The sequence below is a fragment of the Micromonospora chalcea genome (assembly GCF_028768405.1).
GTDB lineage: Bacteria > Actinomycetota > Actinomycetes > Mycobacteriales > Micromonosporaceae > Micromonospora > Micromonospora chalcea.
This window is the reverse complement of record NZ_CP118233.1, coordinates 4169987-4281170: the sequence shown is the minus strand read 5'-3', so window position 1 is coordinate 4281170 and position 111184 is coordinate 4169987. Positions and strand designations below refer to the sequence as shown.

Genomic DNA, 111184 nt, shown 5'->3' with positions numbered 1-111184 from the left:
AACTCGGCTGAGCGGGGCGGTCGTGCTTGCACTCGGCTAGGGAGAGTGCTAAACAAGTCATTGGCACTCGCATACGGTGAGTGCCAGAAGGTCGGGGCGGTAGGGCCACGGCCGCACCGGTGTCCCAGGTGGCGCCGGAGCGGTACGGGGCCGGTCGTCGCGGGCTGTCCGGCCCGACCGAGGAGACGTCGTCGTCGCCAGGTGGCGACGTCCCCAAGGTGCGTACACCAGACGGCCCATCCGGGCATCCCGGGTGGCCCGTGAGTGTCCAGGAGGACAACGCCGTATGGCCAAGATGATCGCGTTCGACGAAGAGGCGCGCCGCGGCCTCGAGCGGGGCATGAACCAGCTCGCCGACGCCGTGAAGGTGACGCTCGGCCCCAAGGGCCGCAACGTCGTGCTCGAGAAGAAGTGGGGTGCCCCCACCATCACCAACGATGGTGTGAGCATCGCCAAGGAGATCGAGCTCGAGGACCCGTACGAGAAGATCGGCGCCGAGCTGGTCAAGGAGGTCGCGAAGAAGACCGACGACGTCGCCGGTGACGGCACGACGACGGCGACCGTCCTGGCCCAGGCCCTGGTTCGTGAGGGTCTGCGCAACGTGGCCGCCGGCGCCAACCCGATGGCCCTGAAGCGGGGCATCGAGGCCGCCGTGGCCAACGTCTCGGAGGAGCTGCTCAAGCTCGCCAAGGACGTGGAGACCAAGGAGCAGATCGCCTCCACCGCCTCCATCTCCGCCGCCGACCCCAGCGTCGGCGAGATCATCGCCGAGGCGATGGACAAGGTGGGCAAGGAAGGTGTCATCACCGTCGAGGAGAGCAACACCTTCGGCCTGGAGCTCGAGCTCACCGAGGGCATGCGCTTCGACAAGGGCTACATCTCCGCCTACTTCATGACCGACCCGGAGCGTATGGAGGCCGTCTTCGACGACCCGTACATCCTGATCGTCAACAGCAAGATCTCGTCGGTGAAGGACCTGCTCCCGATCCTGGAGAAGGTCATGCAGTCGGGCAAGCCGCTGCTGATCATCGCCGAGGACCTGGAGGGCGAGGCCCTGGCCACCCTGGTGGTCAACAAGGTCCGTGGCACCTTCAAGTCGGTCGCCGTCAAGGCGCCGGGCTTCGGTGACCGCCGCAAGGCCATGCTGACCGACATCGCCATCCTCACCGGTGGCCAGGTCATCAGCGAGGAGGTCGGCCTCAAGCTGGACGCGACCGGCCTCGAGATGCTGGGCCGCGCCCGCAAGGTCGTGGTGACCAAGGACGAGACCACCATCGTCGACGGCGCCGGCGACGCCGAGCAGATCCAGGGCCGGGTGAACCAGATCCGGGCCGAGATCGACAAGAGCGACTCCGACTACGACCGGGAGAAGCTGCAGGAGCGTCTGGCCAAGCTGGCCGGCGGTGTTGCGGTGATCAAGGTCGGCGCGGCCACCGAGGTCGAGCTGAAGGAGCGCAAGCACCGCATCGAGGACGCCGTCCGCAACGCGAAGGCCGCCGTCGAGGAGGGCATCGTCCCGGGTGGTGGCGTCGCGCTGGTGCAGGCCGGCAAGACCGCCTTCGACAAGCTGGACCTGGCCGGCGACGAGGCGACCGGCGCGCAGATCGTCAAGATCGCGCTGGACGCCCCGCTGCGGCAGATCGCCGTCAACGCCGGCATGGAGGGTGGCGTCGTCGTCGAGCGGGTTCGCAACCTCGACCCGGGTCACGGCCTCAACGCCGCGACCGGCGAGTACGTGGACCTGCTGGCCGCGGGCATCATCGACCCGGCCAAGGTGACCCGTTCCGCGCTGCAGAACGCCGCGTCGATCGCCGCGCTGTTCCTCACCACCGAGGCCGTCGTGGCGGACAAGCCGGAGAAGACCCCGGCCGCTCCGGCGGGCCCGGGTGGCGGGGAGATGGACTTCTGAGTCCAGCTCCACCCAGTACGCCGAAAGGGGCGGGCCGCGTCAGCGGTCCGCCCCTTTCCGTGTGCGTGTCAGGTGGGCAGCGGGCGCTGGTTGCGTCGCTTGTGCGTCCGGTCGTACGGCGGCAGCCGCCGCGGCTCGTCCACCGGCTGCCGTTGCTCCTCCACCGGTGGCCGGTCCGCGCCGGTCAGCTCGGCGAGCTGCTCGGCGTCACCGATGTCGAGCCGGTCGAACGGGAGCTGGCCGGGAAGCTCGTCGTACGGTTCCTCGGCCCGTTCGTCATTCGTGGTCATGCACCGCCTCCTCTGCCCCCGACCGTAGAGCCCGGTCGATGACGAAGGAGGTCGAATGGCGCTATTAGCGTCTATGCCCCTTTGATGGCTTTCCGGTAGAGGAAGAACACCCGTTCGATCCGGGCCCCCGCCGCGTTCGAGTAGAACGGCACCGGCCCCACCCAGCCGATCTGCGCCGCGCCGATCCCGGCCGCCGCCTGGTCACGCAGGCAGCGGCGCAGCAGCACACCACCGATCCCGGAGCCCTCCGCCGCCGGCGCGGTGCCCATCGGCCCGAACCAGCTCGGCCGGGCCGACCCGTAGGCGGCGAAACCGAGGATCTCACCGTCCCGCTCGGCCAGGTGCACGCCCGCGTCCGGCCGCCCCACCGAACCGGCCAGCTCACCGTCCCAGGTGCCGCCGAACGTGGACCTGGCGAACGCGGCGAGCGCCGGCAGGTCGTCCGGGGTGGCCCGGCGTACCGTCACGCCCCGCCCGGCCAGCCGCCGCTCGGCGGCCTCGGTGGGACGCAGCGCCACCGACCCCTCGGACAGGTCGGCGGTCATGTTCCAGGCGGTCCGGTCCTGCCGGTAGCCGAGCCGCTGCGCGGCGCAGACCGCCGGGGTGTAGCGCACGTCGATCCCGGGCCAGGCGTAGTGCGGCGGGTTGCCGGCGAGCAGCACCTCGGCCGCGCCGAGCGCGCCGAGCCGGCTCTCCGCCTCGGCCAGCAGCGCCCCGCCCACACCCTGGCGGCGCTCCGGCGGGGCGACCGCGATCAGGTCGACGTGGCCGAGCCGCGGATCGGCTGCCGACAGCGACCCGACGAGCACCCCGATCAACGCGCCGTCGCGTACCGCGCCGAGCCGCAGCACCGGGCGGTCGGCCCCGGCGCGTTCCGCCACGGTGACCACCACCGCGGACGCCTCGACCGCGTCCTCCGGCAGGTCGAGCGACACGCGGCACAGCTCGACCACCTCGGGCAGCCGGTCCCGGCCCAGCTCGATGATCTCCACGTCCATGGACGCCGACAGTAGGGCATCGGCAGGCCAATGGACAGGGTTGTTAACCGGTGGTGGCCGCCCGGGCCGCGCGCACCGCCGCGTACGCGTCGACCAGCCCGGCGCCGGAGACGTCCCGCGGTCCGCCGCAGGCCTCGGCGGGCTGCGGGACCGGCTGCGCGGTGTCGCGCAGGATGGCCCGGGTCCGTTCCAGGTCCCCGACCAGCGCGGGATTCGCCGACCACATCAGCGCCACCACGCCCGCCACCTGCGGCGTGGCCATCGAGGTGCCGTCCAGCGTCGCGTACCCGCCGCCGGGCATCGCGGAGAGCACAGCCGCGCCCGGGGCGACCAGGTCCGGCTTGGCCACGCCGTCCGGCGCGGGACCACGGCTGGAGAAGTCGGTGACGCGGCGCTGCCGGTCCACCGCCCCGACGGTCAGCACGTCCGGGTACGGCGCCGGCGGGTCCACGATCGAGCCGCAGGACGGGCCGGTGTTGCCGGCGGCGGCCACCACCAGGATGCCGGCCGCGGTCAGCGCCGCGGTCGCCGGGCGCAGCGCCCCCGGATCGCAGCCCTCCAGCGGCGGGCAGCCCCACGAGTTGGTGAGCACGTCCGGGGCGCGCGCCGGACGGCCGTCGGTCAGCGGGTTCCCGCCCGGCGGGAACGGGGCCAGCATGAACTGGAGACAGTCGAGGTAGCGTGCCGGGCTGCCCAGGTTGCGGTCCAGGTTGACGCAGCCGACCCAGCTCGCGCCGGGCGCCACGCCGATGCCGTCCCGGCCCACCGCGCTGCCCAGCGTGTGGGTGCCGTGGCCACCCCGGTCGGCCGGGGCGCGGCGGTCCTCCCACGGGTCGTACCAGGAGTCGTCGCCGCCCCGGAAGCCGCCGGCGAGCGCCGGGTGCCGGCCGTCCACTCCGGAGTCGGAGCTGCCCACCACCACGCCGGAGCCGGTGACGCCCAGCTCCGACCAGACCCGGTCCGCCCCGATCAGCGAGATGTTCCAGGCCGGTCCGGTCGGCGCCGGGGCGTCGCCGCGCGCCGTCGGGGCGAGCGCGGGCAGCGGACGCAGCCGCTGGCTGACCAGCACCCGGGCCACCTCGGGCCGGCCGGACAGCCAGGCCCGCACCGCCGGGCCGCCGTCCGTCTCGATCGCGTTGACCAGGTAGTACGGTGTCGGCTTCAGCCGCATGTCGGTCAGCATGCGGCGCAGGTCGCCCTGGGTGCGGTCGGCGGTGGCGACCAGCCGCCGGTAGACCTCGGTCGCCCGGGCGTCCCGCCCGGCCCGTCCCGGCGTCCCGGCCGGCAACCCGGTCAGGTCGGCCTGCTCGCGCAGCACCACGAGCAGCCGCTCGCCGTGCAGACCCGGCTGGCCGGGGACCACGTACACCACGGCGACGGCGACGAGCAGCGCGGCGGCGGCGAGCGCGGCCGGACCGCGCCGGGGCGCGCGGGCGCGGGACCGGGCGAGCAGCACGCCGTACCCGAGGGCGAGCAGGACCGCGACGGCGAACGCGACGCCGGTGCCCACGGCGACCCAGAACGGCGTGTCCCGGGTGGTGGCGAGCAGGAGGGTTATCTCGTCCGGGTCGGTGAAGGCCAGCGGCCCCAGCAACGCCAGCCCGATCAGCCAGCGCACCGGCGCCGGTCCGGCCGGGCGGCGCGAGTGCCGGGCCGCCGCCTCCAGCGCGGCCAGCACGAAACCGAGCGGCGGCAGCAGGAACAGCGCCGGCAGTTGTACGCCGGACTGCCCGGCGGCGGCCGCGAGCGGCGTCAACGCGACGCCCGCGACCAGGCCGCCGACCAGCACCAACCGGGCCGGACCCGGCCCGAACGCGGCCCAGAACCGGGCGCCGAGCAGCGCCCCGGCGAGCGTGCCGAGCGCGGCGGCGGCCAACCCGGCGAGCACCGTCTCCAGCGCCCCGCCCAGCGCGCCCACCCACGCCCAGGGCAGCAGCGACGCCAGCCCGGCCGCGACCGCCAGCAGCGGCACCGTCCCGAAACGGCCCTCCGGGACCGCGTCCACGGCGACGGGCGGACGCACGCGGGCCAGCCGGGCGGCGACGAACGCGAGCACCGCGGCGGTCACCGCCAGCGCGGCCAGGTACGCCTCGTGGTGCACCGGCGGCACCGTCCGCAGCAGCGTCGTCGCGCCCAGCGCGACCACGGCGGCGGTCCAGGCGCGGCCGGTCGCCCGCAGCGCGGGGGAGCGGGGCGCCAGCGCCAGCGCCAGCGAGGGCGCCCCGGCCAGCAGCACGGTGACCACCGCCACCACCGGCCAGACCGCCACCGCCCGGTCCAGGCCCATGACCAGCATGACCTGCTCGACGAGCCAGCCGCCGACCTGACCCGGAACGGTCACCAGCACGACCCAGAACCCGGTGAGCACGGCCGCGACGACCGGCCACGGCCCGGTCTCACGCGGTGGCGGCGGCGGTACGGGCGCGAACGGCGGGCCGGTCAGCATGGTCATCACGGTACGGCCGGGCCGTGTCGCCGCGCGCCCCGGACGGTTACCGTGGACGGGTGCGCGACCCCAACGTGTCCCGATCTGTGGCCGGCCAGCTCTCCGCCGAGCGCCGCGCCGACGACCTGCGCCGCCTTCGGGCCGAGCGGTTCGACGTCCTGGTCATCGGCGGCGGGGTGACCGGAGCGGGCGCCGCGCTCGACGCCGCGTCCCGCGGGCTGAAGGTCGCCCTGGTGGAGGCGCGCGACTACGCCGCCGGCACCTCCAGCCGGTCCAGCAAGCTGATCCACGGCGGCCTGCGCTACCTGGAGCAGCTGGAGTTCCACCTGGTCCACGAGGCGCTGACCGAACGCGGACTGCTCGCCACCCGGCTCGCCCCGCACCTGGTCCGTCCGGTGCCGATCCTGGTTCCGCTGCCCGCCGAGGGCGGCGCGCGGGACCTGCCCCGGCGGTTCTTCCGCCGCTCCTACTACGGGCTCGGCGTGGCCGCGTACGACGCGTTCGCCGGGGTGTTCGGCGGCGGGCGGGGGATGCCGCTGCACCGGCACCTGAGCCGCGAGGGCACGCGCCGGATCTTCCCGAGCCTGCGTCCGGACAAGCTGGCCGGCGCGATCCGCTACTACGACGGTCAGGTCGACGACGCCCGTCTCGTGGTGACGCTGGCGCGTACCGCGGCGAGCCTCGGCGCGACTGTGGTGACCAGCGCCCGCGCGGTCGGCCTGACCCGCCAGGCCCGCGAGGTCACCGGCGTGCGGGTACGCGACCTGGAGGCGCCGGCCGGCTCGCCGGACGCCGAGTTCGAGGTACGCGCGCGCACCGTGATCGCCGCCACCGGCGTGTGGAGCGACGACATGTCGCGGATGCTCAACGACGTCGGGCTCCGCCCGAAGCTGCGGGTCCGGGCCTCCAAGGGAGTGCACCTGGTGGTGCCCCGCTCGGCGATCGTCGGCGAGACCGGCCTGATCCTGCGTACCGCCACGAGCGTGCTCTTCGTGATCCCCTGGGGCGGGCACTGGATCATCGGCACCACCGACACGGACTGGCAACTCGACAGGTCCCACCCGGCCGCGACCGCCAGCGACATCGAATACCTGCTCTCCCAGGTCAACACGGTGCTGGACCGGCCGCTGACCACCGCCGACATCGAGGGCGTCTACGCCGGGCTGCGCCCGCTGCTGGCCGGCGAGGCGGACTCCACCTCGAAGCTGTCCCGCGAGCACGCCGTGGTGGAGCCGATGCTCGGCCTGCTGCTGGTGGCCGGCGGCAAGTACACCACCTACCGGGTGATGGCGTCGGACGTGGTCGACCGCGCGATGCACCGGCTCGGCCGGACCCGCCCCTCGCGTACCGCCGACCTGCCGCTGCTGGGCGCCGACGGGTACGCGGCCCTGTGGCGGGACCGGGCCGACCTGGCCCGCCGGCACGGAGTCGCGGTCGGCGTGGTCGAGCACCTGCTGGAGCGGTACGGCAACCTCACGCTGGACCTGCTCGCGCTGGTCGACGCCGATCCGCTGCTCGGTTCGCCGCTGGCCGGCGCGCCGGAATACCTGGCCGCCGAGGTGACGTACGCCGCCCGCGCCGAGGGCGCGCTGCACCTGGAGGACGTGCTCACCCGGCGTACCCGGATCTCGATCGAGACCAGCCACCGCGGCCTGGAGTCGGCGGAGCACGCCGCGGAGCTGATGGGCGCGGTGCTCGGCTGGGACGCGGCGACCCGGGACCGGGAGGTGGCCCACTACCGGGCGCGGGTGCTGGCCGAGCGGGAGTCGCAGCTCATGACGGACGACATCGCCGCCGACGCGGCCCGCCTCGGCGCGCCCGATGTGCGTGGTTTCGCAGCAGACCGAGGGACCGACGGCCCGGGCGTTGAACTTCCGGCCTCCCCCAGGTAGGGGATCCCCACCCCGGGCCGCTCGGCCGCTAGTGCGCGCTACCTACGGAAGTGTAGGTTTCCCCGCGTGGTCCGCCCATCATGGTCGTCGCGCGTCCCCGCCCTGTCCGCTGCCGTCCTGCTGGCGACCGCTCTGACCGGATGCGCCTTCGGCCGGGCCGAAGGCGCCACCGCGCCCGGAACAGCGGGAACAGCCAGCCCCACCCCGGCCGGCAAGCGCGTCTCCCTGGTGCAGAAGCTCGGCGACGAGGGCCCGATCCGCCACCTCGACGTGGACCCGTCCGGCCGCTGGCAGTGCCGCGACTGCGCCGGTGACGGCGTGGACGCCACCGGCACGCTGAGCCCCGAGCAGAGCCGGCGGCTCCAGCGGATGCTCGCCGACCCGGCGCTGGCGAAGGAGACCGACGAGGCCCGCGGCTACAAGCAGGGCTGCATCGGCGTGCTGACCTCGACGTTGCTCGTCCCGCCCGGCCTGACCGTCACCATCCAGGACTGCCCGGGCGAGCCGAAGCCGAAGGTGGCCTACGACGTGCTGCTGCTCGTCACCCAGGCCACGCCCGCCGAGGACAAGGGTTAGAACACCTTGCCGGGGTTGAACAACCCGGTCGGGTCCAGCGCCGCCTTGATCGCCTGGTGTACCCGTACGCCCACCGGGCCGATCTCGCGGGCCAGCCAGTCCCGCTTGAGCAGCCCCACGCCGTGCTCCCCGGTGCAGGTGCCGCCCAGCTCAAGCCCGAGCGCCATGATCTCGTCGAAGGCCCGCCGCCCCCGGGCCAGGCTGTCCGGGTCGGCCCGGTCGACCACGATGTTCGGGTGCATGTTGCCGTCGCCCGCGTGACCGACCACCCCGATCGGCACCCGGCACGCCTCGGCGATCCGGGCCACCCCGTCCAGCAGTTCCGCCAGCCGGGCGCGCGGCACCGCCACGTCGTCGATGACCAGGCCACCGTTGCCGCCGGGGTAGGTCTGCGCCGCGAACCGCTCCATCGCCGGGTGGGCCAGCCGCCGGGCCTGCAGCAGCGCCGCCGCCTCGGTCGCGTCGCCGGCCGCGTAGACCTCGTCGGCGCCCGCCGCCGTGCACACCTCGGCCAGCCGGGCCAGGTCGTCGGCGGCCCGGGCGCCGGTGTCCACCGCTGCCAGCAGCAGCGCCTCGGCATCAGTGCGCAGACCCATCGGCCGGTACGCCTCGATCGCCCGCAGATGGGTCCGGTCCAGCAGTTCCAGCAGGCTCGGGGTGAGCCCCCGCCCGGCGATCCCGGCGACCGCACCGCCGGCGGTGGCCACCGTGGGGAAGACCGCGACCAGGGTCAGTGACTGCTCCGGGGCCGGACGCAACGCCACTGTCACCTCGGTGATCACGCCGAGCGTGCCCTCCGAACCGACGAAGAGCCGGGTCAGGTCGTACCCGGCGACCCCCTTCGCGGTACGCCGCCCGGTGCGCAGCACCTCGCCGGAGGCGAGCACCACCTCCAGGCCCAGCACGTACTCGCCGGTCACGCCGTACTTCACGCAGCACATGCCACCGGCGTTGGTGGCCACGTTGCCGCCGACCGTGGACGACTCCCACGAGCCGGGATCCGGCGGATACCAGAGGCCGTGCTCCCGCACCGCGCGGGCGAGCGCCGCGTTGACCACGCCGGGCTGCACCACGGCGATCCGGCCGACCGGGTCGATCTCGCGGACCCGGTTCATCGCCACGGTGCTCACCACCACCGCGCCGTCCACCGCGTTCGCCGCGCCGGCCAGCCCGGTCCGCGCGCCCTGCGGCACCACCGGTACGCCGTGCCGCCCCGCCGCCCGGACCACCGCCACCACGCCCTCGGTGTCACGGGGCCGGACCACCACCAGCGGGACGCCCGAGTCGCACAGGTCGGCCTCGTCGCGGGCGTGCCCGGCCAGCAGGTCCGGGTCGGTCAGCACGGCGGCGTCGCCGAGCGCGCCCCGCAGGTCGTCGAGGAGGGGATGGGCGGCCATGCCGGGAAGGCTACCGGCGTACCGTCTGTTGCCGTGCTCTACCTGGACCCGCCCGCCGTGCCCTGGCGCGGCCGGCTCTGGTCGCACCTGATCAGCGACGTCTCGTACGCCGAGCTGCACGCGTTCGCGGAGATGCTCGGCGCGCCCCGGCGCGGCTTCGACCGGGACCACTACGACGTGCCCGCCGAACGGTTCCGGGCGGCGGTGTGGCTGGGCGCGACTGTCGTGCCCTCGCGGGAGATCGTCCGGCTGCTGCGGGACACCGGCCTGCGCCGTCCGAAGCACCGCTTCTCAGGCCAGCGCGGCCAGCTCCCGGGACAGGTTGGCCCGGGCGCGGGACTCCCAGCGGGCGTGCGGCTCGGGTAGCCGGTACAGCGCCGGCAGCGCGAGCAGGTGCCGCAGCGCCGCCGACCGGCCGGCGCGGAAGTCCGGGTCGGGCACGTGCGCGTACTCGGCGCGGATCGCGGCGGCGTACCTGTCGTAGCGCTCCGCCGGGGCCGCCAGCACCGCCAGGTCCGCGTCGCAGAGCAGCGCGCCGTCCGGGTCGTCCGGCCCGACCGCGTGACCGGCGGTGAGCAGCACCAGGCGGCGTACCCCGGTCACCGTCGCGGCCGGGAGCCCGGCGGCGGCCAGCAGCTCGCCGCCGAGGTCGGCGCTGGCCCGCTCGTTGGCGTCACCCGCCGCGCGCGGGTCGTAGACCGCGTCGTGGCACCACGCCGCGAGCCGGACCAGGTCGGGGTCGCGGGCCAGCCCGGCGTACGCGTCGACCACGTCGAGCACCGCCCGCAGGTGCGCCTCGTCGTGGTAGCGCCGGTGCGGCTCCCGCCAGCCCGCCAGCAGCCGGGCGCCGGCCCGCTCGACAGCCGCCGGATCGGTCGCGCCCGCCGCCCGCGCCGTCTCCCGCCACCGTGCCGTCAGGTCGTCCATCGGATGCAGTCTGCCCCCTTCGGCCCGGGTAGAGGGATTCAGCCGGGGCGGTACGGGTAGTACCGGCCATGGCCCGGGACGGACGACTGCAGTTCTTGCGTCGCGGAAAGCTGCGTGAGGGGCGGGCCGACCGCGACGGGCAGCGGATCGCCTCCGCGATGGAGGAGCTGCGGCACCGGGGCAAGGCGACCCTGCACGACCGGCTGCACCGGGTCCGGACCGCGTTCGGCCTGGCGGTGCAGGCCGGGCTCGCCGCCGGCCTGGCGTACCTGATCTCGCACCGGCTGCTGAAGAACCCCCAGCCGGTCTTCGCCCCGATCTCCGCCGTCGGCACGCTCGCCGCCTCGGTGGGGCAGCGGTTCCGGCGTACGGTCGAGCTGATCGCCGGCGTGGCCGTCGGCGTGCTGGTCGGCGACGCGCTCATCTACTTCGTCGGCACCGGCGCCTGGCAGCTCGCGCTCGTGGTGACCTCGGCGATCCTGCTGAGCATCTTCGCCGGGGCGAGCGTGGCGATCGTGATCCAGGCCGCGGCCACCGCGGTGCTGATCGTGACGCTCAGCCCGTCCACCGAGAACCTGGAATTCCCCCGCTTCATCGACGCGTTACTCGGTGGCGGCATCGCGCTGCTCGTCACCGCCATCCTGCTGCCGCTCAACCCGCTACGGGTGATCAACCGGGCCGCCCGGCCCGCGCTGGACCTCCTCGCCGACCAGCTCGACGCCTGCGCCGAGGCGCTGCGAAACCAGGACCGGGAGGCGGCCCAGCGCGCGCTGTTCCGGCTGCGAGAGAACAAGGAGGAACTGGCCGCCCTCTCCGAGGCGATCGAGGGTGCCAAGGAGACCAGCACGCTGTCCCCGGCCCGCTGGCACCGGCGCGGCGAGCTGACCCACTACGCGGAGGCGGCCGACCCGATCGACCGGGCCATGCGCAACACCGGCACGCTGATCCGCCGCGCGGTCACCATGATCGAGGACGACGAACCGGCCCCCGAGCCGATGCCGGACGCGATCGGTCATCTGGCCGAGTCGGTGCGCCTGCTCCGGCACGAGTTCGCCGCCGGGCAGGAGCCGCAGGAGGCCCGCGAACGGTCGCTGCGCGCGGTGAGCGAGGCCGGCCGGGCGTACGCCGAGGGGGTCGGCTTCTCCGGCAGCGTGGTGATCGCGCAGGTGCGTACCACGGCGAGCGACCTGATGGTGGCCTCCGGTATCGAGCAGGAGGAGGCGAACCGCCTGGTCCGGCAGGCGTTCGGCGAGAAGGAGCACCGCACCGGCCCACCCACCGACCGCAACCCCGCCGCCCACCCACCCACGGCCCCCCCAGTCGGCTGACCCGCCCGGCCCCCGCCGCCCGTCCCGCCGCCTGCCCGCCCCGCCCCGCCCCGGCCCGCCTCCCGCCCGGCCCGCCTCCTGCCCGCCGCGTTGATCAAGGAGTTTGTGTCCCTCCCGGAGATCAACTCAGACACAAACTCCTTGATCACCTCCATGGAGGCCGGCTGATCATGAAGTTGGCTGGTGGGGAAGCGCTTTCTGTGACCGCTAACTTCATGATCGCCCCGATGGGGCCCCGGGGGGCGAGATCTTGGTACGGGGACGCCCCCACCGGGGCGTCCCCGTACCAAGATCTCTGGCTGTCGTGGGTGCGGACGGGCCGGTTGCTCTTGGGCGGGAGGGGGAGGGGGAGGGGGAGGGGGCTGGGTTAGGGGAGGTGGGACAGGGCGGTCAGGAGGGCGTCGACCTGGGGCTCGGTGGTGCCCAGGCCCAGGCTGGCGCGCAGGGCGGTCGGGGGCAGGTCGGTGCGGCCGGTACGGGCGGCGGCCTCGGCCAGCAGGCGACGGGTCAGCGGGTGGGCGCAGAACAGGCCGTCCCGTACCCCGATCCGGTGCCGGCTCGCCAGATGCGCGGCCACGTCTGCGGAGTCCCGCCCGGCGACCACGAAGCTGACGATCCCCACCCGTGGGGCGTCCGGGCCGAACATGCGCAGCTCGACCACGTCGGGCAGCGTGGCGAGGCCGCGGCGCAGCCGGGTCAGCAGCGCCTGTTCCCGTACGTGCAGCGCCTGCCGGTCGGCCTCGCCGAGCGCGGCGCAGACCGCCGCCAGCGCCACCGCGCCGAGCAGGTTCGGGGTGCCGGCCTCGTGCCGTGCCGGGCCGGTGGTCCAGCGCACCTCGTGCGTGGCCGCGCCGACGTGGCTGGTGGCGCCGCCACCGGCCAGGTACGGCGGGGCCGCGTCCAGCCAGTCCGCCCGCCCGGCGAGCACGCCCGCGCCGAACGGGGCGTACAGCTTGTGGCCGGACAGCGCCACGTAGTCCACGTCCAGCGCGGCCAGGTCGACCGGGGCGTGCGGGGCGAGCTGCGCGGCGTCGACCAGGATGCGGGCGCCGTGCCGGTGCGCGACCCGGGCCAGTTCGGCGATCGGCCACACCTCGCCGGTGACGTTGCCGGCGCCGGTGACCGCGACCAGCACCGGCAGGCCGGGCCGGGCGTCGCGGGCCAGCTCGCCGAGCGCCGCCGCGAGGGACCGGACCGCGCCGGCCGGGCTGTCCGGCACCGGCAGGCGTACCGAGCCGCGCGGCCAGGGCAGCAGGTTGGCGTGGTGCTCGCCGCCGAACGTGATCACCGTGGTGCCCGCGGGCAGCGCACGGGCCAGCAGGTTCAGCGCGTCTGTGGTGTTCCGCGTGAAGATCACGTGGTCGTCGGGGCGGGCGCCGAGGAAGTCGCCGACGGTCTGCCGGGCCTGCTCGTAGGCGATCGTGCAGCGCCGGGACAGCGCGCCCGCGCCGCGATGCACGCTCGCGTACCAGGGAAGGAGCCCGGCCACCGCGTCGGCCGCGGCCCGCGCGCACGGCGCGCTGGCGGCGTGGTCCAGGTTGATCTCCCCCGGTACGCCGAGCACGCCGAGCGGGTCGGGCCGGACCGGCGCGGGCAGCACTGGCGACGGGGGTACGAGAGTGAGGGTCATGCCGGAGCCTCCCGGGTCACAGGTGGACCCCGGGTGGTGCCGGGACGGGGTCCGCGCTTGCCCAGCACGCGGAGCGGCGCTGGGCCCGGTCATCACCCGGGGCACCCCACCGCGAACCTCGACGAGGGTTGCCGGCCAGCAAGCCGGGGCTTGACGCTGGCGCTCGTGACCTGTTCGGGAGCATAGCCGTAGCGTTCGGCCCGGACCAGTGGGTCGCGGGTGACTACGCTGACCGCATGGCCGACACCCCGCCCGGCGGAGCCCTGCCGCCGCCGCCCGCGCCCGCCGCCCCGCCGCCGGGAGGGCCGACGCCCCGGATGCCGCTGCGCCGGCTCGGCTGGCGGCGCTTCCTCGCGCTGGCCGGTGTGGTGCTGCTGATCGCGGCCGGCGCGCTGTTCATGGTCTTCACGCTGGGCGAGAGCCTCGGCGCCGAGGCGCTGCTGGTGGGCCTGGTCGCGGCGATCCTGCCGGTGCCGGTGCTGGTCTCCTGCTTCCTGTGGCTCGACCGCTACGAGCCGGAGCCGTTGAAGTATCTGATCTTCTGCTTCGCGTGGGGCGCCTTCGTCTCCACCGCGATCTCGCTGCTGGTCAACGAGACCGGCGCGCGGCTGTTCGACGACCTGGGGCTGCCCGCCGCGCTGACCGCGGTGCTCGTCGCCCCGTTCATCGAGGAGCTGACCAAGGCGGCGGGCCCGCTCCTGGTGCTGATCTTCCGGCGCCGGGAGTTCTCCGGGATCACCGACGGCCTGGTCTACTGCGGGCTCTCCGCGGTCGGCTTCGCCATGGTCGAGAACATCCTCTACCTGGGCGGGTACGGCTACCGCACCGGCGTGGAGCAGTACGGCCCGGCCACCGGCGCGCAGCAGGTGATCGCGATCTTCATCGTCCGGATCCTGCTGTTCGGCTTCGCCCACCCGCTGTTCACCTCGATGACCGGCGTCGGGCTGGGCGTCGCGGCGCGTACCGCCGACCGAAGGGTACGGGTGCTCGCCCCGCTGGCCGGCCTGCTGCTGGCGATGATCCTGCACGGCACCTGGAACCTGCTGCCCTCGCTGGCCCAGGCCACCGGGCAGACGGTGATCGTGCTCTACGGGTACATCGGCGTGATGGTGCCGATCTTCTTCGCCATGGTGGGGCTGGCGATCTGGCTGCGCGCCTGGGAGGGCCGCCTCACCGAGCGCACGCTGCCGGACTACGTGCGGGCGGGCTGGCTCACCCCGCCCGAGGTGGCCGCGCTGGGCAGCCTGGGCCGCCGGCACGCGGCGCGTACGTGGGCCCGGCGGGTCGCCGGTGACGGCGGGGTGAAGGCGATGCGCGGCTACCAGTTCGCCGCGACCCGGCTCGCGCTGCTGCGCGACGGCATGCGCCGGGGACTGGACCGCAAACCCGCCGAGCGGGAACGGACAGCGCGGGAGGAACGGGAACTGCTGGAGGCGATCTCCGCGTACCGGTCGTTCTTCGTCGGCCGGGACCCGCAGGCGCCGGTCGGGGTCTGGGACGGTCAGCGCTACCACCTGCGGTTCCCGGACGGTTCGCAGCGCCCGGTGGAGGCGCCGGACGACCCGGTGGTGCCGATCCCGGTGGTGCTCGCCGCGCCGCCCGCGTACCCGCCGCCCGGCTACGGCCCGGGCGGCTGGCACGGCCCGGGCGCGCCCTGGCATCCCGGGCGCTGACGGGTCAGCTCATCAGGCCGGTCAGAAAGTCGCCGAGCCCCTGGGCGATCGCCATGAGCGCGGCCCCGATCCCCCTGAACACCTGCGCGGCCCCGTCCGGACGGAACGCCATGAAGTAGATCAGGAACGCGAGGAATCCCCAGGCGAGGATCTTCTTGATCACTACCGGCATGGTGTCCCTCCCCAGGGCGCTCAGGTGCCTGGGCTTCCCGCCGGGAAGCGCCGCAAACGGCGCCGATGCCGGGTCAGAGGGTGGAGAGCCGGATCAGAGGTAGAGACCGGTGGAGCCGGCGGCGGTGCTCTCCACCCGCTCGGCCGCCACGGCGTGCACGTCCCGCTCGCGCAGGAGCACGTACGCCCGCCCGTGCAACTCGACCTCGGAGCGGTCGTCCGGGTCGAAGAGCACCCGGTCGCCGGCCACGATCGAGCGGACGTTCGGCCCGACGCCGACGGCTGTCGCCCAGGCCAGCCGCTTGCCCACGGCGGCGGTCGCGGGGATCACGATGCCGGCGGTGGAGCGGCGTTCGCCCTCGGCGCCCTCGGTGCGTACCAGCACGCGGTCGTGCAGCAGGCGGATCGGCAGCCCGGCGTCGAGACTCTGGTCGGCGGTCACGCGAAGACGCTACCGCGTGCCCGGCTGTCGATTCCGCCGTGGTTCGCAGGAGCGCCGGGCGGGCAATGTGTGGCCGAGCCGCCCTAGGGTGGGGCGAGCAGACGTATCCTGTGCCCCCTGCGACGTGGTGGGGCCGACTTTGCCGGAGGTGCGCTTGAGCCGCTTCGAGCGGATGCGCGGACGGCTCCGCCGCGCGTACGAGTCGGGCCGGGAGGCCGCCCGGACCCGCCGGGCCGACCCGGAAGCGGCGCCGGGGGAGGCAGGAGTGGCCTCGCCCGCGTCACCGGGACCGTCGGCGTCGCCGGAGGCGACTGTGGTGGGCGTCGAGCCGCCGGCCGCGATGCACTCCTCGACTGTGAGCCGGGACGACACCGAGGTGCCGCACGCGCTGCGGATCACCGCCGCGTGGTGCTGGCGGCTGATCGTGATCGGCATCGTGACCTGGGCGCTCATCAAGATCATCGGCACCATCAGCATCGTGATCATCCCGCTGACCGTCGCGCTGCTGCTCTCCGCGCTGCTCGCCCCGGCGGTCGGCTGGCTGCTCCGGGCCCGCCTGCCCCGCTCCCTGGCCACCGGTGTGGTGCTCGTCGGCGGCCTGGCCGCCGTGGTCGGCACGCTGACGCTGGTGGTCAACGAGTTCATCAAGGGCGTACCGGAGCTGAGCGAGAAGTCCTCGCAGGGCATCCGGCAGATCCAGGACTGGTTCAAGACCGGCCCGCTGCACCTGTCCGACAGCCAGCTCGACCGCTACATCAACGAGGCGCAGAACTGGATCAACGGCAACACCGAGCGGTTCACCAGCGGTGCGCTCAGCACCGCCGCCACGCTGGCCGAGGTGCTCACCGGCACCGTGCTCGTGCTGTTCGCCACGTTCTTCTTCCTGCGTGACGGCAACTCCATCTGGCGGTTCCTGGTCCGGCTGCTGCCGGTCGCGGCCCGCTGGAAGGTCGACGACGCCGGTCGCGCGTCCTGGGCGACGCTCGGCGCGTACGTGCGGGCCACCGTGCTGGTCGCCTTCATCGACGCGGTCGGCATCGGCATCTTCCTGGTGCTGTTCGACATCCCGTTCGCGTTCCCGCTGGCCGCGCTGGTCTTCCTGGGCGCGTTCATCCCGATCGTCGGCGCGTTCCTGTCCGGCGTGGTGGCAGTGCTGGTCGCGCTCGTCGACAGCGGCCCGGTGACCGCGCTGATCATCCTCGGCGTGGTGGTCGGGGTGCAGCAGGTCGAGGGCCACGTGCTCCAGCCGCTGATCATGGGCCGGGCGGTGGCCATCCACCCGCTCGCTGTGATCATCGGCATCGCCGCGGGCGTGGTGCTGGCCGGCATCGCCGGCGCGCTGGTCGCGGTGCCGCTGATCGCCGTGCTCAACACCGCGGTCCGGCGGCTCGCCGCGCGTACCGTGCCGGACACCCCACCGGACGCGGTGGTGGTCGCCTCCCAGGCGCCCTGACCCGCACGACCCCCTGACGCCCGTGTCGCCCCGCCCGGGGAGGCGCGGGCGTCAGCTCTTGGCGAGCCGTTCCAGCGCGCCCCGGGCCACCTCGGGCCGGGTGGTGTACCAGAACGGCGGCAGCGAACGGCGCAGGAACGGGCCGTACCCGCGCGCCGTCTCCAGCCGCGAGTCGAGCACCGCCACCACGCCCCGGTCGCCGGTGGCCCGGATCAGCCGGCCGACGCCCTGGGCCAGCCGGACCGCCGCGATCGGCACGCTCACCGCCGCGAAACCCGAGCCGCCACCGGCGTCCACCGCCGCGGCGCGCGCCGCGGCGAGCGGCTCGTCCGGCCGGGGGAACGGCAACCTGTCGATCACCACGAGCTGGCAGGCGTCGCCCGGCACGTCCACCCCCTGCCAGAGCGACATCACCCCGAACAGGCAGCTCTCCCGCACCTCGCGGAACCGGCGCACCAGCAGCGGCAGCGCCTCCTCGCCCTGCAGCAGCACGGGCACGTCGGTCCGCGCGCGGACCAGCTCCGCCGCCTGCTGCGCGGCCCGTCGCGACGAGAAGAGCCCGAGGGTACGACCACCGAGCGCCCCGACCAGCGCCAGCAGCTCCTCACCGGCCGGCCCGGGCAGCCCGGAGATGCTGGGGCGGGGCAGGTGCGCGGCCACGTACAGGATGCCCTGCCGGGCGTAGTCGAACGGTGAGCCGACGTCCAGCGAACTCCAGCCCGGCCCCTCGGTGGCCGGCACGGTGCCGATCGACGCCCGGCTGCCCTCGGCGGCGGCCACCGGCGGCGTGACCGGGGTGCGGCCCGCGGCGGCAGCGGTGGCGATCGCGGCGGCGGCCGGGGACGGCGGGGCGGGCGGCGGCGCGTCCAGCCCCAGCGCCCGGGCCACCGTGTCGAAGCGGCCGCCCAGCGCCAGCGTCGCCGAGGTGGCGACGACCGTGCGCTCGTCGTACAGGTGGGTGGCGAGCGTGCCCGCGACCGACAGCGGCGCGACCACCAGCGCTCGGCGGCTGCCGTTGTCCGGCTTCTCGACCCAGGCGACGTCGTGGTCGGCCTCCTCCAGCAGCCGCTGCGCGGTGGTGGACAGTTCGTCCAGCACCGCCTTGGCCTGCTGCTTGCGTACCGGGTCGGGGTCGTCGGACTTCACGTCGCCGATCGCCTCCAGCGCGGCCCGGGTCGCCGAGTCCAGCAGCGTGCACGCCTCGCGCAGCGCGGACGGCAGACCGGCGGTGAGCCGCCCGGCCGGCGCCTCGGCCAGCCCCACGGCGAGCGCGTCACCGGCCTCGGTGAGCCGCTCGGCCAGGTCCGGGCGCAGCAGCGGCCGGGCCCGGCGGGTGGACCTGTCGATCAGCTCCGGCACCAGCTCGGCCTGGGCCGCCGAGGAGACCCGGTCGGCCAGCTCGTGCGCCTCGTCCACCACCAGCAGCTTGTGCGGCGGCACGATGTGCCGACCGGCGAGCATGTCGACGGCGAGCAGGCTGTGGTTCGTCACCACGATGTCCGCCTCGCGGGCGCGCGCCCGGGACGCCTCCGCGAAGCACTCCTGACCGAACGGGCAGCGGCTCGCGCCCACGCACTCGCGCGCCGGCATGGAGACGGTGCGCCACACCTGGTCGTCCACGCCCGGATCCAGCTCGTCCCGGTCGCCGGTGGCGGTCTCCTCGGCCCAGTCACGCAGCCGCTGCACCTGCTTGCCCAGGCGGCCCGCCTCGCCGAGCCACTTGGTGCCGCCGTTGCCGGGGCGCGGCGCGTCGAAGAGCGCGTCGTCCGGCTCGTCCTCGACCGAGCTGTCCAACCTCGCCAGGCACAGATAGTGGTGGCGACCCTTCAGCACGGCGAACGTGGGGCGCCGGCCCAGCACCGGCTCGACCGCGTCGGCCAGCCGGGGCAGGTCGTGCTCGACCAGCTGGGACTGCAACGCCAGCGTGGCGGTGGAGACCACCACCGGCCCGTCCACCGTCAGCGCCGGCGCGAGGTAGGCCAGGGACTTGCCGGTGCCGGTGCCGGCCTGCACCAACAGGTGCTCGCCGGAGGCGATGCTGCGCTCGATCGCCTCGGCCATCTGCTGCTGACCGGGCCGGGCCGCGCCGCCGGGAACCGCGCCCACCGCGGCGGTCAGCAGCTCCCCGGCGCCGGCGCGACCACTGCGGCGCTTCTTCGGGACGGCCGGGCCGGTGGCGGTGCGGGACGGGGTCACCGTGCGACCGTACCCGCCGGCACCGACGGGGGTCCGGTCGCTCCGGCGGCGTGGCGGGACGGCGGGTCGCGTCCGGTTACCTCCCGATCGCGTGGCGTGGCCGGAATCGGTTAGGGTGCCAGGCATGCCGAGCGACGTGGTCCGCGTGATCTACCGCAAGTACGACGGCAGCGCCCACCGCGACTACCCGGCCCGCCGCCTCGCCGAGGACGATCTCGGCGTCTGGCTCGGCGTGCCCGCCGGCACCGAATCCGTCTACCACGGCCGCCCGTCCGTCGAGCAGATCCCGTTCGTCCTGCTGGTGCCCCACCACGGCTGGTGGACCGGCATGTTCAACCCGCCGCCGCGCACCAGCGAGGTCTACTGCGACATCGCCACCCCGGCCCGCTGGGAGGGCGCGGAGACGGTCCACCTGATCGACCTCGACCTGGACGTGGTGCGCCGCCGCGAGACCGCAGTGGTCGAGCTGCGCGACGAGGACGAGTTCGCCGAGCACCGGGCCCGCTGGGGCTACCCGGACGACGTGGTCACCGAGGCCGAGGCGGCCGCCCGCTGGCTGCTCGGCGCGCTCGGCGACGGCACCGAGCCGTTCGCCACGTCGTACCGGAAGTGGCTGGCGCTGGTGGTCTGAGCCGGCTCACCAGCGCGGCGGCCAGGCGGCGTCCGGCCCCAGCGGCGGCAGCTCGCCGACCTTGTCCGGGTTGAGCTGGTTGAACACCCCGGTGACCCGCCCCTCGTGGACGGCGAACGAGGTGACGATCCGCATGGTCCGCCCGTCCCGGTAGGGGACCTCCGACTGCCAGCCCAGCGTGCCGTCCACCACCACCGGCCGGACCCGCATCGCGCCCCACTTGCGGGCCTGGTTGAACAGGCCGAGGAGCAGGCGACCGGCCGCCTCCGCGCCGACCACCGGCTGGCGGGCCGCCGGGAAGTGGCCGCCGGAGTCGCCGATCGCCACCACGTCGGGTGCGAGCACCCGGACCAACTGCTCCAGCTCGCCGGACTCCACGGCGGCGACGAACGCGGTGAGTACCCGTCGCTGCTCGGCGAGGTCGGCGCTGTGCTGCGGCGCGTCCGGCCGGTGCACCGCCCGCCGGGCCCGCGACGCGAGTTGACGCGCCGCCTCCGGCGTGACCGCCAGTACGTCCGCCACGTCGGAGAACGGCACCGCGAACACGTCGTGCAGCACGAACGCCACCCGCTGCTCCGGCGTCAGCCGTTCCAGCACCACCAGCAGCGCGGTGCCGATCTGGTCGGCGCGTACCGCCCGCTCGGCCGGGTCGGGCGCGAACCCGTCCGCCGCCGGCACGGTGGTCACCACCGGCTCGGGGAGCCACTGACCCGGGTACGCCTCCCGGCGCACCCGGGCGGAGCGGAGCACGTCCAGGCAGATCCGCGAGCAGGTGGTGATGAGCCAACCGCGCAGATCGCGTACGCGGGCGCGCTGCTCGGGGTCGCTCAACGCGCCGGAGAAGCGCAGCCAGGTCTCCTGGACGGCGTCCTCGGCCTCGCTGCGGCTGCCGAGCATCCGCCGCGCGACCGCCAGCAGATGCCCCCGCTCCGCTTCGAACTCCCCCGTAAGTTCATCCACCCACCCATTCTCCCGCCCCACCACCCGCCCCGGCACCCCGCCGCCCACCCGCGCCGATCTTGCGCTTGCCGCCCCGGCAAAAGCCGCTTTCCGGATGCACCAGGGGCCGCAACTGCAAGATCAGCGGGGTGGGGCGGGCGGGAAAGGGCTTCGGGGGTGAGGATCGGGGGATGAGTGAGGTGGTGGGGCCCGAGGGCGGGCCGATGCGGGAACTGCTGCGGGTGGGGCCGGGGGCGGTGGATCTGGCGGCGATCGACCCCCGGTCGACGCCCGGGCTGCCGGCGGTGGCCGGGCGCGGGCCCGCGCGCAAGGAGTGGGCACGGGCCCAGGTCGAGCTGGTCGGCGCGGAACTGGGGCGGCAGCAGGAGATGCTGTACGCCTCGGCGCAGGGCGCCGCCGGACCGGGCGGTGCCACGAGCGCGCCGGCCCAGGCGGGCGCGGGGCTCGGTGAGGGCCGGCCGCGCCGGCTGCTGCTGGTGCTCCAGGCGATGGACTGCGGCGGCAAGGACGGCACGGTGAAGCGGGTGGCGGGCGCGATGAACCCGCTCGGGCTGCACATCCGCTCGTTCGGGCCGCCCACCGAGGAGGAGTTGCGGCACGACTTCCTGTGGCGGGTACGCCGGGCGCTGCCGCCACCCGGGTACGTGGGCGTGTTCAATCGCTCGCACTACGAGGACGTGCTGATCGCCCGGGTCGAAGGGCTTGTCGACGAGGCGACCTGGCAATCCCGGTACGCGATCATCAACGACTTCGAGCGGGAACTGGCCGAGCAGGCGGTGACCGTGATCAAAGTCATGCTGCACATCTCGTTCGCCGAGCAGGGCGAGCGGCTGATGCAGCGGCTGACCGACCCGACGAAGTTCTGGAAGTACAACCCCAGTGACCTGGACACCCGGGCACGATGGGACGACTACCAGGCGGCGTACGCCGAGGCGATCGAGCGGTGCGGCGCCGACGACGCGCCCTGGTTCGTGGTCCCGGCGGACCGCAAGTGGTACCGGGACTGGGCGGTAGCCCACCTGCTGCGCGAGACGTTCGACGAGTTGCATCTGGGGTATCCGCCTGCCGATTTCGACGTTGAACGGGAGCGTGACCGGTTACGGAGCCAACTCGGCGGGTGATCAGGTGAACGGAAGGTGAACGAGCGGTGAATCGGGCTTGACCAGGGGTGGGCCGATCGAAAGCCGCCTGGACGCGATCCCTAGCATGCGCAATGCAGACGCCCGGGCGGCGACGGCCACCCTTCCACCGACACGACGAGGTCCGTGCTGTGAAGTTTTCCTTCCGTCCCACCGAGGGCGCCTTCTACGAGCTCTTCACCAGGGCCGCGCAGAACCTGGTCAAGGGGACCGACCTGCTCAACGAGCTGGGTCTGCCCGGCGCCGACGTGCAGTCGATCAGCGAGCGGCTGACCGACATCGAGCACGACAGCGACCAGATCACGCACGAGCTCTACAAGAAGATCAACTCCACGTTCATCACGCCGTTCGACCGGGAGGACATCTACCGGCTGGGCTCGCTGCTCGACGACGTGATGGACCACCTGGAGGCGGTCGGCAACCTGCTCTACCTGTACGGCCTGACCAAGCTCCCGTCCCTTCCGCGTGAGCTGCACGAGCTGGTCAACGTGCTCGACCTGCAGGCCAAGCTCACCGCCGAGGCGATGCCCCGGCTGAAGTCGATGAAGGATCTTGAGGACTACTGGATCGAGTGCAACCGGCTCGAGAACGACGGCGACCAGGCGTACCGGATGCTGCTGGTACGCCTCTTCTCCGGTGAGTACGACGCGCTCACGGTGCTGAAGATGAAGGAGGTGGCCGACGAGCTGGAGGCCGCCTGCGACGCCTTCGAGCACGTCGCCAACACCGTCGAGACCATCGCGGTCAAGGAGTCCTGATCCAGTGAGTCCCGAACTCATCGCCGTGCTGGCGGTGATCGCGGTCGCCATGGCGTTCGACTACACGAACGGCTTCCACGACGCGGCGAACGCGATCGCCACCAGCATCTCGACCCGGGCGCTGACTCCCCGGATCGCCCTGGCGCTGGCCGCCGTCGGCAACTTCGTCGGCGCGCATTTCGGCGCCGGCGTCGCCAAGACGGTCGGCGACGGCCTGGTCACGTTGCCGACCGGGGTGGAGAGCCTCGGCGTGGTCTTCGCCGGCGTGCTGGGCGCGATCATCTGGAACCTGATCACCTGGTACTTCGGCCTGCCGTCCTCCTCCTCGCACGCCCTCTTCGGCGGCCTGGTCGGCGCGACCCTGTTCGCCGCCGACGGCATCGTCCAGTGGGGCACCATCATCGAGAAGGTCCTCATCCCGATGGTGCTCTCGCCGGTGGTCGGCCTGGTGCTCGGCTTCCTGGTGATGCTGGCGATCATGTGGCTGTTCCGGAAGGGGCAGCCGGGCAAGCTCAGCCGCGGCTTCCGCTGGGCGCAGACCGCGTCCGCCGCCGCCATGTCGGTCGGCCACGGCATGCAGGACGCCGCCAAGACCATGGGCATCATCGTGCTGGCGCTCTACACCGGTGGCTTCCAGGAGAGCAAGACCCACATCCCGGGCTGGGTCTTCTGGACCTCCGCGGCGATGCTGGCCGCCGGCACGTACGCGGGTGGTTGGCGGATCATCCGGACGCTCGGCCGGAAGATCATCGACCTCGGCCCGGCGGAGGGCTTCGCGGCCGAGACCGTGGCCAGCGCGGTGCTCTACTTCAACGCGCTCGTGCTCAAGGCGCCGATCTCCACCACGCATACGATCACCTCGGCGATCATGGGTGTGGGCGCGACGAAACGGCTCTCCGCGGTGCGCTGGAACGTGGCCGGCAACATCGTGATCGCCTGGATCATCACGTTCCCGGCCGCCGCCGCGATCGCCTGCCTCGCGTACCTGCTGGTCCGCCCCCTGTTCTGAGCTCCCGCGCAACGACGTCGAGGGGTTCCCCGCCGTGGCGGGGAACCCCTCACGCGTAGGAGACGCCGATCCGGGCCTTGATGTCGTCGATCAGGCCCATCACCTCGAGCGTGGCGGCGTGCGGCACCAGCGGGCTCTCGGTCAGCCCGGCTGCCAGGCAGCGCTGCACCTCGATCGCCTCGTACTGGTAGCCGCCGCCGGTCAGGTCCGCCGGGATCGTCTCCGGCTCGGCGCCGGCCCGGTGCAGCACGGCGTGCGCGGGCCGGAAGAACAGCTCGGGCAGGTCGAGCCGGCCGGTCGTGCCGGTGATCGACGCGGTGATCGCTGTCGCGCCGACCATGCCGCAGCTGAGCGTTGCCACCGCGCCGGAGTCCCAGCCGAGCACCATGCCGGTGTTCTCGTCCACCGCCTCCGGGGTCAGCTTCGCCCACGCCTGCACGTGCTGCGGCACGCCGAGCACCAGGTGGGCCAGGCTCAGCGGATAGACGCCGAGGTCGAGCAGCGCGCCGCCGCCGAGTGTGCGGGCCCGCATCCGGTGCTCCGGCGGGAACGGGCCGGCCACGCCGAAGTCCGCCCGTACGTGCGTCACCTCGCCGATCGCGCCGTCCCGGATCAGCTCCAGCACGCGCAGGATCAGCGGGTTGGTCCGCATCCACATGGCCTCCATGAGGAACAGGCCCCGGGCACGGGCCGTCTCCACCAGCTCGGTGGTGGTCGGCAGGTCCAGCGTGCACGGCTTCTCCACCAGCACGGCCTTGCCGCCGGCCAGGCACGCCAGCGCCGCCTCGTGGTGCGCCGCGTGCGGGGTGGCCACATAGATCGCGTCCACGTCCGGGTCCGCGGCCAGTTCCGCCCACGAGGCGTACGCCCGCGGCACGTCGTGCCGGCGCGCGAACAGTTCGGCGCTCTCCCGGGTACGCGAACCGACCGCGACCAGTTCGGCGTCCGGCACCAGCCGCAGGTCCTCGGCGAAGCGGGCGGCGATGTTTCCGGTGGCCAGGATTCCCCAACGCGTCATGCCCGGCACGCTATCCCTTCCCGCTGCGGGACCGGCAGGGTGACCCACCGGTCGGGACGGCTCAGCGGGGGGTGTCGGCGACGGCCAGGGCGGCCAGTTCGATCGTCGCCCGCCGCGTCGCCAGCGTCGGCCGGTCGGGTTCCAGGTGCGCGTACGCGGCCCATGCCCCGGTCGAGCCGTCGAGCTGTTCCCGCAGGATGTCGGCGTGCCCGGCGTGCCGGTTGGTCTCGGCCAGCACGTGGACCATGACGTTGAACAGCTTGACGTGGGGGCGGGGCCACCACGGCACGTGGCCGGGCGCGTCGATGGGGAGGGCCTCGATGGTCGCGTCCGCGTGCTCCCACGCCCGTCGGTAGCGGCCGATCACCTCCTCGCGGGTCTCGTGCTCGGTCGCCCACATGTCGGCGCCGTCCGGATCCGGATCGTCCCACCGGGGCAGCGGTTCCGGGAACGGCCTGCCGAACACCTCGCCGAAGTACCGGGCCTCTGTGAACGCCAGGTGCTTGACCAGGCCGAGCAGGTTGGTGCCGGACGCGGTCAGGGGGCGGCGCACGTCGTACTCGGACAGCCCGTCGAGCTTCCACAACAGCACCTCGCGGATCTGACGCAGGTCGTTGTGCAGGTAGTCCTTGGCGAAATCGTCGATCACGGGTCACGACCCTGCCAGGCGCGGCCGACGCACGCTGCCCCGTGCCTGCCGGTGGCTGCGCCGCGGTCCAGCGGCGCACGGCTGAGCGCACGCGCCGATGCTCCGGCTGCGCCCGCTTCCGGGCGGCTGAAGTCGCTCCATGGTGACCACGTAGCGTAAAGATTGCTGAGAGTGATGGCTTTCGTTCGCCTGATCACCGAGTCGGGCACCCAAAAGCGACCAGGCGGACATAAGGCAGCTCTCTTTCGGGCTGACCCAGTCGCCTCTCGCCGACTTTGCTCTGCAGCCGCATGCACACTGCTCACGGAAGGTCGCCGATGCGGATCTGGCTGCAGAGCAAAGTCGGCGGAGGAGTGACCCCTGGTCGGGCGAAAATACTACCCAGTGTGATCGGGTCGCCCGCTGGGGAGCGCGGGTCCCGCGTGCCCCGGCGAGCGCGACCGGACTGCCCACCGTGTCATGCCCGGCACGCCGCCCGTAGGAACGTCAGGCGTCTCCCGTGCCATCGCGCCCGGCCCTGGATGCCCCGGGCTGCGGCGTGGCCACCAACCGCTGGCTCGCCCGGGCCGGACGGCCGTTCATCGTCTCCACTGCGACTTCGCGGCTGGCGACGAGGTGGAAATCGCCAAAGAGATGGTCCAGCCAGTCGGTGGTGTGGTGTCGGCACACCGCCCCGTCGTCGGTCTCGAATATCCCGTAGGTGCCGTACTTGGCTGCGAACCGTTCGTACCGGGAACGGTTACGGTGATCCTCCTGCAGGCACAGGTCACTGACATAGATGAGCCCGCCAGGCCGTAGCACCCGACGCAACTCCGTCACCAGTTCCCGCTGTCCGGCGTCGTCGGGTATGCACGTCAACACCGCGAACAGCAGCACCAGGTCGACGCTGTCCGCCTGGTGGTCGAGCTGCGGAGGATTGGTGAGAACCGTGAATTGCGCGGCGGCCTGCTCGTTCTTCGCGCGGGTGACGAGACGGGGCGCGACATCCACCCCCTCGACATTCTCGAAGCCCTGCTGCACGAGCAGCCCCGCCAGCCGACCGTAACCGCACCCGTAGTCGAGAACGCGTGCCCGCCGATCGATGCCGTTCAGCCACGGAAGTGCGACCGGGTGGCCGAAAGTCTTCGCGGCACCCTTGGAGTTCCAATACCCCACCTGATTGTTGAGATCCGTCATCCGAGGAGTATCGGCGCAATCGGCGGAGGGCGGCGGCATCGGGCGGCGGGGCGGCATCGCCCGTTACGGCACTAGGCTCGCCGCATGACGATCGACGGCTTCGCCGCACCCCCCGCCCTGGTGGAGCACGCCCGCCGGTTCCGGGCCGAGGGCGCCGTACCGGCCGTGCCCCGGGTCGCCGCCACCGTGCTGCTGCTCCGCCCGGTCGGCGACGGGTTCGAGGTCTACATGATCCGCCGGGTGGCGGCGATGACCTTCGGCGGCATGTACGCCTTCCCCGGCGGCGGCGTGGACCGCTCCGACTCGGAGGCGCACCTCGGCTGGGCCGGCCCGGACCCGGCGGCGTGGGGTGTGCGGCTCGGACTCGACCCGGCGGCCGCGCAGGCGGTGGTGTGCGCCGCCGCCCGCGAGGTCTTCGAGGAGGCGGGCGTGCTGCTCGCCGGGCCGGACCCCGACACGGTGGTCGGCGACGTGAGCGGCGACGACTGGGAGGCGGCCCGGCAGGACCTGGAGGGACGGCGGGTCGGCTTCGCGGACCTGCTGGCCGGGCGCGGCCTCACGCTCCGGTCCGACCTGCTGCTGCCGTGGAGCCGGTGGATCACCCCGGAGTTCGAGCCGCGCCGCTTCGACACGTACTTCTTCGTCGCCCTGCTGCCCGAGGGGCAGCGGACCCGGGACGTGTCCGGCGAGGCCGACCACACGCTGTGGCTGCGCCCGGCGGACGCGCTGGCCCGCGCGGAGGCCGGCGAGCTGACCATGCTGCCGCCGACCATGGTCACGCTCGCCGAGGTCGCCGCCGCGGGCGACCTCGACGGCGTGGCGCGGGATGCGGCGGAGCGCGACCCGGGTACGCCGATCCTGCCGTACATCGAGGGGCTGGACGGCGCCGAGCCCAGCTTCCGCCTCAGCCGAAGCGGCCGGTGATGTAGTCCTCTGTCTTCTTCTGGCTCGGGTTGCTGAAGATCTTCTGCGTGTTGTCGTACTCGATCAGGCGGCCCGGATCGCCGGTCTTCTCGATCGAGAAGAATGCGGTCCGGTCCGACACCCGCGCGGCCTGCTGCATGTTGTGCGTGACGATGATGATGGTGAACTTGTCCTTGAGCTGGAACATCAGGTCCTCGATGGCCAGCGTGGAGATCGGGTCCAGCGCCGAGCAGGGCTCGTCCATCAGCACCACCTGCGGCTCGACCGCGATGGTGCGGGCGATGCAGAGCCGCTGCTGCTGACCGCCGGACAGGCCCGCGCCGGGCTTGGCGAGGCGGTCCTTCACCTCGTCCCACAGGTTCGCCGAGCGGAGCGCCCGCTCGGCGGCCTCCTCCAGGATCGACTTGCGCCGCACGCCGTTGAGCCGCAGGCCCGCCACCACGTTCTCGAAGATGCTCATGGTGGGGAACGGGTTCGGCCGCTGGAAGACCATCCCGATCATCCGGCGGACCGCCGTGACGTCCACGTCGCGGTCGTAGATGTCCTGGTCGTCGATGGTGAGGCTGCCCTCGACCCGGGCGCCGGGCAGCACCTCGTGCATCCGGTTGATCGACCGCAGGAAGGTGGACTTGCCGCAGCCGGACGGCCCGATCAGGGCGGTGACGGTCTTCGGCTCGACGGTCAGGTTGATGTTCTCGATCGCCTTGAACCCGCCGTAGTAGGCGGTCACGTTCGTGGCTTCGATGCGCTTGGCCATGGTGGCGGTACCTCCGGGGTTCATCGGCCGAGCCGGTTGCGGCGGGACAGCAGCTTCGCCGCCACGGTGAGGACGAGGACGAGGGCGACCAGGGTCAGCGCGGCGGTCCACGCCCGTGCCGGCGAGTACCTCGACGCCTCACCGGCCTGCTGGTAGACGAAGAGGGCCAGCGACGACTGGTTGTTCTCGAACGGGTTGAAGTTGATCGCCGCGCCGCCGCCGGCGACGAGCAGCACCGGCGCGGTCTCACCGGCGGCCCGCGCGATGGCGAGCATGACGCCGGTGACGATGCCGGGCAGCGCGGTCGGCAGCACGACCCGCAGGATGGTCTTCCACTTCGGTACGCCCAGGGCGTACGCGCCCTCGCGCAGCGGCGCGGGCACCAGGCGGAGCATCTCCTCGGTGGAGCGGACCACTGTGGGCAGCATCAGCACGCTCAGCGCCAGCGCGGCGGCGAAGCCGGAGAAACCGGGCCGCCCGTCGTTGAACCACGGCGAGACGATCAGCACCCAGAAGGCCAGCACGAACAGGCCGGTGACGATCGACGGGATGCCGGTCATCACGTCCACGAAGAAGCGGATGGTGAACGCGAACCGGCCCCGGCCGTACTCGACGATGTAGATCGCGCAGAGCACACCCAGCGGCACCGTGATCAGCGTCGCGATGCCCACCTGCTGCAGCGTGCCGACGATCGCGTGGTACGCGCCGCCGTTGGCGTCCCGTGACCCGATGTTGTTCATCGAGGTGCCGAAGAAGTTCGCGTCCAGCCGCTCGGAGCCCTTGCTGACCAGCGTCCAGACCACCGAGGCCAGCGGCAGCACGGCCAGCACGAAGGCGGAGTGGATCAGCGCGCTCCAGGTCCGGTTGCGGGCCGACCGGCGGCCCTCAACCGCGTTCGCCGCGACGAACAGACCGGCCAGGTAGAGCAGCGCGCCGACCACCACGACCAGGACCGGGCCGCCGATGCCGGCGCCGTACACGATGCCCGCCGCGAGTAGCAGCGCCGCGACGGCGATGGCCGGAGCGGCGTACGCGGGAAGTCGCCTCGCCCGCAGCGTGGCCGGCTGGGCCGGCGGGCGCGGGCGGCGGGGGGTGAGGGTGGTGGTCATGCGGCCGACTCCGTGAACTCGCGCCGCCGGTAGATGATCGCCCGGGCGGTGATGTTGACGATCAACGTGATCGCGAACAGCACCAGGCCGGAGGCGATGAGCGCGCCCCGGCCGGTGTCGTTCGCCTCGGCGAACCGGTTGGCGATGTTCGCGGCGATCGAGTTGCCGCCGCTGGCCAGGATGTTGAACGAGATGGCGTACGTGGAGCCGAGCGTGAGCGCCAGCGCGATGGTCTCGCCGAGCGCCCGGCCCAGGCCGAGCATCACCGCGGCGATGACGCCCGGGCGCCCGTACGGCAGGACGGCGGTGCGGATCATCTCCCAGCGGGTGGCGCCGAGCGCGAGCGCGGCTTCCTCGTTCGCGGTCGGGGTCTGCCGGAACACCTCGCGGGACAGCGAGGTGATGATCGGCAGCACCATGATCGCCAGCACCACGGAGCCGAGCAGGATCGAGTTCCCGTACGGGCCGTCGCCGAAGATGGGGATCCAGCCGAAGTACCTGTTCAGCCAGGCGGACAGGTCGGCGACCGGCTGGGCGAAGTAGTCCCGGCCCCAGAGGCCGAAGACGACGCTCGGCACGGCGGCCAGCAGGTCGATCAGGAAGCCCAGGGCGTTGCCGAGCCGCCGGGGCGCGTAGTGCGACAGGTACAGGGCGATGCCCAGCGCGACCGGCACCGCCATGAGCAGCGCCAGCAGCGAGCTCAGGACGGTGCCGAAGGCGAGCGCGCCGATGCCGAACTGCGGCGGGTTGTCGTTCGGGAACCAGCCCTCGAACGTCCAGAACGACTCGGTGTTCGCCCGCAACGCCGGGACGGCCTTGGCGACCAGGAAGATCGCGATGGCCGCGATGACCACCAGGACCGTGGTGCCGGCGGCCAGGGTCAGGCCGCGGAACGCCCGTTCCGCGCCGAAGGCGCGGGCCCGGGGGAGGGCGCCGCCGCCGCCGAGGCCACCGTCGGGGCGGCCCGGGTTACCGGGGCGCTCGGCCACACGCGCCGAGGCACCGGCGGGTCCCTCGTGGCTCGTGGCCACGGGAGTCCCGCCGGTGCCGGCGTGGGCCGAGCGCTGAGGGGTGTCACCCATCTGCTCGCTCGCTTCGCGTTGAGGAGGTGTCGGTCGGGAGCGTCAGGAGAGGCTCTTGACCGCGGCCTCGACCTTGGTGCGGACGGTCTCGGGCAGCGGGGCGTAGCCGAGCTCGACCAGCTCCTTCTGCCCCTCGGCGCTGGCGGCGTGGCCGAGCAGGCCCTTGACCAGCGGCAGCTTGTCGGCGGCGAGGCCCTTGCTGCAGACGATCTCGTAGGTCGCCAGGACGATCGGGTACGCCCCGGCCTCCTTGGTGTTGTAGTCGATCGACATCTTCAGGTCGTTGCCCTGACCCTCGAACTTGGCGCCGGCGATGGTCTTGCCGGCCGAGTCACCGGTCAGCTCGACGAACTCGCCGTTACCGTTCTTGACCTTCGCCATCTTCAGGTCGGAGTTCTCGGCGTACGACCACTCGACGTAGCTGATGGTGCCGTCGGTGCTCTTGACCTTGCTGGCCACGCCGTCGGACTTGGCCGCGCCGACGCCGCCCGGGGCCTTCCACGCCTTGGAGTTGCCGAGCGTCCAGTCCGCCTCGGCGGTCTTGGAGAGGTACTTGGTGAAGTTGTCGGTGGTGCCCGACTCGTCGGAGCGGTGCACCGCCTGGATCGCGGTCGACGGGAGCTTGGCGTCCGGGTTGTCGGCCTTGATCGCCGCGTCGTCCCACTTGGTCACCTTGCCGGCGAAGATCTTCGCCAGGGTGGCCGGGCTGAACTGGAGGTTGTCCGCGCCGCTGACGTTGTAGACCACGGCGACCGGGCCGATCACCATCGGCAGGTTGAGCGCCTGGCCGCCGACGCACTTGGCGTCGGCCTGCGGCTGCTCCTCCGGCTTGAGGGGGGAGTCCGAACCGGCGAAGTCTGCGGTACCGGCGATGAAGGCCTGGATGCCGGCGCCCGAGCCGCTCGGCTCGTAGTTGATCGTGGTGCCGGCGCACTTCTGCTGGTACGCCTTGATCCACTCGGCCATGGCGTTCTTCTGGGCCGAGGAGCCCTGCGCGTTCAGCGTGCCCGTCGCGCAGTCCACCGCGGCGGTGGAGCCGGAGGCGCCGGCGGGCTCGTTGTTGTCCGAGCCGCAGGCGCTGAGACCGAGAACCGCGGTAAGAGCGAGACAGGCGATGGCGCCGTGCCGCTGGAGCTTCACTTCAGGGGTTTCCCTTCACGTCTTTGGTCAGGTCGCCCGGAGTGCCGGGGGCCGGCGCTGACCGGCTGACACGAAAGGTAGGAGGGCCAGGTGGACGGTTCGCCGGACGCAAGTGAACGCGCGGTGAACACGTTCAGCCGACGAGATGGCCGTACGCTGAGGAAGGGTTGTCCATTTCGTGAACTAGCAGCCTGGTATCGCCTTTATGGCGATTTTCCGGGGCCGGGGAGCGCTCAGCCGCGCTGGTAGTTGACGTGCGCGGACCACATGGCGAAGCCCAGCCGCTCGTAGAGCGCGACCGCGGCGGTGTTGCTCTCGTCCACGTAGAGCATCACCCGGTCCAGCCCGCGCTCGTCGCGCAGGTGGGTCAGGCCGGCGGCGGTGAGCACCCGGCCCAGGCCGCCCCGGTGCGCGGACGGGTCGACGCCGAGCACGTAGACCTCGCCGATGCGGGCCGAGCCCGGCCGCTCGTGCACCTTGGTCCAGTGGAAGCCGAGCAGCCGCCCGGTCGTGGAGTCGACGGCGAGCAGGAAGCCGGCCGGATCGAACCACGGCTCGGCGATGCGTACGCGCAGGTCGTCGAGCGTCCACTTGCCCTGCTCGGGGTGCTGGGCGAAGGCCGCGTTGTTCACCGCCAGCCACGCCTCGTCGTCCTCGCCGGGGCGGAACGCGCGAAGCGTCACGCCGTCCGGCACCACCGGCTCGGGCAGTTCGGGGGTCAGTGGACGGCGCATCTGCCAGAGCACCCGCGCCCGGGCGAAGCCCAGGTCGACAGCGAGCGCGGCGGCCGACGGGTGGTCGCCGTGGGCCCAGGCGCGCAGCGGACCGGGCGCGGCGTCCACCACGCCCCGGGCCAGCGCCCGGCCGACGCCGCGCCGCCGGTACGCGGGATGCACGACCAGTTCGGCGCCGACGCCCTCGGCCGGGGCGGTGACGTCGAGATGCGCGTACCCGGTGAGTGTGCCGTCGGCGGTGCGGGCGGTGAGGTGCACGGCGGGCGCCTCGGGGTCGCGCAGCCGCAGCAGCACGTGCTCGTCGAGCGGGTCGGCGCCGTCGGTGTCCCCGGCGGCGCGGGCCAGCGCCAGCACCTCCGCGACCTCGTCCGGCGTCAGGCGGTCCGCCCGGTCGATCCGGTCGCTTGCGGGGCCACTGGTCGGCTCGGGGCTCATCTGAGTCACGGTAGCCGCCGTCCGGCGGTGGTTCGCGCCGGACGAGGGCGGCGGTCGGTGGCGCTCGTCACTGCGGGCCGACGGGCAACGACTCCAGCTCGAACCGCGCCAGTATCTCGGGCAGGAGTTGCTGCAACGCCGCGACCGTGCCGGAACGGTCCCCGCCCGCGTCGTGCATGAGCACGATCGCCCCCGGTCCCATCTGTGTGCGGATCCTCGACTCGATGGTGAGCGCGCCCGGCGCCCTCCAGTCCGACGGGTCCACGCTCCAGTGCAGCGGGGTGAGGCCCAGGTCGGCGCAGGCCGAGATCACCGGGCGCGTCCAGGCCCCGCCCGGCTGGCGGTAGTACGCGATCCGCGCCCCCGGCGCGGCGGCCAGGATCGCGTCGTTCGTGCGCAGGATGTCGGCCCGGATCGTCGCCGGGGACCGCTTGCCCAGGTCGACGTCGTGCTCCCAGGAGTGGTTGCACAGGGTGTGCCCCTCGGCGACCATCGACCGGATCAGATCCGGATGGGCCTCGGCGTTCTCGCCGACGACGCAGAACGTCGCCTTCACGCCGTACTGGGCCAGCAGCGCGAGCACCTGCGGGGTCCAGCGCGGATCGGGGCCGTCGTCGAAGGTCAGCGCGACCCGGGACGAGCCGGTGACGACCAGGCTGCCGTACGGGCCGTCGCCGCCCGGTTCGACCGGGGCGGCGTCCGGCGCGGCGTCGGGGCTCGGCCCGGCGGTGGCCCGGCCGCCGGGGAAGTCCGTGCTGGGCGGCTGGTCGGCGTAGCGCGGTCCGTTGAGCGCCGTGGTGGCGCCGGCGTTCGACGGCGGGTGTTCCGGGACCAGGCTGCGGCCCAGCGCGAACGCCGAGCCGAGCAGGCCCGCGAGCACCACGGTCACGAGCCCGGTGGCGCGCAGCGTCGGGCCCCGCATCAGCGGCACCGGCCGTTCGTCGCCCCCGTGTTCACCGCACGCACCGCCGCCCCCTTTGCCCGGTAAATCCGGCAGTCAGGATATGTCTGACTGATCGGGCAAAAAGGGCGTTCTGCGGAAATGCCCCCTACCGGAGTGGGGCGTGGGCGGTCAGACCGGCAGCGGCGCGGGCTCCGACTCCGGCAGCGAACGCGACGGCGGGACGACGAACTTGTAGCCCACCTGGCGGACCGTGCCGATCATCGACTCGTACTCCGAGCCGAGCTTGGCGCGCAGGCGCCGCACGTGCACGTCGACCGTGCGGGTGCCGCCGAAGTAGTCGTAACCCCAGACCTCCCGCAGCAGCTGGTCCCGGGTGAACACCCGCCCCGGGTGCTGGGCCAGGAACTTCAACAGCTCGAACTCCTTGTACGTGAGGTCGAGCGGGCGGCCCTTCAGCTTGGCGGCGTAGGTGTCCGGGTCGATGTTCAGCTCACCGGCCCGGATCGAGCCGCCGGCGCCGGCGGTCGCGTTGCTCAGCCGGCCGACGGCGAGCCGCAGCCGGGCCTCCACCTCGGCCGGCCCGGCGCCGGCCAGGATCACGTCGTCGACACCCCAGTCCGCGTTGAGCGCGATCAGGCCCGCTTCGGTGACCACCGCGACGAGCGGTACGCCGAGCCCGGTGGCGTGCAGCATCCGGCACGTGGCGCGCGCCTCGCTCAGTTCGGAGCGGGCGTCCACCAGGACGGCGTCCGGCGTGGGGCCGGAGACCAGCGTGCGGACGTCGCGGGGTGCGGTGCGGACCGAGTGCGGCAGCAGGTCGAGTGCCGGCAACACCGCCGACGGCTCACCGGCCCGTGCGGTCACGAGCAGCAGGAGCTCCACGATCACCTCCGTCCCGGCGGCCCTTCGGCCGCGCGCGACCAGCGACACGCCCGGGTGAGGGCGGCGCTGTGAACTTGCGTGGGTCCCGGCGTCGCTGACGGGCGGGTAACGGCCTGAGCGTAACCGATGGACCCGCCGTCACCTCCGGGGTGCTTTCCCGTTTGCCCCTTCTGCCCTTGATCGCGGTGCAGGTTTTAACGTCACCGAAACCGGGACCTCCGCCGAGCCGCCCGGGTCTGGCACGATCGGGGCGTGTTTCCCTCCACCTCGCGCGACACCGGTCGTGAACCGTGGGCCGACGACCCGTCCGCCGGGCCCTCCGGCCCCGCCCGTGGCTACCCGCCCGCCCCGCGTACCGGCCCCGCCGACGAGGAGGGCGACCGGCCGGAGCGGAAGGGACCGCGTCGGCTACGGAAGGGCGGACCCGGCCGGCGGGCCGACGACGAGTCCGACGAGGCGCCCGAGGAGGAGATGCCACCGGTCCCGGTCCGCCGGCCGCTGGCGCTCACCGTCGCCGGCTTCGCCGCGCTGCTCGGCGTCGGCCTGGTGCTCGGCGCGCAGACCTCCGGCCCCGGGCACCGGCTGCCGTTCGCGGCCATCATCTTCGGCGTCCAGATGCTCTTCGTGCTCGCCTGGACGATGGCCATGCGACCGCCCGCCCTGCTGGTCGTCGCCCTGGTCAGCGCCGGCACGGCCGTGATCGCCGACGTCGCGGCGGTCCAGTCGGACATCGCCGGCCTGGCCCCGCTCGGCTACGCCGCGGCCGCCGGGCTGCTGCTCGCCGTGCTGGGGCAACTCGTCCGGCGGGTGGACCGGGTCCGGGTGACCGACTCGCTCGGCGGCACCCTGCTCATCGTGGTGGGCGTGGTCGCCTTCGGCACGCTCGTCGTGCTCAGCCGGATTCCCAAGGGCACCCAGGCGATCACGGTCTGCCTCACCGCCGCGGGGGTGGCGTTGCTGGTGGCGCGGCTCACCGACGCGGTGGCGCCGTGGCCGCGGCTCGCCCCGCAGGTGCCGCGCGGCGCGGCCGGCGTGGTCGCGGGCGCGATGCTCGGCACCCTCACCAGCGCCCTGCTCGGCAGCTACCTGGTCGGTTTCACCCCGACCAGCGCCGCCCTGGTCGGCGTGGTCAGCGCCGCCACCGCCGTCCTGGCCGACCTCGCCGTGGGGTACGCCGAGGCGGGCCGCCTGATGGCCGGTGAACCGCCGACGATGTGGGTGGCCCGGCACATGCAGGGGCCGCTGGGTGGATTCGCGCTGGCCGCGCCGGCCGCGTACGCGATGTGCGTGCTGTTCCTCTGACGCGGTTGGGGAAGATTCGCCTCGGGTAAGTACGGTTGCGCCGCGAGACGCGGTGACGGCGGCGAGGACGGGAGGCGGCGTGGCAGAGGCGTATCCGGCGGAGGGCCGACCGCGGCGACGCGGCCGGAAGGTGCTGATCGGCTTCGTCGTCCTGCTGCTGGTGCTGGTCGGGCTGCTCGTCGTCGCCGACCGGGTCGCCGCCGGGGTCGCCGAGCGGGCGATCGCCGACCAGGTGCGGCAGGAGATCGCCAAGCAGGACGCGCAGTCCGCCGCGCCGCAGGTCGAGGTGGGTGGCTTCCCGTTCCTCACCCAGGTGCTCGACGGCCGGTACGAGCGCATCTCGATCCAGCTCACCGACGTGCGGGGCGCCGTCCAGGGTGACGCCGTGGAGGTGCCGAAGCTGGACGTGGACGCGCGCAACGTGACCGCGTCGCTGGACACGCTGCGCTCCGGCCGGGGCGACGTGGTGGCCGAGAGCGTGGACGGGCGGGGCACCGTCACCTACGAGAGCCTGGCCAAGCTGCTGGACCGTCCCGGGCTGACGCTCGGCGAGCGGAACGGCAAGCTCGCCGTCACCGCCCCGGTGGACATCCTCGGCGTCAAGCTCACCGTCAACGGCACCGCCGACGTCACGGTGGCCGGCGGCAAGGTGGCGCTGCGCTTCAACGACCTCACCGCCGACGGCCTGCCGAACGTGCCGCTGGCCCGGGCCGCGCTCACCCGGTACGCGCAGGGCATCTCGATCGACGTGCCGCTGCCGGAGCTGCCGTTCCAGCTCAACCTGCGCAAGGTGGAGCCGAAGCCGGAGGGCCTGGTGGTCACGGCGGACGCGGCGAACGTGCCGATCAACTCCGCCGGCTGAAAGCCGTACACGGCCGGTCCGGGGAGCGGGCCGGCCGTCCCGGATGCTGGTCGGCCTGGTGGCAGCTGTGGCGTGGGCTGGTAATCTCCCTGCCCATGGGGACCCACCTCACCAAACGGCGCGCGGTCGACCTGTGCCGCGTGGCCACCTGCCTGTGTCGCCCCGTCATCTGACGGCGGGGCTGTCTCCGGCCGCCTGAACGGCGGCCACCCAGGGTCCACGAACCTTTCCCGGTTCCCCTCAACGCCCGGCAGCGGCGCCGTCGCACGTACCCGTGATCCGTTCCTAGCTCTGGGTCCCGCGCGTGGTGCGACAACAATCGACATCGATCTCCGCGCGCAGGCTCACCAACCATCCTCACCAGGGAGTGATCTGATGAGTCGCGACACCGCACTCGTTTCGGCCGAGTGGGCCGAGAAGAACCTCGGCGCCCCGGGCGTCGTCTTCGTCGAGGTCGACGAGGACACCTCGGCCTACGACACCGGGCACATCGCCGGCGCCGTCAAGCTCGACTGGCGTACCGACCTGCAGGACCAGGTCCGCCGGGACTTCGTCAACAAGAGCCAGTTCGAGGCGCTGCTGTCGGACCGGGGCATCGCCAACGACGACACCGTGATCCTGTACGGCGGCAACAACAACTGGTTCGCCGCGTACGCGTACTGGTACTTCAAGCTCTACGGCCACGGCGACGTCAAGCTGCTCGACGGCGGCCGCAAGAAGTGGGAGCTGGACGCCCGTCCGCTCGTCACCGACGTGGTGGAGCGGCCGAAGACGCAGTACGTCGCGCAGGAGCCGGACACCTCGATCCGCGCGTTCCGCGACGAGGTGGTAGCCGCGATCGGCACCAAGAACCTGGTCGACGTGCGCAGCCCCGACGAGTTCGCCGGCCGGCTGCTCGCCCCCGCCCACCTGCCGCAGGAGCAGGCGCAGCGGGCCGGTCACATCCCGACCGCGATCAGCGTGCCGTGGTCCAAGGCGGCGAACGAGGACGGCACGTTCAAGTCCGACGACGAGCTGCGCAAGATCTACGCCGACGCCGGGCTGGACGACAGCAAGGAGACGATCGCGTACTGCCGGATCGGCGAGCGTTCCTCGCACAGCTGGTTCGTGCTCCAGGAGCTGCTCGGGCACCGCAACGTGAAGAACTACGACGGTTCCTGGACCGAGTACGGCTCGCTCGTCGGCGTGCCGGTGGCGCTCGGTGACGAGCCGGGGGAGGCCTGATGACCGCCACCTCCGCCGCCTCGACGGCTGCCGCCGGCTGCGCCGCGCCGGACCAGGCCGCCCCCCTCCCGGCCAGCCTGGACCTGGAGAAGGAAACCGTCATCACCGGCCGTGTGCTGTCCGAGTCCGGTGAGGTCGTGCCGGGCGCGTACGTGCGGTTGCTCGACTCCACCGGTGAGTTCACCGCCGAGGTGGTGACGTCGCCGGCCGGGCAGTTCCGGTTCTTCGCCGCGCCGGGCTCGTGGACGCTGCGGGCGCTGTCCCGCCAGGGCAACGGCGACACCGCCGTGGCCGCGGCTCGCGGGATCAACGAGGTGACCGTCTCGGTCGCCGCCTGACCCACGCTCTGATCGTGGCCCGCCACCCCAGCCGGGTGGCGGGCCACGAGCCGTTCCGGTGACTGTGCGGCTTGCCCGTGGCTGGCAGGCTGGACGGCGGCGCGCCCCGGACGCGCCGGAGGGGGATCAGGTGCCCGACGACGCCGCCGCCCACGCAGTTCGCTATTTGATCGACTTCATCGACGGCAACCGGGGTGAGGAGATCGCCCGCGAACTCCAGCGCACCGCCGGGTCCGGCCGCGCGCGCCCGTTCGACGTCTCGGTCGCCAGCCTCGACACGGACCTGTCGTTCCTCACGAAGCGGGCCACGCTCGTCACCGGCAAGCTGGTCCTCTCCCAGCCCGGCGGCAAGCGCTGCTACCTGGCCAACCGGGAGACCTGCAAGTGGTGCGGCAAGGACCCGGAGCACTGCGACCCGCGCTGCCGGTACGAGGACATCCGGATCGACGAGCTCTACGCCGAATGCGACGACCTGGACCGCCTCGGCGCGTACCTGCGGGACTGCGCGCCGCTGCTGGAGCTGGGGCAGCTCGTCTACTTCCCGCAGACCTTCCGCCGCACCCACCTGGAGTCGCGCGCGCCGGACTCCCAGTCGACCTCCTCGCCGTTCGACACGATGGGCCGGATCGAGCTGGGCGACAACCCGGACCGCACACTCGACCTGATCGTCAAGGGGCACCGGGTCGTCGACGTGCCGAGCGGGGATCCGGTGAAGGCGCGGCTGGTGACCCCACTGCTCCAGCTCGACCTGCCGATGCTGGAGGGCACCTCGCTGCGGGACTACTGCGCCATCCTGACCCAGGAGAGCGACGCGCTCGCCGCGACCCAGGCGTACCTGCGGGGCCGGATGCTGGACGTCGACACGGATCCGGACAAGGCGCTGGTGCAGCTCGCGAAGCTCGACGCGGAGATCCAGGAGGGGGTGCGGGCGGCTCGCTCCGAGGTCGCCCGGGTGGCCCGGCGCTCGGCGGTGCAGGCCGCGGGCGCCGCGGTGGCGACCGTCGCCGCGACGCTGGTGGCGGTCGAGGGCACCCACCTGGCGCCGGTGCTCGGCATGCTGGGCGCGGGCGGGTTCTTCTCCGCGGTGCTCGCCGCCGACCAGTACGCCGACCGTCGTGGCGAGCTGCGGCAGCGCCCCTTCTACCTGCTGTGGCTGCTGTCCCGCCGGTCCGACCCGGCCTGACCGGGCGTGCCGAGGCGCGGCCGGGTGCCTCGCCGGCACGTGACACCATGGCCGGGTGACTGCCGTCGAGACGGGCTACGCCCCGCCCAACCCTGGAGATCAGCCGGGCGCCGGCCGGCGTCGGCTGCGCTGGCTGACGGCCGCCACTGTGGCGTGGGCCGTGCTGCTGGCCGGGCTGACCTGGTGGTCGGTGCGGACCGACCCGCCGACGGTCAAGGAGCAGCGCTCACTGGACCAGGCCGGTCCGGTGGTGGACCGGGCGATCGGTGAGCTGACCGGCGCGGTCGGCGCCGACGGCGTACCCGCGCTCGTACCGGACCGCCTGGAACGCGGCTGCCGGATCACGCCGATGGACTCCGGCGCGTCGCTCGAGCGCGGCGTCGAGGTGGCGATCGGCGGCGACGACGTACGCGAAGTGCTGCGACGCGTCGCCGACCGGCTGCCGCAGGCGTGGCGGGCGGGCGTGTCGACGTTCGACGGCGAGCCGCTGCTGCGCGCCGACGCGGGCGACTTCGTCGCGGTCGAGGGCCGGGCCGACGGCCCGGGCCGGATCCTTCTGACCGCCGCGACCGGCTGCCGGCCGCTGGGTTCCGGCTACCGCGCGCCGACCGCCGACGCCGCTGCCGAAGCCGCCGCGCTGGCGTCGGCGCTGGGCCGGTGGGGCGGCGCGACCGGCGCGGTCCAGGTCCTGACCGCGCCCTGCCCCGGTGGGGGCGCGGCCCGCACCGCCCGGGGTGAGGCCGCCGCGCCGGCGGATCAGCCGCTCGCCGCCGCGTTCGGCGGTGGCGTCGCGCCGGTGGTGGACTCCGCCGACCGGTACGCGCGCCCCGGCGAGCCGGCCGTGCTGGCCGAGCGGGCCGACGAGCGGGTGCGCGTGGCGGTGACCACGCCCTGCCCGGCCTGACTCACCGGCCGGGCAGCCCGAGCGGCGGCGGCGCCGGTTCCTCGTGCGGTTCCCGGCTGCGGCCCAGCGCGTCCACCCGGCCCCAGCGGCCCGGGATGTCGAGCAGTTCCACCCGGCCCATCCCCGGCGGTACGGCCGGGTCGATGATCAGGTGCTCGCCCTGCGGCTCCAGTCCCAGGATCACCCGTAGCAGCAGCAGAGGCGTACCGGCGGACCACGCCTGCGGGCTGCACGCGGTGGGGTACTCCACCGGGTAGTCGGTGAGGCCACGTTCGTAGCCGGCGAACACCTCGGGCAGCCGCCCGTCGAAGAAGTGCGACGCGCTGAGCAGCGCGTCGCAGATCCGGCCGGCCTCCTGCCGGAAGCCGTACCGCCACAGACCCCAGGCGATGATCGAGTTGTCGAACGGCCACACCGTGCCGACGTGGTATCCGACCGGGTTGTACCGGCCCTGGTCGTCGGCGAGCGTGCGTACCCCCCAGCCGGAGAACAGGCGCGGGCCGAGCAGATGGGCGGCGACCGCGGGGGCCCGGGACTCGTCCACGATGCCGCTCCACAGCAGGTGGCCGATGTTCGAGGAGAGCGCGTCCACCTGCCGCCCGCGCGGATCGAGCGCCAGCGCGTAGTACTCCCGGTCGGCGATCCAGAAGTCGCGGTTGAACCGTTCCTTCAGCGCCGCCGCCTCCTGCTCCAGCCGGTCCGCGTACGCCGGGTCCTGCCAGTAGGTGCGGGCCAGGCGGGCGCCGCGCATCTTCGCGTCGTACGCGTACCCCTGCAGCTCGCAGGTGGCCCGGGGGAACTCCGGCATCCGGCCGTCGGCGTAGGAGATGGCTTCCGGTGAGTCCTTCCAGCACTGGTTCGGCAGCCCCGTCTCCGGGTTGCGGGACATGTACCAGACGTAGCCGGTGCCGAGCAGGTCCCCGTACGTGTCGAGCCAGGTCAGCGCCGCCCGGGTCTCGTACTCCAGCTTGCGTACCAGATCGGCGTCCCCGGTCCACCGCTCGTACTCGTCGAGCAGGATCACGAACAGCGCCGTCGTGTCGGCCGCGCCGTAGTACGGCGAGTGCGGCTGTTCCTCGAATCCGGCGCTCTCGCCGTAGCGCAGCTCGTGCAGGATCTTGCCCGGCTCCTCGTCGCGGAAGTCGTCGACCCGGCTGCCCTGAAGACCGGCCAGCATGATGATCGTCGGTTTGACCAGGTCGGGGAGGAACGGCAGCACCTGGAGCGAGGTGAAGATGCTGTCGCGGCCGAACAGCGTCATGAACCAGGGCAGGCCGGCCGCGAGCAGCCGGACGCCGAGCGTGATCGACTCGTACCGGAGCGCGGCCAGGTCGTTGAGGCTGCGCCGGTACGCGCTGGCCAGCGGCTCGCAGTCGCAGCCCAGCTTCGGCGCACGGCTGATCAGGGCGCTCTGCTCGGCCTCGATCTCGGCTGCCGTGCGCTGGCCGCCCAGCGGCAGGATGGCCCGGATGTCCTCACCACGCGCGCCGTAGATGATGGTGCTGACGTGCAGCCGGGTGGTCCACTCGCCGTGCGGGCTGATCCGGACCCGGAAGGTCATCCCGTCCGCGTCGACCTCGACCGGCGCGCTGCTGGTCACCAGCGTCTCGCGGCGGAACGCCTCCCGGCGGTAGGTGAGCCGCAGGCCGTTCGGTTCCACCGTCGGCGTGGTGAGTCCCTTCTTGTCGCGCCGGTTCTTGATCTCCAGAAGGTCGGCGAAGTCGGAGCCGATGTCCAGCCGGAGGTGGAACTCCTGCTCCTGCTCGGAGTGGTTGAGCACGGTCAGTTCCTCGTCGAGGCTGCCGCCGATGGCGCGGCTGCGGATCACCGAGACGTTGGCGTCCAGGTAGTGCGTCGGCTCGCCGGGGACCAGGAAGAACCGCGTCTTGTACGACAGCGAGTCGTCGATCGAGAGCGCGTGCAGACGTTGCCCGTCGATGGTGAGGAACCAGGTGGACAGGAACCGGGTGTCGAAGGAGAACAGCCCGGTGGGGAAGTCGTACGACGGTTCGATGTTGCCGCGATCGTCGCTGACCAGGAACGTGTTGCCGTCGAGGATGCTGACCCGGTCCTTCACACCAGCCGCCGGACGTGCTCGCGGGCGGCGTCCCGGGGGTCCCGCACGTCGGGCCGTTGCGGCAGGAATCGGCGGAACGCCAGGAACAGCACGACGTGGCCGCTGAACGTGGCCTCGTTGCGCAGCACCGCCGCCATGCCGGCCGCCCGCCCGGTGACGAGCTTCTCGAACAGCTCGGTGGACAGCGTCAGCACGCCGTCCGCCGGCCGTAGCTCCTCCCGGCTCACCTGTGCCGTGCCGGGGGCCAGCGTCACGTACCAGTGCTCGGTGCGGTTGCCGTCGGCCAGGTCGATCTGGAGTGTCCCGCCGATCGGGCTGTTCAGAACGGCTGCGGCACGCGCCGGCAGCGACGCGAAGAACTCCTGGATGGCCTGACTCACATTCGCATGGTAGGCAGCATCCGGACATGCCGGGTCAGGATCGGCGCACTGGGCAGAATGGACAACCCGGGCCGGTTGTCAGTAGACCAGCGCCTGTGCGCCCTCGGTCATCGCTTCCTCGACGAACACGGCGGCGCCCGCGATGCGCACGCCGGGGATGACGTCGCCGGTGCCGATGTCCCGCCGGGCCGCGCACTGGGTGCAGGCGGTCACCCGGCCGGTGGCCAGGACGACGTGCAGCAGCTCGCCCAGTGGCGCGGAATGCGGCAGCTCGAACGACTCGGCCCGGCCGGGGAGCGCGAACCAGGTCGATTCGCCGGTGAGCCAGAGCGACACGTCCACCCCGGCCGCGGCGGCGGTGGCGGCGACTGTGAACGCCTGGGCGCAGCGTTCCGGGGAGTCCGCGCCGGCGGTGGCCTTGACGACGAGAGAGCGCGCCATGCCACCCAGCATAGGATGGTCCGGATGGTTACCGAGATCGGGTTCGTCAGCCTGCTGGTCGCCGGCCTGGGCGCGCTCGCCGGTGGCCTGGCCTATCTCGCGGTCCGCATAGCTAGAGGTAAGTGGTGAATCTGTGAGTGAGAATCCGCTTCAGCCGCCGTGGTTGAACGCGCCGCCGGTCGAGGAGTACCCGTACGAGGAGAGCCACGACCTGCGCGTCGGCCCGAAGCTGCACCCGAGCCTGGACGGCCTGCTGCCGTACATCGGGGTGTGGCGCGGCCGGGGCCGGGGTGGGTTCCCGACGATCGAGGACTTCGACTACGCGCAGGAGATCCGGATCAGCCACGACGGCCGGCCGTTCCTGTTCTACGAGTCGCGGGCCTGGATCCTGGACGAGCAGAGCCGTCCGGTCCGGCCGGCCGGCCGCGAGGTGGGCTGGTGGCGTCCGGTGCTCGACGGTGAGCGGGTCACCGACGAGCTGGAGGCGTTGATGACCACGCCGACCGGCGTGATGGAGCTGCACATCGGCAAGCGCAAGGGCACCCAGATCGAGTTCGCCACCGACGCGGTCGTGCGTACCGCGACGGCGAAGGAGGTCACCGCCGGCGCCCGGCTGTTCGGCATCGTCGAGGGCGCTCTGCTGTACGCGCAGGAGATGGCCGCCGTGGGTCAGCCCTTGAGCCCGCACCTCTCCGCCCGCCTCACCCGGGTGGCCGGCTGACCCGTCCCGCTTCCCCGGTTGATCATGAAGTTGACGGCGTCGGCTGCCCGATTTGTCACCGCCAACTTCATGATCAACGGGGGGAGGGCCGGGGGAAGTTCAGGAGGGCCTGGATGCGGGGGGTCAGGGGGGAACTCGGGCGGGGGGTTCCATTCAGGGTCGTGACCTCTGTGGGGCCGCGTAGTGAGCTGGTCAGCCAGATCGCCTCGGCGGCGTGCAGGTCGGGCACTGTGGGCAGGTGCTCGGCCGGGGTCAGGCCCAGCTCTCCGGCACGGCTCACCAGGTGGTGGGCGGTCACGCCGGGCAGGATGCCGGTCTGCGCCGCCGGCACCGTGCAGAGCGTCCCGCCACGCAGCCACACCACGTTCGCGGTGGGTCCCTCCAGCACGTAGCCGTCGGTCGAGACCCAGAGCACGTCGTCCACGCCCGTCCGCTGCGCCCAGCGCCGGGCGGCGGTGCTGAGCGCGTACGAGGTGGACTTCACGCCGTTCGGCAGCCACCCCAGCTCGGGGCGGGACCGGGCGGCCACCCCGAGCGGCAGCGTGGCCACCGTCACCCCGGTACGCCGAGCCAGCCGGGCGGCGGCGGGCACCTCGCCCAGCGTGGCGTACACCGTGGCCCGCCCGCCGCCCTCCGGCCCCCGGGTGCAGACCAGCCGCAACGCGCCCTCGGTCTCCGGCGGCCAGCCGGCGCGGACCGCGTCCAGCAGCTCGACGAGCGCGCCGTCCGGGGGCAGCGGCAGGTCGATCGCCGCCGCGCCCGCCCGCAGCCGGGCCAGGTGCGGCTCCAGCAGCCAGGGGACCCCGTCGCGCAGGTGCAGCGTCTCGAACAGGCCGTCGCCGTGCAGCACACCCCGGTCGTCGCCGCGCAGCACCGGCTCACCGGCCGGTACGAGCCCCCGGCCGAGCACCGCCACCCGCGTCGCCTCCACGGGCGCAGCGTAGTGGCGTACCCCGGCGGCGGACGGACCGGCGCGGCGGCCGAACTATGATCGAAGGGTGTCCGAATCCTCCCTCGCGGAAATGCTCCGCGCGCGCGGGCTGCGGCTGACGGCGCAGCGGCAGCTGGTGCTCCAGGCCGTCCTCGACCTCGGGCACGCCACCCCGGAGCAGGTACACACGGCGGTCCGCGAGGTGGCGGCCGGCGTCAACATCACCACCATCTACCGCACCCTGGAGCTGCTGGAGCGGCTCGGCCTGGTCACGCACACGCACCTCTCGCACGGCGCGCCCACCTACCACGCGGCCGGCGAGCACCAGCACGTGCACCTGGTGTGCCGGGAGTGCGGGGCGATCGACGAGATCTCACCCGAGATGCTCCGCCCGCTCGCCGACCAGCTGGCCGACCAGCGCGGATTCCAGGTCGACATCGGGCACGTCGCGCTCTTCGGGGTCTGCGGCCGCTGCACACTGAACGGGGAACACGCATGATCGACATCGCCGGAGCGGTGACCACCGAGAGCATCGACGACCAGACCCGGGACCAGCCCGAGCCGGCCCACCGGGCGGCCGGTGTCGCGCCGGTGGCGGCGCACTACGGCGACCCGATGCGTGAGCAGCGGCTCCTGGCCACCGGCGTGGGCCTGGTCGACCGCTCGCACCGGGGCGTGGTCGCGGTTCCCGGCGAGGAACGGATCAGCTGGCTGCACACGCTCACCAGCCAGCACCTGGCCGCGCTGGCCCCCTGGCAGGGCACCGAACTGCTGGTGCTCTCCCCGCACGGGCACGTCGAGCAGCACGCGATGGTCGCCGACGACGGCGAGACCACCTGGCTGGACACCGAGCCGGGCATGACCGGCGGCCTGCTGTCGTACCTGGAGAAGATGCGGTTCTTCAGCAAGGTCGACCCGCGCGACGCCACCGCCGAGTTCGCGCTGCTGTCGCTGGTCGGGCCGGAGGCGCCCGGCGCGCTCGACACGCTCGGCGTGACCGGGCTGGCCGCTCCCGACGTAGCGGCGGTGCCGGGTCCGAAGTTCCGTTCCGGCGAGCTGCCCGCGCGGCCCTCCGTGGTGTACGACGTCAAGCCGCTACCGGTCGGCGGCTGGGCCCGCCGGGTGGCGCTCGGCGTCGACCTGCTGGTGCCCCGCGCCGCCATGGACGGGGTGGTCGCCGAACTGCGCGGCGCCGGGGTGCCGGTCGCCGGGCTGTGGGCGTACGAGGCGGTCCGGGTCGCCGCCAAGCAGGTACGGGCCGGGGTGGACACCGACCACCGGACGATCCCGGCCGAGGTGGACCTGATCGCCCCGGCCGTGCACCTGGACAAGGGTTGCTACCGGGGCCAGGAGACGGTGGCCCGGGTGCACAACCTGGGCAAGCCGCCCCGCCGCTTGGTCCTGCTGCATCTGGACGGCGTGGCGAGCGACCAGCCGCCGGTGGCCGGTACGCCGGTGACGCTCGACGGCCGGACGGTCGGCTTCGTGGGCACCGCCGTGCAGCACTTCGAGCTGGGTCAGGTGGCGCTCGCCGTGCTGAAGCGCAACACGCCCGACGATGCCCGCCTGCTCGTGGGCGAGAGCGCCGCCGCCATCGACGTGTAAGGAAGGGCCCCCTATTAACGCCTCCGGTAGAGGAAGGGTCCCTTCTTAACGCCGCCCGCACCGGAAATCCTCCGGTCGACCCGACGTCGGGCACCGGTCTAGGATCCGGGGCATGACGACAGGGACGTTGATCACGGTTGCCCCCACCGGCGCGGAGTCGGCGAAGGCTGAGGTGCCGGCGCTGCCGGTGACGCTCGACGAGCTGCTGCTGACCGCCAAGGAGTGCGAGGCGCTCGGCGCCGCCGTGATCCACGTCCACATCCGCGACGACGACGCGCGGCCCACGCTCGACCAGGGGCGGCTGCGCGACACCGTGGCGGCGCTGCGGGAGAGCACCGACCTGATCGTGCAGCTCTCCTCCGGGGGTGCGGTGACCGACCCGGAGTCCGCCCGGCTCGCGGTGCTCGACGCCGCGCCGGACATGGCCTCCTGCACCATGGGCACCGTCAACTTCGGCGACGACGTGTTCCTCAACCGGTGGGAGTTCATCGTCGACCTGCACACCCGGATGCAGGAACGCGGCGTCGTCCCCGAGTACGAGATCTTCGACCTGGGCCACCTCACCGCCCTGCAGCGGCTGCTCGGCAAGTACGGCCTGCCGCACGGCGGGCACGTGCACGTCGACTTCGTGATGGGGGTGCCGGGTGGCATGCCCGGCACCACGGCGACCCTGGTGGCGGCCCAGCAGATGCTGCGTGACCTGCCCGAGGGCACCACATTCGCGGCCACCGGCATCGGGCGCAGCACCATCCCGGTGATGCTGGCCTCGCTGTCGGCCGGCGGTCACCTGCGGGTCGGCATGGAGGACACGGTCACGTACGCCAAGGGGCGCCCGGTGGAGTCCAACATGCAGCTCGTCGCGCGGGCGGTCGGCTTCGCCCAGCTCGCCCAGCGGCCTCCGCTGACCACCGCCGAGGCCCGTACGCTGCTCGGTCTTCCGGCCACCGGCCGGTAAGCGGCGTACCGGCCGCCGGCCCTGTACGGCCTCGGCCGACGCCGCAGGTCACCCCGCCGTCGGCCGAGCCCGCCCCATCGGTACGGTCCATTACGTGGGAAAGACGTACGAGGGCGGCGCGCCGCTCGCCGAGGTGGTCCGGTCCGGTTTCGTGGAGGGCTTCCACCGGGGTTCCGTGGTGGTGCTCGACGCCGCCGGAGCGCCTGTCGCCGGGGCCGGAGACGTGACCTCGCCGATCTTCCCCCGCTCGTCCAACAAGCCGATGCAGGCGATCGGGATGCTGCGGGCCGGGCTGCCGCTCACCGACCCGGCCGACCTGGCGCTCGTCTCGGCCAGCCACGCCGGTGAGGAGTTCCACGTCGAGCGGGTCACCGCGTTGCTGCGCGGCGGCGACCTCACCGGGGACGCGCTGCACTGCCCGCCGGACCTGCCGGTCGGCGAAGCCGCCCGGGAGGCGGTGCTGCGGGCCGGCGGCGGTCCCGCCCGGGTGCTGATGAACTGCTCCGGCAAGCACGCCGGCATGCTGCGCACCTGCCTGGCCGCCGGCTGGCCGCTGGACGGCTACTGGCGGCCCGAGCACCCGCTCCAGCAGCGCCTGACCGCCACGATCGAGGAGTTCACCGGGGAGCGGGCGGCGGCGGTCGGGGTGGACGGCTGCGGCGCGCCGGTGCTCGCCGTCTCGCTGACCGGGCTGGCGCGGGCGTTCCTGCGGCTGGTCGAGGCCGAGCCGGGCACCGTCGAGCGGACGGTGGCGGACGCGATGCGCACGTACCCGGAGCTGGTCGGCGGTACCCAGGCCGAGGACACGCGGCTGATGCGCGGCGTACCCGGTCTGCTCGCCAAGATCGGCGCGGAGGGTGTGATCGCGGCGGCGGTCCCGGGGGTCGGCGCGGTCGCGCTGAAGATCGACGACGGCGCGGCCAGGGCCCGCATGCCGGTCCTCGTCTCGGCGCTGTCGCGGCTGGGCGTCGACGCGCCGATCCTCACCGAGTACGCCGAGACTCCCGTGCTCGGCGGCGGCCTCCCCATAGGCGCAACCCGCCCCATCTGGTAGCCCCACCCCGCCCTCCATCCCCGTCGATCTTGCACTTGCTGCCCAGGCGAAACGCGCATTCCAGGCGCACCGAGGGCCACAAGTGCAAGATCAACGCGGCGAAGGGAGGGAGGGAGGGGGCGGTCAGGGGAGGAAGGGGAGGAGGGCGGTGTTGGTTTCGGTGGGGCGCTCCAGGGGGAGCAGGTGGGCCGCGTCGGGGACGTCCGGCATGCGTACGCCCTGGGGGGCCTCGTCGGCGATGCGGTCGGCCAGGCGGCGGATGTCGGCCAGGTCGTCGGCGCCCGTGCCGACCAGCACCGGTACGCGCAGCTCGCCCAGCCGGTCGATCGCCGGCGGGTCCAGCTCGTCGACGTCGACCGCGCTCAGCGCCTGCTCGGCGGCGAGCGCCCGGCGGTCCATCTCCTCGGCGAACCGGATCAGCTCCGGGTCGACGTCCTCCGGGCGGCGGGTCGGGCCGACCACCCAGAACCGCACCTCCCCGGCGGCGGTGGCGGCGAAGTCCTCCGGGTCCACGTCGCCGACCAGGTCCTCCCAGAGCTGCTCGGTCTCCTCGGACCACTCGTTGCCGGAGACGGGCGCGCCGAAGAGCGCCAGCGCCGAGACCCGCTGCGGGTGGGCGAGCGCGGTGTCCACCGCGACGCGGCCGCCGAACGAGCAGCCGACGAGCGCGGCCTGCTCGATGCCCAGCGCGTCGAGCAGCCCGATCACGTCGTCGTGGTGGGCGAACGGCGCGGGCGGCAATTCCGACTCGCCGTAGCCGCGCAGGTCCAGCGCGATCACCCGATGCCGCTGGGCGAGTGCCGGGATCTGCCCGCGCCACATCCGCCGGTCGGCGATGCCGGCGTGCAGCAGCACCACGGCGGTGCCGGTGCCGCTCTCGTCGTACGCGAGCTGGGCACCGTTGATATCGATCTTGGTCACGGGGGAGAACCGTACGGAACGGACATGGGCTCCGCAACCCGCCATCGGTGACCCTGCTAACTCTGGCTAGCGTTTTGCTTGCAGCAGTTAGCGGACCGAGCTAGCGTTGAGTCATGGCCACCAGCAAGGACCTTCCCGATGTCGGCGGGTTCATTCGCGACCTGCGGCGCAACGCGAAGATCTCACTGCGCCAGCTCGCCGAGCAGGCGGGTGTCAGCAATCCCTACCTGAGCCAGATCGAGCGAGGGCTGCGCAAGCCGAGCGCCGAGGTGCTCCAGCAGCTCGCGAGCGCGCTGCGCGTCTCCACCCCGGCGATGTACCTGCGGGCCGGGCTGCTGGACGACAAGGAGGGGCAGGGCGTGCTCGCGGCGATCGCCGTCGACCCCGAGCTGACCATGGCCCAGAAGCAGTCGCTCACCCAGATCTACGAGACGTTCCGGCGCGAGAACGCCCGCCTGGCCGAGGCGACCGAGGCCGCCGGGGCGGCGGAGACGGCCGAGAAGGCCGCCGCGACCGAGCCGGCCACCGCGCCGGAGGCCCCGGCGACAGTGGCGGCGGCCGCTACCGGTCCGGTCACGCCGGAGGGCACGCCGACCGAGGCGGTCCTCGAATCGGTGGCCGTCACCGAAGCGGGTGCCGCGCCCGCCCCGACCACCGCGCCCGCCCCGACCACCGCCGCCCCTGAGCAAGCGGCCGCCCGCCGGGCGGCCCGGAAGGCCGCCGGTGCGGCCGAAGAGGAGCAGTCATGACCACCCAGCCGAAGACCAACCGCATCCCCGCACCCCTCTACGCCGCCGCCGGCGCCGGTGAGCTGGCCCTGGAGCAGCTGCGCAAGCTGCCCACCGTGGTCAGCGGCCTCGGCACCCGGGTCGTGACCGACCTCGGCGGCAAGGCCGTCGTCACCGGTTTCGAGCTGCGCCAGAAGGCCACCGAGACGCTGAAGACCGCCAACCAGACCGCGACCGGGCTGCGCGAGCGCGCCGTCGCCACCGACCTCGACCAGCTCCGCGAGGCCGCCAACCTGGAGAAGCTGCGCGAGGCGGCGAACCTGGAGAAGCTGCGCGAGGCCGCCAACCTGGACAAGCTCCGCGAGGCCGCCACCCGCAACGCCGCCGTCGTGGTGGCCGGCGCGCACGCCGCGCAGGAGCGCGCGCTGGCCGCGTACGCCGAACTGGTCGCCCGTGGTGAGCGTGTCGTCGGCGCCGGCGTGCTGGAGGCCGCCGACACGGTGAACGCCGACATCCAGGCCACCGAGGCCACCGGCACCGACGTGGCCCCGAAGGCCGAGGTCACCCCGAAGGCCGCGGTCGCGACGAAGGCCGAGATGGCCGCGAAGCCGGACACCGCCGCCGCGACGACCGATGTGCCCAGCCCGGCCGAGGTGGCCGAGGCGGTGGCCGCCAAGCCGGCCGCGGTGAAGCGCACCCGCGCCACCAAGGCGACCGCCACCAAGGCCGTCGCCAAGACGACCGCCACCAAGGCCACCAAGCCGGCCACCCCGTCGGCGAAGCTGCCGAAGGCCACGAAGCGGACCCGCCCGGCCGCCGAGTGACCTGATGCTCCACCGGACCCCGGACAACGTCTTGTCGGACGTTTCCGGGGTCTCGGCATAAGCTTGCCCCCATGGCCATCGCCGCGCCGATCTTCGCGTTCGCAGTCCAAGACGTGATCCAGCTGATCCTGCTCGTCTTCGCCCTGGTCGTACAGGGAGTGGCGCTGGTGCACGCGGTCACCCAGCGCGGCGACGGTTTCGCCGCGCTCGGCACGCTGCCGAAGGGCGGCTGGGTCGCCATCCTGGCGGTCTGCCTGCTGCTGACCCTGCTCGGCTTCGGCCCGATCAGCCTGTTCGGACTGATCGGCATCGCCGCCGGTCTGATCTACCTGCTCGACGTGCGGCCCGGCCTGCGGGACCTGCACGACGGCCGAGGGTCCTGGTGAGAGGTTTCCGCTGGCCTCCGCCGCCGGACGGCGGTCCCCGCACCTGGGGGCCCGGCCCCGGCGCGCCCCGGACCGGGCGTCCCGCGCTGCCCGAGCCGGAGACGGAGCTGGTCGCCACCCCGCACGGGGTGAGCCTGGAACGGCTGGTCACCGGCACGGGTGACCCAGTCACCGTGTTCGCGCACGGGCTGGGCAGTGGCATCGCCACCACCCGCCCGTTCGGCAGCGGCGTCGCCGGGCGGCGCGTCTTCTTCCAGTTCCGCGGGCACGGCCGCTCCGACTCCCCGCCCGGCCCGTGGACCTACCTGGACCTCGCCCGTGACCTGCGCGCGATGGCGGACCTGAGCGGCGCGACCCGGGCGTTCGGCGCGAGCCTCGGCGCGGGCGCGCTCTGCCGGCTGCTCGCGGAGAGCCCGGAACGCTTCGAGAGACTCGTCTTCTTCCTGCCCGCCGTGCTGGACACACCGCGCGGCGAGGTGGCCCGCGCCCGGCTCACCGGCCTGCTCGACGCGGTGGCCGAGGGCGACGCCTCGGCGCTGGCCGACGTGGTGTCGCTGGAGTTGCCGCCGTCGGTGCGCAACACCCCGGCCGGCTGGGCCTACCTGCGGCAGCGGCTCGACCAGTTGTTGCGCGACGGGCTCGCGCCGGGGCTGGCCGACCTGCCAGCCCAGGCCCCGCTCGACGACGCCGGGTCGCTCGCCGCGGTCACCGCGCCGGCGCTGGTCATCGCCGCCGCCGACGACGACCTGCACCCGGTCGCCGTCGCCGAACGGCTCGCCGCCGCGCTCCCGAACGCCACACTGCACGTGTACGACCGGCCCGGCGTGCTCTGGACCGAACGCGCCGACCTGCGGGGGCGCGTCTCGGAGTTCCTGAACGGGTAACGTCGCCGTCCATGGGCGTCACACACCACGGCCGTACGCACCGGCTCGACCTCGCCGACCCGACCCTGCGCGAGTGGACCTGCCGGGTGCTGGCGGCCGATCCCGAGCAGGGCATCGTGCTGGACCGGTCCGCGTTCTACCCGGGCGGGGGCGGGCAGCCGCCGGATCACGGGGTGCTGCTCTGGCAGGGCGTACAGACCCGGATCGTCGGCACCCGCAAGGGCGACGACCTGTGGCTGATCCCGGCCGAGGGCGACCCGGTGCCGCCGGTCGGCACCGAGGTGGTCGGCGCGGTGGAGGACGCCCGCCGGACCATGCTGATGCGTACCCACTCCGGGCTGCACGTGCTCTGCGGCGTGGTGTTCCGTGACTTCGGCGCGCTCGTCACCGGCGGCAACATGGAGCCGGGCGAGGCGAGGATGGACTTCAACCTGCCCGAGGTGCCGCCGGACTTCAAGGCCCGCATCGAGGAGCTGGTGAACGCCGAGGTGGCCGCCGACCGGTCGGTGGCGGTGCGGGTGCTGCCGCGCGCCGAGGCGCTCGCGCTGCCGGACATCATCCGTACCCAGTCGAACCTGATCCCGCCGGAGGAGCAGGAGGTGCGGATCGTCGACATCGTCGGGCTGGACGTGCAGGCCGACGGCGGCACGCACGTCGCCTCCACCGCCCAGATCGGCAAGGTCCAGGTGGTCAAGGTGGAGAGCAAGGGCCGGGCCAACCGCCGGGTACGCGTACGCCTGGCGGACTGACCCGCTCAGCGCGGCAGGTACGCCGCCCGGACGGCGAGCAGCCAGCGTTCCACCGTCTCCTCGTCCGGGCGCTCCGGCAGCGGTGAGCGGATCCGGTCGAACTCCGCCTCGGCGTCCGCCACCAGTGCCTGCGCCTCCTCCAGCGCGCCGCCGGAAACCCGTTCGGCGAACGCGCGGAACCACTCCGGGTCGGCGAGGCGGATCTCCAGTACGCCTGTCGCGTACAGCACCCGGCCCTGGTGCAGCAGCCGGGCCAGGTGCCGGGCGTGCTTCGCCGAGCGCCGCCGCCCACCGGCGTCGGCGGGCCGGCCGGCGAGTTTGCGGAACTGCTGCGCGGCGTACCCGAGGTAGGCGTCACGGACGCGCGGCGCGCTGAGGAACGCCGACCGGATCGCGATCAGCTCCTCACCGAACCCGGTACGGGTCTCGTAGCAGTCGTCGGGCAGCCACATCAGCTCGGTGGCGGTGGGGTTGCCGCTCAGCGCCAGCAGCGCGTACTTGCGGGCCTCGTGCAGCGTGACATCCGGGTCGGTGGTGACCACCGACTCGCGGGGCGGGCGCAGGCCGTGGAACGCGACTGTGGGCGCGGCGAACACGCCGAGCCGGTCGGTGTCCGAGCCGGGTCCGGACAGCCCGTACGCGACCGAGCCGACGATCCCGGACAGCAGCAGGTGCATACCGGTGATGATCGCCCATCCGGTTCGTTCGGGAAACCGGACTTCCGTTGTCAGGTATCGCTGACACGGTGATCCCATGAACTCACCACTGACCGGAACTGTCGCGCTCGTCGCGGGCGCTACCCGGGGCGCCGGCCGGCAGATCGCCGTGCAGCTCGGCGCCGCCGGGGCCACCGTCTACGCCACCGGCCGCACCACCCGCGAGCGCCGCTCCGAGATGGACCGGCCGGAGACCATCGAGGAGACCGCCGAGCTGGTCACCGCCGCCGGGGGCACCGGAATCGCCGTCGCTGTCGACCACCTCGACCCCGAGCAGGTACGCGCCCTGGTCGAGCGGATCGACGCCGAGCAGGGCCGCCTCGACGTGCTGGTGAACGACGTCTGGGGCGCCGACCCGCTGATCACCTGGGAGAAGCCAGTCTGGGAGCAGCCGCTCGACGCCGGTTTCCGTACGCTGCGGCTGGCTGTCGACACGCACATCATCACCAGCCACTTCGCGCTGCCGCTGCTGATCCGCAACCCGGGCGGCCTGGTCGTCGAGGTCGGCGACGGCACCAAGGAGCACAACGACAGCGAGTACCGCCTGTCGGTCTTCTACGACCTGGCGAAGGTGTCGGTGAACCGGCTCGGCTTCAGCCAGGCGCACGAGCTGGCCCCGCACGGCTGCACCGCCGTCGCGCTCACGCCGGGCTGGCTGCGCTCGGAGGCGATGCTCGAACACTACGGCGTCACCGAGGCGAACTGGCGTGACGGCGCGAAGACCGAGCCCCACTTCGTCATGTCGGAGACGCCGGCGTTCGTCGGGCGCGCGGTCGCGGCCCTGGCCGCCGACCCGGACCGGGCCCGCTGGAACGGCAAGTCGCTGGACAGCGGCGGTCTGGCCCAGGTGTACGGCTTCACCGACGTCGACGGCAGCCGCCCGCACTGGGCCCGCTACTACGAGGAGGTGGTCAAGCCGGGTAAGCCGGCCGACCCGGACGGCTACCGCTGACCGTCGGCCGGCGGATCGGTGTAGAGCGCCGCCGCGCGGCGGGCCGCCTCGGCGAAGCGCGCCCGCAACCGCGGCGGCGCCAGCACCTCCACCTCCGGGCCGAGCGCCAGCAACTGGGTGTACGCCACATCGACCGACTCGACCGGCAGCCGCAGCACCAGCCGGCCCTGCTCGTCCGGCGGCCCGGCCGCGTCGACCGCCTCGGTGTAGACGAACGGCGCGTCCACCAGGTGCCGCAGCGCCCGCAACCCGGCCGGGCCGAGCCGCACCGTGACCCGCTCGCGTAACAGCTCGCGCAGGAACGCGCCGGCCTGCTCCCGCCAGTACGCCCCGAGGTCGAAGTCCTCGTCCCGGTCGAAGCCGTCGGCGCTCACCTCGGCCGAGACAACCCGGTCCACCCGGTACGTCCGCCAGCCGTCACCGACCCGGCCGACCAGGTACCAGACCCCGTTCTTCAGCACCAGCCCGTACGGCGCCAGCGTGCGGGTCACCTCGCGGTCCCCGCGCCGGTAGCGCAGCTCCACCATCAGGTCCCGCCAGACCGCCCGGGCCAGCTCGGCGAGGGCGGGCGGCGGCGCGGTCTCCCGGAACCAGCCGGGGACGTCCAGGTGGAACCGCTGCCCGGTACGGGCGGGCGCGTCCCGCAGGCTCGGCGGCAGCGCGGCGAGCACCTTCAGCTCGGCGGCGGCCACCGAGTCGGCCAGTCCCATGTCCCCTGCCGGTCCGGGCAGCCCGGCCAGGAACAGCGCCTCGGCCTCGTCCCGGCTCAACCCGGTCAGCCGGGTCCGGTAGCCGCCCAGCAGCCGGTAGCCGCCGGCCCGGCCCCGGTCCGCGTACACCGGGACACCGGCGGCGGAGAGCGCCAGCACGTCCCGGTAGACGGTCCGCTCGGACACCTCCAGCTCGCGGGCCAGCTCGGCAGCGGTCATCGTCTCCCGCGACTGGAGCAGCAGCACAAGCGAGATCAGCCGGGACGCACGCACCGGCCCATTGTGGTGCACCGGCAGATTAGGCTGTGCCGTCGTGAACGCCTCCCGTACGATCGCGCCGGTCACCGGCGCGGCCACCCGCTTCCTCGGCGGCGCCGGGCTGCTGCTGCGCGGCTTCGGCATGTACGTCCGCAGCCCGAAGCTGATGCTGCTCGGCGTGATCCCGGCGCTGATCACCGGCGCGCTCTACGTGGCCCTGTTCGCCACGCTGCTCTACTTCGTGGACGACCTGGCGGGCTGGCTCACCCCGTTCGCCGACGACTGGTCGTCGCCCTGGCGCAATCTGCTGCGGGTCGCCGCCGGGCTGGCGGTGGTCGGGGTCGCCGGGCTGGTCGGGGTGCTCACGTTCACCGCCGTCACGCTCGTCATCGGCGACCCGTTCTACGAGGCGATCTCGGAGCGGGTCGAGGACCGCCTCGGCGGCACCCCCGGCGCCGTGGACGTGCCGTTCTGGTCCTCGCTGCGACGCAGCCTCGCCGACTCGCTGCGCCTGGTGGCGCTGTCCGCGCTGATCGGCGTACCCCTGTTCGCCGCCGGTTTCATCCCGGTGGTGGGACAGACGGTGGTCCCGGTGGTCGGCGCCCTGGTGGGTGGCTGGTTCCTGGCGCTGGAGCTGGTCGGCGCGCCGTTCTACCGGCGCGGGATGCGGCTGCCGGACCGGCGGGCACGGCTGCGCGCCGACCGCCCGACGGCGCTCGGCTTCGGGGTGGCGGTCTTCCTGTGCTTCCTGATCCCGCTCGGCGCGGTGCTGGTCATGCCGGCCGCCGTGGCCGGGGCCGCGCTGCTGGCCCGCCGGTCGCTGGGCCAGCCCATCGAGGAGAGCTGAGATGGACACCGTCCTGATCGAGGGGGACATCACCGCGCAGCAGGTCGACGCGATAGTCAACGCCGCCAACTCGTCGCTGCTCGGCGGCGGGGGAGTGGACGGCGCGATCCACCGGCGCGGCGGACCGGCGATCCTGGAGGAGTGCCGGGCGCTGCGCGCCTCCCGGTACGGGCGCGGGCTGCCCACCGGCCAGGCCGTCGCCACCACCGCCGGCAACCTGCCCGCCCGCTGGGTGGTGCACACGGTCGGGCCGGTCTTCTCGCCGGGCGAGGACCGCTCGGCGCTGCTGCGCGACTGCTACGCCAACAGCCTGCGGGTCGCCGACGGGCTGGGCGCCACCCGGATCGCGTTCCCGCTGATCTCCGCCGGGATCTACGGCTGGCCGGTCGAGGACGCGGTGGCGCAGGCGCTCACCGTGCTGCACGCGGCCACCCCGGAGCACGTCACCGAGGCGCGGCTGGTGCTGTTCGGCGCCGATACGTACGCCACTGCGGTGCGGGTGGCCGCCGGGCTCAGCTGAGCGTGCGCCGGCACGACCACTGGCTGTCCACCGGCCGGTAGCCGAGCCGCTCGTTGACCGCCAGCATCGGCGCGTTCACCTCGTGGTTCGAGGTGTACGCGGTGCGAGCCCCGCGCGCCGCCGCACGGTGAAGCGCGGCCTGCTTGGCCAGCCGGGCCAGCCCCCGCCCCCGGTACGCGGGCAGCGTGCCGGTGAAGTCCGACCACATCCGCTCGCCGTCCCGCTGGACCAGGGTCAGCGCGACCAGTTCCCCGTCCACCTCGGCGAGCGTGCTCGCCTCCCGGTCCAGCCCCGGGTTGTCCCAGCACTCGTACCGCCACAGGTCGAAGCCGAGCGAGTCCGTCGGCACGTCCCCCGGCTCGTCCCGGGACGCCTCGGCGTCGACCCGGTGCACCAGACGCGGGTCGAGCCCGGCGGCGGACACCAGCCGTACGCCCGGCGGCGGCTGCGGCATCGGCGGGGGCGTGCTCAGGTCCAGCGCCGAGTAGCGCACCTCCCGGCTGGGCGTGAAGCCGTGCCGCTGCGCGAACGGCAGCGACTCGGTATGCGCGTAGGTGAGCACCTCGGTGGACCCGAGCGTCAGCAGGTGCCCGAGCGCGGTGTCGAACAGCGCCGCGCCGGTGCCGTGGCGGCGATGCGCCGGGTGTACGTGCAGCAGGGAGATCATCCCCACGCCGGGCGTCGAGGTCTGCGTGTTGCGGTACGCCGACGCCCAGCCGACGACCTCGCCGTCCGTCTCGGCGACCCAGGCCGCCCAGTCCTCGCCGGGCGGCGGTTCGGCGATCATGCGGCGGGTCGACTCGACGCCGCGCACCAGATAGGGGAAGACGAGCGCGCGCAACGCCACCACGGCGGGCGCGTCGTCGGGGCGGGCGGGACGGATCTCGGCTGCGTTCATCCGGCGGACCCTAGACCCGCCGCCACCCGCGCCGCGACCGGTTAACGCGGGGCGGGCTGTTAAGAAGGGCCCCCTCCTCTACCGGAGGCGTTAAGAGGGGGCCCTTCCTTACGCGGACTCGCGCAGCACCAGCTCGGTGGGCAGCACCAGCGCCTGCTCGACCGTCTCGCCCGCCGCGATGCGCAGCAACTGCCGGGTCATCGACCGGCCCAGCTCCACTATCGGCTGCCGCACGGTGCTCAGCGGCGGCTCGGTGTACGCGGCCGTCTCGATGTCGTCGAACCCGATCACCGCCACGTCCTCGGGCACCCGCCGCCCGGCCTCCCGCAGCGTCCGCAGGGCGGCGTGCGCCATCAGGTCGGAGGCGGCGAAGACGGCGTCCAGTTCCGGGTCGGCGGCGAGCAGCTCGCGCATCGCGGCGGTGCCCGACTCCCGGGTGAAGTCGCCGTACGCGACCAGCTCCGGCAGCCCGGCCTCGGTGATCGCGCTGCGGTAGCCGATCAGCCGCTCGATTCCGGCGACCATGTCCTGCGGCCCGGCGATGGTGGCGATCCGACGGCGTCCGCTCGCGATCAGGTGCTGGACCGCCGTGCTCACGCCGCCTTCGTGGTCGACGTCCACGTACGGCACGTCGGCGCCGTCGAGCGGCCGTCCGCTGCACACCACCGGGATGCCGAGGCGGGCCAGCCGGCCGGGCAGCGGGTCCTCGCCGTGCAGCGAGGCGAACAGCACCCCGTCGACGTGCCGCCCGGTGGTGTACCGCTCGACCCGTTCGTGTCCGGCCGGTGAGCCGGCGAGCATCAGCACGAGCTGCTTGTCCGCCGCCTCCAGCTCCTGCGCCGCGCCCCTGATGATGCCCGGGAACACCTGGTCGTCGGAGAAGACCCGGGTGGCCGCCTCGGGCAGCACCAGCGCCACCGAGTCGGTCCGCTGGGTGACCAGGCTGCGGGCGGCGAGGTTCGGGACGTACCCGAGTTCCTCGACCGCCCGGCGTACCGCCTGCCGGATCGGCTCGGCCACAGTGGTCGAGCCGTTCACCACCCGGGAGACGGTGGCCCGGGACACGCCGGCCAGCCGGGCCACCGCCTCCAGGGTCGGTCGCTGTGCCGTCGTCATCCCCGTAACCACCACCTCGTCACAGCCCGTTCCGGGCGATCACCTCCTGGTACCAGCGGGCGCTGTGCTTTGGTGTGCGCCGCTGGGTCAGGTAGTCGACGTGGACGATCCCGAATCGCTTCCGGTAACCCTCGGCCCATTCGAAGTTGTCCAGCACCGACCATACGAGATAACCGCGCAGGTCCACGCCGCGGGCGATGGCTTCGTGCGCGGCGCGCAGGTGCCCGTCGAGGTAGGCGACCCGGTCGGTGTCCGCCACCCCGCCCTGCTCGTCGAGGTCGGTGTCCGGAAACGCCCCGCCGTTCTCGGTGATCATCAGGGGCAGCCCGGGGTGGTCGGCGGCCACCCGTTCCAGCAGCCGGGTCAGCCCGGCCGGCTCGATCGACCAGCCCATGTCGGTGAGCGGCCCGGCCGGCGGCAGGAACTCGACGGTCCCGGCGGTGCCCGGGTACGCGTCGCCGCCCGCGCCGCCCGCCCGCCCGGCCACGTAGGTGGGCGCGTAGTAGTTCAGGCCGAGCAGGTCCAGCGGCGAGGCGATCAGCTTCTCGTCCCCGTCCCTGATGAAGTCCGGCGCGACGATCCGGCCGACGTGGGCCAGCACGTCCGCCGGGTAGCCGCCGCCGGTGAGCGGGTCCAGGAAGATCCGGTTGTGCAGGCCGTCGACCAGCCGTACCGCCTCGGCGTCAGCGGCGCTCGCGGCGTCCGCCGGCTGCACGTCGGCCAGGTTGAGCGTGATCCCCAGCGTCTCCACGCCGGCCGCGCGCAGCGCCCGCGCCGCCAGGCCGTGGCCGAGCAGCAGATGGTGTACGGCCCGGAACGCGTCACCGGCGTTCCGCCGCCCCGGCGCGTGCACCCCGGAGCCGTACCCGAGGTAGGCCGAGCACCACGGCTCGTTGAGCGTGGTCCAGGTGCGGACCCGGTCGCCGAGGCGGCCGTGCACGGCGAGCGCGTACTCGGCGAAGTGCTCGGCGGTCTCCCGGACGGTCCAGCCACCCCGGTCCTCCAGCGCCTGCGGCAGGTCCCAGTGGTAGAGCGTGACGATCGGGTCGAGGCCGGCGTCCAGCAGCGCGTCGGTCAGCCGGTCGTAGAAGTCGAGCCCGCGCGGCTCGACCGGGCCGGTGCCGTCCGGCCGCACCCGGGGCCAGGACACCGAGAACCGGTACGCCCGCAGCCCCAGCTCGGCCATCAGCGCGACGTCCTCGGCGTACCGGTGGTAGTGGTCGCAGGCCACGTCGCCGGTGTGGCCGGCGAACACCGCGCCCGGCGTACGGCTGAAGGTGTCCCAGATCGACGGACCGCGACCGTCCTCGCGGGCGGCGCCCTCGATCTGGTACGCGGCGGTGGCCCCGCCCCAGACGAAGCCCTCCGGGAATCGGACGTTGCTCATGCCTTGACCGCACCTTCCATGATGCCGCCGATGATCTGGCGGCCGAAGACGATGAACACCAGCAGCAGCGGCAGCGTGGCGATGGCCGTGCCGGTGAACACCTGCGACATGTCCTGGTAGTACCCGTCGGAGAGGGCCCGCAGCGACAGCTGCACCGTCGGGTTCTCCGGGTCGTTCAGCACCGCGTACGGCCACAGGAAGTCGTTCCAGGTGGTCATGAACGTGAGCAGGCCGAGCACGGCGGCGGCCGGGCGCAGCGCGGGCAGCACCACGTTCCAGTAGATCCGGGCGGTGTTGCAGCCGTCCATCCGGGCCGCCTCGATCAGTTCGGTGCTGACCGCCTGGCCCGCGTACTGGCGCATCATGAACACGCCGAAGCCGGTGACCAGCGCCGGCACGATCACGGCGGGCAGCCGGTCGTTCCAGTTCAGCTTCGTCATGAGCAGGTAGAGCGGGATCACGCCGAGCTGCGTCGGGACCATCATGGTGGCGACGATGACCAGCAGCAGCGCGTTGCGCCCCCGGAAGCGCAGCTTGGCGAACGCGAACCCGGCCAGCGTGGAGAAGAACACCACCGAGATCGTGACGGTGGTGGCCACGATCGCCGAGTTGATCAGGCCGGTCAGGAAGTACGCGTCGGTGTTGTCGAACAGCCGGGCGATGTTGGCGCCGAGGTTGCCGCCGGGGGTGAGCGGCGGCGGCACCTGGCCCATCGTGTCGCTGGTGCGGCTGGCCACCACGAACATCCAGTAGATCGGGAAGATCGACAGGACGGCCGAGAGCGTCAGCGCCAGGTAGGTGAGCCGGCTTGCCGACCAGAGGCGGGTCATCGGGAGACCTCCTTGCGGGAGCCGCCGCCGAGCCGGCGCAGGAGCAGGACGTTTATCGCCGCGACCACGGCGATCAGCGCGAACAGCAGCCAGGCGACCGCCGACCCGTAGCCGAAGTTGTAGTGCGGCGCGAAGGCGTTCTCGAACATGTACATGGTCACCGTCTGCGACTCCCGCAGCGGTCCGCCGCGGATCGCGTTGGTGCCGGAGTTGAACATCCGCGGCTCGGTGAAGAGCTGAAGGCCGCCGATGGTGGAGATGATGACCGCGAAGATGATCGTGGGCTTGAGCAGCGGCACCGTGATGGACCAGAACTGGCGGGCCCGGCCGGCGCCGTCGATCGCCGCCGACTCGTACAGGTCGCGCGGGATGGCCTGCATGGCGGCCAGGAAGATCAGCGCGTTGTAGCCGGTCCAGCGCCAGTCGACCATCGTGGAGATGGCGACCCAGGCGGCGAACCGGTTCGCCTTCCAGTCGATCGCGCTGATCCCGACGTGGTCGAGCACCCAGTTGATCATGCCGAACTCGCGGCCGAACAGGACTGCGAACACGATCGCCACGGCGGCGGTCGAGGTGACGTTCGGGATCAGCACCGCCATCCGCCAGGTGGTACGGGCGCGCAACTGCCGGTTGAGCAGGTTGGCCAGCCAGAGCGCGGCGAGCAGCTGCGGGACCGTGGAGATCACGAAGATGCCCAGCGTGTTGACCACCGAGTGCCAGAAGTCCGAGTCGGCGAGCAGCTGGGTGTAGTTGTCGAAGCCGATGTACGGGTGCTCGGCGCCGAGCAGGTCCCAGTCGTGCAGCGAGACCCAGAACGTGTACGCCAGCGGGTACGCCCCGAAGACGCCGAACAGCAGGAAGAACGGGGCGATGAACAGGTACGGCGAGTACTTCGTGTCGAGTCGGCTGAGCCGGTTGCCCAGGCCGGGACGGGTGGGGCGGGGTGCCGGTGCGACCGGCGGGCGGGCGTCGAGCTGGACGGCCATGACCCGGGACTCCTTTCCGCCGTGCGGGCGGCCCCCGTGGCCGGGTGGCCGCCCGCACGCGCTGCTCGGGTTACTTGGCGGCGGCCTTCTCGGCGTTGGCGACCGCGTCGGTCCAGCCCTGTTCCGGGGAGCGCTTGCCCAGCTCGACGCTGCGGACGGCGTTCTCGACCTCGGTGCGTACGGCCTGGTTCTTCGGTCCCATGTAGACCGGCTTCAGGCTCTTGGCGCCCTCGGCGAAGATCTTCCCGACCGGCGCCTCGGAGAAGTAGGCGTTCTTCGAGTCGAGGATCGCCGGGTCCTCCAGCGCCTGCGGCGAAGAGGGCAGGGGACCCTTCGCCTTGAACGCGCCGATCTGGCCCTTGGCGCTGGTCAGGAACTTGGCCAGCTCGATCGCCTCGGCCTGGTGCTTGCTCTGCTTCGGCACCGCGAGGAACGAGCCGCCCCAGTTGCCGCCGTTGCCGGGGATCTGGGCGATGTCCCACTTGCCCTTGGCGGCCGCGCCCGCGTTGCCCTCGATCACGCCGGTCATCCAGGCCGGGCAGGCGATGGTGGCGAACTTCGACTGCTTGAACGCCGACACCCACTCCTCGGACCAGGAGCCGTACTTGCCGGACAGCCCCGAGTCGATGATGTCCATCGTGGTGTCGTACGCCTGCTTCACCGCCGGGTTGCTGCCGACGACCAGGTTGTTGCTGGTGTCGTAGTAGCTGTAGCCGCTGCTGTTGCCGGCGGTCTGGAGCAGGATCGTGTTGAAGGTGTTGGTCGCGGCGTCCAGGAACGACGCGCCCGTCTTCTTCGCGGTGAACTGCTCGCCGACCTTGATGTAGTCCTGCCAGGTGGGCCAGAGCTTGGACACGGCCTCCCGGTCGGTGGGCAGGCCGGCCTTGGCGAACAGGTCGGTGCGGTAGCACATCGCCATGCCGCCGACATCAGTGCCGAGGCCGATGAGCTGCTTGCCGTCGGCGGTGAGTCCCTGGTTCCACTTCCAGTCGAGGAAGTTGCCCTTCAGGTCGGCCGCGCCGTGGTCGAGCAGGTTGACGAAGTTCTGCGGGTTGGCCTTGTACTCGACGAGCAGGCCCTCCTCGATGGCGACCACGTCACCGGCGCCCTTGCCCGCGGCGAGCCACTGGGTGAGCTTCGGGGAGTACTCGTCGAGGTTGCCGCCGGTGCCGCGCTCGACGATCTTCACGCCGGGGTGGCTGGCCATGTACTCCTGGTAGAGATCGGCGTAACCGAACTGGCCGAAGACGTCGACGGTGAGCGTTATCGGCCCGTCGGCGGCGGCATCGTCGCCGCCGCCGCAGGCGGTGGTGCCGAGCAGCGCGGTGGCGGCGACCACTGCAACCGCCGCCAGGCGGCGGCGCGTGAAGGTGAGCATGCTGTCCTGACCTCTCGGGTCGTCGAAACGGGTGGTGGAAGGCGGTTCCGGAACTTAGAGAGCGCTCTCACGACAGCGTGGTGGAGGGTCACGGACCTTGTCAAGAGAGCGCTCTCAGAGCTGTCCGAAAAGAAACGGAGAGGGGCGCCCGCCGCCCCTCTCCGTCCGGTGCCCGTCGTCAGCCGACCCGCAGGCCCCCCAGCAGGGCCGGGTCGCCCGCCACGTCCAGCGCGTCGAAGCTGATCCGGCCCATCAGCGCCAGCAGCAGATCGCTCGCCGTGCCGGCCACCTGTGCCCGGGCCCGGTGGTCGTCGTGGTCCAGGATCGTCGCGGTGTCCAGCAGCGCGACCCCCTCACCCCGCAACCGCAGGTACCACTCCTGGGCCGCGTCGGTCGCGGTCAGCTGCACCACGCCGCGCCACTGCCCGGGCTGCACCCGCCGGCCCGCCGGCAGCCAGGTGTCCAGCACCTCGCTCACCCCGTCGGCCGCGAGCTTCGCCTCGATCGGATCACCCGCACCGATCGCGAGCTGGGCGTCCCAGCGGTGCACGGCCGTCTCGTGCGCCATCCGGCGCGGCCAGAAGGCCGCCTTCTTCGGCTGCGGCGCGAAGTTCCAGGCCGGCGCCTCCGGATCCGCCGCCTCCAGCAGCGCGGTGATCCGCTCGTACTCCCGCACGTACCACTGGGCCGGCGTCAGGTCCGCCGGCGGCTCCGGGTCGTGCCGCTCCGGGCGGGTGGTGCCACCGGCGGTCAGCACGGTGCCCGCCCAGACGTACACGCGGGTCAGGTGATGGGCGAGATCGGTGACCGTCCAGCCGGGACAGGACAGCACGGGTGTCTCGGGCGGCGCCTCCGAAACCGCCGCGGCGAAGGCGGGACCCTCCGTGCGCAGCGCGCCGATCCAGAAGTCCTTCGTGTGGTGCAGTCTGCTCATCGCCATCCTCCCGGGGGTGACCGGGCCACCAGTGGGTGCGCCGGCTACCCCTCAGCCTAGGGTGAAAGGCGTGTCAGACGTCTACGCCGAACCGGCTACTGCCGGTGAACCGACCGATCCGGCCACCCTGGCGCGCTACACCACGCTCCGGCTCGGCGGACCCGCCGGGCGGCTGGAGATCGCCGAGGACGCCGCCCAGATCGTGCGAAAAGTGCAGGAAGCGGAGGCCCGCGAGCAGGCCGTGCTGGTGCTGGCGGGCGGCAGCAACGTCGTGATCGGCGATCAGGGCTTCCCCGGCACCGTCGTGCTCGTCCGCTCGCGCGGGTTCCAGGCCGTGGCCGAGGAGGGCGACACCGTCACGGTACGTGTCGAAGCCGGCGAGCCGTGGGACGACTTCGTCGCCGCCACCGTCGAGCGCGGCTGGTCCGGGCTGGAGTGCCTCTCCGGCATCCCCGGCTCGGCCGGCGCGACACCGATCCAGAACGTCGGCGCGTACGGCCAGGAGGTCGCCGAGACCATCGTCGCCGTCGAGGCGTACGACCGGACCGAACGCCGGGTGGCGCGGATCGCGGCTGCCGACTGCGGGTTCGTCTACCGGGGGAGCATCTTCAAGTACAGCGACCGCTGGGTGGTGCTCTCGGTCGACTTCCGGCTCACCCGGTCCCCGCGCTCCGGCCCGGTTCGCTACGCCGAACTGGCCCGGGCGCTCGGTGTCGAGGTCGGCGACCGGGTGCCGCTGGCCGAAGCCCGGGCCACCGTGCGGAAGCTGCGCGCCGGCAAGGGCATGGTGCTGGACGCGGCCGACCCGGACACCTGGTCGGTCGGCTCGTTCTTCACCAACCCGGTGCTGCCGGGCGAGGTGTTCGAGCAGGTACGGGAACGCGCCGCCGAGGTGGGTGAGCCGCCGCACTGGCCGGGCGCCGACGGCACGGTGAAGGTCAGCGCCGCGTGGCTGATCGACAAGGCGGGCTTCGGCAAGGGGTACGCGGGCCCGGAGGGCGTCGCCATCTCCAGCAAGCACACGCTCGCGCTCACCAACCACTCCGGCAGCGCCAGCACGGCCGCGCTGGTGGCGCTGGCCCGCGAGATCCGAGACGGCGTCCAGTCCCGCTTCGGCGTAACCCTCCACCCCGAACCAGTCCTGATCAACTGCACCATCTGACCCACGCCCCCGCCCCCTCCCACTCCCCCTCCCACCCCCGCGATCTTGCACTTCCGGCCCTCGGTCCGAGCGTTTTGACCCGTATTGCCGGGGCAGCAAGTGCAAGATCAACACTTGTCTCGAAGGGTTCCGCCGAGGGTTTCAGGGGAGGGGTGACGTCTCCCTTGATCTTGGAGTTGTGGTGGCTCGTGAACTGGGCCAAACGGGGCAAGGTGGGCGCCACAAGTCCAAGATCGGCGGGGCGGTGGGCGGTGGGCGGGGGCGGGCGGGTCAGCGGGGGGAGATGGCGGGCCAGGGGAGCGTGAGGTTGCCGTGGCGCCACGTACGAGGGCTGTCCTGGACGGGCCAGCCTGACTCCTTCACCGCCTCTACCGTCCGCAGCCAGCGCTGGCGAGGGCCGAACGGGGCGTAGCCGGCGGCCGCGCGCCACGCCTGCTCCAGCGCCTCGATCAGGTCGTGGATGCGTTCGCCCGGCACGTTGCGGTGGATCAGCGCCTTCGGCAGCCGCTCGGCGAGCGTGGCCGGGCTCTCCAGCGTGGTCAGCTTCGCCGACAACGTGAGCGTGAGAGGGCCGGTGGCGTCCAGCAGCACCCAGGAGCCGAGCCGCCCCAGCTCGTCGCAGGTGCCCTCGACCAGCAGCCCGCCGGGCGCGAGCCGCCCGGTGACTGTGTGCCAGGCGTCGGCCACCTCGCTCTCGTCGTACTGGCGGAGCACGTTGAACGCCCGCACCAGCGCGGGACGCAGTCCGGCCAGCTCGAAGCCGCCCCTGGCGAACGTCAGCCCGGGCGGGTCGGCGGCGGGCAGGGCGGCGGCGACGCGTACCGGATCGATCTCCAGGCCGACCACCCGCACGTCGGCGCGGACGCCGGACGCCAGCCGGGCGCGCAGCTCGACCGGGGTGACCGGGGTGGCGCCGTAGCCGAGGTCGACCACGAGCGGGTCGGCGGCGGCACGCAGCGCGTCGCCGCAGGTCTCGACGACCCAGTTGTCCACCCGCCGGAGCCGGTTGGGGTTGGTGGTGCCCCGGGTGGCCACGCCGAGCGGACGCTCCATCAGGACTCCCGGTGCACCTTGTGCTGTGCGGCCTGGGCCAGCGGGCGGACCACGAGCCGGTCGATGTTGACGTGGTGCGGGCGGGTCGCGCACCAGGCCACGCAGTCGGCCACGTCGTCGGCCACCAGCGGTTCGGCGACACCGGCGTAGACCGCCTCGGCCCGGTCGGCGTCACCGCCGAAACGGACCAGGCCGAACTCCTCGGTCTTCACCATGCCGGGGTCGATCTCGATCACCCGGACCGGTCGGCCGCACAGTTCGAGCCGCAGCGTGCCGGCGACTGCGGTCTGCGCGTGCTTCGCGGCCGTGTAGCCGCCGCCGCCCTCGTAGACGACGTGCCCGGCGGTGGAGCTGACGATCACGATCGTGCCGGCGCCGGAGCGCTCCAGCGCCGGGAGCAGCGCCTTGGTGACGCGCAGCGTGCCGAGCACGTTGACGTCGTACATCCATTGCCAGTCGCCCACGTCGGCCGTCTCGACCGGGTCCAGGCCGCGCGCGCCGCCGGCGTTGTTCACCAGCAGCGTGACCGGCCCGGGGGCGGCCTCGGCCGCGGCGGCCAGCCCGGCGACCGACTCGTCCGAGGTCACGTCGCAGGCCACCGCGCTCGCCGCGCCGCCGGCCGCCTCGATCTCGGCGACCAGCGCGGCGAGCCGGTCGGTACGCCGGGCGGCGGCGAGCACGTGGAATCCCTCGGCGGCGAGCCGGCGGGCGGTGGCCGCGCCGATCCCGCTGGACGCCCCGGTGACGATGGCGACTGAAGTCATCCGGACATTGTCCACCGCCGCCCGGCCGCGCGCGGTGATGAGGTCCGTCACGCCGGGGACCCGGCGAAGGGCATTTCCGAACCCCGATGGGGAAGATGAGATCCGGCACACGGGTTGACCGAGAAGCGCCGGTCGTGCGGGACGGCATCAACCGTGACAGAGGGAGCGGACGTGGCGGATTTGCACACCGGTGTCGGTCGTCAGCGAGGTGCCCTGCCGTGGCCGCGGCCGCGCCGTATCGCCACGCTCTCGGTGCACACGTCGCCGCTGCACCAGCCCGGCACCGGTGACGCGGGCGGCATGAACGTCTACATCCTGGAGGTGGCCCGGCGGCTGGCCGAGGCCGACGTCGAGGTGGAGATCTTCACCCGGGCCACCGCCGGTGACCTGCCCCCGGTGGTCGAGGTGGCGCCCGGCGTGTCCGTCCGGCACGTCACCGCCGGGCCGCTGGAGGGGCTGACCAAGGAGGAACTGCCGGGCCAGCTCTGCGCCTTCACGGCCGGGGTGCTGCGCGCCGAGGCGGCCCGCCCGCCGGGCCACTACGACCTGATCCACTCGCACTACTGGCTCTCCGGTCAGGTCGGCTGGCTGGCCAAGGAGCGCTGGGGCGTACCGCTGGTGCACACCGCGCACACGCTGGCGAAGGTCAAGAACGCCCGCCTCGCCGCCGGGGACCGCCCCGAGCCGAAGGCCCGCGTGATCGGCGAGGAGCAGGTGGTCACCGAGGCGGACCGGCTGGTCGCCAACACCCGGGTCGAGGCCCGTGACCTGCTCGACCGGTACGCGGCCGACCCGGACCGGGTGGCGATCGTGGAACCCGGCGTCGACCTGGAGCGGTTCCGTCCCGCCGTCGGTGACCGGGACGCCGCGACCCGGGCCGCACGCCGCCGGCTCGGCCTGCCGGCCGACGGGTACGTGGTCGCGTTCGTCGGCCGCATCCAGCCGCTCAAGGCGCCGGACGTGCTGGTCCGTGCCGCCGCCGCGCTGCGTGAACGGGATCCGGCGCTGGCCGACGAGCTGACCGTGGTGATCTGCGGCGGGCCCAGCGGCAGTGGCCTGGACCGGCCCACCGCCCTGATCGAGCTGGCGCACGCGCTCGGCATCGCCGACCGGGTGCGTTTCCTGCCGCCGCAGACCGGCGCGGACCTGCCCGCCCTCTACCGCGCCGCCGACCTGGTCGCGGTGCCGTCGCACAACGAGTCGTTCGGCCTCGTGGCGCTGGAGGCCCAGGCGTGCGGCACGCCGGTGCTGGCCGCCGCCGTGGGCGGCCTGGTCACCGCGGTACGCGACGGCGTCAGCGGCATGCTCATCGACGGCCACGACCCGGTCGACTGGGCCCGGGCGCTGGCGCGCCTGCTGCCCGATCCGGTACGCCGTGCCGCGCTGGGCCGGGGCGCCGAGCGGCACGCCCGGGACTTCTCCTGGCACCGCACCGCCTCCGGCCTGCTCGCCGTCTACGGGGAGGCGATCACCGAGCACCGGGCCCGGCTGGCGCGGCGGCTCGGCGACCCGGCGATGCTGTGCTCCTGGTGATCACCCGTCCGGCGGCCCCGGTCGACCGGTCGTAGAGTGGGTGCGATGAGCCGCAGGAGTGAGGTCGCCGCGCTGATCGAGTCCGTCTGCGCCGAGCGCGAGCTGGAGTGGGAGTCGACCGGCGAGGCGTCGTACGCGGTGACCCTGCCGGGCACGCACAAACTCAAGACGATCTGCAACCTGATCGTGGGCGAGCACGCGCTGCGGGTCGAGGCGTTCGTGATGCGCCAGCCCGACGAGCGCCGCGAGGAGTTGTGGGCCTGGCTGCTGCAGCGCAACGCCCGCATGTACGGCGTCTCGTTCTCCATCGACGCGGTCGGCGACGTCTACCTGACCGGTCGGGTCAACCTGGCCGGGGTCGACGCCGACGAGCTGGACCGGCTGCTGGGCTCCGTGCTGACGTACGCCGACGAGTCGTTCGACAGCATGCTGGAGATCGGCTTCGGCACGGCCATCCGCCGGGAGTGGGAGTGGCGGGTCAAGCGCGGCGAGTCGACTGCCAACCTGGCCGCGTTCGCGCACCTCTTCGAGCCGTCCGCCACTGCCGGATCGCCCGCCGGAGGTTCGGAGCCCTCCTGACGGGTATGCCGCCCCGCGCGGTGCGGAGCATTGGGACCCACCGCGGGCCGAGGACGGACTGTCGAGGAGCGTGTCCCATGGCTCAGCGCAACAGCTCAGGTCGCGGCACGACTGCGACCCGGACCAAGCGGCAACCCGGCAACCAGACGCCGAACACCCCGAGGGTGTCGGAGTCGGCGATCTCCCGGATGAAGGTGGACGACATCCGCAGCCAGCTCAAGCGGCGCGGGGTCTCCGGGATCTCCGCGCTGCGGAAGCCGGAACTGGTGAAGACCCTGGCACGGACGATGCGCGGGGAGGGCGGCGCCGCCCGGCGCAGCTCCGGACCGGCCGGGCGGCCGGCCGCGACCCGCAAGAGCACCGCCGCGAAGAAGACCACTGCCCGCCGGGCCACGTCGCCGGCCAAGTCCGCGCCGGCCGCGCGGGCCACCGGTGCCAGAGCCAAGGCGACGGGTACGCGCAAGGCGGCCCCGCCCCGCGCCAAGGCCACCTCGTCGCGGGCGAACGCGACGCGCGCGAAGGCGGCCCCGTCCCGCGCGAAGGCCACGCCCGCCCGGGCGAAGAAGGCGGCTCCGTCGAGGGCGAAGGCCGCTCCTTCACGCGCCAAGGCGGCACCGGCCCGGAAGGCGACGTCGGCTCGGGCGCAGAGCGCGCCGACCCGTGGGCCGGCGTCCAGCCGGTCGATCGGATCGTCGCAGCTCATCACGTCGCTCGCGGACCGGCCGGAGCGTCCGGGCCGGAGCCTGGTCACCCGTAACCACGAGGTGATCCAGCGCTGGGCGCGGGCGCGGGGCGCGAAGCCGGCCACCATCGCCGGTACCGAGCGTGCGGGCCGGCCCGGGGTGCTGACGTTCAACATCCCCGGCTACCGGGAGAGCAGCCGGATCCGGGAGATCACCTGGGACGACTGGTTCCGGACGTTCGACCTGCGGCGGCTGAACCTGATCTACCAGGAGCAGATGCGGGACGGGCGGCAGAGCAACTTCTTCCGGACCGAGAACCCGAATCGCGAGGACGGCTGAGGTTTACGGGAATGGACCCCGGGAACCCGGTGTTTGCCATCCCAGGGACCGCAGCACGGACAGCCGGATTCCCGACACGGACGCTGTGACGGGCAAGACAGCGATCTGGGTTGAATCCGGAATCTGGGCGAACTAACTTTATTGCACCGCGTCACGCTTGTTTCCGTTCGGGGGAGCGGTGGATCGATCAGATCCGCGCAGGCGAGATGCGAAGATCGGGTGGAGCACGCCGTTGGGGGACGGTGCCACCCGTGGAACCGGCGGCGCGAGCGGGCGACGCTTACGGGGGTGAGTGTCGCCCGCCGCCGCCGGGCGTACGGCAGAGCGCCCATCTCGACGGGGGTCGGGATGGGCGCTCTGCCGTTGTCGGCGCTCAGCGGGCAGACGAGACCGGTTCCACGGCTGCCGCCCGCAGCGCGGCGACCCGGCGCTCCCGGGGCGGCCCGGCGAGCAGGTGCCCGGCGGCGGCCAGCAGCCCGAGCGCGCCGACCACCAGCCAGTGCCGCTCGCCCAGATGTTCCAGGCTGAGCCCGCCCAGCGCCGGCGCGACGAACGACGCGGCCGGGAACGTCAGGTAGAACACCGACTGGTAGCGGGCCCGCAGTTCGGGTGGGGCGAGGTCGGCGTTGATCTGCGCGTTCGGCGGTGCGGCGAGCATCTGCCCGGCCGTCCAGACCACCGCCGCGCCGAGGTAGAGCGGCAGCCCGTCGGCGACTGTCAGCGTGCCGAACCCGAGCGCCATCAGAGCGGTGGAGGCGGCCAGCACCGTCGACTTGCGGTACGGCTCGATGAGCCGGGGCACGAACAGCTGCCCGACCACGATGAGCGCCCCGCCGAGCGCCACCACCAGCCCGTACGCCGACGGGCGCAGGCCGTCCGCGCGCATCGCCAGCGGCATGATCGTCGAGGTCTGCATGGTCAGCACTGCCAGCAGGAACGTCAGCCCGACGAACACCAGGAACGTGCGGTCGGTGAGCGCGGTGTGCAGCCCGGGACGGCGTCCCATCACTGCCCGTGGCGTGAGCGCCGGCCGCCGGGTGAGCGTCTCCGGCACCTTCAGCGCGATCACCACCGCCGCCGCCAGCGTGGCTGCGGCGTCGACCAGGAACAGCGCGGTGAAGCTGGCCTCGGCGAGGATTCCGGCCAGCAGCGAGGCCACCGCCATGCCCAGGTTGAACGCCCAGAACTGCAGGTTGAACGCGCGGGAGCGGCGCGCCTCGGGTACCACGTCCACGATGGCCGCCACGAACGCCGGGCTGGGCATCGAGTGCGCCACCCCGACCAGCGTGGCGAGTACGGCGATCACCGCCAGGTGCGTGGTGAACGCCAGCGCCGCCATCAGCCCGGCGGCGACCAGGTGGGCGGCGAGCAGCGTGGCCCGCCGTCCCCAGCGGTCCGCCAGCACACCGCCGAGCAGCGTGCCGGCCGCGCCGCCGATCCCGTACGCGCCGACCACCAGCCCGGCCAGCGACGGCGGGGCGCCCCGCGCGACGGTCAGGTACAGCGACAGGAACAGCAGCGCGAACGCGCCGGCCCGGTTGATCAGCAGGCCGGACCAGAGGTACCAGAACGTGGCGGGGAGCCCGCCGGCCGTGTCGTCCCACCAGCGCCGCAGGCCGTGCACCAGTCCTCCAGGAAGGTTTCCTTACCGATTCCGTCCCGTACGGTATCCACCCGCCTCGGGGCGGTCGCGTCGGGGCGTACTCAGGAACCGGCCCGGACCGGCGCGGCGGGTGCGGTGGCCGCGGCCTCGGCCGCCTCGGGCGCCGGGGATGCGGTGGCGGTGACCGGCGCGACCGGCGTGCCCACTGCGCGCAGCGCGAGCGCGCGGCGCTCCCGGGCCGGGCCGGAGATCAGGTGGGCGACGGCCGCCACGACGCCGATGCCCGCGCAGCCGAGCCAGAGCGTGCTGTTGCCGGCTTGCTCGCGGACCAGGCCGCCGAGGATCGGCGCGGCGGCGCCGGCGAGCTGCCAGGACAGCGAGAAGACGCCCTGGTAGCGGCCGCGCAGCGCGGTCGGCGACAGCTCCGCGATCAGGGTGGCGTTGGACGGCGAGTTGAGCATCTCGCCGACGGTCCAGATCAGCACGGTCAGGCCGTAGAGCCAGACCGTGTCGGCGAACGCGGTGAGCCCGAAACCGGCGCCCATCACCAGCGACGCGAGCGCCAGCACGTGCGAGCGGCTGCGGCCCTTGATGAGCCGGGGTACGAAGAGCTGGCCGACCACGATGAGCACGCCGTTGAGCGCGATCACCGAGCCGTACGTGGCGGGGCTGAGCCCGGAGTCGCCCATGGCGATCGGCAGCATCGAGATGTGCTGGAGGAACACCAGCGCGGCGAGCAGGTTGAGCGCGACGAAGCCGAGGAACACCCGGTCGGCGAGGATGGTGCGCAGCGCGCCGGCCGGCGCCGGCATCCCCTTGGCCGGCAGTACGGTGACCGGGCCGCGGGTCTCGCCGACCTTGGCGAAGATGATCAGCGCGGTCACGAGTGTGGTGGTCGCGTTCACCAGGAACAGCAGCAGGTAGCTGCCCTGGGCGGCGAAGCCGGCGAGCACGGCGGCGCAGGCGAAACCGAGGTTGATGGCCCAGTAGTTCAGCGAGAAGGCGCGCAGCCGGTCCTTGTCCGGCACCACGTCGACCATCATCGCGCCGAAGGCCGGGCGGGCCGCCTCGGCGAACGCGCCGAGCAGCAGCGCGCCCACGGCGACCGCCCAGAGCGGCCGGGCGAGGCCCAGCGCGATCATCATGCCCGCCGCGCCGACGTGCGCGACGAGCAGCGTGGGCCGCCGTCCCCAGCGGTCGGTCAGGGTGCCGCCGATGGTGGTGCCGACCGCGCCGCCGGCGCCCCAGAGACCGATCACCAGACCGGCCTGGGCGGCGGAGAAGCCGCGTTCCTGGGTCAGGTAGATGGCCAGGAAGATCAGGACGAACGAGCCGAGCCGGTTGATCAGCGTGCCGGCCCAGAGGTACCAGAACGTCCGTGGCAGGCCGCCCGCCGTGTCCTGGAACCAGCCTCGCACTGTCCGCATCCCGACGCCCCCGTGGTGGTAATGACCGACCTGTTTAAAGCGCCTTACAACCTAGTGCCGGGCCGGAGGCGTGGTCATCAGGTTTTCCACGTGGTGGTCGTCACCACCGGTCGGCGCGTGTCCGTCACGCCGGTACGGCAGGATGATCGGCATGACTGCGAGCGAGGGGCCCACCGTCGGGACGCTGGTCCTGCTGCGGCACGGCGAGAGCGACTGGAACGCCAAGAACCTCTTCACCGGCTGGGTCGACGTCGACCTGACCGCCAAGGGAGAGACCGAGGCGCGGCGCGGCGGCGAGCTGCTCCGCGAGCACGACCTGCTGCCGGACGTGGTGCACACGAGCCTGCTGCGCCGGGCCATCCGCACCGCCGAGCTGGCGCTGAACGCCGCCGACCGGCACTGGATCGCGGTGCGCCGGTCGTGGCGGCTCAACGAACGCCACTACGGCGCCCTGCAGGGCAAGAACAAGAAGCAGACCCTCGACGAGTACGGCGAGGAGCAGTTCATGCTCTGGCGCCGGTCGTACGACACGCCGCCGCCGCCGATCGACGACGCGGACGAGTGGTCGCAGGTCGGCGACCCCCGGTACGCGCTGCTGCCGACCGAGCTGATGCCGCGCACCGAGTGCCTGAAGGACGTCGTCGACCGGATGCTGCCCTACTGGTACGACTCGATCGTGCCGGACATCCTGGCCGGCCGGACGGTGCTGGTGGCCGCGCACGGCAACTCGCTGCGCGCCCTGGTCAAGCACCTCGACCAGATCTCCGACGAGGCGATCGCCAAGCTGAACATCCCCACCGGCATCCCGCTGCGCTACGACCTGGACGCCGACCTGCGTCCCCAGGTGCTCGGCGGCACGTACCTGGACCCGGACGCGGCCAAGGACGCCGCCGCCGCGGTAGCCAACCAGGGCCGCTGAGCTTGGTGTAAGGAAGGGCCCCTTTTTAACGCCTGCGGTAAAGGAAGGGCCCCTTATTAACGCTCGCTGTTAATAAGGGGCCCTTCCTTGCACGCGGGGCAGGTCAGGCGGACGTCGAACCGGTGATCAGGTAGACCACGTGCTCGCCCGCGTTCACCGCGTGGTCGGCGAAACGCTCGTAGAAGCGGCCCAGCAGCGTCGCGTCGATCGCCGTCTCCACCCCGTACGGCCAGTCGTCGCCGAGCAGCACACCGAACAGGCTCCTGTGCAGGTCGTCCATCGCGTCGTCGTCGCCGTCCAGCTCGGCGGCCACGTCGGCGTCCGGCTTGGCCAGCACAGCACCGATCTTCTCGGCCATCCGGTCGGCGATCCCGGCCATGTCGGTGAAGACCGGCCGCAGCTCCGCCGGGACGGCCGGGGACGGGTGCCGGCGCAGCGCCGTCTTCGCCACGTGGTCGGCCAGGTCGCCCATCCGTTCCAGATCGGCTGCCACGTGCAGCGCGGTGATCATGGCACGCAGGTCGGAGGCGACCGGCGCCTGCCGGGCCAGCAGGTCGCAGACCCGCTCCTCCACGTGCCGGTACAGCTCGTCGATCTCGGCGTCCCGCGCGATCACCGTCTCGGCGGCCGTCCGGTCGGCGGTCAGCAGACCCTTCGTGGCCTGCCGCATGGCCGCGCGTACCGCCTCGGCCATGTCCACCAGCAACTGGCTGACAATCTGCAGGTCGGCCCGGAACTCGTCGCGCATCGTCACTTCCTGGGGTCGGTGCCGCGACCCCGAGGGGTACGGCGGGAGCAGGTGCGCGCCCCACGCTAGGCCGAACGGTCGGCACCAGGATGAACGTGGGTGAACGACGCGGGGCCCGCAGGTGAACTTTGCCGGAAGCGAGAGTGGTTCGTCCCTTTGTGCCCGATCCCTGGGTTAACAATGACCCTACGATCGCCGGGTGGAATGGGCGGTGGCGGTCGCGGTGGCCGTGGCGCTGGTGACCGGGCTGGTCGCCGGGGCGACGCTGTCCGGACCGGTTGAGCAGTGGCGGCGCCGGCGGGCGTCGCGGGGCGGCGGGACCACCCGTCGTGACGCAGGGAGGCCGACGATTCCGGACGACCAGCAGGGGGGCCTATCCGGGCTCGGACGCAAGACGATCGACTCGCTACGTGCCGGCGTGGTGGTGCTCGGCCCGGACGACGTGCCGGTCCTCGTCAACCCGGCCGCCCGGGCGATGGGTCTGCTGCGTACCGGGGCGACACCCGGCTCGATCGCGGCGCACCCGTTGATCCGTACCCTCGCCGGGCAGGTCCGCCGCACGGGCGTGCGGCGCGAGATCGAGCTGGACCTGCCCCGGGGCCGCGACGGCGGTGGCGACAACCCGCTCGGCGTGCACCTGCGGGCGATGGGACTGGGCTCCGGCTACGTCTCGATCGAGGCGGTCGACGTCACCGAGTCGCACCGTCTCGCCCGGGTACGCCGGGACTTCGTGGCTAACGTCAGCCACGAGCTGAAGACACCCATCGGCGCGTTGCAACTGCTCGCCGAGGCGCTCGTCGACGCCACCGAACCGGCCTCCGACGGCGCGCCCGACCTGTCCGAGGACCTGGTCGCCGCGCGGCGGTTCGCCGAGCGGATCCAGCACGAGTCGACCCGGCTCGGCCGCCTCGTGCAGGAGCTGCTGGAACTGACCCGCCTCCAGGGCGCCGAGCCGCAACCCGCGCCCGAGCCGGTCTCGGTGGACTGGGTGCTCGCCGAGGTCGTCGACCGCACCCGCACCGCGGCCGCCGCCCGCCGGGTGGAGATCGCCGTCGGCGGGCAGCGGGGCCTGACCGTGTACGGCAGCGACAGCCAACTCGCCACCGCGGTGGCGAACCTGGTGGAGAACGCGATCACCTACTCCGGCGAGGACACCACGGTCCGGGTGACGGTCACCGGAACCGACGAACACGTCGAGATCGCCGTGGCCGACCAGGGCATCGGCATCGCCCCGAACGACGTGGACCGGATCTTCGAGCGGTTCTACCGCGCCGACCAGGCCCGCTCCCGCGCGACCGGCGGCACCGGCCTGGGACTGGCCATCGTCAAGCACATCGCCAGCAACCATGGCGGCCGGGTGGACGTGTCGAGCACTCTTGGTGGGGGGTCGACGTTCACCCTCCGGTTGCCCGCCCGCCCCCCGGACGACCTGGAGACGACACTCGCCTCCGCTGGGATCGAGGCCGGCCCGGCCGAGCTCCGGCAGGTCTGACCACAGGAAAGGAAACACCCGTTGAGCCGCGTACTGGTGGTCGAGGACGAGGAGTCGTTCTCCGACGCCCTGTCCTACATGCTCCGCAAGGAGGGTTTCGAGGTCTCCGTCGCCGCGACGGGCACCGACGCCCTCACCGAGTTCGACCGGACCGGCGCCGACATCGTGCTGCTCGACCTGATGCTGCCGGAGATGTCGGGCACCGAGGTGTGCCGGCAGCTCCGCCAGCGCTCGCACGTGCCGATCATCATGGTCACCGCGCGAGACAGCGAGATCGACAAGGTGGTCGGCCTGGAGATCGGCGCCGACGACTACGTGACGAAGCCGTACTCGCCACGTGAGCTGGTCGCCCGCATCCGGGCGGTGCTGCGCCGGCAGAGCGCCGAGTCGAACGAGACGGGCGCGCCGACGCTCGCCGCCGGCCCGGTCCGGATGGACATCGAACGGCACGTGGTGACGGTCGGCGGCGCCGGGGTGCAGCTTCCGCTCAAGGAGTTCGAGCTGCTGGAGTTGCTGCTGCGCAACGCCGGGCGGGTGCTCACCCGCGGGCAGTTGATCGACCGGGTCTGGGGCGCCGACTACGTGGGCGACACCAAGACGCTGGACGTGCACGTGAAGCGGCTGCGCTCCAAGATCGAGCCGGAGCCGTCCGCGCCGCGCTACATCGTCACGGTCCGAGGCCTGGGCTACAAGTTCGAGCCCTGACCCCCCGGGCCGGCCACCCGCCCGTCCCCCGTCCACGCCCCCGTCGATCTTGGAGTTGTGGCGCCCAGGATGCCCGGCTTGACGCCTTTCGCGAGGCACCACAACTCCAAGATCGCCGACCCTCGGCGCCTCCCGGGGGAGTTCTCGACCCCCACTCTCCGCCCGACCCTCCCTCGATCGCGCGATCTTGCACTTTGGTGGCCCGCAAACCGGGCGAATCGGGTGCTCGGAGGGCGCAAACTGCAAGATCGCGGGGCCGGTCGCGGCCGCTTCGCTCTCGTCCAGCGCACCCGTCCTGCCCGGTCGCGTCGATCATGAACTTGGCGGCACTTGGCGTCCGGTTTGTCACCGCCAACCTCATGATCAACCCGGTGTGGGGGCCTGGTGGAGGTTTGTTGGGCCTTGGAGTTGTGGTGCCCGGGATGCCCGGCTTGACGCCCTTCGTGAGGTGCCACAACTCCAAGATCGCGGTGATCAAGGAGTTAGTGGGCTCGTGGGTGCCGGAAGGGGCCGCAAACTCCTTGATCAACAGGGCGTGGAGCGAGGCGGCCGGGCCGGGGCGCGGTGGGGGTTTGGCGTGTGTGGGCGGGGTGTCGGGTTCGGGGGTGGTGGGCGGCACTCTGGTGGCGGAATCGTGGGCGGGCCGGTGGCGTTGTAACCGGGTGAACGATCGAGCAGGGCCGCGCCCCCGGAGCGAGGGGGTGCGGGCTGTGGGAACAGTGCCGGTCGTTGAGTACGTGCGGCGGCGTGAGCCGCGGGGAATCATCCCGCTCGGCTGGTCGTTGAACACGGTTCCGACGACGTGAGCCCCGCGCCGCACCCCCGACAGCGTGAGCTGGCCCGGGAATGATGCCGGGCCGACAGTCGTTGGACATCCTTCCGGCGCCGCGTAGAGGCCCCCGCCCCGCGAGCAGCCGGGATCCCCCTTGAGACTTTCTTGAGCGCCTGACGGTGCCCACGCACCCCCGGTCCCCCCGGGGGGTGTGTCGACCCCCGAATGGAGCCCCCATCATGAACACGATTCTGCGTAAGAGCGTTCTGGGTATTGCTGGTCTGGCTTTCACCGGTGGCGTGTTCGCCGGCCCGGTCGCCGCCCACGCGGCCGACACCACCGCGCACGCGAAGCCGGTCACGGCCACCGTGCAGCAGTCCAACAAGCTGATTCCGCACGGCGTGCAGGGCGCCCAGTCCCGCATCGACCTCGACGACGAGCAGACCAAGAACGTGAAGGCGATCATCGCCGCGACGAAGAAGGCCGGCATGGACGAGCGTGCCGCGGTCGTGTCGATCGCGACCGCGTTGCAGGAGTCGAAGCTGGAGAACCTCGGTCACCTGGGTGACCGTAACGACCACGACTCGCAGGGCCTGTTCCAGCAGCGCCCGTCCTCCGGTTGGGGCACGGTGGAGCAGATCACCGACCCCGAGTACTCCACGACCGCGTTCCTGAAGGGTCTGAAGCAGGTCGACGGCTGGCAGGACATGCCGCTGACCAAGGCCGCCCAGACCGTCCAGGTGTCCGCGTACCCGGACCACTACGCCCAGTGGGAGCAGCAGGCCGCCGACCTCGTCGCCGAGCACTGGAACAAGTAAGAGATACGAAGGCCGGCACCCCGAGACGGGGTGCCGGCCTTCACTCGCTTGCGGGGTGCGGGGCGATCTGACCCTGGCGCTGCCGGGCGGCGCACAGCTCGGCCAGCTTCGCGTACGCGGGCGCGCCGATCAGCGCGGTCAGCTCCGGCCCGTACGAGACGTACATCGGCTCGGCGCCGACGTGCGCGTCGGTCGAGGAGGTGCACCACCAGTCGAGGTCGTGCCCGCCCGCGCCCCAGCCGCGCCTGTCGAACTCGGCCAGCGTGGAGATCAGCACCTTCGTGTTGTCCGGCCGCTTGTGCCATTCCTGATCGCGGCGTACCGGCAGTTGCCAGCACACGTCCGGCTTGTACTCCAGCGGGTGCACCCCGTCGCGCAGCGCCTGGGCGTGCAGCGCGCAGCCGCCACCGCCGGCGAAGTCGGCGTCGTTGAGGAACACGCACGGGGCGTCCACGTCGCGGGTGGCGGTACGCCGGGCCGGCGTCTTGCCGTCGACCGTGTCGTTCTCGGTCCAGTTCTTGAACCCGCGCCGGAAGTGCTGCCACGTCTCCGGCGTCAGCCGCTTGACCGCTGCCCGGACCCGCTTCTCGTCGTCGGAGTCGGTGAAGAACGCGCCGTGCGAGCAGCACCCGTCGGCGGCCCGTCCGGCGATGATGCCGTGGCAGCCCTGCCCGAAGATGCACGTCCAGCGGGAGAGCAGCCAGGTCAGGTCGGCGCGGACGACGTGCTTCGGGTCGGCCGGGTCGACGAACTCGATCCACTCCCGGGGAAAGTCCAGCCCGACCTCGCGGCTGCGCGGGTCCTCGGGGTCGTCCACCAGCACGTGAAGCTCGATCTGCCCTGTCACTCGGACCAGCGTACGCGCGGTGACCCCGCCCGGCCGCCGAGCCGACGAAACGTGTTGGCCCTAGGGTCTTTCCCATGCGACTGGGTGTCCTCGACGTCGGTTCCAACACGGTGCATCTGCTGGTGGTCGACGCCCACCACGGCGCGCATCCGTGGCCGGCGCACTCGGAGAAGGTGGTGCTGCGGCTGGCCGAGCAGATCGGCCCGGACGGCGCGCTCACCGTCGGCGGCGCGGACGGCCTGGTCAAGGCGGTCGGCATGGCCCGGGCGGCGGCGGACGGGCTGGGCGCCGAGGATCTGCTGGCGTTCGCCACGAGCGCTGTTCGCGACGCCACTAACGCCGCCGACGTGCTGGCCCGCGTCCGCGACGAGACGGGCGTACGCCTGGAGGTGCTCTCCGGGGCGGACGAGGCGCGGATGACGTTCCTCGCGGTGCGGCGGTGGTTCGGCTGGTCCGCCGGGCGGCTGCTGGCGATGGACATCGGCGGCGGCTCGCTGGAGCTGGCGGCCGGCATCGACGAGCACCCGGACGTGGCGATCTCGCTGCCGCTCGGCGCGGGCCGGCTGAGCCGGGAGCGGCTGGCGGTCGACCCGGCCGGCACGGCGCCGCCGTCGGCCGAGGCCGTGGAGGAACTGCGGGCGTACGTGGACGCGCAGCTCGACCCGGTGGTGGAGCAGTTGACGGCGGTGGGCTGGGAGCGTCCGGTCGCCACCTCGAAGACGTTCCGCACGCTGGCCCGGCTGGCCGGGGCCGCTCCCTCCGGTGCGGGCCTGTGGGCGCGGCGCAGCCTGACCCGTACCGGCCTGCGGCAGGTGCTGGGGTTCATCAGGCACATCCCGCCGGCCCAGTTGCCCGAGCTGGAGGGGGTGAGCGCGCAGCGGGCGCACCAGTTGCTCGCGGGCGCGGTGGTGGCCGAGGCGGTGATGCGGCGGCTCGGTGTGGACGGCGTGGACATCTGCCCGTGGGCGCTGCGCGAGGGCGTCATCCTGCGTCGGCTGGATCAGCTCGCGCCAATGTGACCGTACGAGCGCTCTGGGTTGCTTTGCGGTTGCTCGTCCCGATGCTCGCTGGCGGTTGGAGCTACCCTCGGAGGCGTGACCTACCGCGTTCCGGTACTCCTGTCCACGTCCTCGGTCTTCCCCGAACGGACCGCGGCGGCGTTCCAGCTCGCCGCCGAACTCGGCTACGACGGCATCGAGGTGATGGTCTGGACCGACCCGGTCAGCCAGGACGCGGGCGCGCTGCGCGGCCTCGCCGAGCACTACGGCGTCCCGGTGCTGTCGGTGCACGCCCCCTGCCTGCTGGTCACCCAGCGGGTGTGGAGCCCCGACCCGTGGGAGCGGCTGCGCAAGGCCGCCGAGCTGGCCGAGACGCTGGAGGCGCCGACCGTCGTGGTGCACCCGCCGTTCACCTGGCAGCGTGACTACGCGCGTACCTTCGCCGACGGGCTCGACACGATCGCCGGGCAGTTCGGCGGCCTGCACTTCGGGGTGGAGAACATGTACCCGGTGCGGATGGCGGGGCGGCAGTTCGTCCCGTACGCGCCGGGCTGGGACCCGACCGAGATCGGGTACGCCTCGTACACGCTCGACCTGTCGCACTGCGCTGCGTCGCACACCGACGCGATGGCGATGGCCGACCGGATGGGTTCCGGCCTGGCGCACGTGCACCTGGGCGACGGCACCGGCGAGGGGCGTGACGAGCACCTGGTGCCCGGTCGCGGCGGGCAGCCCTGCGCGGAGATGCTCCGCTCGCTCGCCGGCCGAGGGTTCAGCGGCACGGTGGCGGTAGAGGTGACCACCCGGGGCGCGAAGAGCCGGGCGGTCCGGGAGGCGGACCTGCGCGAGTCGCTGGAGTTCGCCCGGGCGAACCTGACCGCCGCCTCGCCGGTCGACGCCTGACCGGGGCGCGCCGCCCCGGAGGTCAGCTCACCGGGGACAGCGGCTGCGCCGGGACGGCCTGCTCGCCGACCGCGGCCCGCTTGCGGGCCCGATGCGCCGCCACGTGGGAGCGGGTGGCGCAGCGCTCGGAGCAGAACCGCCGGCAGCAGTTGGACGAGGTGTCCAGGTAGACGTTGCCGCAGCGGTCGTCGGCGCAGACGCCGAAGCGGGCGCTGCCGTACTCGCAGAGCCACACCGACAGCCCCCAGACCGCCCCGGCCAGGTATTCGGAGGAGACCGACGCGCCCCGGCTGGTCACGTGCATGTGCCAGTCGGAGGAGTCGTGGCCGGAGATGCGCGGCTGCACCGGGAACGCCTCCAGCAGCGCGTTCAGCTCCGCCACCGCTTCGTTGTCCCGGCCCGAGGTGCCGTACTCGAAGACGTCCCGGAGTCGCTTCTGCGCCCGCCGGAAGATCGCCAGGTCCCGTTCCGCGACTTCGTCGCGCATCCAGCCCTGCTCGTCCGAGAAGACAGCCCGTAGGCCGTCCAGGTCGTCCAGCCGGGCGTTGACGAGCTCGACCCCGGTCCGGGCGTACGCGTCGAAGTTCACGACACCAACGGTAGACGACTCACGGCAGACGCGGTGCGTCGATGTAGTGGGGCAGGAACCGCGCGTAACCGTCAGTGATGAGGCTCTCGCTCTCCCGTACGCCGGCGCCGGCTGACTCGCCGTCCACGATCCAGCTGCCGAGCACCGTCCGGTTGCCCTCGAACTCGGGCAACGCGCGGAACTCCTGGAAGCAAAAGCCCTCGTCGCCGTAGATCCCCGGGTTGGTGATCTCCGTGTCGGCGGTCACGATGCGTACCGAACCGCCTTCGCGGCCGAGCAGCGGCTTGGCCACGTACTCGGTCATGCCGCGCGGTGAGTCCAGGTACGCGGGCAGCAGGTAGTCGTGCCCCGGGTACAGCTCCCAGAGCACCGCCAGCAGCGCCTTGTTCGACAGCAGCAGCTTCCAGGCCGGCTCGATCCAGGTGGTGGGCGTGCCCGGGTCCAGCGCGGGCCGCCCGTACGGCTCGGCCAGCATCCACTCCCAGGGGTAGAGCTTGAAGCAGGTGGTGATCGGGCGGTCGTCGGCGTCGACGAAGCGCCGCCCGTCCCAGCCGACCTGCTGGATCGGCATGAGCGTCACGTCCAGCCCGGCCTGGCGGGCCGTCTCGGCCAGGTAGCCGGCGGTGATCTGGTCCTCGCCCGACTCCTCTTCCTCGGACCAGAGCACGTGCGTCCGGCGCTCGTGCAGCCCGGCGCCGATCTTGGCCCACGCGCCGACCAGCCGTTCGTGCAGGCTGTTCCACTGGTCCGCGTCCGGGCGGGTGTGTTCCAGCCAGTACCACTGCACGATGCTCGCCTCGACCAGCGCGGTCGGGGTGTCGGCGTTGTACTCCAGCATCTTCGGCGGGCCGCTGCCGTCGTACCAGAGGTCGAACCGGCCGTACAGCGTCGGCGGGCTCTCCCGCAGCGAGCGGGCGACCGCCTCGGCGGCCCATTCGGGGATGCCGAACTCGGCGTACCGGTTGCGGGCCACCACGTGCTCGGCGGCGGCCACCGACATCCGGTGCAGCTCCTCCGTCGCCTCCTCCAGGCGGAGCACCTCGTCGAGCGTGAACGAGTACGCGGCCGTCTCGTCCCAGTACGACATGACGTTGCCGTCGGGCAGCTCGGTGTCGACGTACACCAGGCCCTGGGCCCGGATGGTCTCGTCCCAGCCGGGGCGCGGCGTGCTGGCCTCGCGGCGCACGTCAGCCGCCGCAGGAGGCGAGGTGGCTGCCGAAGCCGCCGCGCTCGGGCAGCGCGGCGGTCGTCGGGGCCGGCTCGCCGCGCGCGGCGGTGGCGGTCGCCGGCACACGCAGGGCGACCGCGACGGTGTCGCCGCCCCCGCCGGCCGGTCCGAGCGCGCAGTCGTCATCGTCGTCGTCGTAGCCGTTGTTGCAGCCGGAGAGCGCGAGGGCGAGCGCGGTTAGCGCGCCGAGCTGCACGGAGGCCGAGCGGAGCCGCCGCCGGGGGTGTCGTCGATCCACGTGAACGTTGTAGCCGATCGACGCCAGCCGGGGGTGCCCGCCCCGGGTCCGCGCGCCGACCCGAGCGGGCCTCGGACGCGCCCGGCGGAGGGCCGGTGATGAGCGTTACGCTCGGCTCATGCTCCGTTCCGTCATCCTCGCCGCCTCCCGGTCTTCCCAGGTGGAGCGGCTCGTCGCGACGGCCCCGTTCACCCGGGACGTCGTCCGCCGGTTCGTCGCCGGCGCCGCCACCGACGACGCGCTGCGCGCCACCCGCGAGCTGGTCGCCGACGGCCAAGCGGTCACCCTCGACTACCTGGGCGAGGACACCACCACCCCGGAGCAGGCGAACGCCACCCGGGACGAGTACCTCACGCTGCTGAGCCGGCTCGGCGCCGCCGGGCTCACCCCGGCCGCCGAGGTCAGCGTGAAGCTGTCCGCGCTGGGCCAGATGTTCGACGAGCATCTCGCGTACGACAACGCGCGGGCGATCTGCGCGGCGGCCGAAGCGGCGGGCACCACTGTCACGCTGGACATGGAGGACCACACCACCACCGACTCGACGCTGGACATCCTGGCGAAGCTGCGCAAGGACCACCCGTCGACCGGGGCGGTGCTCCAGGCGTACCTGCGGCGGACCGAGTCGGACTGCCGGGAGCTGGCCTCCGCCGGGTCGCGGGTGCGGCTGTGCAAGGGCGCGTACAAGGAGCCGGAGTCGGTGGCGTACCAGTCGGCCCGCGAGGTGGACAAGTCGTACGTGCGCTGCATGAACGTGCTGATGTCCGGCGACGGCTACCCGATGCTCGCCACGCACGACCCGAGGCTGATCGCGATCGGCGAGGACCGCGCCCGCTGGTTCGACCGCGACCCGGCCCGGTTCGAGTTCCAGATGCTCTACGGCATCCGGCCGGAGGAGCAGCAGCGCCTGGTCGGCGAGGGCTACACGGTGCGGACCTACGTCCCCTACGGCGACCAGTGGTACGGCTACCTGATGCGCCGGCTCGCGGAGCGCCCGGCGAACCTGGCGTTCTTCGGCCGCGCGGTGCTGTCGAAGAAGTGAGTCAGTCGTTCGACCAGGCCCGGGTGCACAGCACGAGGCGGTAGCCGTCCGGGTAGGCGAACGTGACACCCCACCTGTCCCAGTACGGGCCGGCGGAGACCCTGGTCCCGCCGGCCCGTTCGATTCTCGGGACCAGTTCGTCGTCGGGTGGTCCGTCGAGGTAGAGCACGAAGAGGTCCTCGCCGGTGGGGCGCGGCTCGACCGCGAGCGTCGAGCCGTCGACCAGCTCCAGGTGCCAGCCGGCCCCGGGCAGGCCGAGCATCACCAGGTCGCGGCTCGGGCGGGCGAGGCGTACGTGGGTGTCGGCGGTGATCGGCATGCCGGGATCGTGCGACCTCATCCCGGGTTGAGGTCAAGCTTGACGCATCTTGGCTAATAGCCTTAGCTTTAAGGCTATGACAGTTAGCCAGGTGAAGCGGGACGGCGGCACTATCGCGTACGAGGTGCACGGCTCGGGCCCGCTCGTGGTGCTCGCGCACGGCATGGGCGAGAACCGGGCCGCCTTCCGGCACCTGACGCCCCGGCTGGTCGCGGCCGGCTACCGGGTGGCAGCTGTCGACGTACGCGGGCACGGCGACTCCAGCCCGCGCTGGCCCACGTACGCCCCGAAGCACGTCGGCGGCGATCTGCTCGCCGTGGTGCGGGCGCTCGGCGGAGGCCCGGCCACCCTGGTCGGCAGCTCGTCCAGCGCCGCCGCGATCGTCTTCGCCGCCGCCGAGGCGCCGGAACTGGTCAGCGGCATCGTGCAGATCGGCGCGTTCGTCGGCACGCCGAAGCCGAACCCGCTGATGCGGGTCGCGCAAGCCGTCGTGCTGCGCAGCCCTCGGCTGTTCGGGCTGTTCCACCGCACGCTGTTCCCCTGCGGACGCCCGGCGGACGACGCCGCGTACCGCAAGGAGCTGGTCGCCAAGCTGCGCGGCCGGATGGCCGCCGTGCGCGGCGTGGTCGCGCCGGCCGACCCGCACTGGACCGCGCGGGCGCGTGACGTGCGCCGTCCGGTGCTGGTGCTGATGGGCACCAAGGACCCGGACTTCCCCGACCCGGGCGCGGAGGCGCGGGCCGCGCGACGACTGTTCGCCGTCGCCGAGGCGCGCATGATCGCCGACTCCGGCCACTACCCGCACGCCGACCAGCCCGACGCCACCGCCGCCGACCTGGTCGAGTTCCTGGCGGTGACCGCGCGTGCCTAGGGCCGGCCTGACCCCGGCCACAGTCGTGCGGGAGGCCGCCGTGCTCGCCGACGAGGTCGGCTACGAGAAGCTGACGCTGGCCGCGCTCGCCGCCCGGCTCGGCGTCGCGCTGCCCAGCCTCTACAAGCACGTGCGCGGCGTGGACGCGCTGCACCAGCAGCTCGCCGTGCTCGCCACCGCCGAGATCGCCGACGTGCTCACCACCGCCGCCGCGGGCCGGGCCGGCGGCGACGCGTTGCGCGCCGTCGCCGCCGCCTACCGGGCGTACGCGCGGCAGCACCCCGGCCGCTACCCGGCCGCCCAGCGGGCGCCCGACCCGGCCGACGCCGAACACCTCGCCGCCGGTGAGCGCGCGGTCGGCGCGATCCGGGCGATCCTGCTCGGGTACGGCCTCGACGGCGACGATGCGATCGACGCGATCCGGATGTTCCGGGCCGCCGTGCACGGCTTCGTCGCGCTGGAGGCGGCCGGCGGATTCGGGTTGCCCCGCGACACCGACCGTTCCTTCGACCAGCTGATCGCGGGCCTGGACCGCGCCTACCGTTCCTGGGGAGACCGATGACCGCGCTGCTGCTGGGCGTGATCTTCCTGCTGGAGCTGGCCCTGCTGGGCTCGGCCGGGTACTGGGGCTTCACGCTCGACGCCGGCTGGCCGCTGCGCCTGCTGGCCGGGCTCGGCGCGCCGCTGGTGATCGCCGTGGTGTGGGGACTGTTCTGCTCACCGCGCGCCGCCGTGACGCTGCCCGACCCGGCCAAGCTCGCCGTCCAGGCCGCCTGCTTCCTCACCGGCGGCGTGCTGCTCGCCCTGGCCGGTCATGCCGTGCCCGGCGTGGCCCTGGTGGCCCTCTGGGCAGCCGACAAGGCCACGCTGACGCTGACCGGCACCCCGATCTGAGAGATCTTGGAAGAATTCGGCCCCTCTGGGGGCCCTTTCCTTCCAAGATCTCGGAGCGCGGCGGAACAGCGGCGGGACTCTTTCCCGGAACGCCCGATTGGTCGTACCCTTCGCCGGTGACCGACGGCGACGAGCAGCCTCCCGGCCGGACGACGGACGGCGACGAGCATCGTCCCGCCGTCGATGCCGTCGATGCCGTCGACAAGGCGAGCGCCGCCGACGCGGTCGCGGCCAACGTCAGCGCCAACGCCGGCGCTGACGACACCCGCGCCGAGACCGCCCGCGCGGCTGACGCCGGCGCCGACAGCGCCGAGGTGGACGCCGCCGTTGACACCATGGCACCGGCACCGGCGTCGTTGCCGCACCCCGTCGCGGTACCCGCGCCGTACCCCGTACCAATGGCGCACGTGGGCGAGCCGACGCGGGCGGTGCGGAAGCGGCGGCGCTGGCCGCTCTGGACCGCGCTCGGACTCGCGCTCGGCCTGGTGGCGGGCGCGGTGCCCGGCGTGCTCCTGCGCGGGCCCGCGCAGGACGCGGCCGGACGGTCGGCCGCGAAGGGCGACCCGGGCACGGCGGCGCAGCGGCGGCTCGGCGAGCGGATGCTCGCGCTGCTGGACCGGCAGGCCACCGCGCTCGTCGGCGCCGACCGGGCCGGCTTCCTCGCCATCGCCGAACCGGCGGCGCGGCCGGCCCTGAGCCGGCGGTACGCGGCGCTGCGGGCGCTGCGCGTCACCGTGTGGCGGCCGGCCGCCGACGGGGTGCCGGAGGCGGCCGACGGGCAGCCCGGACAGTGGCGGCAGACGATCACAGTGGGGTACTGCTTCGTGGCGCCGGACTGCGCGCCGAGCACTGTGGAGCTGGACGCGCGCTGGCGGCTGGTGGGGGAGGAGCCCCGGCTGACCGCGCTGGAACCGTCCGGCACGGACCCGGCCGGCGTCCGGCCGTGGCAGGCGAACGACCTGGCCGTGACGGTCGGGAAGCGGGTGGTGGTGGCCACCACCACCGCCCAGCGGAGCAAGCTGCCCGGCCTGCTCGCCCAGGCCGAGGCGGCCGCCCGGGTCGCGGACCGGTACGCGGTCGGCGACGCGCGGCCGGACCGGTATCTCGTCTACTACGCCGGGAAGACCGAGTGGCGGCGCTGGTACGGCGGTGGCCGGCCGAAGTGGACCGCCGGGTACGCGGTCGGCGTCGGCGGTGGACGCCACGACGTCGTGCTCAACGCCCAGACCCTCACCCCGGACGGCGTCGACGACCTGCTGCGGCACGAACTCACCCACGCCGCCTCGCTGCCCGACCGGGGGTACGCCGACCGCGCGGACTGGTGGCTGGTGGAGGGGCTGGCCGAGTACGCCGGGGCCGACGGCCAGCCGGTCCACCGCTACGAGGGACTGACCGAGGTGCGCGACCTGCTGCGCGGCGGCTGGTCCGGGCGGCTGGAGGCGGTGGCGCCGGAGGCGGACGCGAGCGACAGCCGGGTCGGCGGCGCCTACGGCGTCGGCTACCTGGCCGTGCGGCACCTGGTCGACCGCTACGGCGAGCAGCGGATGCTCGACTTCTACCGGGCCGTGGTGCACGAGCGGCGGTCACCGGCGCAGGCCGCCGACGAGGTGCTCGGCGACCCGTGGTCGATGCTGCACGACGAGTGCGTCGCGTACGTGCGGGCCGTCGTCGGCTGACACGTCGACGCCTGTCGACGGGGTCGTAGCATGGGCCGGGTGGCCCGCACTCCCTCGCCGCGGCTGCCCGCGGCCCGCCGCCCCCGTCTCGTCACCGCGCTGCTCGCCGTCGTCGCCCTGACCGGCACGACCGCCGCCTCCTGCGGCGACGACGCCCCGGCGGTGACTGTCGCCGAGGTGGGCCGCGCCCCGGTCAGCGAGGTGATCGACGCGCCCGCCACAGTGACCGCACGGGCCGCGGCCACGCTCACCGCGCCCGCCGACGGCACGCTCGCCAGCCTGCGGGTCGCCCCCGGCGCGCGGGTCAGCCGCGGGCAGGTGCTCGCGGTGATCGACTCGCCGTCGGCCCGGGAGCGCCTGGCGCAGGCCCGGGAGGCGCTGCGCGCGGCGAAGCGGGCCGGCCGGGGCACCGGCACCGGTGACCTGGGCGGCAGCCGGCGGGGCACCGACCGGGCCGCCGACGAGGCGTTCGCCGCCGCCCGCGCCGCCGCCGGCAAGGTCGGCGACCCGCAGGTACGCGCCGCGCTGCTGCTCCAGGTCTCCTCGGCGCAGCGACAGTACGAGTCGGCCGCCCGCGCCGCCGACCGGGCCGTCGCCCAGGTGCAGCGCGGGGTCGCCGGGCTGAACAGCGCCGTCGGCGCGCTGTCGGCCGCGCAGCGACTTCAGGCCCAGCAGGCGTACGACCTGGCGAAGGCGACAGTGGACGCGTTGACGCTGCGCGCGCCGATCTCCGGTGTGGTGCAGCCGGGCGGCACCCGGGCGGCGCCGGCCGACCTGGCCGGGCTGCTCGGTGCGGCCGGTGGCTCTGCGGTGCCCGGTCTCGACCCGTCGGCGTTCGGCGCGGGCGGGCAGGGCGGACCGCCGCCCGGCGTGGACGACGCGATCCCGGCCGGTGGCCGGGTCACCGCCGGCACGCCGGTGCTCACTGTGGTGGACACCGGCCGGCTCGGCCTGCTCGCCGAGGTGGACGAGACGGACGTGCTGCTGGTGCGGGCGGGGGTGCCCGCCTCGGTCGAGCTGGACGCGGTGACCGGCGCGACGTACGACGCCACTGTGCGGTCGGTCGACGTGCTGCCGACCAGTTCGGCGCGGGGTGGCGTCACCTACCGGGTCCGGCTCGACCTCGGTGCCGGACGGATGGGTGAGGCCGAGGCCGCCCCGGCACCCCGCCCCGGCATGAACGCGGTGGTACGCCTGCGGGTGCGCGAGGCAGCCGACGCGGTGGCGGTGCCGGCGTCGGCGGTCTTCTCCGCCGACGGGCGGGACGCGGTCTGGGTGCTGCGGAACGGTCGCGCCGACCGGGTGCCGGTGACGGTGGGCGTGCAGGGGCAGGACCTGGTGCAGATCGTCGACGGCGTACGGGCCGGCGACCGGGTGGTGGTACGCGGCGCCGACCAGGTCCGCGACGGCCAGGAACTCCCGTGACCGAACCGGCGATTGAGGCGGTCGACGTCTGGCGCACGTACGAGTTGGACGGCGTCTCGGTGTCCGCGCTGCGCGGCGTGTCGCTCACCATCGACCAGGGCGAGTACGTGGCGGTGATCGGCCCGTCCGGCTCGGGCAAGTCGACGCTGATGCACCTGCTCGGCGGGCTGGACCGGCCCAGCGGCGGCCGGCTGGTGATCGGCGGCCGGGACGTCACCACGCTCACCGCCCCGGAGCTGGCGACGCTGCGCAACGAGACGATCGGCTTCGTGTTCCAGGCGTTCCACCTGCTGGCTCGTACGTCGGCGGTGGACAACGTGGCGCTGCCGCTTGTCTACCGGGGCGTCGGGGCGCGGCAGCGGCGGGAGCGGGCGGCGGCGATGCTGGGCCGGGTCGGTCTCGGCCACCGGCTGCACCACCGGCCCAACCAGCTCTCCGGCGGCGAGCAGCAGCGGGTGGCGATCGCCCGCGCGCTGGTCACCGAACCGGCGGTGCTGCTCGCCGACGAGCCGACCGGCAATCTGGACAGTGCCACCGGCGAGGCGGTGCTGGAGCTGCTGGAACAGCTGAACGCCGAGTCCGGGGTGGCGCTGGTGATGGTGACCCACGACCAGGAGGTGGCCGCCCGGGCGCGCCGGCGGATCGCGGTGCGGGACGGCCTGATCCGCTCGGACAGCGCTCATGATCGACCGCCGTCGGACGGCTCCGGCGTACCTGCGACACTGGACCCCGCTCCCAGCGCGGAGCCCCGGTCCGTGTCCGGAAGCGGCCCGGGGCACCCGCCCGGTGGCTCCGGTGGCGCCGCCGGTGCCACCGGGCGCCTTCCGCGGCCCGAGCAGCGCCTTCCGCGGGCCGGCGGGAACGCGGGATGAGGCTGGCCGAGGCGTGGCGGGTGGCGTGGGACGCGCTGCGGGCCAACCGGCTGCGCAGCGTGCTGACCATGCTCGGGGTGATCATCGGGGTGGCCTCGGTGGTGATCCTGGTGGCCATCGGCACGGGCACCAAACAGCAGGTCGAGCAGCAGGTCGAGGGGCTCGGATCGAACCTGCTGCTGGTGGTGCCGGGCCGGATCGAGGTGGGCAACGCGCCGGTGGTCTCGCCGCTGGACCTCAGCGACGCGGACGCCGTCTCCCGGGTGGTCGGCGATCCCGACCGGGTCGCGGTGACAGTGGCCTCCGGCGCGACCGCGCGGGCCGGCAACCGGTCCGACTTCACCACCGTGCAGGGCGTGCTGGAGACCACCCCGTCGGTGTTCACCAGGTCGCTGTCGCGGGGCCGCTACCTCACCGGGGCGGACGTCGACACCAGCCGCCGGGTCGCGGTGCTCGGCGACTCGGTCGCCCGGGCGCTGTTTCCCGACCGGGACCCGCTCGGCCAGCAGGTCACACTGGCCGGGGTGCGGTTCCGGGTGATCGGCGTCTTCGCGCCGCTCGGGCAGAGCCTCGGCGTGGACCGGGACGACGAGGTGCACGTACCGGTGACGGCGGCGCAACGGCTGTGGGGCACCCAGCGCATCGACGGCATCGCGGTGAAGGCGCCGGACCGGGAGCGGATCGACGAACTCGGCGAGCGGATCGTCGCGGAGCTGTCCCGCCGGCACCCGGACACCGAGTTCAGCGCCGTCACCCAGCGGCAGATCCTCGGCGTGCTCGGCGACATCCTGGGCGTGCTCACCGGTGTGCTGGCCGCCATCGCGGGCATCTCGCTGCTGGTGGGCGGCGTCGGCGTGTCCAACATCATGCTGGTCTCGGTACGCGAACGGACCCGCGAGATCGGCCTGCGCAAGGCGGTCGGCGCGCGTCCCCGGGACATCGGCGTGCAGTTCCTGCTGGAGGCGGTGCTGCTCACCTCGGTGGGCGGCCTGACCGGGATGGCGCTGGGCGTGGGCACCGCGCTGCTCGTCGACGCGTTCTCCCCGATCCCGGCGGCGATCACCTGGTGGTCGCTGGCGCTGGCATTCGGCGTCTCCGCGGCGGTCGGCATCGTCTTCGGCGTGGTGCCGGCGCAGCGGGCCGGCCGGCTCGACCCGGTGGTGGCGCTGCGCGCGGAGTAGGCGTTACGGACGAGACACCCGTCCGGGCGAAAAACCCCTGGTGGACATCGGGTGAACGGCTGTCCCGCCATGATCAAAGGGTGGAAGGGATCGCGCAGGTCACAGCCGTCCCGCTACCGTACTGGTTACACGCGCGTCGCTCGTCGAGGCGGGAGCACCTGCCCGGTGACACGCGCCGGGCACGGGAATGGGTCGGTGAGCCATGGCCGGGTCGCAGTCCGACGCACGGCTGTCGGATGTCAGGTTCCTGACCGTCGCCGAGGTGGCGACGGTCATGCGGGTCTCCAAGATGACTGTCTATCGTCTCGTGCACAGCGGTGAGCTGACCGCGGTGCGGGTCGGCCGCTCGTTCCGGGTGCCCGAGCACGCCGTGCACGAATACCTCCGGGGCGCCTTCCAGGAGTCCGCCTGAGCACTCGGCGGGCCGGTCCGCCGAGTGCGACGAAAAGGGGCATCGACGGGGGCGCGTTGGTCCTGCTGACGCACTCCGGTTAGGCTGGACCACGACCGTGATCGCCCTCTGGTGTGCCCTGCCCACCACGCTGGTCCGGTCCGTTGTCCGCAAGCGGTCAAGACGCCACCGGCGGTGGTGTCTTCCGGTCCGCCCCGAACGTTGCATCGAAAGGCTGTCGTATGGGCTCGGTGGTCAAGAAGCGCCGCAAGCGCATGGCTAAGAAGAAGCACCGCAAGCTGCTGCGCAAGACCCGCGTCCAGCGTCGCCGTCTCGGCAAGTGACCGGGGCCGGGCACTGGCCCGGCACCCGGCACCACTTGCCAACTGTCGACCCTCGGAGGCTCAGGTGATCAGGCCGTGGACGTCCCGGCTCGATCCCGCCTGCCGCGCAAGGCGCACGACATGACCCCCGGTGACACCTCCGGTGCCCCGGGGGTCGTCGTCGTGACCGGGGTCGGTCGCTGGCTCGGCGCGCACGTCGCCGCGCGGCTCGCCGCCGACCCGCGGATCGAGCGGGTCATCGGGGTCGATCCGGCGCCGCCCAACCCTGAGCTGGCCGACCTGCTCACCGACGTGGAACGGGTCCGTCTCGACCTGGACTCGCTCGGCGGTCTCCTGGCCGACCTCGACGTCGACGCCGTGGTGCACCTGGCGCTCGTCACCTCCCCCGACCCGCAGCAGGGCGGCCGGTCGGCGATGAAGGAACAGAACGTCATCGGCACGATGCAGATGCTCGCCGCCGCGCAGCGCGCGCCCCGGCTGCGCAAGCTCGTGGTCCGATCGTCCACCGCCGCGTACGGGGTGTCGTTCCGCGATCCGGCCGTCTTCACCGAGGAGACCGAGCCGCGCGAGGTGCCGCGCGGCGGTTTCGGCCGCGACATACTCGACATCGAGGGGTACGTCCGCGGGTTCCGCCGCCGCCGGCCCGACGTCACCGCGACCGTGCTGCGCTTCGCGCCGTTCATCGGTTACGCCGCCGACACCACGCTCACGCGCTACTTCTCCCAGCCGGTGGTGCCCACCGTCTTCGGCCGTGACCCCCGCCTGCAGTTCGTGCACTTCGACGACGCGCTGGAGGTGCTGCACCGGTCGGTCGCCGAGGACCACCCGGGCACGTACAACGTCGCCGGGCCGGGCGTGCTGTCGCTGTCGCAGGCGATCCGCCGGGCCGGCCGGGTGGCGGTGCCGGTGCTGGAACCGGGCCTGGCCGGGGTCGCCGCGATCGCCCGTAGCCTGGGCTTCGGCCGGTACGGCCTGGACCAGGTGGACCTGTTCGTGCACGGCCGGGTGGTGGACACCAGCCGGCTGGAGCGGGAGTTCGGCTTCACGCCCCGCTCGACCGCCGCCGCGTTCGAGGACTTCATCCGCGCCCACCACGGCGGCGTCGTGGTGACCCGGGACCAGTTGGCCGCGGCCGAGCGGTTGGTGCTGGAGAGCATCCGGCAGGTCCGCTCGACCGTACGGGAGCGTTCGTGACCAGCCCGGAGGAGCGGCGCGACGCGCGCTACGACGTACCGCTGGACGTGCCCGGGCCGGGCGCGGAGCCGGCACGGCGCAACGGACACCGCCGGGTGACCGCACCGTCCGCCCGCCCGGCCGCGCCGGTCGAGCCGGACACCTCCGCCGACGAGCCCGGCACCCCGGCCGGGTCGGCCGCCCCGGGTCCGGCCGCGCACCGCCCGACGGCCGAGAAGACGGTGGCCAAGAAGACGGTGGCCAAGAAGACGGTCGCGAAGAAGGCCGTGGCGAAGAAGGCCGTGGCCGGCGACGCGCCGGCCGGTGACACGCCGCCCGGACCGGCGGTGGCCGACCGGCCGGGCGACCACTGGGACCGCAAGGTGGCCCAGGGCCTGGCGTTCCTGCGGCGGCGGCTCGCCGGTGACTACGAGGTCGACGAGTTCGGCTTCGACCCCGACCTGACCGACGCGGTCGTCCACCCGCTGGTCCGGCTGCTCTACCGGGACTGGTTCCGCACCGAGGTCAGCGGCATCGAGCACGTACCGGCCGAGGGCGCGGGCCTGGTCGTGGGCAACCACTCCGGCACCGTGGCGCTCGACGCGCTGATCCTCTCCACCGCGCTGCACGACCGGCACCCGGCGCGCCGCTACCTGCGGCTGCTCGGCGCCGACCTGGTCTTCCGGATGCCCGTCGTCTCCGAGATAGCCCGCAAGACCGGCGGCACCGTCGCCTGCAACCCGGACGCGGAGCGGCTGCTCGGCAACGGCGAACTGGTGGGCGTGTTCCCGGAGGGCTTCAAGGGGGTCGGCAAGCTCTACTCCGACCGCTACAAGCTCCAGCGCTTCGGCCGGGGCGGATTCGTCTCCGCCGCGCTGCGCACCGGCACGCCGATCGTGCCGGTCGCGATCGTCGGCGGCGAAGAGATCTACCCGATGCTCGCCGACATCAAGCCCCTCGCGCGGCTGCTCAAACTGCCGTACTTCCCGGTCACGCCGACGTTCCCCTGGCTCGGGCCGCTGGGCATGGTGCCACTGCCGAGCAAGTGGCTGATCGAGTTCTGCCCGCCGATCCCGACCGCGCACCTGCGTGACTCCGCCGACGACCCGCTCGTGGTGTTCAACCTCGCCGACCAGGTGCGGGAGACGATCCAGCAGACGCTGCACAAGCTGCTCGAACGCCGCCCCGACCCGTTCGGGCCCTGAGCGAACGCGCGCCGGCTCAGGCCTCGCGGTGGCGGCGCCGGTGCAGCGCCAGTCCGGCCGTGACCGCGCCGGCCAGCAGCCCGGCGGCGGCGGTGGAGGGCACGGCGATGCGTACGGCCCGCCGCCCGGTGCGGAAGTCGCGCACGTCCCAGCCCCGCTCGCGGGCCTGCCGCAGCAGCGCCGGATCGGGATTCACCGCGACCGCACGGCCGACGGCGGAGAGCATCGGCAGGTCGTTCGCCGAGTCGCTGTAGGCCGCGCAGCGGGCCAGGTCCAGCCCTTCCACGGCGGCGAGCTGGGTCACCGCCTCGGCCTTCGCCGGCCCGTGCATCAGGTCACCGACCAGCCGCCCGGTGTACGCGCCGTCGACCACCTCGGCCACCGTGCCGATCGCGCCGGTCAGGCCGAGCCGGGCGGCGATCACCCGGCCGATCTCCACCGGGGCGGCGCTGACCAGCCAGACCCGCTCGCCCGCGTCGAGGTGACGCTGAGCCAGGCGGCGGGTGCCGGCCCAGATGCGCGGGGCCATCAGCTCGTCGAAGATCTCGTCGGCGAGACGCTCGATGTCGTCCACCCGCCAGCCCTGCACGAACGCGAGCGCGGCCTCCTTGGCCTGGGACATGTCGCCCGCGTGCTCGGTGGCGAGCAGCCGGAACCGGGCCTGCTGCCAGGCGAAACGGGCCAGGTCACCGGTGGTGAAGTACTTCCGGGCGGCCAGCCCGCGGGCGAACCAGTAGATCGAGGCGCCCTGCATCATCGTGTTGTCCACGTCGAAGAAGGCGGCGGCGGTGGGGTCCGGCGGGATCGTGGTCGCGGGCGCCGACGGGGCCTCCGACCAGCCGGTGGTGTGCCCGTGCGCGTCGGTGCTGACGGTCACCTTCCGGGTTCCGGCCACGGTGACCTCCCTGCCTCGACGACCGCGTACGCCCTCCGCGTCGAGCGTATCCGGCACGGTGTGACGGGTGGGTGTCCGCCGGGAGAAGTGTGGCGCGGTCGGCGTCCGCGCTCAGCGGTCGGCCGGGCAGGCCGCCGGGGCGGGCCCGAGCGCGTCGCTGGCCTGTGGCGCGGGCAGTCCGCAGGCGATCGCCTCGCGCAGCGCGTCGGCGCGCTTGCCGGCCGCGTCGAGCAGCGCCAGCGAGCGGCGGGTGCGGTCCCGCTCGGCGTGGTCGGGCCGGTCCAGCAGGCCGCTGACCACCCGGCGCTGGCCGGCCAGGAACGTGTCCACCGCGTCCAGCGCCACCGGGTCGGAACGCTGCGCCGCGACCGTGGTCAGCAGGCGTACGCCCTGGCGGGTGTCCGCGTCCATGTCGTCCAGGACGGCGCTGAAACCGAGCCGGTCGCCGCGCACCGAGGCGGCCTCGTCCAGCCGGGTGCGGGCGAAGTCGAGGAAGAGCTGCCCACGGCTGATGTCCGAGCTGGCGAGCGCGAGCTGGGCGCGCTCGGTGGAGCGCTTCATGCCGTACAGGGCGTCACCGGGCAGCGCGTTCTCGCTGGCGGCGGAGATGCCAGAGAGGGCGACCGCGCCGGCGGCCACGCCGACCAGGATCGCGCCCCGGGCCCGCGCCCGGCGTCCGGTGATCGCGGGCAGCAGCGTTCCGCGTACCCCGGTGGTGGTCTTGGCCGGAGTGCCGACGCCCTCACGTTCGGCGGTGGCCACGAGCATCGCCCGCAGTCCGGTGCGGAACTCGGCGTCCACCTCGACGTCGGGCCGTTCGGCGCTGAGCCGGCGGCTCACCTCGACGAGCGCGGTGAGTTCACCGTCCGCCTTGGACCGGACGTGGTGCCGGCGTCCGCCGTTGGCCTCGTCGAGGAGTTGCGCGAAGCGCTCGGCCCGCCGACGGGAGAAGAGGTCGCTGTCCACCGCGGCACCCCCTCTCGCTGGTCACGGCCGGGCGGCCGTCGTCGTCACCAGCGACCGGTGGCAGCGTGTGGCACCGAGTCGACCGGAACGGCCGACCCGACCCGCCGGACCGGGTGGCCCGGGGGACGCCGGGACAACCACTGGTCGCACCCGGAGAAACGGACCGCGCCGGTCGCCGGTTACGGCTGGGACGGCGGCGAAATCACCAAGAGTGATCGGCCTGCGTGGGGCGTCGGGCACGCGACAGCGCCCGGCGGTGGCGCCGGTGAGGAAACGGGACGGTGGCTGCCGGTCAGGAGTGGAAGCCGTCGGGCAGCAGGCGGGCCAGGGCCCGTACCGCGCGGTACTGGAGGGCCTTGATGGCGCCCTCGTTCTTGCCCATGGCACGGGCCGTCTCGGCCACCGAGAAGCCCTGGAGGAACCGCAGCACGATGCACTCCTGCTGCTCCGGGTTGAGCTGCTTGACGGCGGTGAGCAGGGCGACGTTGGTGATGTGCTCCACCACCGCCGCCTCCGGGCTGCCCTCCGGACCGCGGTCCTCCCGGTCGGCGTCGAGGACGTCGCCGGTGGTCACCTCCAGCCGGTAGCGCCCCGACTTGAAGTGGTCGGCGACCAGGTTGCGGGCGATGGTGACCAGCCAGGCGCCGAGGTCGCGCCCCTGCCAGGTGAAGCTGCCGATCCGCTTGAGCGCGCGCAGGAACGTGTCGGAGGTGAGGTCCTCGGCGAGCTGGCGGTTGCCGACCCGGAAGTAGACGAACCGGAAGACGGTGTCGACGTACCTGTCGTAGATCAGGCCGAACGCCTCGGACTCGCCGGCCTGCGCGCGTTCGACGAGCGTCCACACCTCGGTGGCCGGGTCGGACGGGTCGGGGCGGCTGGGGAATCCGGTGGCGGGCGTGGCGGCCGGCACGGCGGGCAGGACGGCGGTGTCGCCTGTGGTCACCGCCGGCAGGATCGCGGTCTCCGCGGCGGACGGCTCCGCGCCGGTGGCCGCGTCACCGCGCCGGGCCTGGGCCGGCATGGTCGGGCGGGCCGGGCTGCCGAGGCGGCCGGCCGCGGGTTTCGCGTTGCCGCCGGGCGTCGTGGGGCGCGCCGGCGCCTCGTTCGTGTGGTGCGCGCGGCTGCGGACGCGCCGCCCCTCGCCGCGTACCGCGAGCTGGCTCTCGGCGCTGCGTGGAGGCGGGTCCGCGCGCTCGTTGAGCGGGTTGCGCTGGGTCGGGCCGGTGACGCCGGCCGGCCGTTCGGCGTAACCGAAGGTGGTCACCGCGCCTCCCCGGTCCGAGTGGGCAGCGACCGCACCGGGCGCCACTGTGGTGCCGGGGGACCGGGTGGAACCCGGCCGGGCACGGCCGGGTCGGGACGTGCCGACGGGCGGCAGATCCCCTTGAGGTGCTGGTCCAATGCGCTGACGGGCACGGGGGCCTCCTCGGGCTGAGGGGTGTCGACTCACGGCAAATGGGGTGAGCCGACCCGAGTGATGATAGGGCCAACGTCACCCACGCGTGGCAAGTCCGTTACACAGAGCGGAAGTATTTCCCGCCGGATCGCACGAATGGCGGACCCGTTGTCCGTCGCGTGTGGTTGACTTTCGCGCCGGATCGTGGTCCGCAGTGGAAAGTCCTGGTCGGAGCAGATTTTCTTTCCGCTCGGCGTGTCGCGAGGGCGGCTCGCACGGGTCGCCCCGGGTCGCTCGGCTCGTGCCGCTGGAGATCGTTATCCCGCGCTCGGGAATCCCACCGTACTGCATTCCCAGTCCCGTGTGGCGGACCCGGTGCCGTGTCCGGGCATGGTCCGGCGGACGCCGCTGTGCCAGACTCAGCCACCGTGCAGGACGCCGCCGAAAGCTCCGCGCCGAACCTCGCCGACCGGCTCCGCCAGGCCGCTACCGAACGGGGCGACCGGGCCGCGCTGCGCTGGCGCGAGCGGACGCTCACCTGGTCCGAGCTGGACGACGCGGTCACCGCCACCGCCCGCGCGCTGCTCGCCGACGCGCCGCCGGCCGCCGGACCGGGACATCCGCCCCGGGTGGCTGTCGCGTTCGGCAACACCCCGGACTTCGTGGTCACCTACCTCGCCGCGCTCCGGGCCGGCCTGGTCGCCGTACCTGTCAACCCCGCGCTCACCGCCCGCGAGCTGCGGCACGTGCTCACCGACTCCGGCGCGACGGTGCTGGTCGGCGCCCCCGAGGTGACCGCCCGGGTGGACCGCACCGAGCTGCCCGGGCTGCGCGCCGTGCACACCGCGCCGCCGGTACGCGGCGACACCGGGCCGGACGGGTTCCCGGCCCGCGCCGGCGACGACCTCGCCGTCCTGCTCTACACCTCCGGCACCGAGGGACGGCCCAAGGGCGCGATGCTGTCGCACCGCGCGCTCGCCGCCAACCACGACCAGACCGACCGGATCGAGCCGCCGGTGGTCGGCCCCGACGACGTCGTGCTGCTCGCCCTTCCGCTGTTCCACGCGTACGGGCTGAACACGGTGCTCGGCGCCGTGGTGCGGCACGGCGCGACGGGTGTGCTCGTCGACGAGCCCGGCCCGTCCGGGGCGCTGGACGAGATCGCCCGGCACCGGGTCACGGTGCTCGTCGGCGTACCGTCGATGTTCCTGACCTGGGCCGAGGCGGAGCGTGACCCGGCCGCGGCGCTCGCCTCGGTGCGCGTCGCGGTGTGCGGCGCGGCGCCGCTGCCGCCGGCCGTCGGGGCGCGCTTCACCGAGCTGACCGGGCACCCGGTGCACGTCGGCTACGGGCTCACCGAGACCGCGCCGGTGCTCACGTCGACGCTCGTCGGCGGCGAGCCGAAACCCGGCTCGATCGGCCGTCCGCTGCCCGGCGTCGAGCTGCGCCTGACCGGCGCCGACGGCGTCGAGCTGTGGCGCGACGGCGCGCCCGCCGACGCCCCCGACGAGGACGAGATGGACCTCTCCGACGAGCTGGCCGGCACCGACCCCGGGCAGATCGTGGTACGCGGGGAGAACCTGTTCGCCGGTTACTGGCCGGACGGGCGGGGCGGGCCGGACCCGGACGGCTGGTGGGCCACCGGCGACGTCGCGTACGCCGACGGCGACGGCGACCTGTTCCTGGTCGACCGGCTCGGCGAGCTGATCCTGGTAAACGGCTTCAACGTCTACCCGCACGAGGTGGAGCTGGTGCTCCAGGCGCACCCCGGGGTGGCCGAGTCGGCGGTCCTCGGCGTGCCGCACCCGCGGACCGGCGAGACTGTGCGGGCGTACGTGGTCCGGGCGGCCGGTTCGCCGGTGACGGCTGACGAACTGCTCGCCCACTGCGCGCGTAACCTGGCCCGGTTCAAGTGCCCGACCGCCGTCGAGTTCGTCGACAGCCTGCCGTACTCGGCGATCGGGAAGGTACGCAAGACCGAGCTGCGCCCGGCGCCCGTGGTGCCGTCGCCGGCGTCGCCGACCGAGATCCGCACGGAGGTATCCGATGTCCAGTGACCCGAGGCTCATCCTGATCACCCGGCCCGGCTGCCACCTGTGCGACGACGCGAAGGCCGCGCTCGACCGGGTGGTCGCGGTCACCGGCGACCGGTGGGTGGAGCGGGACGTCACCGGCGACCTGGAGATGGAGCGCGACTACGGCGACCGGCTGCCGGTGGTGCTGCTCGACGGCAAGGAACACGGCTACTGGCGGGTCGAGGAGGACCGGCTGCTGCGCGACCTGACCACGCCGCAGCTCTAGCCTTAGAGTGCTCGGGTGACGGGTATGCGACGCCACCTCGTGTGGGACTGGAACGGAACGCTCCTCGACGACCTCGACCTGGTGGTCCAGGCCACGAACGTGGCCTTCGCCAGCGCCGGCGGGCCGGCGGTCACCGCAGCCGAGCACCGGGTCCGGTTCCGGCGGCCGATCGCCGACTACTACGCCGAGATGCTCGGCCGGGCCGTGGACGCCGAGGCGTTCGGCACGCTGGACCGGGTCTTCCACGACGCCTACCGGGCCGGGCTGACCACCTGCGCCCTGGCCGCCGACGCCACCACCGCGATCGAGTCCTGGGAGGGCAGCCAGTCGCTGCTGTCCATGTGGTTCCACGACGAGCTGGTGCCGACGGTGCACACGTACGGGCTGACGCCGCACTTCCGCCGGGTGGACGGGCTGCGTGCCACCGTCGGCGGCGGGCACAAGGCCGAGTGGCTGGAGAAGCACCTGGCCGAGCTGGGGCTGGGCGGGCACGAGGTGGTGCTGATCGGCGACTCGCTCGACGACGCCGACGCGGCCGCCTCGGTCGGCGCCCGCTGCGTCCTCTACACCGGTGGCCTGTCCGACCCGGACCGGCTGCGCGGCAGCGGCCACCCGGCCGCCGACACGCTCACCGAGGCGGTGACGCTGGCCCGCACGCTCGCCTGACCCGGCCCGGTCAGGCGCGCAGGTGGGCCAGGACGGCCAGGACACGGCGGTGGTGCGTGGTCGCGTCCGGCGGCAGGTCGAGCTTGGTGAAGATGTTGCGGACGTGCTTCTCGACCGCGCCGTCGCTGACCACCAGCGCCCGGGCGATGGCGGTGTTCGAGCGGCCCTCGGCCATCAGCGCCAGCACCTCGCGCTCGCGCGGGGTCAGCGACGCCAGCGGGTCGTCGCGCCGCCGCCGGACCAGCAACTGGCTGATCACCTCCGGGTCGAGCACGGTGCCGCCGGCGGCCACCCGGGCCAGGCCGTCGAGGAACTCGTCGATCGCGGCGACCCGGTCCTTGAGCAGGTAGCCGATGCCGCCGCCGGCCCCGCCCGCGGTGTCCAGCAGGTCGTCGGCGTACGACACCTCGACGTACTGGGACAGCACCAGGATCGGCGTACCCGGCACCCGGCGGCGGGCCTCCACCGCGGCGCGCAGTCCCTCGTCGGTGTGTGAGGGCGGCATCCGCACGTCCACCACCGAGACGTCGGGCCGATGCGCCACCACCGCCTCGACCAGCGCGTCACCGTCACCGACGGCCGCCACCACCTCGTGCCCGTACTCGGTCAGCAGCCGGATCAGCCCCTCCCGGAGCAGTACGGCGTCGTCCGCGATCACCACCCGCATGGGTCCGGTGTCTATCACGCCCCGACCCGGCGGTCCGGGTCACCTCGGTAGTTCGGCGTGGACCCGGGTCGGGCCGCCGGCCGGGCTGGTCACCTCCAGCGTGCCGCCGGCTGCCCGGACCCGGTCGGCGATGCCGTTGAGCCCGTGGCCCTTGGCCAGGTGCGCGCCGCCGACGCCGTCGTCGGTGACGGTGATCTCCAGCCGGCCCACCTTCCGGGTGACCTCCACCCGGCAGGCGTTCGCCCGGCTGTGCTTCGACACGTTCGTCAGCGCCTCGGCCACCACGAAGTACGCGGTGCTCTCCAGCCCCGGATCGAGCCGGCCGGCGGCGGTGCCCAGGTCGTCGTCCACCACCAGTTCGGTCGGCACCAGCGCCCGGGCGGCCAGCGCGGCGAGCGCGCTGGGCAGGCCCCGGTCGACCAGGATCGGCGGCGCGATGCCCCGGGACAGCGCGCGCAGCTCGTCCAGCGTCTCCCGGGTCTGGGCCACTGCCTCGTCGAGCGTCTGCCGGGCCGCGTCCGGGTTGTCGGCGAGCTGGTGGCGGGCCCGGCCGAGGTCCATGGCGAGCCGGACCAGCCGCTGCTGCGGGCCGTCGTGGATGTCGCGCTCCAGCCGGCGCAGCGCGACCGCTTCGGCCGAGGCGGCGGCGCGCTTCTGCTCCTCCAGCGTGATGATCCGCTGCCGCATCTCGGCCACGCCGGTGAGCAGCGAGTACGCCAGCCCGGCCTGCAGGCGGGCGCAGCCGCGCGCCACCAGCGGGAGCGTGAACAGGGCGAACAGCCCGATCGCGGTGTTCAGGGCGATCCGCGCGCCGGCGCCGTCACCCATCCCGAGGAGCTGGCTCAGGTCCTGGTCGTCGACGCCGCGCGGGATGGCCCAGTCGTAGACGATGTAGAGCGTGCCGCCCAGGGCCAGCACCCACCAGACCACCAGCAGCACGAACGTGGGCAGGGCCACCAGCAGCCGGACGAACGCGTGCAGCAGGTCGAGCCACGACTGCGCGTCCCGGATCGGGGTGAACACCCGCCGCCAGAACCCGGCGCCCGGCTCCGGCCGGCGGTAGACCGGGCGTACCCGGGGCCGGTCCAGCACCGCGGCGAGCCGGAGCCGCTCGATGTCGGCCAGCCCACGGGCGGCGTAGAGGAAGCCGGCGAGGATCGGCAGGCCGAGCGTGGTCACCAGCAGCCCGGCGCTGAGTGAGATCCCCACCACCGCGAGCACGAAGCCGACGATCGCCAGCGGGAAGCCCACGAGTACGTAGGTGGTGTCGCGGGCGAGACGGCGCAGCAGCCCGTGGACGGGGGACAGCGGAGTGGGCGCGGTGGCCAGTGGTGCGGCGGTCATGGTTCGAGGCTATGGGCGCGTGCCCCGCCGACCCATCCCGCACGCTGGCCTCTTGGGGGTGGGGTTCTCCCTACTGCAAAACGTGAGACTCGCCTCGCCACGCCGGTGACGGAGCGCTACGAGCCGCGCGCGATTGGTCAGGGAAGTCGGGATTGAGCAATAATCGCCACGCGCCGCCAAGGGAGGCGGTCGATCGATCTTGCGGGAATGGAGGGGCAGGTGAAGGCGCGTCGCGAGCTTTCAAGATCGCGATTTGTGCACCTCTTCACAAGCGCCTACTCTGTAGTTCCGACGCGCCCTGCTAGCACAGCCGGCAATCTCGGTCGCCAGCGGGAGTCCCGAAACGACCGGCCCCCGTCGCTGGTCGAGGATCGCACCGCACGGAGTCTCATGAGTCAGCACCGTCAACCAGGCGCGCCCGGCCGCACCGGTGCCGTACCGGCGCTTCCGGACCTGCCCGAGGCGACCGTGTCCCGGCTCCCGGAATACCTGCGTGCGCTGCACACGCTCGCCGACTCCGGGCACGAGACGGTGTCCAGCGAAGGGCTCGCCAACGCGGCAGGCGTCAACTCCGCGAAGCTCCGCAAGGACCTGTCTCACCTCGGCTCGTACGGCACCCGGGGCGTCGGCTACGACGTGGCGCTCCTGGTCGACCAGATCTCCTCGGTGCTCGGGCTCACCCAGTGCCGGGCCGTCGCGCTCGTCGGCGTGGGTAACCTCGGTCACGCGCTGGCCGGCTACGACGGCTTCGCCAACCGCGGCTTCCGTATCGCCGCGCTCCTCGACGCCGACCGGTCCCGGGTCGGCGAGCGGATCAACGGACTCGTCGTCCAGCACATCGACGACCTGCCCCAGGTGGTCGCCGAGGAATCGATCTCGATCGGCGTCATCGCCACGCCCGCCCCGGCCGCCCAGGCGGTCGCCGATCAGCTGGTCGCCGTCGGCGTGACGAGCATCCTCAACTTCGCGCCCTGCGTACTCTCGGTCCCGGACGGGGTCGACGTGCGCAAGGTCGACCTCGCCATCGAGCTGCAGATCCTGTCCTTCCACGAGCACCGCAAGGCGTCGCTGACCGCGCTCCCCGCCACCGGCGGGACCGCCCTCACCGCCCTGCCCGGCGGACTCGCGGCCACCGACACCCAGGAGGCGATCGGCACGTGAAACTGCTCGTCGTCGGCGCGTCCTACCGCACCGCCCCGGTCGCCACCCTGGAACAGCTCGCCGTCCCGCCCGCCGACCTCACCCGGACGCTGGACCGCCTGATCGCCCAGCCGTACGTCGCCGAGGCCGTCCTGGTCTCCACCTGCAACCGGGTGGAGGTCTACGCCGCCGTCTCCGGGTTCCACGGCGGACTCGGCGACATCTGCGCGGTCCTGGCCGACCAGGCCGGGTGCCAGCCGGCGGCGCTCGCCCCGCACCTCTACGTGCACTACGACGCCGCCGCCGTGGACCACGTCTTCCGGGTGGCCGCCGGGCTCGACTCGATGGTGGTCGGCGAGGCGCAGATCCTCGGCCAGCTCCGCGACGCCTACCACTCCGCCGGTGGCGCCGACTCGGCCGGCCGCCTGCTGCACGAGCTGATGCAGCAGGCGCTGCGGGTCGGCAAGCGCGCGCACGCCGAGACCAACATCGACCGGGCCGGGCAGAGCGTCGTCACCGCCGCCCTGGACCTCGCCGCCGAGATGCTCGACGGCGAGCTGGCCGGGCGGCCCGCGATGATCGTCGGCGCGGGCGCGATGGGCTCGCTGGGCGTGGCCACGCTGTCCCGGCTGGGCGCCGGCCCGCTCACCGTGACCAACCGGGGCGCCGCCCGTGCCGTCCGGCTCGCCGAGTCGTACGGCGCGTCCGCCGTGCCGATGGCCGAGCTGATCACCGCGCTCGCCGACGTCGACGTCGTGGTCGCCGCCACCGCCGCCACCGAGCCGGTGCTCACCCGCGACGTGGTGACCCGGGCACTGGCCCGCCGGGACGCCGACCGCGGCCCGCTGGTCCTGCTCGACCTGGCCGTACCGCGCGACGTCGAGCCCGGCGTCGCCGAGCTGCCCGGCGTCGAGGTCGTCGACATCGACCGGATGGCCGCCGTGCTCGCCGACGGGCCGGCCGCCGCCGACGCCGCCGAGGTGGCCCGGATCGTCGCCGGTGAGGTCGAGTCGTTCCTGAGCTGGCTGCGCGGCGCCGACGTGGCGCCGACGGTGGCCGCCCTGCGCGGCCGGGCCGACGACGTGGTCGCCACCGAGCTGCGCCGGCTCGGCCAGCGCCGCCCCGACCTCAGCGACGACCAGCGCGCCGAGGTGGCCCGGACCGTGCACCGGGTCGTCCAGCGACTGCTGCACCAGCCGACCGTACGGGTCCGCCAGCTCGCCGCCGAGCCCGGCGGCGACCAGTACGCGGCGCTGCTGCGCGAGCTGTTCGACCTGGACGTTCCGCAGACGTCCCCGGTCGACACCGTTCCCGACGTGGTCGCCACCGATCTCGACGGGCGGCCGTCGTTCGACGCCGCCGACATCCCGCCCACCGGAGGTGCGCGATGACCGCCCCACTGCGCCTCGGCACCCGGGGCAGCGCCCTGGCGATGGCCCAGTCCGGCCACGTGGCCGAAGCCCTCACCGCGGCCACCGGCCGCCCGGTCGAGCTGGTCGAGGTGGTGACCGCCGGGGACAAGTCGACCGCCCCGGTGCAGCGACTCGGCGTCGGCGTGTTCGTGTCCGCGCTGCGCGACGCGCTGACCGCCGGTGAGATCGACTTCGCCGTCCACTCGTACAAGGACCTGCCCACCGCGGCGGCGCCCGGCCTGCACGTCGCGGCCGTGCCGCCCCGGCAGGACCCGCGCGACGCGCTGGTGGCCACCGACGGCCGTACGCTCGCCGAGCTGCCCCCCGGCGCCCGCGTCGGCACCGGCGCGCTGCGCCGGATCGCCCAGCTGCACGCGCTGGGCATGCAGTTGGAGGTCACCCCGATCCGGGGCAACATCGACACCCGGCTCAGCCGGGTGCTCGGCCCGGACGCCGACCTCGACGCCGTCGTGCTGGCCCGCGCCGGGCTCAACCGGATCGGCCGCGCCGACGTCATCACCGAGACGCTCGACCCGATGCTCATGCTGCCCGCGCCCGCTCAGGGCGCGCTGGCCGTCGAGTGCCGGGCCGACGACCAGGACGTGATCGAGATGCTCGCGCTGCTCGACCACGAGCCGTCCCGCGCCGCGATCACCGCGGAACGGGCGCTGCTGGCCACCCTGGAGGCAGGATGCAGCGCACCCGTGGCCGCGTACGCCGTCCTCGCCGAAGGCGAGCCCACCGACGAGGGCGACGTGATTCAGGAGATCTACCTGCGCGGTGCGGTGATCAGCCCGGACGGTTCGCGTGACCTCCGGCTGTCCCGCACCGGAACGCCCGCCGACGCGGCGGAGATCGGCAAGGCACTCGCCGCCGAACTCCTCGAACTCGGCGCCGACTCGATCCTCGGCCAGGACGCACAGGCCGGCCCGGGGACCCAGCAACTTGGGAGCACAGAATGACCCGCACCCGTAAGCCCGTAGGCCAGATCGCTTTCGTCGGGGCCGGTCCCGGCGACCCCGGCCTGCTGACCCGCCGGGCGCTGGACGCCCTGGTCGAGGCCGACCAGGTGGTCTACGACCGGGGCGTACCCGAGTCGCTCCTGGCGCACGTACGCGCCCAGGCCCGGCCCGACGCCGAGTTCAGCCCCGCCGAGGGCGTGCCGGGGGACGTGGCGAAGGTGCTGATCTCCGCGGCCCGGTCCGGGCAGAACGCCGTGCACCTGGTCGCCGGTGACCCGTTCGGCCACGACTCGGTGGTCAAGGAGGTGCAGGCGGTCGCGCGTACCGCAGCGCACTTCGAGGTGGTGCCGGGCGTCGGCCAGGCCGAGGGCGTGGCCACCTACGCGGGCGTCCCGCTGCCGGGCGTACGCACCGCCGCCGACGTCGAGGACGTCACCGCGCTCGACTTCGACGCGCTCGCCACGGCCGTGGGCCGGGGTTCGCTGGCGCTCGCCGTGGACGCCGGTGACCTGGCCGCCGTCCGGGACGGCCTGCTGGCCGCCGGCGTCGACGGCACCACAGCGGTCGGGGTGACCGGCGACGGCACCGGCGAGACGCAGTACACCACCACGTCGACTGTCGACTCCTTCGTCGCGGCGGCGCTCGGCTTCACCGGCCGGGTGGTGCTCACCGTCGGCGCGGCCGTCACCGACCGCGACAAGCTGAGCTGGTGGGAGAACCGCCCGCTGTACGGCTGGAAGGTGCTGGTGCCCCGCACCAAGGAGCAGGCCGGCGTGATGAGCGCCCGGCTGCGCGCGTACGGGGCGATCCCGTGCGAGGTGCCGACCATCGCGGTCGAGCCGCCGCGTACCCCGGCGCAGATGGAGCGGGCGGTCAAGGGCCTGGTCGACGGCCGCTACGCCTGGGTGATCTTCACCTCGGTCAACGCGGTCCGGGCGGTGTGGGAGAAGTTCGCCGAGCACGGCCTAGACGCCCGTCACTTCGGCGGCGTCAAGATCGCCTGTATCGGTGACGCCACCGCCGAGGCGGTCCGCGCGTTCGGCATCCAGCCGGAGCTGATCCCCTCCGGGGAGCAGTCCTCCGAGGGCCTGCTGGCCGAGTTCTCGCCGCACGACGAGGTCCTCGACCCGGTCGGCCGGGTGCTGCTGCCGCGCGCCGACATCGCGACCGAGACGCTTGCCGCCGGGCTCACCGAGCGGGGCTGGGAGGTCGACGACGTGACCGCGTACCGGACGGTGCGGGCGGCCCCGCCGCCGGCCGAGATCCGCGACGCGATCAAGTCGGGCGGGTTCGACGCCGTGCTGTTCACCTCGTCGTCCACGGTGCGGAACCTTGTCGGTATCGCCGGGAAGCCGCATGCGCGCACGGTTGTTGCAGTGATCGGGCCCAAGACGGCGGAGACCGCCACCGAGTTCGGCCTGCGGGTCGACGTGCAGCCGCCGCACGCCTCGGTGCCCGACCTGGTGGAGGCGCTCGCCGCCTACGCCGTCGAACTGCGGGAGAAGCTCGCCGCCATGCCGGCGAAGCAGCGCCGGGGCTCCAAGGTGCAGGGCCCGACCGCCCTGAGGTTCCGCTGACAGGAGGCTCCCTCATGCCGTACCCCGAGATCCGGCCCCGCCGGCTGCGTCGCAACGCGGCCGTGCGGCGGCTGGTCTCCGAGACCCGCGTCGACCCGGCCGAACTGGTCGTGCCGATGTTCGTCAAGGAGGGGCTGACCGAGCCGAGGGCGATCGCGTCGCTCCCGGGAGTGCTCCAGCACTCCCGGGACTCGCTGCGCAAGGCCGCCGTCGAAGCGGTCCAGGCCGGGGTCGGCGGGATCATGCTGTTCGGGGTGCCGGCGACGCGCGACGAGACCGGCTCCGGCGGTGTCGACCCGGCGGGCATCCTGAACGTGGCGATCCGGGACGTGGTCGCCGAGGTCGGTGACGCGACTGTGGTGATGAGCGACCTCTGCCTGGACGAGTTCACCTCGCACGGGCACTGCGGCCTGCTCACCGCGGACGGCGGGGTCGACAACGACGCCACGCTCGCCGCGTACGCCGACATGGCGGTGGCCCAGGCCGCCGCCGGGGTCCACGTGGTCGGCCCGTCCGGGATGATGGACGGCCAGGTCGGCGTGGTCCGCAAGGCGCTCGACGCCGCCGGGCACCAGGACGTCTCGGTGCTCGCGTACGCGGTGAAGTACGCCTCCGCCTTCTACGGCCCGTTCCGCGACGCGGTGGAGTCGGCGCTGGAGGGCGACCGGCGTACCTACCAGCAGGACCCGGCGAACCTGCGCGAGTCGCTGCGCGAGGTCGAGCTGGACGTGGCCGAGGGCGCCGACATGGTGATGGTGAAGCCCGCGCTGCCCTACCTCGACGTGGTGTCGGCGGTCCGGGCCGCGGTGGACGTCCCGGTCGCCGCCTACCAGGTCTCCGGCGAGTACGCGATGGTCGAGGCGGCCGCCGCGAACGGCTGGATCGACCGGGAGCGGGTGATGCTGGAGACGCTCACCTCGATCCGCCGGGCCGGTGCGCAGATCATCCTCACCTACTGGGCGGTCGAGGCGGCCCAGCTGCTGCGCGAGCGCTACTGACCCTCGCCCGGCCGCCCGGCGTCGGACCCGGGGCGGGCTCGCGCCGGCGCGCGTGTCGTGGCGCGTCGGTGAGATCCGCGGGCGGTGCGTTGCCTCAAGTTGTCCACAGCCAGACGCGGTAGCTCACAGTAGTTTTCAGGGCGGCAGGCGCTATGCCCCTCAGCCGACTTTGCTCTGCAGCCACGGGCGCAACTGTCACGAAGCGTAAGCAGTGCTTCGAAGGCTGCAGAGCAAAGTCGACTGAGGTGGTCTTCCTTGGCTCGGCTATTCCGAGCGTTGTGTCCGGATTGGTTGTTATTTGTCTTGAGTGTGCGGCGTTCGCTTCGGCAGTACTGGCTAACGCACAGTGATGTTACGCTCCGTGTGCCTTGAGTGGGGTGGTTGACGCACGGCGAGGTCTGGTCGGGCGGCGGATTCCAGGTTTTCCACAGGGGTGCGGAGCGGGGTTGCCGGGCCGATGCGGCAGGCGGGACCGTGGGCGGCGTGACAGACATCGCCGACACCGGGCCGGAGGCGGCCACCGGCACAGGTGCCTGCGCCGCGCCGGAAGCACCATGCGCAATCTCCGCGACGGCCGCTGCCTGCGTGACCTGCGCGACGGCCGTGCCCTCAGCGACTCCCGGGAGTTGGGCGACCGCAGTACCGGCAGCGACCCCAGCGACCCCCGTGACAGCGGCTGACGGCGGGCCGGCGGTGGAGGGCGGGCTTGCGGAGGGCGGCGGGCCGGCGCTGCTCACCGAGCCGTTCGACGTCCCGTTCCCGGCGTCGGGGATCATCCGGGCGGTGCGTCGCCGGGCCGACGCCAGCCAGCGTGAGCTGGCCCGGTTCGCCCGGGTGCATCCGAGCACGGTCGGGCGGATCGAGGCGGGCAGCCTGACGCCGAGCCTGGCCATGCTGTCGCGCATCGTGGGCACGGCCGGCTTCCGGCTCGTGGTCGTCGACGAGGCCGGCACGGTGCTCAAGCCGATGCGTGACCGGGCCGACCTGCGTGACGGCGCGGAGCGGCGGTACCCGTCCCACCTCGACGTCGTCACCGACCCGGAGCCGGGGGAGTGGTGGGCCGACCGGTACGGGCTGGCCCGCCCGCCGGAGACCTTCTACCGCGACCGGGCGGTCCGGGACGCGCTGCGCCGCCGCAGCCAGTGGGAGGTGCGGGTGGCCAAGTACCGGAACGTGCCGCCCCCGCCCGATCCGCAGCGGTGCGGATACCGCGGCGGCCCGCCGATCCGCCCATGAGCGAATCGACGGGCCGCCGCCCGGAACACCTGTCAGTCGTCGTTCAGGATCGTCCCGACGCCGGACGGGTCGGCCAGCCGCAGGCCCGGCACACCCGCCACGTACAGCGTGAGCTTCTCGTCCGCCTCGCGCTTGCGGTCGCCGCGCACGGTGACCGGGAACGCCAGCGAGGTCTGGCCCGCGGGGAGCAGCTTGCAA

At 73.3% G+C, this 111184-nt stretch carries 116 protein-coding genes and 1 riboswitch (2 of these 117 cut by a window edge); of the genes, 66 read left to right on the top strand and 50 right to left on the bottom strand.

Annotated elements, in window-relative coordinates; all coding sequences use genetic code 11:
• Positions 1-11, top strand: partial view of a hypothetical protein gene (locus PVK74_RS18895; RefSeq protein ID WP_274476930.1) — the 3' portion only. Its footprint begins 1315 nt before the window's first position; 11 of the gene's 1326 nt are visible here — the last part of the coding sequence; its start codon lies off the left edge, out of view; the stop codon is at positions 9-11.
• 275 nt (positions 12-286) lie between these two features.
• Entirely contained in the window at positions 287-1909 is a 1623-nt protein-coding gene (gene groL, locus PVK74_RS18890) for a chaperonin GroEL (protein WP_018787968.1), read from the top strand.
• Positions 1910-1977: 68 nt separating this feature from the next.
• Here the strand turns inward: groL and PVK74_RS18885 are convergent, their stop codons facing one another.
• The 3 genes from PVK74_RS18885 to PVK74_RS18875 form a co-directional block, all read right to left on the bottom strand.
• Positions 1978-2199 carry a hypothetical protein gene (locus PVK74_RS18885; RefSeq protein WP_104112573.1) on the bottom strand — a complete coding sequence of 74 codons (222 nt, stop codon included), beginning with the start codon at positions 2197-2199 and terminating at the stop codon, positions 1978-1980.
• A 71-nt stretch (positions 2200-2270) separates the two neighbouring features.
• Complete coding sequence (locus PVK74_RS18880; RefSeq protein WP_113973538.1) at positions 2271-3197, bottom strand: GNAT family N-acetyltransferase; 927 nt, start codon at positions 3195-3197, stop codon at positions 2271-2273.
• Positions 3198-3240: 43 nt separating this feature from the next.
• Complete coding sequence (locus PVK74_RS18875) at positions 3241-5649, bottom strand: S8 family serine peptidase (RefSeq protein ID WP_274476928.1); 2409 nt, start codon at positions 5647-5649, stop codon at positions 3241-3243.
• 68 nt (positions 5650-5717) lie between these two features.
• On the opposite strand from PVK74_RS18875, the gene PVK74_RS18870 reads away from it, so the two are divergent.
• Both PVK74_RS18870 and PVK74_RS18865 read left to right on the top strand, forming a co-directional pair.
• Positions 5718-7535: a glycerol-3-phosphate dehydrogenase/oxidase gene (locus tag PVK74_RS18870; protein ID WP_043330892.1), complete on the top strand. Its 1818-nt coding sequence runs from the start codon at positions 5718-5720 to the stop codon at positions 7533-7535.
• A gap of 66 nt (positions 7536-7601) precedes the next feature.
• Entirely contained in the window at positions 7602-8111 is a 510-nt protein-coding gene (locus PVK74_RS18865; RefSeq protein WP_043327989.1) for a hypothetical protein, read from the top strand.
• Here PVK74_RS18865 and PVK74_RS18860 read toward each other — a convergent pair.
• Positions 8108-9508, bottom strand: a complete 1401-nt coding sequence (locus PVK74_RS18860) for an FAD-binding oxidoreductase (RefSeq protein ID WP_274476927.1) — start codon at positions 9506-9508, stop codon at positions 8108-8110. The genes PVK74_RS18865 and PVK74_RS18860 overlap by 4 nt on opposite strands.
• 33 nt (positions 9509-9541) lie before the next feature.
• Here PVK74_RS18860 and PVK74_RS18855 point away from each other — a divergent pair, with 33 nt between their 5' ends.
• The gene (locus PVK74_RS18855) at positions 9542-9874 is read left to right on the top strand and encodes a DUF4031 domain-containing protein (RefSeq protein ID WP_043330893.1); all 333 of its coding nucleotides are present in this window, start codon (positions 9542-9544) and stop codon (positions 9872-9874) included.
• Here the strand turns inward: PVK74_RS18855 and PVK74_RS18850 are convergent.
• Complete coding sequence (locus PVK74_RS18850) at positions 9800-10435, bottom strand: HD domain-containing protein (RefSeq protein ID WP_030502765.1); 636 nt, start codon at positions 10433-10435, stop codon at positions 9800-9802. The genes PVK74_RS18855 and PVK74_RS18850 overlap by 75 nt on opposite strands.
• A 68-nt stretch (positions 10436-10503) precedes the next feature.
• Here PVK74_RS18850 and PVK74_RS18845 point away from each other — a divergent pair, with 68 nt between their 5' ends.
• Positions 10504-11763: an FUSC family protein gene (locus tag PVK74_RS18845; RefSeq protein WP_043327993.1), complete on the top strand. Its 1260-nt coding sequence runs from the start codon at positions 10504-10506 to the stop codon at positions 11761-11763.
• Between the two features lie 367 nt (positions 11764-12130).
• Here PVK74_RS18845 and PVK74_RS18840 read toward each other — a convergent pair whose 3' ends face one another.
• Positions 12131-13393: an aminotransferase class V-fold PLP-dependent enzyme gene (locus tag PVK74_RS18840; RefSeq protein WP_274476924.1), complete on the bottom strand. Its 1263-nt coding sequence runs from the start codon at positions 13391-13393 to the stop codon at positions 12131-12133.
• Positions 13394-13441: 48 nt separating this feature from the next.
• Positions 13442-13564, bottom strand: a riboswitch (SAM riboswitch).
• Between the two features lie 65 nt (positions 13565-13629).
• Between PVK74_RS18840 and PVK74_RS18835 the strand changes: the two genes are divergently transcribed.
• The gene (locus PVK74_RS18835) at positions 13630-15066 is read left to right on the top strand and encodes a PrsW family intramembrane metalloprotease (protein WP_084789594.1); all 1437 of its coding nucleotides are present in this window, start codon (positions 13630-13632) and stop codon (positions 15064-15066) included.
• Between the two features lie 4 nt (positions 15067-15070).
• Here PVK74_RS18835 and PVK74_RS18830 read toward each other — a convergent pair whose 3' ends face one another.
• Together PVK74_RS18830 and PVK74_RS18825 are read right to left on the bottom strand one after the other, a co-directional pair.
• Positions 15071-15229: a hypothetical protein gene (locus tag PVK74_RS18830; protein WP_197494901.1), complete on the bottom strand. Its 159-nt coding sequence runs from the start codon at positions 15227-15229 to the stop codon at positions 15071-15073.
• 102 nt (positions 15230-15331) lie between these two features.
• Complete coding sequence (locus PVK74_RS18825; protein ID WP_043327996.1) at positions 15332-15679, bottom strand: GroES family chaperonin; 348 nt, start codon at positions 15677-15679, stop codon at positions 15332-15334.
• A 154-nt stretch (positions 15680-15833) separates the two neighbouring features.
• Here PVK74_RS18825 and PVK74_RS18820 point away from each other — a divergent pair, with 154 nt between their 5' ends.
• On the top strand, positions 15834-17132 hold the full coding sequence (locus PVK74_RS18820) for an AI-2E family transporter (RefSeq protein ID WP_231915501.1): 1299 nt from the start codon (positions 15834-15836) through the stop codon (positions 17130-17132).
• A gap of 51 nt (positions 17133-17183) precedes the next feature.
• On the opposite strand, the gene PVK74_RS18815 is transcribed toward PVK74_RS18820, so the two are convergent.
• Complete coding sequence (locus tag PVK74_RS18815) at positions 17184-19328, bottom strand: ATP-dependent DNA helicase (protein WP_274476923.1); 2145 nt, start codon at positions 19326-19328, stop codon at positions 17184-17186.
• A 124-nt stretch (positions 19329-19452) separates the two neighbouring features.
• On the opposite strand from PVK74_RS18815, the gene PVK74_RS18810 reads away from it, so the two are divergent.
• Positions 19453-19959: a DUF402 domain-containing protein gene (locus tag PVK74_RS18810; protein WP_043327997.1), complete on the top strand. Its 507-nt coding sequence runs from the start codon at positions 19453-19455 to the stop codon at positions 19957-19959.
• A gap of 6 nt (positions 19960-19965) precedes the next feature.
• Here PVK74_RS18810 and sigJ read toward each other — a convergent pair whose 3' ends face one another.
• Positions 19966-20919 carry an RNA polymerase sigma factor SigJ gene (sigJ, locus tag PVK74_RS18805; protein WP_043327998.1) on the bottom strand — a complete coding sequence of 318 codons (954 nt, stop codon included), beginning with the start codon at positions 20917-20919 and terminating at the stop codon, positions 19966-19968.
• Between the two features lie 170 nt (positions 20920-21089).
• Here sigJ and PVK74_RS18800 point away from each other — a divergent pair, with 170 nt between their 5' ends.
• The 3 genes from PVK74_RS18800 to PVK74_RS18790 all read left to right on the top strand — a co-directional run bounded on the left by PVK74_RS18800 (position 21090) and on the right by PVK74_RS18790 (position 23825).
• Complete coding sequence (locus PVK74_RS18800) at positions 21090-22040, top strand: PPK2 family polyphosphate kinase (RefSeq protein WP_274476922.1); 951 nt, start codon at positions 21090-21092, stop codon at positions 22038-22040.
• A 149-nt stretch (positions 22041-22189) separates the two neighbouring features.
• Positions 22190-22816 (top strand): DUF47 domain-containing protein, encoded by a 627-nt coding sequence (locus PVK74_RS18795; protein ID WP_030504473.1) that lies wholly within the window; start codon positions 22190-22192, stop codon positions 22814-22816.
• A gap of 4 nt (positions 22817-22820) precedes the next feature.
• Complete coding sequence (locus PVK74_RS18790) at positions 22821-23825, top strand: inorganic phosphate transporter (RefSeq protein WP_030504472.1); 1005 nt, start codon at positions 22821-22823, stop codon at positions 23823-23825.
• Positions 23826-23874: 49 nt separating this feature from the next.
• Here PVK74_RS18790 and PVK74_RS18785 read toward each other — a convergent pair whose 3' ends face one another.
• From PVK74_RS18785 to PVK74_RS18775, 3 genes are all read right to left on the bottom strand, one after another.
• Positions 23875-24843 (bottom strand): Gfo/Idh/MocA family protein, encoded by a 969-nt coding sequence (locus PVK74_RS18785; RefSeq protein ID WP_274476921.1) that lies wholly within the window; start codon positions 24841-24843, stop codon positions 23875-23877.
• A 61-nt stretch (positions 24844-24904) separates the two neighbouring features.
• Positions 24905-25492 carry a DinB family protein gene (locus PVK74_RS18780; protein WP_104112850.1) on the bottom strand — a complete coding sequence of 196 codons (588 nt, stop codon included), beginning with the start codon at positions 25490-25492 and terminating at the stop codon, positions 24905-24907.
• 486 nt (positions 25493-25978) lie between these two features.
• The gene (locus PVK74_RS18775; protein WP_166457589.1) at positions 25979-26668 is read right to left on the bottom strand and encodes a class I SAM-dependent methyltransferase; all 690 of its coding nucleotides are present in this window, start codon (positions 26666-26668) and stop codon (positions 25979-25981) included.
• A gap of 84 nt (positions 26669-26752) precedes the next feature.
• Between PVK74_RS18775 and PVK74_RS18770 the strand changes: the two genes are divergently transcribed.
• Positions 26753-27592, top strand: coding sequence for an NUDIX hydrolase (locus PVK74_RS18770; RefSeq protein WP_274476919.1), 840 nt, complete (start codon positions 26753-26755; stop codon positions 27590-27592).
• Here the strand turns inward: PVK74_RS18770 and pstB are convergent.
• The 7 genes from pstB to PVK74_RS18735 all read right to left on the bottom strand — a co-directional run bounded on the left by pstB (position 27573) and on the right by PVK74_RS18735 (position 34641).
• On the bottom strand, positions 27573-28349 hold the full coding sequence (gene pstB / locus PVK74_RS18765) for a phosphate ABC transporter ATP-binding protein PstB (RefSeq protein WP_013288829.1): 777 nt from the start codon (positions 28347-28349) through the stop codon (positions 27573-27575). The genes PVK74_RS18770 and pstB overlap by 20 nt on opposite strands.
• A gap of 20 nt (positions 28350-28369) precedes the next feature.
• A complete protein-coding gene (gene pstA / locus PVK74_RS18760; RefSeq protein WP_274476917.1) occupies positions 28370-29458 on the bottom strand; it encodes a phosphate ABC transporter permease PstA in 1089 nt (362 codons plus the stop codon).
• On the bottom strand, positions 29455-30540 hold the full coding sequence (pstC, locus tag PVK74_RS18755) for a phosphate ABC transporter permease subunit PstC (RefSeq protein WP_043328007.1): 1086 nt from the start codon (positions 30538-30540) through the stop codon (positions 29455-29457). Before pstC ends, pstA begins: the two co-directional genes overlap by 4 nt.
• 42 nt (positions 30541-30582) lie before the next feature.
• On the bottom strand, positions 30583-31680 hold the full coding sequence (pstS, locus tag PVK74_RS18750) for a phosphate ABC transporter substrate-binding protein PstS (RefSeq protein ID WP_274476916.1): 1098 nt from the start codon (positions 31678-31680) through the stop codon (positions 30583-30585).
• Between the two features lie 233 nt (positions 31681-31913).
• Positions 31914-32849 carry a mycothiol synthase gene (gene mshD, locus PVK74_RS18745; RefSeq protein ID WP_274476914.1) on the bottom strand — a complete coding sequence of 312 codons (936 nt, stop codon included), beginning with the start codon at positions 32847-32849 and terminating at the stop codon, positions 31914-31916.
• A 67-nt stretch (positions 32850-32916) separates the two neighbouring features.
• Positions 32917-33771 (bottom strand): polysaccharide deacetylase family protein, encoded by an 855-nt coding sequence (locus PVK74_RS18740; RefSeq protein WP_274476912.1) that lies wholly within the window; start codon positions 33769-33771, stop codon positions 32917-32919.
• Positions 33772-33921: 150 nt separating this feature from the next.
• Positions 33922-34641 (bottom strand): winged helix-turn-helix transcriptional regulator, encoded by a 720-nt coding sequence (locus PVK74_RS18735; RefSeq protein ID WP_176722767.1) that lies wholly within the window; start codon positions 34639-34641, stop codon positions 33922-33924.
• Between the two features lie 246 nt (positions 34642-34887).
• On the opposite strand from PVK74_RS18735, the gene PVK74_RS18730 reads away from it, so the two are divergent.
• From PVK74_RS18730 to PVK74_RS18705, 7 genes are all read left to right on the top strand, one after another.
• Entirely contained in the window at positions 34888-35937 is a 1050-nt protein-coding gene (locus tag PVK74_RS18730) for a hypothetical protein (protein ID WP_064446713.1), read from the top strand.
• 79 nt (positions 35938-36016) lie between these two features.
• A complete protein-coding gene (locus PVK74_RS18725; protein ID WP_030504460.1) occupies positions 36017-36799 on the top strand; it encodes an LmeA family phospholipid-binding protein in 783 nt (260 codons plus the stop codon).
• Positions 36800-36894: 95 nt separating this feature from the next.
• A complete protein-coding gene (locus PVK74_RS31160) occupies positions 36895-36972 on the top strand; it encodes an Ms5788A family Cys-rich leader peptide (protein ID WP_310503780.1) in 78 nt (25 codons plus the stop codon).
• Positions 36973-37174: 202 nt separating this feature from the next.
• Positions 37175-38023 carry a sulfurtransferase gene (locus tag PVK74_RS18720; RefSeq protein ID WP_030504459.1) on the top strand — a complete coding sequence of 283 codons (849 nt, stop codon included), beginning with the start codon at positions 37175-37177 and terminating at the stop codon, positions 38021-38023.
• The gene (locus tag PVK74_RS18715; RefSeq protein ID WP_064446712.1) at positions 38023-38361 is read left to right on the top strand and encodes a DUF1416 domain-containing protein; all 339 of its coding nucleotides are present in this window, start codon (positions 38023-38025) and stop codon (positions 38359-38361) included. The genes PVK74_RS18720 and PVK74_RS18715 overlap by 1 nt, the downstream gene beginning before the upstream one ends.
• 130 nt (positions 38362-38491) lie before the next feature.
• On the top strand, positions 38492-39544 hold the full coding sequence (locus tag PVK74_RS18710; protein ID WP_274476910.1) for a hypothetical protein: 1053 nt from the start codon (positions 38492-38494) through the stop codon (positions 39542-39544).
• Positions 39545-39599: 55 nt separating this feature from the next.
• Positions 39600-40448 carry a hypothetical protein gene (locus PVK74_RS18705; RefSeq protein ID WP_140946206.1) on the top strand — a complete coding sequence of 283 codons (849 nt, stop codon included), beginning with the start codon at positions 39600-39602 and terminating at the stop codon, positions 40446-40448.
• A gap of 1 nt (position 40449) precedes the next feature.
• On the opposite strand, the gene PVK74_RS18700 is transcribed toward PVK74_RS18705, so the two are convergent.
• The 3 genes from PVK74_RS18700 to PVK74_RS18690 form a co-directional block, all read right to left on the bottom strand.
• Positions 40450-42525, bottom strand: coding sequence for an amylo-alpha-1,6-glucosidase (locus PVK74_RS18700; RefSeq protein ID WP_043328017.1), 2076 nt, complete (start codon positions 42523-42525; stop codon positions 40450-40452).
• Positions 42522-42905: an SCP2 sterol-binding domain-containing protein gene (locus PVK74_RS18695; RefSeq protein ID WP_043328019.1), complete on the bottom strand. Its 384-nt coding sequence runs from the start codon at positions 42903-42905 to the stop codon at positions 42522-42524. The genes PVK74_RS18700 and PVK74_RS18695 overlap by 4 nt, the downstream gene beginning before the upstream one ends.
• Before the next feature lie 78 nt (positions 42906-42983).
• Positions 42984-43358 carry a DsrE family protein gene (locus PVK74_RS18690; RefSeq protein ID WP_043328020.1) on the bottom strand — a complete coding sequence of 125 codons (375 nt, stop codon included), beginning with the start codon at positions 43356-43358 and terminating at the stop codon, positions 42984-42986.
• A 12-nt stretch (positions 43359-43370) separates the two neighbouring features.
• Here PVK74_RS18690 and mtfM point away from each other — a divergent pair, with 12 nt between their 5' ends.
• Together mtfM and PVK74_RS18680 are read left to right on the top strand one after the other, a co-directional pair.
• On the top strand, positions 43371-43475 hold the full coding sequence (gene mtfM, locus PVK74_RS18685; protein WP_043330899.1) for a small membrane protein MtfM: 105 nt from the start codon (positions 43371-43373) through the stop codon (positions 43473-43475).
• A 4-nt stretch (positions 43476-43479) separates the two neighbouring features.
• Entirely contained in the window at positions 43480-44067 is a 588-nt protein-coding gene (locus tag PVK74_RS18680; protein WP_030504451.1) for a heme-binding beta-barrel domain-containing protein, read from the top strand.
• Between the two features lie 73 nt (positions 44068-44140).
• Here PVK74_RS18680 and PVK74_RS18675 read toward each other — a convergent pair whose 3' ends face one another.
• Positions 44141-44998: an aminotransferase class IV gene (locus tag PVK74_RS18675; protein WP_274476906.1), complete on the bottom strand. Its 858-nt coding sequence runs from the start codon at positions 44996-44998 to the stop codon at positions 44141-44143.
• A 91-nt stretch (positions 44999-45089) separates the two neighbouring features.
• Here PVK74_RS18675 and PVK74_RS18670 point away from each other — a divergent pair, with 91 nt between their 5' ends.
• From PVK74_RS18670 to PVK74_RS18655, 4 genes are all read left to right on the top strand, one after another.
• A complete protein-coding gene (locus PVK74_RS18670; protein ID WP_082930986.1) occupies positions 45090-45497 on the top strand; it encodes a Fur family transcriptional regulator in 408 nt (135 codons plus the stop codon).
• Entirely contained in the window at positions 45494-46603 is a 1110-nt protein-coding gene (gene ygfZ, locus PVK74_RS18665; protein ID WP_166457596.1) for a CAF17-like 4Fe-4S cluster assembly/insertion protein YgfZ, read from the top strand. Before PVK74_RS18670 ends, ygfZ begins: the two co-directional genes overlap by 4 nt.
• 112 nt (positions 46604-46715) lie before the next feature.
• On the top strand, positions 46716-47558 hold the full coding sequence (locus PVK74_RS18660) for a beta-keto acid cleavage family enzyme (RefSeq protein ID WP_166457597.1): 843 nt from the start codon (positions 46716-46718) through the stop codon (positions 47556-47558).
• 94 nt (positions 47559-47652) lie between these two features.
• Positions 47653-48612, top strand: coding sequence for an asparaginase (locus PVK74_RS18655; protein ID WP_274476903.1), 960 nt, complete (start codon positions 47653-47655; stop codon positions 48610-48612).
• A gap of 123 nt (positions 48613-48735) precedes the next feature.
• On the opposite strand, the gene PVK74_RS18650 is transcribed toward PVK74_RS18655, so the two are convergent.
• Positions 48736-49533, bottom strand: coding sequence for an alpha/beta fold hydrolase (locus PVK74_RS18650; RefSeq protein ID WP_274476901.1), 798 nt, complete (start codon positions 49531-49533; stop codon positions 48736-48738).
• 113 nt (positions 49534-49646) lie between these two features.
• On the opposite strand from PVK74_RS18650, the gene PVK74_RS18645 reads away from it, so the two are divergent.
• From PVK74_RS18645 to PVK74_RS18625, 5 genes are all read left to right on the top strand, one after another.
• Complete coding sequence (locus tag PVK74_RS18645; protein WP_064446702.1) at positions 49647-50282, top strand: helix-turn-helix domain-containing protein; 636 nt, start codon at positions 49647-49649, stop codon at positions 50280-50282.
• Positions 50279-51085: a hypothetical protein gene (locus PVK74_RS18640; RefSeq protein WP_274476899.1), complete on the top strand. Its 807-nt coding sequence runs from the start codon at positions 50279-50281 to the stop codon at positions 51083-51085. The genes PVK74_RS18645 and PVK74_RS18640 overlap by 4 nt, the downstream gene beginning before the upstream one ends.
• A gap of 71 nt (positions 51086-51156) precedes the next feature.
• Positions 51157-51471, top strand: coding sequence for a DUF2516 family protein (locus tag PVK74_RS18635; RefSeq protein WP_013288803.1), 315 nt, complete (start codon positions 51157-51159; stop codon positions 51469-51471).
• Complete coding sequence (locus tag PVK74_RS18630; protein WP_043328034.1) at positions 51468-52355, top strand: alpha/beta fold hydrolase; 888 nt, start codon at positions 51468-51470, stop codon at positions 52353-52355. The genes PVK74_RS18635 and PVK74_RS18630 overlap by 4 nt, the downstream gene beginning before the upstream one ends.
• Positions 52356-52366: 11 nt before the next feature.
• The gene (locus PVK74_RS18625) at positions 52367-53104 is read left to right on the top strand and encodes an alanyl-tRNA editing protein (RefSeq protein WP_064446700.1); all 738 of its coding nucleotides are present in this window, start codon (positions 52367-52369) and stop codon (positions 53102-53104) included.
• Between the two features lie 5 nt (positions 53105-53109).
• Here PVK74_RS18625 and PVK74_RS18620 read toward each other — a convergent pair whose 3' ends face one another.
• Complete coding sequence (locus PVK74_RS18620; RefSeq protein ID WP_274476894.1) at positions 53110-53781, bottom strand: nucleotidyltransferase domain-containing protein; 672 nt, start codon at positions 53779-53781, stop codon at positions 53110-53112.
• Between the two features lie 76 nt (positions 53782-53857).
• On the opposite strand from PVK74_RS18620, the gene PVK74_RS18615 reads away from it, so the two are divergent.
• A complete protein-coding gene (locus PVK74_RS18615) occupies positions 53858-54772 on the top strand; it encodes an SDR family oxidoreductase (protein ID WP_064446698.1) in 915 nt (304 codons plus the stop codon).
• Here the strand turns inward: PVK74_RS18615 and PVK74_RS18610 are convergent.
• The gene (locus tag PVK74_RS18610; RefSeq protein WP_069087823.1) at positions 54763-55755 is read right to left on the bottom strand and encodes a helix-turn-helix transcriptional regulator; all 993 of its coding nucleotides are present in this window, start codon (positions 55753-55755) and stop codon (positions 54763-54765) included. The genes PVK74_RS18615 and PVK74_RS18610 overlap by 10 nt on opposite strands.
• Positions 55756-55795: 40 nt before the next feature.
• On the opposite strand from PVK74_RS18610, the gene PVK74_RS18605 reads away from it, so the two are divergent.
• Positions 55796-56587 (top strand): EI24 domain-containing protein, encoded by a 792-nt coding sequence (locus PVK74_RS18605; protein ID WP_274476892.1) that lies wholly within the window; start codon positions 55796-55798, stop codon positions 56585-56587.
• A gap of 1 nt (position 56588) precedes the next feature.
• Complete coding sequence (locus PVK74_RS18600; RefSeq protein WP_069087794.1) at positions 56589-57107, top strand: O-acetyl-ADP-ribose deacetylase; 519 nt, start codon at positions 56589-56591, stop codon at positions 57105-57107.
• Here the strand turns inward: PVK74_RS18600 and PVK74_RS18595 are convergent.
• The 7 genes from PVK74_RS18595 to PVK74_RS18565 form a co-directional block, all read right to left on the bottom strand.
• The gene (locus PVK74_RS18595) at positions 57100-58005 is read right to left on the bottom strand and encodes a GNAT family N-acetyltransferase (RefSeq protein WP_069087793.1); all 906 of its coding nucleotides are present in this window, start codon (positions 58003-58005) and stop codon (positions 57100-57102) included. The two genes, PVK74_RS18600 and PVK74_RS18595, sit on opposite strands and share 8 nt — an antisense overlap.
• A 108-nt stretch (positions 58006-58113) precedes the next feature.
• Positions 58114-59121, bottom strand: coding sequence for a LacI family DNA-binding transcriptional regulator (locus PVK74_RS18590; RefSeq protein WP_043328047.1), 1008 nt, complete (start codon positions 59119-59121; stop codon positions 58114-58116).
• 19 nt (positions 59122-59140) lie between these two features.
• A complete protein-coding gene (locus PVK74_RS18585) occupies positions 59141-60508 on the bottom strand; it encodes a GH1 family beta-glucosidase (protein WP_274476890.1) in 1368 nt (455 codons plus the stop codon).
• Positions 60505-61338 carry a carbohydrate ABC transporter permease gene (locus PVK74_RS18580; protein WP_030504579.1) on the bottom strand — a complete coding sequence of 278 codons (834 nt, stop codon included), beginning with the start codon at positions 61336-61338 and terminating at the stop codon, positions 60505-60507. The genes PVK74_RS18585 and PVK74_RS18580 overlap by 4 nt, the downstream gene beginning before the upstream one ends.
• A complete protein-coding gene (locus tag PVK74_RS18575) occupies positions 61335-62324 on the bottom strand; it encodes a carbohydrate ABC transporter permease (protein WP_064446692.1) in 990 nt (329 codons plus the stop codon). Before PVK74_RS18575 ends, PVK74_RS18580 begins: the two co-directional genes overlap by 4 nt.
• 70 nt (positions 62325-62394) lie before the next feature.
• Positions 62395-63702, bottom strand: a complete 1308-nt coding sequence (locus PVK74_RS18570; protein WP_187694661.1) for an ABC transporter substrate-binding protein — start codon at positions 63700-63702, stop codon at positions 62395-62397.
• 178 nt (positions 63703-63880) lie between these two features.
• Positions 63881-64636 carry a maleylpyruvate isomerase family mycothiol-dependent enzyme gene (locus PVK74_RS18565; protein ID WP_043328053.1) on the bottom strand — a complete coding sequence of 252 codons (756 nt, stop codon included), beginning with the start codon at positions 64634-64636 and terminating at the stop codon, positions 63881-63883.
• 70 nt (positions 64637-64706) lie between these two features.
• Here PVK74_RS18565 and PVK74_RS18560 point away from each other — a divergent pair, with 70 nt between their 5' ends.
• Entirely contained in the window at positions 64707-65798 is a 1092-nt protein-coding gene (locus PVK74_RS18560) for a UDP-N-acetylmuramate dehydrogenase (protein WP_043328055.1), read from the top strand.
• Between the two features lie 270 nt (positions 65799-66068).
• Here PVK74_RS18560 and PVK74_RS18555 read toward each other — a convergent pair whose 3' ends face one another.
• Positions 66069-66851 (bottom strand): class I SAM-dependent methyltransferase, encoded by a 783-nt coding sequence (locus PVK74_RS18555; protein WP_274476889.1) that lies wholly within the window; start codon positions 66849-66851, stop codon positions 66069-66071.
• On the bottom strand, positions 66851-67615 hold the full coding sequence (locus PVK74_RS18550; protein ID WP_064446850.1) for an SDR family NAD(P)-dependent oxidoreductase: 765 nt from the start codon (positions 67613-67615) through the stop codon (positions 66851-66853). Before PVK74_RS18550 ends, PVK74_RS18555 begins: the two co-directional genes overlap by 1 nt.
• Positions 67616-67786: 171 nt before the next feature.
• Here PVK74_RS18550 and mshA point away from each other — a divergent pair, with 171 nt between their 5' ends.
• The 3 genes from mshA to PVK74_RS18535 all read left to right on the top strand — a co-directional run bounded on the left by mshA (position 67787) and on the right by PVK74_RS18535 (position 70749).
• A complete protein-coding gene (gene mshA, locus PVK74_RS18545; RefSeq protein WP_043328056.1) occupies positions 67787-69148 on the top strand; it encodes a D-inositol-3-phosphate glycosyltransferase in 1362 nt (453 codons plus the stop codon).
• Between the two features lie 45 nt (positions 69149-69193).
• Positions 69194-69727 carry a type III secretion system chaperone family protein gene (locus tag PVK74_RS18540; RefSeq protein WP_043328058.1) on the top strand — a complete coding sequence of 178 codons (534 nt, stop codon included), beginning with the start codon at positions 69194-69196 and terminating at the stop codon, positions 69725-69727.
• 77 nt (positions 69728-69804) lie between these two features.
• Positions 69805-70749 (top strand): hypothetical protein, encoded by a 945-nt coding sequence (locus PVK74_RS18535; protein WP_274476888.1) that lies wholly within the window; start codon positions 69805-69807, stop codon positions 70747-70749.
• Positions 70750-71122: 373 nt separating this feature from the next.
• On the opposite strand, the gene PVK74_RS18530 is transcribed toward PVK74_RS18535, so the two are convergent.
• Together PVK74_RS18530 and PVK74_RS18525 are read right to left on the bottom strand one after the other, a co-directional pair.
• The gene (locus tag PVK74_RS18530) at positions 71123-72373 is read right to left on the bottom strand and encodes an MFS transporter (protein ID WP_043328060.1); all 1251 of its coding nucleotides are present in this window, start codon (positions 72371-72373) and stop codon (positions 71123-71125) included.
• 80 nt (positions 72374-72453) lie between these two features.
• On the bottom strand, positions 72454-73779 hold the full coding sequence (locus tag PVK74_RS18525) for an MDR family MFS transporter (RefSeq protein ID WP_166457608.1): 1326 nt from the start codon (positions 73777-73779) through the stop codon (positions 72454-72456).
• Between the two features lie 151 nt (positions 73780-73930).
• On the opposite strand from PVK74_RS18525, the gene PVK74_RS18520 reads away from it, so the two are divergent.
• Positions 73931-74698, top strand: a complete 768-nt coding sequence (locus PVK74_RS18520; RefSeq protein WP_043328063.1) for a phosphoglyceromutase — start codon at positions 73931-73933, stop codon at positions 74696-74698.
• Between the two features lie 103 nt (positions 74699-74801).
• On the opposite strand, the gene phoU is transcribed toward PVK74_RS18520, so the two are convergent.
• Positions 74802-75446: a phosphate signaling complex protein PhoU gene (gene phoU / locus PVK74_RS18515; RefSeq protein ID WP_064446849.1), complete on the bottom strand. Its 645-nt coding sequence runs from the start codon at positions 75444-75446 to the stop codon at positions 74802-74804.
• 199 nt (positions 75447-75645) lie between these two features.
• Here phoU and PVK74_RS18510 point away from each other — a divergent pair, with 199 nt between their 5' ends.
• The 3 genes from PVK74_RS18510 (at position 75646) to PVK74_RS18500 (ending at position 79233) form a co-directional block, all read left to right on the top strand.
• Positions 75646-76938 (top strand): sensor histidine kinase, encoded by a 1293-nt coding sequence (locus PVK74_RS18510; protein WP_043328065.1) that lies wholly within the window; start codon positions 75646-75648, stop codon positions 76936-76938.
• Positions 76939-76959: 21 nt separating this feature from the next.
• Complete coding sequence (locus tag PVK74_RS18505) at positions 76960-77643, top strand: response regulator transcription factor (RefSeq protein WP_030504594.1); 684 nt, start codon at positions 76960-76962, stop codon at positions 77641-77643.
• Between the two features lie 1011 nt (positions 77644-78654).
• Positions 78655-79233, top strand: coding sequence for a hypothetical protein (locus PVK74_RS18500; RefSeq protein ID WP_274476887.1), 579 nt, complete (start codon positions 78655-78657; stop codon positions 79231-79233).
• A gap of 40 nt (positions 79234-79273) precedes the next feature.
• Here PVK74_RS18500 and PVK74_RS18495 read toward each other — a convergent pair whose 3' ends face one another.
• Positions 79274-80080, bottom strand: coding sequence for a DUF3109 family protein (locus tag PVK74_RS18495; RefSeq protein ID WP_043328070.1), 807 nt, complete (start codon positions 80078-80080; stop codon positions 79274-79276).
• Positions 80081-80154: 74 nt separating this feature from the next.
• Here PVK74_RS18495 and PVK74_RS18490 point away from each other — a divergent pair, with 74 nt between their 5' ends.
• Positions 80155-81099 (top strand): Ppx/GppA phosphatase family protein, encoded by a 945-nt coding sequence (locus tag PVK74_RS18490; RefSeq protein ID WP_043328071.1) that lies wholly within the window; start codon positions 80155-80157, stop codon positions 81097-81099.
• Between the two features lie 75 nt (positions 81100-81174).
• On the top strand, positions 81175-81981 hold the full coding sequence (locus tag PVK74_RS18485; RefSeq protein ID WP_064446686.1) for a sugar phosphate isomerase/epimerase family protein: 807 nt from the start codon (positions 81175-81177) through the stop codon (positions 81979-81981).
• Between the two features lie 22 nt (positions 81982-82003).
• On the opposite strand, the gene PVK74_RS18480 is transcribed toward PVK74_RS18485, so the two are convergent.
• The 3 genes from PVK74_RS18480 to PVK74_RS18470 are packed head-to-tail and all read right to left on the bottom strand — an operon-like array spanning position 82004 to position 84036.
• Positions 82004-82570 carry a CGNR zinc finger domain-containing protein gene (locus tag PVK74_RS18480; protein ID WP_018787720.1) on the bottom strand — a complete coding sequence of 189 codons (567 nt, stop codon included), beginning with the start codon at positions 82568-82570 and terminating at the stop codon, positions 82004-82006.
• Between the two features lie 19 nt (positions 82571-82589).
• Positions 82590-83756, bottom strand: a complete 1167-nt coding sequence (locus PVK74_RS18475) for a glutathionylspermidine synthase family protein (protein WP_043328075.1) — start codon at positions 83754-83756, stop codon at positions 82590-82592.
• A 1-nt stretch (position 83757) separates the two neighbouring features.
• Entirely contained in the window at positions 83758-84036 is a 279-nt protein-coding gene (locus PVK74_RS18470) for a hypothetical protein (protein ID WP_223201299.1), read from the bottom strand.
• Positions 84037-84154: 118 nt separating this feature from the next.
• Here PVK74_RS18470 and PVK74_RS18465 point away from each other — a divergent pair, with 118 nt between their 5' ends.
• Entirely contained in the window at positions 84155-85075 is a 921-nt protein-coding gene (locus tag PVK74_RS18465; RefSeq protein WP_064446685.1) for a proline dehydrogenase family protein, read from the top strand.
• A gap of 1 nt (position 85076) precedes the next feature.
• On the opposite strand, the gene PVK74_RS18460 is transcribed toward PVK74_RS18465, so the two are convergent.
• Entirely contained in the window at positions 85077-85394 is a 318-nt protein-coding gene (locus PVK74_RS18460; protein WP_166457853.1) for a VOC family protein, read from the bottom strand.
• A gap of 76 nt (positions 85395-85470) precedes the next feature.
• On the opposite strand from PVK74_RS18460, the gene PVK74_RS18455 reads away from it, so the two are divergent.
• From PVK74_RS18455 to PVK74_RS18405, 11 genes are all read left to right on the top strand, one after another.
• Positions 85471-86265, top strand: coding sequence for an alpha/beta fold hydrolase (locus PVK74_RS18455; RefSeq protein ID WP_166457852.1), 795 nt, complete (start codon positions 85471-85473; stop codon positions 86263-86265).
• Positions 86258-86827, top strand: coding sequence for a TetR-like C-terminal domain-containing protein (locus tag PVK74_RS18450; RefSeq protein WP_069087782.1), 570 nt, complete (start codon positions 86258-86260; stop codon positions 86825-86827). Before PVK74_RS18455 ends, PVK74_RS18450 begins: the two co-directional genes overlap by 8 nt.
• The gene (locus tag PVK74_RS18445) at positions 86824-87159 is read left to right on the top strand and encodes a YrdB family protein (RefSeq protein ID WP_064446681.1); all 336 of its coding nucleotides are present in this window, start codon (positions 86824-86826) and stop codon (positions 87157-87159) included. Before PVK74_RS18450 ends, PVK74_RS18445 begins: the two co-directional genes overlap by 4 nt.
• 116 nt (positions 87160-87275) lie before the next feature.
• Positions 87276-88835, top strand: a complete 1560-nt coding sequence (locus PVK74_RS18440; RefSeq protein ID WP_274476883.1) for a hypothetical protein — start codon at positions 87276-87278, stop codon at positions 88833-88835.
• Between the two features lie 30 nt (positions 88836-88865).
• Positions 88866-90260, top strand: a complete 1395-nt coding sequence (locus PVK74_RS18435; RefSeq protein ID WP_210886846.1) for an efflux RND transporter periplasmic adaptor subunit — start codon at positions 88866-88868, stop codon at positions 90258-90260.
• A complete protein-coding gene (locus PVK74_RS18430; RefSeq protein WP_274476882.1) occupies positions 90257-91132 on the top strand; it encodes an ABC transporter ATP-binding protein in 876 nt (291 codons plus the stop codon). The genes PVK74_RS18435 and PVK74_RS18430 overlap by 4 nt, the downstream gene beginning before the upstream one ends.
• Positions 91129-92313, top strand: coding sequence for an ABC transporter permease (locus PVK74_RS18425; RefSeq protein WP_274476881.1), 1185 nt, complete (start codon positions 91129-91131; stop codon positions 92311-92313). Before PVK74_RS18430 ends, PVK74_RS18425 begins: the two co-directional genes overlap by 4 nt.
• Positions 92314-92515: 202 nt before the next feature.
• The gene (locus PVK74_RS18420; RefSeq protein ID WP_013288759.1) at positions 92516-92725 is read left to right on the top strand and encodes a helix-turn-helix domain-containing protein; all 210 of its coding nucleotides are present in this window, start codon (positions 92516-92518) and stop codon (positions 92723-92725) included.
• Between the two features lie 221 nt (positions 92726-92946).
• Positions 92947-93048, top strand: a complete 102-nt coding sequence (locus PVK74_RS18415; RefSeq protein WP_007465623.1) for a 30S ribosomal protein bS22 — start codon at positions 92947-92949, stop codon at positions 93046-93048.
• A 120-nt stretch (positions 93049-93168) separates the two neighbouring features.
• Positions 93169-94242: an NAD-dependent epimerase/dehydratase family protein gene (locus PVK74_RS18410; protein WP_064446676.1), complete on the top strand. Its 1074-nt coding sequence runs from the start codon at positions 93169-93171 to the stop codon at positions 94240-94242.
• 281 nt (positions 94243-94523) lie between these two features.
• Positions 94524-95426 (top strand): lysophospholipid acyltransferase family protein, encoded by a 903-nt coding sequence (locus PVK74_RS18405; protein ID WP_051611579.1) that lies wholly within the window; start codon positions 94524-94526, stop codon positions 95424-95426.
• Between the two features lie 16 nt (positions 95427-95442).
• Here PVK74_RS18405 and PVK74_RS18400 read toward each other — a convergent pair whose 3' ends face one another.
• The 3 genes from PVK74_RS18400 to PVK74_RS18390 all read right to left on the bottom strand — a co-directional run bounded on the left by PVK74_RS18400 (position 95443) and on the right by PVK74_RS18390 (position 98551).
• Positions 95443-96321 (bottom strand): HAD family hydrolase, encoded by an 879-nt coding sequence (locus tag PVK74_RS18400; protein ID WP_043328083.1) that lies wholly within the window; start codon positions 96319-96321, stop codon positions 95443-95445.
• Positions 96322-96432: 111 nt separating this feature from the next.
• Positions 96433-97287 (bottom strand): DUF5667 domain-containing protein, encoded by an 855-nt coding sequence (locus PVK74_RS18395; RefSeq protein WP_064446675.1) that lies wholly within the window; start codon positions 97285-97287, stop codon positions 96433-96435.
• 292 nt (positions 97288-97579) lie between these two features.
• A complete protein-coding gene (locus PVK74_RS18390) occupies positions 97580-98551 on the bottom strand; it encodes an ECF subfamily RNA polymerase sigma factor, BldN family (RefSeq protein WP_274476879.1) in 972 nt (323 codons plus the stop codon).
• Between the two features lie 512 nt (positions 98552-99063).
• Here PVK74_RS18390 and PVK74_RS18385 point away from each other — a divergent pair.
• Genes PVK74_RS18385 through PVK74_RS18375 form a run of 3 tightly spaced genes read left to right on the top strand, consistent with a single transcriptional unit; the run spans position 99064 to position 101650 of the window.
• A complete protein-coding gene (locus tag PVK74_RS18385) occupies positions 99064-100740 on the top strand; it encodes an AMP-binding protein (protein WP_274476877.1) in 1677 nt (558 codons plus the stop codon).
• Entirely contained in the window at positions 100730-100984 is a 255-nt protein-coding gene (locus PVK74_RS18380) for a glutaredoxin family protein (RefSeq protein WP_013288752.1), read from the top strand. Before PVK74_RS18385 ends, PVK74_RS18380 begins: the two co-directional genes overlap by 11 nt.
• A gap of 24 nt (positions 100985-101008) precedes the next feature.
• Complete coding sequence (locus PVK74_RS18375; protein ID WP_013475152.1) at positions 101009-101650, top strand: HAD family hydrolase; 642 nt, start codon at positions 101009-101011, stop codon at positions 101648-101650.
• A gap of 10 nt (positions 101651-101660) precedes the next feature.
• Here the strand turns inward: PVK74_RS18375 and PVK74_RS18370 are convergent, their stop codons facing one another.
• Positions 101661-102317: a LuxR C-terminal-related transcriptional regulator gene (locus PVK74_RS18370; RefSeq protein WP_030502878.1), complete on the bottom strand. Its 657-nt coding sequence runs from the start codon at positions 102315-102317 to the stop codon at positions 101661-101663.
• 39 nt (positions 102318-102356) lie between these two features.
• Positions 102357-103661 carry a sensor histidine kinase gene (locus tag PVK74_RS18365; protein ID WP_043328091.1) on the bottom strand — a complete coding sequence of 435 codons (1305 nt, stop codon included), beginning with the start codon at positions 103659-103661 and terminating at the stop codon, positions 102357-102359.
• Positions 103662-104051: 390 nt separating this feature from the next.
• On the opposite strand from PVK74_RS18365, the gene PVK74_RS18360 reads away from it, so the two are divergent.
• The 7 genes from PVK74_RS18360 to PVK74_RS18330 all read left to right on the top strand — a co-directional run bounded on the left by PVK74_RS18360 (position 104052) and on the right by PVK74_RS18330 (position 110986).
• Positions 104052-104822 (top strand): redox-sensing transcriptional repressor Rex, encoded by a 771-nt coding sequence (locus PVK74_RS18360; RefSeq protein WP_043328093.1) that lies wholly within the window; start codon positions 104052-104054, stop codon positions 104820-104822.
• The gene (locus PVK74_RS18355; RefSeq protein ID WP_043328095.1) at positions 104819-106192 is read left to right on the top strand and encodes a glutamyl-tRNA reductase; all 1374 of its coding nucleotides are present in this window, start codon (positions 104819-104821) and stop codon (positions 106190-106192) included. Before PVK74_RS18360 ends, PVK74_RS18355 begins: the two co-directional genes overlap by 4 nt.
• Positions 106189-107175 (top strand): hydroxymethylbilane synthase, encoded by a 987-nt coding sequence (gene hemC / locus PVK74_RS18350; protein WP_064446671.1) that lies wholly within the window; start codon positions 106189-106191, stop codon positions 107173-107175. Before PVK74_RS18355 ends, hemC begins: the two co-directional genes overlap by 4 nt.
• Positions 107172-108752 (top strand): bifunctional uroporphyrinogen-III C-methyltransferase/uroporphyrinogen-III synthase, encoded by a 1581-nt coding sequence (locus PVK74_RS18345; RefSeq protein WP_030502883.1) that lies wholly within the window; start codon positions 107172-107174, stop codon positions 108750-108752. The genes hemC and PVK74_RS18345 overlap by 4 nt, the downstream gene beginning before the upstream one ends.
• A gap of 14 nt (positions 108753-108766) precedes the next feature.
• On the top strand, positions 108767-109750 hold the full coding sequence (gene hemB, locus PVK74_RS18340) for a porphobilinogen synthase (RefSeq protein ID WP_187692939.1): 984 nt from the start codon (positions 108767-108769) through the stop codon (positions 109748-109750).
• 554 nt (positions 109751-110304) lie between these two features.
• The gene (locus PVK74_RS18335; RefSeq protein ID WP_274476873.1) at positions 110305-110430 is read left to right on the top strand and encodes a hypothetical protein; all 126 of its coding nucleotides are present in this window, start codon (positions 110305-110307) and stop codon (positions 110428-110430) included.
• The gene (locus PVK74_RS18330; protein ID WP_274476872.1) at positions 110417-110986 is read left to right on the top strand and encodes a helix-turn-helix domain-containing protein; all 570 of its coding nucleotides are present in this window, start codon (positions 110417-110419) and stop codon (positions 110984-110986) included. Before PVK74_RS18335 ends, PVK74_RS18330 begins: the two co-directional genes overlap by 14 nt.
• Before the next feature lie 32 nt (positions 110987-111018).
• Here the strand turns inward: PVK74_RS18330 and PVK74_RS18325 are convergent, their stop codons facing one another.
• On the bottom strand, positions 111019-111184 hold the 3' portion of the coding sequence (locus tag PVK74_RS18325; RefSeq protein ID WP_274476871.1) for a lamin tail domain-containing protein. Its footprint extends 3107 nt past the window's final position; the window shows 166 of its 3273 coding nt (coding positions 3108-3273); the start codon falls outside the window, past its right edge — the gene reads right to left on this strand; it ends in the stop codon at positions 111019-111021.

Bases quoted from the DNA above. Each gene is read 5' to 3' on its own strand.
- groL (WP_018787968.1), top strand. From the start codon at position 287: ATGGCCAAGATGATCGCGTTCGACGAAGAGGCGCGCCGCGGCCTCGAG.
- PVK74_RS18885 (WP_104112573.1), bottom strand. From the start codon at position 2,199: ATGACCACGAATGACGAACGGGCCGAGGAACCGTACGACGAGCTTCCC.
- PVK74_RS18880 (WP_113973538.1), bottom strand. From the start codon at position 3,197: ATGGACGTGGAGATCATCGAGCTGGGCCGGGACCGGCTGCCCGAGGTG.
- PVK74_RS18875 (WP_274476928.1), bottom strand. From the start codon at position 5,649: ATGACCATGCTGACCGGCCCGCCGTTCGCGCCCGTACCGCCGCCGCCA.
- PVK74_RS18860 (WP_274476927.1), bottom strand. From the start codon at position 9,508: ATGGCCGCCCATCCCCTCCTCGACGACCTGCGGGGCGCGCTCGGCGAC.
- PVK74_RS18850 (WP_030502765.1), bottom strand. From the start codon at position 10,435: ATGGACGACCTGACGGCACGGTGGCGGGAGACGGCGCGGGCGGCGGGC.
- PVK74_RS18845 (WP_043327993.1), top strand. From the start codon at position 10,504: ATGGCCCGGGACGGACGACTGCAGTTCTTGCGTCGCGGAAAGCTGCGT.
- PVK74_RS18840 (WP_274476924.1), bottom strand. From the start codon at position 13,393: ATGACCCTCACTCTCGTACCCCCGTCGCCAGTGCTGCCCGCGCCGGTC.
- PVK74_RS18835 (WP_084789594.1), top strand. From the start codon at position 13,630: ATGGCCGACACCCCGCCCGGCGGAGCCCTGCCGCCGCCGCCCGCGCCC.
- PVK74_RS18810 (WP_043327997.1), top strand. From the start codon at position 19,453: ATGCCGAGCGACGTGGTCCGCGTGATCTACCGCAAGTACGACGGCAGC.
- PVK74_RS18800 (WP_274476922.1), top strand. From the start codon at position 21,090: ATGAGTGAGGTGGTGGGGCCCGAGGGCGGGCCGATGCGGGAACTGCTG.
- PVK74_RS18785 (WP_274476921.1), bottom strand. From the start codon at position 24,843: ATGACGCGTTGGGGAATCCTGGCCACCGGAAACATCGCCGCCCGCTTC.
- PVK74_RS18775 (WP_166457589.1), bottom strand. From the start codon at position 26,668: ATGACGGATCTCAACAATCAGGTGGGGTATTGGAACTCCAAGGGTGCC.
- PVK74_RS18770 (WP_274476919.1), top strand. From the start codon at position 26,753: ATGACGATCGACGGCTTCGCCGCACCCCCCGCCCTGGTGGAGCACGCC.
- pstB (WP_013288829.1), bottom strand. From the start codon at position 28,349: ATGGCCAAGCGCATCGAAGCCACGAACGTGACCGCCTACTACGGCGGG.
- pstA (WP_274476917.1), bottom strand. From the start codon at position 29,458: ATGACCACCACCCTCACCCCCCGCCGCCCGCGCCCGCCGGCCCAGCCG.
- pstC (WP_043328007.1), bottom strand. From the start codon at position 30,540: ATGGGTGACACCCCTCAGCGCTCGGCCCACGCCGGCACCGGCGGGACT.
- mshD (WP_274476914.1), bottom strand. From the start codon at position 32,849: ATGAGCCCCGAGCCGACCAGTGGCCCCGCAAGCGACCGGATCGACCGG.
- PVK74_RS18740 (WP_274476912.1), bottom strand. From the start codon at position 33,771: ATGCGGGGCCCGACGCTGCGCGCCACCGGGCTCGTGACCGTGGTGCTC.
- PVK74_RS31160 (WP_310503780.1), top strand. From the start codon at position 36,895: ATGGGGACCCACCTCACCAAACGGCGCGCGGTCGACCTGTGCCGCGTG.
- PVK74_RS18720 (WP_030504459.1), top strand. From the start codon at position 37,175: ATGAGTCGCGACACCGCACTCGTTTCGGCCGAGTGGGCCGAGAAGAAC.
- PVK74_RS18715 (WP_064446712.1), top strand. From the start codon at position 38,023: ATGACCGCCACCTCCGCCGCCTCGACGGCTGCCGCCGGCTGCGCCGCG.
- PVK74_RS18690 (WP_043328020.1), bottom strand. From the start codon at position 43,358: ATGCTGGGTGGCATGGCGCGCTCTCTCGTCGTCAAGGCCACCGCCGGC.
- mtfM (WP_043330899.1), top strand. From the start codon at position 43,371: ATGGTTACCGAGATCGGGTTCGTCAGCCTGCTGGTCGCCGGCCTGGGC.
- PVK74_RS18670 (WP_082930986.1), top strand. From the start codon at position 45,090: ATGCTCCGCGCGCGCGGGCTGCGGCTGACGGCGCAGCGGCAGCTGGTG.
- ygfZ (WP_166457596.1), top strand. From the start codon at position 45,494: ATGATCGACATCGCCGGAGCGGTGACCACCGAGAGCATCGACGACCAG.
- PVK74_RS18660 (WP_166457597.1), top strand. From the start codon at position 46,716: ATGACGACAGGGACGTTGATCACGGTTGCCCCCACCGGCGCGGAGTCG.
- PVK74_RS18645 (WP_064446702.1), top strand. From the start codon at position 49,647: ATGGCCACCAGCAAGGACCTTCCCGATGTCGGCGGGTTCATTCGCGAC.
- PVK74_RS18640 (WP_274476899.1), top strand. From the start codon at position 50,279: ATGACCACCCAGCCGAAGACCAACCGCATCCCCGCACCCCTCTACGCC.
- PVK74_RS18635 (WP_013288803.1), top strand. From the start codon at position 51,157: ATGGCCATCGCCGCGCCGATCTTCGCGTTCGCAGTCCAAGACGTGATC.
- PVK74_RS18625 (WP_064446700.1), top strand. From the start codon at position 52,367: ATGGGCGTCACACACCACGGCCGTACGCACCGGCTCGACCTCGCCGAC.
- PVK74_RS18620 (WP_274476894.1), bottom strand. From the start codon at position 53,781: ATGCACCTGCTGCTGTCCGGGATCGTCGGCTCGGTCGCGTACGGGCTG.
- PVK74_RS18615 (WP_064446698.1), top strand. From the start codon at position 53,858: ATGAACTCACCACTGACCGGAACTGTCGCGCTCGTCGCGGGCGCTACC.
- PVK74_RS18600 (WP_069087794.1), top strand. From the start codon at position 56,589: ATGGACACCGTCCTGATCGAGGGGGACATCACCGCGCAGCAGGTCGAC.
- PVK74_RS18595 (WP_069087793.1), bottom strand. From the start codon at position 58,005: ATGAACGCAGCCGAGATCCGTCCCGCCCGCCCCGACGACGCGCCCGCC.
- PVK74_RS18590 (WP_043328047.1), bottom strand. From the start codon at position 59,121: ATGACGACGGCACAGCGACCGACCCTGGAGGCGGTGGCCCGGCTGGCC.
- PVK74_RS18585 (WP_274476890.1), bottom strand. From the start codon at position 60,508: ATGAGCAACGTCCGATTCCCGGAGGGCTTCGTCTGGGGCGGGGCCACC.
- PVK74_RS18580 (WP_030504579.1), bottom strand. From the start codon at position 61,338: ATGACCCGCCTCTGGTCGGCAAGCCGGCTCACCTACCTGGCGCTGACG.
- PVK74_RS18575 (WP_064446692.1), bottom strand. From the start codon at position 62,324: ATGGCCGTCCAGCTCGACGCCCGCCCGCCGGTCGCACCGGCACCCCGC.
- PVK74_RS18570 (WP_187694661.1), bottom strand. From the start codon at position 63,702: ATGCTCACCTTCACGCGCCGCCGCCTGGCGGCGGTTGCAGTGGTCGCC.
- PVK74_RS18565 (WP_043328053.1), bottom strand. From the start codon at position 64,636: ATGAGCAGACTGCACCACACGAAGGACTTCTGGATCGGCGCGCTGCGC.
- PVK74_RS18555 (WP_274476889.1), bottom strand. From the start codon at position 66,851: ATGGAGCGTCCGCTCGGCGTGGCCACCCGGGGCACCACCAACCCCAAC.
- PVK74_RS18550 (WP_064446850.1), bottom strand. From the start codon at position 67,615: ATGACTTCAGTCGCCATCGTCACCGGGGCGTCCAGCGGGATCGGCGCG.
- PVK74_RS18540 (WP_043328058.1), top strand. From the start codon at position 69,194: ATGAGCCGCAGGAGTGAGGTCGCCGCGCTGATCGAGTCCGTCTGCGCC.
- PVK74_RS18535 (WP_274476888.1), top strand. From the start codon at position 69,805: ATGGCTCAGCGCAACAGCTCAGGTCGCGGCACGACTGCGACCCGGACC.
- PVK74_RS18525 (WP_166457608.1), bottom strand. From the start codon at position 73,779: ATGCGGACAGTGCGAGGCTGGTTCCAGGACACGGCGGGCGGCCTGCCA.
- PVK74_RS18520 (WP_043328063.1), top strand. From the start codon at position 73,931: ATGACTGCGAGCGAGGGGCCCACCGTCGGGACGCTGGTCCTGCTGCGG.
- phoU (WP_064446849.1), bottom strand. From the start codon at position 75,446: ATGCGCGACGAGTTCCGGGCCGACCTGCAGATTGTCAGCCAGTTGCTG.
- PVK74_RS18500 (WP_274476887.1), top strand. From the start codon at position 78,655: ATGAACACGATTCTGCGTAAGAGCGTTCTGGGTATTGCTGGTCTGGCT.
- PVK74_RS18490 (WP_043328071.1), top strand. From the start codon at position 80,155: ATGCGACTGGGTGTCCTCGACGTCGGTTCCAACACGGTGCATCTGCTG.
- PVK74_RS18465 (WP_064446685.1), top strand. From the start codon at position 84,155: ATGCTCCGTTCCGTCATCCTCGCCGCCTCCCGGTCTTCCCAGGTGGAG.
- PVK74_RS18460 (WP_166457853.1), bottom strand. From the start codon at position 85,394: ATGCCGATCACCGCCGACACCCACGTACGCCTCGCCCGCCCGAGCCGC.
- PVK74_RS18455 (WP_166457852.1), top strand. From the start codon at position 85,471: ATGACAGTTAGCCAGGTGAAGCGGGACGGCGGCACTATCGCGTACGAG.
- PVK74_RS18445 (WP_064446681.1), top strand. From the start codon at position 86,824: ATGACCGCGCTGCTGCTGGGCGTGATCTTCCTGCTGGAGCTGGCCCTG.
- PVK74_RS18435 (WP_210886846.1), top strand. From the start codon at position 88,866: ATGGGCCGGGTGGCCCGCACTCCCTCGCCGCGGCTGCCCGCGGCCCGC.
- PVK74_RS18425 (WP_274476881.1), top strand. From the start codon at position 91,129: ATGAGGCTGGCCGAGGCGTGGCGGGTGGCGTGGGACGCGCTGCGGGCC.
- PVK74_RS18420 (WP_013288759.1), top strand. From the start codon at position 92,516: ATGGCCGGGTCGCAGTCCGACGCACGGCTGTCGGATGTCAGGTTCCTG.
- PVK74_RS18415 (WP_007465623.1), top strand. From the start codon at position 92,947: ATGGGCTCGGTGGTCAAGAAGCGCCGCAAGCGCATGGCTAAGAAGAAG.
- PVK74_RS18410 (WP_064446676.1), top strand. From the start codon at position 93,169: ATGACCCCCGGTGACACCTCCGGTGCCCCGGGGGTCGTCGTCGTGACC.
- PVK74_RS18380 (WP_013288752.1), top strand. From the start codon at position 100,730: ATGTCCAGTGACCCGAGGCTCATCCTGATCACCCGGCCCGGCTGCCAC.
- PVK74_RS18375 (WP_013475152.1), top strand. From the start codon at position 101,009: ATGCGACGCCACCTCGTGTGGGACTGGAACGGAACGCTCCTCGACGAC.
- PVK74_RS18370 (WP_030502878.1), bottom strand. From the start codon at position 102,317: ATGCGGGTGGTGATCGCGGACGACGCCGTACTGCTCCGGGAGGGGCTG.
- PVK74_RS18365 (WP_043328091.1), bottom strand. From the start codon at position 103,661: ATGACCGCCGCACCACTGGCCACCGCGCCCACTCCGCTGTCCCCCGTC.
- PVK74_RS18360 (WP_043328093.1), top strand. From the start codon at position 104,052: ATGAGTCAGCACCGTCAACCAGGCGCGCCCGGCCGCACCGGTGCCGTA.
- hemC (WP_064446671.1), top strand. From the start codon at position 106,189: ATGACCGCCCCACTGCGCCTCGGCACCCGGGGCAGCGCCCTGGCGATG.
- PVK74_RS18345 (WP_030502883.1), top strand. From the start codon at position 107,172: ATGACCCGCACCCGTAAGCCCGTAGGCCAGATCGCTTTCGTCGGGGCC.
- hemB (WP_187692939.1), top strand. From the start codon at position 108,767: ATGCCGTACCCCGAGATCCGGCCCCGCCGGCTGCGTCGCAACGCGGCC.
- PVK74_RS18335 (WP_274476873.1), top strand. From the start codon at position 110,305: ATGCGCAATCTCCGCGACGGCCGCTGCCTGCGTGACCTGCGCGACGGC.